Origin of the sequence: Streptomyces sp. NPDC058000, assembly GCF_042886435.1 — a bacterium.
In the GTDB taxonomy this organism is placed as follows: Bacteria; Actinomycetota; Actinomycetes; order Streptomycetales; family Streptomycetaceae; genus Streptomyces.
The window spans coordinates 1-114690 of record NZ_JBHVQS010000003.1; the positions used below are offsets into that span (position 1 = coordinate 1).

Here is a 114690-nt window from a genome sequence, read left to right on the forward strand (position 1 = left end):
CGTTGTGTTCCTCGAACGTCCCCCCTTTTGGGAGGCCGCCTCCTCAAGCGCCGCCAGGGTCTCCTCGCTGACCCGCATGCCAGCCGCGTCGTGATAAGCCCGTGCCGTGGTGGAGTCCACGCTGACCAGGGACATGTCTACCTCGTCCCTGCGGGCGGCCTCGGCGATCGCCTCTTCCAGCAGCGCCTGGAAGACACCCCCGTCCCGCCAGCGCATGAAGCGGTTGTAGACCGTCTGCCAGGCGCCGAATCGCTCGGGCATCTCCCTCCACTGGCTGCCGGTACGGAACCGCCAGATCACCCCCGCAAACTGCTCCCGCAGCCGCTCTGGGTAGGGGCCGAACCTGCCAATCGGCAGGAACGGCCCGATGAACTCCCACTCTGCATCCGTGAGTTGCGCACGAGTCACACAGGAGTCCTACCCGATCAGCACTCCGTCCGGGACTCAAAACTCGATTCTGATCACAACCACAGACAGCCCCTAGGGCCTGTCGGACCCTGATCCACCGGACAGGCTCTGAATCGCGGACTGGGCCCGGGGCCCGGTCTCACACCCCCTTCGCCTCCCGTTCGTCCGCGACCGCGCGCAGCGCCGCCACCGCGCGGGCGATCGGGAGCTGCCCGGCACTGCCCCGCCGCACCACCGCCACGAAGCGCCGCACCGGCCCCGGCTCGCCGCGCAACGGCACCCGCACCGGCGGCGCGTGTTCCGGCACCGGCGCCAACCCCGGCCACAGACAGATCCCCCAGCCGCACGCGACCAGCGCGGCGACCGCGTACCAGTCGACCGCAAGGTGCCGCACCCGCGGAGCGAACCCGGCCGACGCGCAGCCGGCGAGCAGGAGTTGACGCTGGTCGGCCACGACGAGAACGCCCGGTGCGCGACGGTCTACGCCGCCCCGCCCGGGCCTGCCTCGCCTTTCTGCGGCTCACGTTGGTGACCCCTGGGCGCTGGTCTACTTCTCCGCACTGGTCTCCGCCGCCGTGCTCTCAGCGCTCGCCCTCGGCCTGCCGCTGCGAGGGTGCGGAGAGTGCCCCCGGCGTCCCCACCGGCGGCGGGGCCGCCCGGTCGCCGGTGCCCCAGCGGGACGGCTCCGGGCCCACGGAGAAGGCCAGTTCACGGCCGGTGCGCAGGTCGGCGGTGGTCAGGTAGGTGCGGTCTCGGGGGGTGCCGTCGAGCCGTACGGACTGCACGTAGCGGTGGGTGGTCGACGTGCCGGGAGCGGTGAGGGTGAAGTGGCCGGAGGGGTAGTACCGGCGGTCCAGGGTCAGGTCCACCCGGTCGAAGACCGGGGTGCTCAGGCCCCAGGTGTCGGTGCCCGGCTGGACCGGGAAGACGCCGATCGAGGAGAGCACCATCCACGCCGACATCGTCCCCAGGTCGTCGTTGCCGGTCATCCCGGTCGGGGTGTCGGTGAACAGGGTCAGCGCGGCGTGCACCACGTCCGTGGTCTTCCAGGGCTGACCGGTGGAGAGGTAGGTGTACGGGGCGATCAGATCGGGTTCGTTCTGCGGGTTGTACTTGTCGGCGTTGTAGTAGTCGTAGGGGCCGTTCACCCACACCTCGCGGGCGGTCTTCGCCGGGTCCTTGAGCAACTGCGGGTAGGCGAAGAAGGAGTCCAGCCGGGCCGTGGCCTTCTCCCTGCCGCCGATCAGCGCCACCATCCCCGGCAGGTCCTGCGGCACCAGCCATTGGTACTGCCAGGCCGTGCCCTCGTGGAAGCCCTCGCTCTTGGCCGGGTCGGCGGGGCCGGTGAACGCACCCTGGCCGTCCCGGGCCCGGAAGAAGCCGGTGGAACGGTCGAACAGGGTGCGGTAGTTGAGCGCCCGCGCGGCGTACCGGTCGGCGTCCGCGCGATGGCCGAGGTCGCGTGCCATCTGCGCCAGCATCGCGTCCGACAGGGCGTACTCCAGGGTCGCCGAGGCGCCGTGGTCGAAGTCGGAGTCACCGGGCTTGGTGTGCGGGCGGCCCTTGAGGTAGGGCGCGTACCCGTTCTTGAGGTAGGCGGCGTTGGCCTCCCGGCCGACCGCGGGGGAGGCGGCCGGCGGCACCCCGTCGGCGTTCTTCGCGAGCGCGGCGTACGCCTCCTCCTCGTGGCCCTTGAGCAGCCCCTGTCGGTAGGCGTTGGTGAGGAACGGGGTCACCGGATCGCCGGTCATGATGTTGGTCTCGACCGTGCCGTAGCCCCACTTGGGCAGCCAGCCGCTCTCCTTGTCGATGCGCAGCACCGACAGCGCCATATCGCGTGCCTCCTGCGGTGCGAGTAGCGACAGCAGCTGGGTCTGGGTGCGGTAGGTGTCCCACAGGGACCAGTTCTGGTAGTAGGTGAACCCCCGTGCCCGGTGCGGGCGTTGGTCCCAGCCGGTGTAGCGGCCGTCCACGTCGCTGCCGAGGTTCGGGGCGAGGAAGGACCGGTAGAGGGAGGAGTAGAAGGTCCGGCGCAGTGTGCGGTCGCGGCCCTCGACGCGCACCAGGCGCAGCCGTCGCTCCCACGCCGCGTCCGCCGCCGCCTCCGTCCGGTCGAAGGAACTCCCGCCCTCCGCACGGAGGTTGCGTGCCGCACCGGCCGCGTCCACGTAGCTCAGGGCGGTGGTCGCCTCGACGGTGCGGTCCGTGCGGGTGTCGAAGCGGACGTAGGCGCCGTGTCGGCCGGGCGCGGTGGAGTCCCGGGAGCCGGGCGTCACGGTGTCGCCGCGCCAGGTCCCGTACGCGGTGAAGGGCCGGTTGAAGCGGGTGACGGTGTAGACCGTGTACGGCCGGGTGTCCTGGCAGAAGCCGCGGCCGGTGATCGCGGTGCGGACGGTGCGGGAGTCGAGCACCTCGACGTGGGTGGAGACCGTCCGGTGCAGCGACTGGCCGGCGTTGAGCAGCACATTGGCCTTGTCGGTGGCCGGGAAGGTGTAGCGCTGCCGGCCGGTGCGGGCGGTCGCGGTCAGCTCGGCGGTGATCCCGCCGTAGGAGGTCAGCCGGACGCGGTAGGAGCCCGGACGGGCCGACTCGCCGTCGTGGGTGAACGCGGCGGCGTACTTCGCGTAGTCGGTCTCGGTGACGTCGCCGGTGGTCGGCAGCACCGGCAGGTCGCCGCCGAGTCCGCAGCCGACGCCGGAGATGTGCACCGAGCTGAAACCGCGGATGTGGCTGTCGTCGTAGCTGTAGCCGGTGGTGTGCCCGGTGTCGGGGGAGAGCTGCACCATTCCGAACGGCACCGCGGCCCCGGGGTAGGTGTTGCCGTCGTTCTGGCTGCCGATGAAGGGGTTGACGAGGTCGGTGAGGCGGCCGCCGGACGGCTCGGCCGGTGCGGTGAGGGCGGCGTGCGCGGCCGGGGCGGTGAGCACGCTCCCGAGGAGCACGGCCGCCACCGCCGCGCCCGCGGTGCGCGGCCGGTTGCGTCTGGTCCAGGGCATGGGCAGACCTCCAGGAGGGCCGACAACGTTGTCAGGGCGGGCTCATTCTTGGGCCCGGGCGGAGGCCCGTCAAGGGGCCGCGAGGCGCCAACACCCCTCGTCTACCCTCGTTCTGTGCAGACGTCAGACCCACGCCCGACCGGCCGGGACGCGGTACCGGACCATCCGGACCCGGCCGTTCCCACCGCCCTCCCCGCCGAGTTCGTCCGATACGCCGTCGCCCTGGACGCGCTCGAACTCGCCTGGGGGTACCTGCACGCCCGGCTGACCGCCGAGGACACCGTCGAGTTGGCGTTCCTCCGGCGCTGCGACCTCGGGGCGGACGGGATCGCGTTCGAGCGGATCCACAAGGCGGGCGCGGGCGTGGCGACGGGGGAGACCGCGGAACTCGACGCGGTCTGCCGGGAGGTCGCGGACGCCGGCGAGGACGGGATCGGAGACGGGAACGGGAACGGGAACGGGGGCGAGGGCGATCCGGGCCGGATCTGGGAGTACCTCGCCGGCTGCCGCCGGGCCGACCGTGGCGACCGGACCGTGCCGGAGGCCCAACTTGCCGCCGGGCGCGCCGAGTTCCTCCTCGACCGGGCGGTCCCCGGCCGGGGCATGAACTGGCAGGAGGACTCCGCACTGCTCGGCACCGACCGCCCCGAGGAGGTGGACGCCGCCTTCGCCCGCGGTGCCGAGCGCGTCGGCGTCGCGGTCATCGGCCTGGCGCTCACCCATCCGCACCCCGAGGCGATCCTGCCCCGCGTCGCGCGGGCGCTGGAGCAGGCCCTCGCGATGGGCGATGCCGGCCTGCGCCACCAGGGCATCATCGCGCTGGCCCACACCGCCCGGCTGCACGGCACGGTGGACGCCCGCTGCCTGGAACTGCTGCGCCGCTGCCCGCGCGACACCGAGGCGGATATGGACGTCTGGGCGTGCGTGCCGCGCCGCCGCCTGCCGTGGTGGCTGTGGTGGCACCGGATCGTCGCGCGGCGGTGGCGGGCCGTATGGCGGCGAGCCGTGCGGTGGCGGACGCGGCGGCGCGACTGAACTCGCCCGGCGAGCCGCCCCGACCGGGCGTCATGCGTCGCGTGCGGCGCCCACCCCGTCCGGCGTGCGGGACGCCGACTGCACGCGGAGCCCGGGCGCCAACACCACCGTCACCCCCATCGACGCCACCGCCAGCGCCGCCATCGCCCACCCCGGAGGGATCCACTCGGCCAGCGCGCCGGCCAGGGCGGCGCCCACCCCTTGCAGGGTGAGCATGCCGGCGGAGTGCAGCCCGAGGGCGTGGCCGCTCAGTCCGTCGGGGGTCAGCGCCATCAGCCGTTCCTGGAGCAGCAGGCCCGAGGCGTAGCCGACGGTGGCGAGCAGCACCGCCGCCATCGCCACCGCCGTCGGCGGCCGCACCGCGAAGACCAGGTACGGCGCGGCGAGCAGCAGGCACAACGGGACCACCAGGCGGTCCGCCCGGTGGCGGGGGACGAACCGGCCGACGAGGGTGTCCCCGGCCAGCATGCCGAGCGCACCGCAGGCGAAGAGCAGCCCCGCCTGTCCGGGCGCGTACGGGACGTAGAGCGATTCACCGCCGACGATCAGGCCGTTGGGCAGCCACAGCGCGAGGTAGACGTACCGCCGCGGCCGGTCGGCCCACAGCAGGGCATGGGTGCGCCAGGTCCCGGCGACCGAGGGGCGGCCGGCGGCGCGCGGCGCCCGCCGGCCGAGCCCGCAGCGGGCCGCGGCCGCACCGGCGGCGTACAACACGGCCGCGACCAGCAGCGCCCCGCGCGGCGACAGCGCCGCCACCAGTGCCCCGCCCACCGCGAAGCCGCAGATCTGCACCACCCCGGACGCCATGGCGAAGACGGAGCGGCCCAGCAGGTATCCCTCCCGCGCCAGCAGCTCGTTGAGCAGCCCGTAGCGCACCCCGCCGCCCAGGGAGGAGAGCACCCCCAGCACCATCAGGACGGCGAACGACGCGCCCACCGGCAGTCCGGGGACGGCCTGGACGGCGGTGCCCAGTCCGAGCACCAGCCCCAGACCGGTCAACGCGGCGCGCGGCGGCAGCCGGTCGGCCGCCGACAGCAGCGTGGCCGCGCCGATCACCTGGGCCAGGGACGGGCCGAACACGGCGAGGGACGACAGCAGCGGGGAGCCGGTCGTCCTGTACACCAGCGTGCCGAGGGCCAGGCCGCCGACGGTCTGGCCGGCCACCTGCGCGGCGGAGGCGAGGAAGAGCGGAGTGAACTCCGGGGTGCGGAAGAGCTCGCGGTAGCTGTGCATGGCGGGAGTGTCCGGGCGGCCCGGCGCCCCGGCGTACAGTTTCGCGGGCCGGCGAAACGAGGGAGCGGTGGGCGTGGGGTGGTGGGAGATCACCGCGGACACCCTCGCCGCGGGCCGGTTCGCCGTCTCACCGCTGGCCGAGACCACCGCCGCCCTGAAGACGCTGTACCGCGGCACCGCCGCGCTCGGGGGCGAACGCGCCTGGCTCGACGCCCACTTACCCGCCTACCGCGCCCGCCTGGCCGCCGACCCGCCGACCGCCCTCCTCGTCCGCTGCGCCCTGCGCCGCACCTGGAACGCGACCTTCCTGACCCCGACCCCGAGCGGCGCCCCCGACCAGGACTTCCCCGCCGAACTCGCCCGGGTCCGCGACACCCCGCCGGCCACCGCCCGCGCCGACCTCACCGAGGCCCTGGCCGGCGCACCGCTCCCCGCCGCCCTCCGGCACCGCGCCGACCTCCCCGAGCGCACCGCCGCGCTCCTCGACTGGGTCTGGCGGCACACCGTGCTGCCGGACTGGCCGCGCCGCCGCCGCATCCTGGAGGCCGACGTCCTGGCGCGTACGGCCCGGCTCGGCAGCGGCGGTTGGGTCGCCGCGCTGGACGGGATGCGCCCCGGCCTGCGCTGGCTCGGCGCGAACCGCCTCCAGATCACCGTCCACGACCATCCTCCGCGCGAACTGGCCGACGCCGGGCTGCTGTTCGTCCCCGTCACTCCGCAGCAGTCCTGGCTCTCCTGGGACACCGACGGGCGGCGACCGCCCCGCTCCGCGGTGGTCTACCCCTGCTCCGGCACGCTGGCCGAGCCGGACCGGCCGCCGGTCCCCGGGGCGCTGGCCGCCCTGTTGGGGAGCGGCCGGGCGGCCGTCCTGGTGCTGCTCGGCACGCCGAAGAGCACCACGCAGCTGGTCGCCCTGACCGGCCAGGGCCTGGGCTCGGTCGGCCGGCACCTCCAAGTGCTGCGCGACGCCCGCCTGATCGCCCGTCGCCGGGCCGGGCGCAGCGTGCTCTACCGCTGGACGGAGGCCGGCGAGGCGGTCGTCCGGGCCGTCACCGCTGTTCCGGAGCCGTCTCGTCCGCCGTCGCCAACGCCGACTTCCGGTAGGAGTACGAGAAGTAGATGACCAGGCCGATCAGGAACCACACCGCGAACCGCACCCAGGTCTGCCACGCCAGGAAGGTGATCAGCCACAGCGAGAAGCACACCCCGATCGCCGGGACCACGGGCATGCCCGGCGTGCGGAAGGTGCGCGGCAGTTCGGGTCGCTTGTAGCGGAGCACGATCACCGAGATGCACACCACCACGAACGCCAACAGGATGCCGATGTTGGTCAGTTCGGCGGCCTCCCCGATCGGCAGGACGCCGGCGATCACCGCGGACGCCACGCCGACGATCCAGGTGACCCGGACCGGTACGTGGTGGGTGGCGCTGGTCTTGGCGAACCACTTGGGCAGCAGCCCGTCCCGGCTCATCGAGAACCACACCCGGGTCACCCCCAGCATGAAGGTGAACATGACGGTCAGGATGCCGATGATCGCGCCGACCGCGATCACGTCCGCCAGCGCGCCCAGCCCGACCGACTTGAACGCGGTGGAGAAGCCGCTCTCCGGGTCGATGTGCCGGTAGTTCTGCATGCCCGTCAGCACCAGGCAGGCGAGCACGTACAGCACCATCGAGACGGCCAGCGAGTACATGATCGCCTTGGGCATGTGGCGTTGGGCGTCCTTGGACTCCTCGGCCGCCGTGCTCATCGCGTCGTAGCCGAAGACCGCGAAGAAGACGGTGGCCGCGCCGGTGAACGCGCCGCTCACCCCGAACGGGAAGAACGGCCGGTAGTTGGCGGTGTCGAGGTGGAAGAAGCCGACCCCGATGACGACGAGCACCACCAGCACCTTCAGCCCGACCACGATCGTCTCGAACCGGGCGGCGTTCTTGATGCCCAGGGTGAGCAGATACGCGATCAGCAGGCAGAGCACCGCCGCGAAGAGGTCCACCCGGTGCCCGGGGCCGGTGCCGGGCGCGCCCAGCATCCACGCCGGCAGCTTCAGGCCCAGCGCGCCGAGCAGGAACGAGAAGTAGCCGGAGATGCCGATCGCGACCACCGCCACGATCGCGGTGTACTCCAGCAGCAGGTCCCAGCCGATGAACCAGCCGGCGAGTTCGCCCAGTACCGCGTAGCCGTAGGTGTAGGCCGAGCCCGCCTTCGGGATCAGTCCGGCGAACTCGGCGTAGGAGAAGGCCGCCGCGGCGCTGGCCACGCCGGCGATGAGGAAGGAGATCAGGACCGCGGGGCCGGCCTTCTCGTGGGCGACGGTGCCGGCCAGCGTGAAGATGCCGGCGCCGATGATGCCGCCGATGCCGATGGCGGTCAGTTGCCACAGCCCCAGCTCGCGGGTGAGCTGCTGGGCCGCGGTGCCCTCCGGCTCCTCGATGTGCTCGATCGGTTTACGGCGCCAAACGCCCTGACCCGCGCGCAGCAGGCGTGCCATGGGTGATCCTCCGTACGCTCGGTACGTGTCCGTCGTGGTCCGACGGCGGATCATCATGGACTGCCGGCGGCGCCGTGACGAAGGCGACGCGGCGGCGGGGAGCCATTCGGCCCCCGGGGCTTCAGCCCGCGTCCTCCAGCCGGAAACCGACCTTCAGACCGACCTGGTAGTGGTCGACCCGGCCCTCGATGATGTGGCCGCGGACCTGCGTGATCTCGAACCAGTCGAGATTCCGCAGGGTGCCGGAGGCGCGCTTGATGCCGTTCTGGATCGCGGCGTCCACGCTCTGCTGGGACGTCCCCACGATCTCGGTCACGCGATACGTGCGGTCGGTCACGGTGTCTCCCGGTCGCTCACGGTGTCTGACTCGTCGGGGCGGCGCTCCGCCCGTCCACCCTCCACCGTGCCTCAGCCCGGCCCGGCCCACCAGCGGAGCGCCGGGGACGCGACCGGCGGCCCGGGTGCTACGGCACGACCGTGACCGGCCACCGGCCGGCCTTCACCAGACGCACCGCGACCGAGCCCATGATGCGGTGCCCGGCGGACTCCGAGGCGCCGACCACCACCGCGTCCGCCTTGAGCTCGTCGGCCATCTGCACCATGCCGTTGTACGGGTCCCCGCGCAGGGTGTGGAACTCCCACCGCAGGTGGAATATCCCGTCGAGCCGTTCGGTGGCCTTGCGGATCTCGGCCATCAGCTCCTCGGCCACCTCGTTGGTGGTGTCCATGACCGGTGCGCCCATCGCGGCCCCGGTCGCCAGCACCGGCTGGACGTAGACCATCACCAGCTTCGACCCCTGACGCCTGGCCAGCCCGGCCGCGTACGCCGCGGCCCGCCAGGACGAGTCGGAGCCGTCGACACCGACGACGATGACCTTGGGACCGTCCGTTCCGCGCTCGAACGGCGCGGGTGTGTTCTCCTCCACACCAGGGAGGTTATCCGCACACACGTGCAGTCCGACTCAGGGGCCGGGCGTTCGCGTGCCGTCGTCGTCCGGGGCCGCGGGCGCCGGCGGCCAGCGGTCCGGGGCGAGCACCCCCAGCACGTACGCCTTGGCCACCAGCGCGGTGCGGCCCTGGACGCGCCAGCGGCGGGCCAGCCGGGTGAGGTGGTAGTTCACCCCGTCGACGGTCAGCCCCAGCGCGCCGCCGATCGCGGCGGTGGTCGCGCCACCGGCCGCCAGCGCCAGGATCCGGGCCTCGACGGGGCTGGTGGGGGGCGGCGCGGGCGGTGGGGCGGCGGTGGCCCCGGTGTCCTCCCGCAGGAGGGCCAGCAGCGCCGGCGGTTCCCCGGACGGGTTGCCGACCGGATCGATCGTCAGCTCCCCCTGCCGCTCCGGCTCGCCGGGCCCGGTCCGCCACCGCACCTCGACCGGATAGCGGGACCGGCGGCCCAGCCGCAGCGCCTCCATGATCCGGGCGATCTGCGCCGGGTCCCGGGGCCGGAACCAGTCGAGCAGGTTGCGGCCGCGCAACTGTCCGGGGACCGCGCCCCACTGCGCCGCCATCGCCGGATTGGCGATAAGCACCTGGCCGTCCGCCCGGCACACCGCGATCGGCGTGGGGATGCGGTACAGCAGCATCACGAAGTAGTCGCGGTAGTCGCCGGCCGGGGGCGGGGCGGCCGGGACCGGCGGCCAGCTGCGTGGGCAGTCCGCGCCCGTCTCGTCCTCCGGCGCACCACCGTCCGTCACGCTGTCCATCGCCCGGTTTCCGCCCTTTCTCCCGTGCTGTCGGCGGCCCTTGCCTCATCGGCGCCGTACGCGCAAGAGTGCGCGACGACGAACCACTGCACAATCATGCAGTTCCCCGGGCCGGGGGCGGCCACCGGGCCGGTCACGCTGGAGACATGACCGACACCATCGCGCCCCAGACGGGCGACCGCGCCACCGCCGTGAGCGTCCCGGTCGCCGACCTCACGGCGACCGGGATCAGCACCACGCCGCTCCAGCAGGCCATGGACCTCGCCCGGATCCACGGCCCGGCCTACCTGCGCAAGTTCGGCGCCCGCGAGACGCTCTTCCTCTCCTCCCTCGACCTGGTCACCGAGGTCGCCGACGAGTCCCGCTTCGCCAAGGGCGTCTCGGTGGTCCTGGAGAGCGTGCGGGAGTTCGCCGGTGACGGTCTGTTCACCGCCTACAACGACGAGCCCAACTGGGCCAAGGCCCACGAGGTCCTGATGCCGGCCTTCGCGCTGGGCTCGATGCGCACGTACCACCCGGCGATGCTGAAGGTCGCCCGCCGGGTCACCGCGGCCTGGGACCGGCGGATGGCCGAGGGCCGCCCCATAGAGGTCGCCGACGACATGACCCGGATGACCCTGGACACCATCGGACTGGCCGGCTTCGGCTTCGACTTCGAGTCGTTCGCCCGGGACACCCCGCACCCCTTCGTCGAGGCGATGGTGCGCTGCCTGGAATGGAGCATGGCCAAGTTCGCCCGGCAGCCCGATGCCGACCACACCGCGGCCGACGCGGCGTTTCGCGCGGACGCCGACTACCTCGCGTCCGTCGTCGACGAGGTGATCGCCGCCCGCACGGCCAGCGGTGAGCAGCGCGACGACGACCTGCTGGGCCTGATGCTCGCCGCCACGGAGGGCAACGCGGCGCACCAGGGACCGGTCCTCGACCTCGCCAACATCCGCAACCAGGTCATCACCTTCCTGATCGCCGGTCACGAAACCACCTCCGGCGCGCTCTCCTTCGCCCTGTACCACCTGCTCAAGGACCCGGTCGCGCTGCGGATGGCGCAGCGCGAGGCCGACGAGCTGTGGGGCGACGACCCCGACCCGGACCCCGCCTTCGAGGACATCGGCAAGCTGGCGTTCACCCGCCAGGTGCTCAACGAGGCGCTGCGGCTGTGGCCGACCGCCGCCGCCTTCAGCCGCCAGGCCCGCACCGACACCGTGATCGGCGGCCGCTATCCGGTCGCCGCCGGCCAACTGGTCACCGTCCTCACCCCGATGCTGCACCGCGACCCGGTCTGGGGCGACAACCCCGAGGCGTTCGACCCGTTCCGCTTCAGCCCGGCGGCCGAGGCGGCCCGCTCCCCGCACGCCTACAAGCCGTTCGGCACCGGTGAACGCGCCTGCATCGGGCGGCAGTTCGCGCTGCACGAGGCCACCATGCTGCTGGCCCTGCTGGTGCACCGCTACCGGCTGATCGACCACACCGGCTACCACCTCCGCATCAAGGAGACCCTCACCCTCAAGCCCGACGGTTTCACGCTCGCCCTCGCCCCCCGCACGCCCGCCGACCGGGCCGCGGCCCGCGCCGCGCTGGCCGTGCTGCCCGGCGGGCCCGCCGGGACGCCGGACGGCGAGGCCACCGGCGCCGCGCCCGACGACGGCCTGCCCACCCGCGTCCCGCAGGACACCGGCCTGCTCCTGCTGCACGGCACCAACTACGGCACCTGCCGGGAGTTCGCCGAGCGGCTCGCCGACGAGGCCACCGCCCTGGGCTTCGCCACCGAGGTCGCGCCGCTGAACGCCTGCGCCGGCGGCCTCCCCACCGACCGCCCCGTCGTCATCGTCGCCGCCTCCTACAACGGCCAACCGACCGACGACGCCACCGCGTTCACCGCCTGGCTCGGCACCGCACCCGAGGGCTCCGCGGCCGGGGTCCGCTACGCCGTGCTGGGCGTCGGCGACCGCAACTGGGCCGCCACCTACCAGCAGGTCCCCACCCTCGTCGACGACCGGCTGACCGCCCTCGGCGGAGACCGGCTGCTGCCCCGCGCCGAGGCCGACGCCTCCGGTGAACTCACCACCATCGTGCGGAAGTTCGGCGTCGCACTGCGCACCGAACTGCTGACCCGCTACGGCGACCCGGCGAGCATCGGCGGCCCCGGCGCAGACGGCGCGGACGACGCCGCCGACGACTCCGGCTACACCGTCACCGCGCTCACCGGTGGCCCGCTCGACGCGCTCGCCGCCCGGCACGGCCTCGTCCCCATGACCGTCACCGAGGCGTACGACCTGACCGCCGAGGGCTGGTCGCGCCCCAAGCGCTTCCTGCGCCTGGCACTCCCCGACGGCGTCTCCTACCGCACCGCCGACCACCTCGCCGTCCTGCCGGTCAACACCCCCGAGGCGGTGGCCCGCACCGCGCAGGCGCTCGGCGCCGACCTGGACACCGTGCTGGCGCTGCGCCCGCCGACGGGCCGCCCGGCCCGCGACACCCTGCCCCTCGACCGACCTCTGACGATACGTCAACTCCTGACCCATCACCTGGAGTTGGGTATCCGTCCGACCCGCGAGCAGTGCGCCCTGCTCGCCGCGCACAACCCCTGCCCGCCCGAGCGGCACGCCCTGGAGAACCTCCCCGAGGACGATCCGCGCACCCTCGTCGAGCTGATCGAGGCCCACCCCGCGCTGCGCGGCGCGCTGCCCTGGCCGGTGGTCCTGGAGCTGCTGCCCCCGCTCCGCACCCGCCACTACTCGCTGTCCTCGTCGCCGGCCGCCGACCCTCGGCACGCCGACCTGATGGTCTCGCTGCTGCCCGGCGGCACCGGCTCGACGCATCTGCACACCCTGCGGCCCGGCGACACCCTGCTGGCCCGGGTCCAGCCGTGCCGGGAGGCGTTCCGCCTCGACCCGGCCGACGACACCCCGGTCATCCTGGTCGCCGCCGGCACCGGGCTCGCCCCGTTCCGCGGCGCCGTCGCCGACCGTGTCGCGGCCGGCCGGACCACCCCGGCCCGGCTCTACTTCGGCTGCGACGACCCCGACGGCGACTTCCTGCACGCCGCGGAGTTCGCCGCCGCCGAGCGGGCCGGCGCCCTCGCCGTCCACCCCGTCTTCAGCGCCCGCCCCGAAAACGGCCACCGCTTCGTCCAGCACCGGATCGCGGCCGAGGCCACCGAGGTGTGGGAGCTGCTGCGGGCCGGCGCCCGGGTCTACGTCTGCGGCGACGGCAGCCGGATGGCGCCCGGCGTCCGGGACGCGTTCCGCGCGGTGCACCGGACCTGCACCGGCGCGTCGGAGCAGGAGTCGGAGGCGTGGCTGCGCGAACTGACCGCGTCCGGCCGCTACATCGAGGACGTCTACGCGGCGGGCTGACGCCCCGCCGAACGCCGGCGGCGGGTGGGGGTTTCGCGCACCCGCCGCCGCCCCTCACGCGTCCGCGCGCTCCGACCGACCGGTCGTCCCCGACCACTGCACCACCAGCAGCACCAGGCCCGTCACGAGGAAGTTCCGCACCGCGGCCTCCACCCCGTTCCACTGCTTCGACTGCCACATGGCGAACCACTCGCCGCCGATCGCCCAGAACCCGGCGCCGAACAGCAGCATCATCATCAGCAGTCCGACGGTGGCCAGCCGCCGCGCCCGCCCGGCACCGCCGGACCGCCCCCGCACGACCCACAGCGCGGTGGCCGCGAGCAGCACCAGCGCCGCCACCGACTCCCAGGCGATCACCGCCACGTACGCGGCGTCCTGTACGCCCCGCGAGGTGATGGCCCGCCACATCAGGTCCGGGTCCTGGAAGGTGGTGTCCATCGCCAGCACATGGCGGACGTACGCCTGATTGGTGCCGAAGTCGGTGATGTTGCCGAAGGCGACCAGCGCTATGTAGAGCGCGACCGTCCCCGTCAGCACCGCCGCCGCCCACGACAGTCCGCCCGAGCCGGCCTCGCCGGTCCCCCGATTCCGCATCCGTACACCCTTTCGCTTGATCGTTTGCGTCGCTGACCGTATCGCGCCCGCTCCCGTTCCGCCCGTCGACCGCCAACTCCCGTAGCCTGCTCACCGACCAGGCAGGACACGAGGGGAAGCGGGGCCCATGAACAGGAAACGGTGTGCGGGAACGGTCGCCGTCGCGGCGGCGGCGGTGATCGCGGCGACCGGCCCGGCCGGGGCGGAGCCGACCACCACGACGACCTCCACCACCTACGACACCAGCACCGCGGTCGGTGTCCACAACGCCTACGAGAAGGCCAAGTACCCCTACTTCGCCGACGCGTTGGACTCCGGAGCCGCGCTCGTCGAGGTGGACGTCTGGACCAACGGCCTGGGCGGCTCGTGGCGGGTCTCGCACAGCAACCCGCTCGGCAACAACAACAACTGCGTCGGCGCGACCACCGCCGCCGAACTGCGCACCAAGGACCGCAACCAGGACTTCGCCGGCTGCCTCGCCGACCTACGGGCCTGGCACGACGCCCACCCCGGCCACCGCCCGATCCTCGTCAAGGTCGAGATGAAGGACGGCTTCAACGCCAAGGGCGGCCGCGGACCCGCCGCCTTCGACGCCCTGATACGGCAGAAGCTCGGCGACGCGGTCTACGGCCCCGGCGATCTGGCGGCCGGCCACGCCACCCTCGACGAGGCGGTACGGACCGGCGGCTGGCCGTCGCGCACCGACCTGGCCGGCAGGTTCCTCTTCGAGCTGATACCGGGCACCGTCGAGGAGAAGAACCCGTTCGACAAGCTGTGGACCGACGTCGAATACGCCGGCCACCTCAAGGACCTCGCCGCACAGGGCCAATTGGGCCGGGCCACCGCCTTCCCCGCCGTCCACGGTGCCGCCGCCGGCGACCCCCGGGACCGCTACGCCGACCCGGCCCTGCGCCCCTGGTTCGTGGTGTTCGACGGCGACGCCGCCACGTACCTCAACGGCACCATCGACACCTCCTGGTACGACGCCCGCCACTACCTGCTCGTCATGACCGACGCCCACAAGGTCCCGCCGGCCCTGGACGCCACCCACCCCACCGAGGCCGAAGCCCTGGCCCGGGTCGGGAAACTCGCCGCCGCGCACGCCAGTTTCGCCACCGCCGACTGGTACCCGCTGCCGTCGGTCCTCGCCACGGTCGTCCCGCGCGGCAGCGCCCGAACGACCTGATCGACCGGCCCGGCCGGACCGCGCCCTAGCCGCGGGTGGCCCGCCGGTACAGCGCCGCCACGTCCGCCCCGAAGCGACTGCTGTACGACGTGCTGTCGTCACCGCCCTCGTCCTGACCGCCGATCACCCCGATCAGCGAGCCGGTGCCGGTCGCCGGGTCGACGTCGGTGAGCATCGGGCCGCCGCTGGTCCCGGCCGGGAAGCCGGCGCAGGGGAAGCGGAGCTGGCCCGGGCCCTCGGTGTCGGCGGTGTGCCGGCAGCTGACCGGGGTGTCGCGGTCGGACGGGTAGCCGGTCAGCTGCGCCGGCCGGCCGGGCGGCGCGTCGAACCGCATCAGTTCGGCGCCGGTGACGTCCTCGATCCGCTGGTCCGTGCCCCCGTGCCGGCGCACCCGGAGGAACGCCACGTCGTGGTCCGGGTCCCGGTCGCTGATCCACCGCGGGTCCAGGTAGATCCTGGTGGGCACCCACAGGCCGTACGGCGCGATCCCGTCGTGCAGGCCGGGCGCGAAGACCAGCCGGGTGCGGAAGCCGCCGTCGTGGACGCAGTGCGCCGCGGTGGCGACGAGGTTTCCGGCGGGGGAGTGCACCACGCTCGCGCTGCAGTAGTGACCGGTGTCGCCGTCGTTGCCGGGGGAGAAGAGCGCGCCGACCGGCGGTGACGGGGCCGCCGCGCTGGCCACCAGGGGGCGGGAGGCGGGCAGCGGGGCCGGGGCGTCACCGGCCCGGCGCGCGGCGACGGCCGGCGGGCCCGGCAGCTCCCGGTACGGACCGGCCAGCACCGCGGCCGCCGCCCGGTCGCCGGCGGACCGCGAGGCGAGGTACGTCCCGGTGACCGGGTCCCCGGGCGCCACGTACGGATCCGGCCGCGCGGCCTTCAGCGCCAGCGCCGTACCGCCCACGATGACGGTCAGCACCCCGAGCGCCAGGGTCACCCGCAGCGGCACCCCGGCGCGGGCCCGGCCGGTGCGGAGCGGTCGGCCCGCTCCCGGCCACTCGGGCGCGCCGGCCGCGTCGGGCGTCCGTCGCGCGTCCTGTGCCGCCGCCCCGGGCCCGCGTTCGCTCGTCTCCACCAGGTGCCGCCTTGCCGCTTCAGCCGGCGCTGCCGCACCGCGCACCGTCGTACGGGGCGGGGGCAGCTCCGGAACCAGACATTTCAACCAGTCTGATGCACGGCGGCCCGTGGTGGTTCGGTTCGACGGCCGATCACCTGTGCACCTGGGCCGGCAGAGTGACGCCGAGCCCGGCCAGATTGTGCCGGATCAGGGTCTGGGCCATCCCGAACTCGTTGGGGAAGTCCATCGGGACGATGCCCAGCCCCCGCCAGGTGCTGCCCTCCGCACCCTCCAGCAGGCTCTTGACCCGCGGGTTGAGGCGGTCGGCGTTGGACCGCGGCGGGAGCAGCGCGGCGGTCGAGACGTAGTTGACGAAGAGCTTGCCGGGCTGGCCGACGGCCTTGCGGAACTGGGCCTCGACCTTGGGGTACTTCCCGATCGGCTCGGTCATGTACTCGTCCTGGATGTCGAACAGCGCCGGATCGGCATACCGCACCCCGCCCAGCCCGTCCGAGTCCGCCAGCAGCACGACCCGCCCCCGGGCCTCGCCCAGCACCGGCAGCCCCGGGTCCAGCCGGAACAGCGAACGGTAGCCCTTGCCGTCCAGATAGAGACCGAAGATCCGGCGGAACTCCTCCGCCGAGACCTCCGAGTACTCCTGCTTGACCCTCATCAGCACGGTCTCGGTGGGATGCGCCCGGAGGAAGTCCCGGCAGGCGTTGAGCACGTCGCCGAACATCAGCTCCTGGTAGAACGCGCCGTGGTGGATCGCGAAGACGTCGTCGATGGCCCGGCAGCGGACGTCCAGGAACCGGATGCCGGACGCGAGTTGCTCGGCGACCGAGGTGTTCTGGCACGCCACCCAGGGCCCGCCGATCCGCGCGCCGGAGTCATGGGTGCCCGGGACGCTCAGCCGCTGCACGGGCGTGGCGTCGCCGAGCGCGGACATCCAGTCCTGCACCGAGACCGCGGTCGGGGCCGCGGCCGCCGCCGACCCCCCACCGCCGATACCCGCCAACAGTCCGGCGGCGGACAGCCCCGCCGCGCCCCTGAGGAAACCCCGCCGATCCAGCGCCGTGCCCATGCCCTGCCCCTCCGTCGAGCCCGTATGGCTCCGTACGCGGCGGGCGCACCCGACAGCGCGTACGGATGTGCGATCGGAGCATCGAACCACATCGACGGGGGGCCGGGCACCCGGCAGTCGGCACCGGTCGGATCGGTACCGGTCAGATGCGCAGCGCCAACGACAGCGCGAACCGGCCGGCGCGGTCGGTCCACCACTCGGTCAGCTTCAACCCGGCGGCGGCGAGTTCGGCCCGCACGCCTTCCTCCCGGAACTTCGCCGAGACCTCCGTGCGCAGCTCCTCGCCGGCCGCGAACGGCACGATCAGGTCGACGCCGGGGATCTTCACGGTCAGTTCCGAGCGGGCCCGCAGCCGCATCTCGATCCACTCCTCCGCGGCGTTCCACCGCGCGACGTGGTCGAAGTCGGCCGGGTCGAAGTCGCCGCCCAGCTCACGGTTGATGACCGCCAGCACGTTCTTGTTGAAGTCGGCGGTCACCCCGCGGGCGTCGTCGTACGCGGCGACCAGGGTGGCCTCGTCCTTGACCAGGTCGGTGCCGAGCAACAGGGCGTCGCCGGGGGCGAGCAGGTCGTGGACGGAGTGCAGGAACGCGGCCCGCTCGTCCGGCAGGAGGTTGCCGATGGTGCCGCCGAGGAACGCCAGGAGCCGGGGGCCGGGCGTGGCGGGCAGGGCCAGGCCCTGCTGGAAGTCGGCGACCAGGGCGTGCACGGTCAGGCCCGGATGCGCGGCCAGCAGCCCCTCGCCGGCCGCCCGCAGCGCGGACTCGCTGACGTCGACCGGCAGGTAGGTGTGCAGGTCGGTGAGGGCGCGGAGCAGATGACGGGTCTTGTCGGACGAGCCGGAGCCCAACTCGATCAGGGTGCGGGCGCCGGTGGCGGCGGCTATCCGGTCCGCGGTGGCGCGCAGGATCTCGCGTTCCGCACGGGTGGGGTAGTACTCCGGCAGGGTGGTGATCTCGTCGAACAGCTCGCTGCCGCGGGCGTCGTAGAACCACTTCGGCGGCAGCTGCTTGGGCGTACGGGACAGTCCCGCGACGACATCGGCGCGCAGGGCGGCCGCGGTGGCGTCGGCGGGCAGGGTGCGGGTGATGCTGAGCGGGCTCACGTTGCGGGCTCCTTGAGCGGGGTGAGACGGACCTCGGTGCGGGTGGCGCACAGCAGCGTGCGGTCGGGGACCTCGGTCCAGTGGGGGGACTCGTCGTAGGGCTCGGAGGCGACGACCCGGCCGCCGCCGGGGACGGCCCGGTGGAACAGGGTGTCGCCCCAGGTGGTGCCGGCGATGCCGGTGCCGTCGGTCAGCAGCAGGGTGAGCCGGGAGCCGGGCGCGGCCGCGGCGACCTCCTCGACCGTGTCGGCCAGCGCCTGGCCCGGGTCGTCGCCGGCGACCAGCCGGCGGTGCACCAGGGTCCACAGGAACGCGGCGTCGCTGCGGGCCTGGAGCCGCAGCAGCTCCGCCGGGGGCAGCCCGGCGGCCAGCGGCGCCATGGTGTCCGGCCAGCCGGCCACCGCGCCGTTGTGGCTGAAGAGGTACCGCCCGGAGGCGAACGGCGCGGCGGCCGCCTCGGCGTCCGCTCCGGCCACGGTGGCGTCCCGGACGGCGGCGAGCAGCGCCCCGGTGCGGACCACCCGTGCCAGGTCGGGCAGTTGCTCGTCGGCCCAGATCGGCCCGGCCCGCCGGTAACGGGCCGGCACCGGATCGCCCGGCGCGTACCAGCCGACGCCGAAGCCGTCCGCGTTGACCGTGCCGTGCCGCTGGTGGCGCGGCGCCCAGGACTGCCGGTAGAGGCCGTACGGCGGGTCCAGGACCACCTTCCCGAACGGGATCTCCGGTCCCACATACGCCAGATGACGGCACATCAGGTGAGCTCCCCGGCCGACGGCCCGGCGTTCTGGGCGGTGCGGAACCCGGAGAAGATCTGCCGCCGCACCGGGAGGTCCCAGTTGCGGAAGGTGCCGCGGCAGGCGACCGGGTCCACGGCGAACGAGCCGCCGCGCAGCACCTTGTGCGCACCGCCGAAGAACACCTCGGAGTACTCCCGGTAGGGGAAGGCGGCGAAGCCCGGGTAGGGCAGGAAATCGCTGGCCGTCCACTCCCAGACGTCACCGATCAGCTGGTGGACGCCGAGCGGCGAGGCGCCTTCGGGGTAGCTGCCGACCGGGGCCGGCCGCAGATGCCGCTGGCCGAGGTTGGCGCGGTCCGGGGACGGGTCGGCGTCGCCCCACGGGTAGCGCCGGTCCCGCCCGGACGCCGGGTCGTGGCGGGCGGCCTTCTCCCACTCGGCCTCGGTGGGCAGCCGCCGGCCGGCCCACCGCGCGTAGGCGTCCGCCTCGTACCAGCTGACGTGCAGCACCGGCTCGTCCGGCGGCACCGGCTCGGTCACCCCGAACCGGCGCCGCAGCCACTGCCGGCCCTCCAGGTGCCAGAACAGCGGTGCCCGCAGCCGGTGTTCGCGCACCTGCGCCCAGCCCTCCGGGGCCCACCACCGAGGGTCGTCGTAGCCGCCGTCCTCCATGAAACGCTGGTACGCGCCGTTGCTGACCGGGGTGGTGTCGAGGAAGAAGGGCGGCACCGTCCGCCGGTGCGCGGGCCGTTCGTTGTCCAGCGCCCAGGGCTCGGTGGACGTTCCCATCAGGAACGCCCCGCCGGGTATGAGGACTTCGGCCGGCAGCGGGTCGGCCGGCGCTGCCGGCGGTTCGGGCGCGGTGAGCACCGGCGGGCCGGTCCGCAACTGATGGGTTATCAACATCGTTTCGTCGTGCTGCTGTTCGTGCTGCGCGATCATCCCGAAGGCGAAGCCGGCGGACAGCAGCGGGCCGCCGTGCAGCTCGGCGCGCTCCAGGACGTCCAGCACCCGGCCGCGCACCTCGGCGACGTAGCCGTGGGCCTCGGCCGGGGCCAGCAGCGGCAGCGAGGGCCGCTCGGCCCGCGGATGCTCGAAGGCGTCGTAGACGGAGTCGATGTCCGGGCGCAGCGCGTCACGGCCGCCGACGGTGCGCAGCAGCCACTGCTCCTCCTGGTTGCCGATGTGCGCCAGGTCCCACACCAGGGGGGACATCAGCGGGGAGTGCTGGGCGACCAGGTCGGGTTCCTCGACGCAGGTGGTCAGCGCACGGGTGCGGTCGCGGGCGGCGAGCAGCGCCGCGGCGGCCCGCTCCCGGAACGGCTCGGGGTCGATGGTCACGGGCTGTCCTTCCCACGGATGAGGCGGCTCTCGGCCGCGGTGCCGGCGCCGTAGTCGGCGGGGTCCGGGCCGCCGGCGGCGTCCGCCGCGGGCAGCGCGTCGAGCTGGTCGTCGGCCGGGCACCGGCCGCGCGCCACATAGCGTTCGGTGAACTCCGCGACCGCCGCGCGGATACCGGGGGCGGCCCCCAGTCGCGGCAGCGCCTCCTGCGCGGCGGCGAAGCAGGCCACCGCGGCGGCGTGCAGCTCGGGGTCGGTCAGGCCGTCCCGGGCCGCGGTCCGCCACAGCGGGTTCTCCGGTGCCGGACGCCAACCCGCAGTCTCCGCAAGGGGTTTGACGGCCCGATAGGCGTACTCGGCGGCCTCCGGGTCGTCGAACAGGGCGGTCGTGACGGCCAGCGGCACGATCCACCCGTCCGGGCCGGGCTGCGCGTCGATCATCCGCAGCTCCAGATGGCCGCGCGGGCGCACCGGCGGGAAGAGGGTGGTGACGTGGTAGTCGAGGTCCTCCCGGGTCGGCGGACGGGGGACCCCGGTGCGGATCCACTCCCGGAAGGTGAGGCCCTCCGGCGCGTCCCAGGGGCCGTCCGGGCGCCGGACGCACATCACCGGGGCGTCCAGGGCGTAGCGGACCCATGCGGTGCGCGGGTCGAGGTCCTGCGGCGGGGCGCAGGTGCGGCCCGGGTCGAGCTGCGCCCAGATGGCCTGGCGGGTGGTGCGGTAGCCGGTCGGCCGCCCCTCGGCGAGCGGTGAGTTGGCGAACGCGGCGGCCAGTACGGCGCCCAGCAGGTGCGCCAGCAGCCACCGCCGGCCGAGCCCCAGCGGCCCGGGTTCCTCATGCCCGGCGTCCACACAGACCTGGACGGAGGCGGTGCCGCACATCATGGAGCGACCGGCCGGACCGCGGCGGTCGAAGTACGCCTCCATGGCGTCGTAGCGCGGTGCGGTGAGCACCCGTCGCGGAGGGTGCCAGGGATTGTGGCCGTGGCCCGCGAGACCGAGGCCCCGCTCCCGCAGGACGGGGCGGACCAGGGCGAGATCGGCGCTGACCGCCTCGACGCAGGCGGTCAGGGAGTCGGCGGGCAGCGAGCTGAGCTCCAGCTGGCCGCCGGGTTCGAAGGTGAGGCAGGAGTGCAGCGGCAGGGCCCGCAGGGCGTCCGCCGCGGTGCGCATCCGATCCGGTGCGACCGGACATCGGGGGTTGCGCGCGTCGTGGACCAGCAACTCGATCTCGACGCCCAGCCGACGGGGTGGACCCGTCTTGAAACAGATCCCGCGTAGATGGGCCTCAAGTTCCGCTTCCGACACTGCCGGTCGTACGGGCATGGCTTCCCTCTCCCCTCCGGGGCGGCGGCTGGATTGCCGCCCTCCACCTAAGCCGCTGCGGGCGGTCCGCTCAAGAGCGCCTGCCCGCGGTGGACGGCCCGGTGCGGGGGACCGGGCAGGTGGGACGGGGGAGGACCGCCGGGAAACCGGTACGCCCGTTCGAGTGCCGTGCGGCCGTGCGGCCGTGGCCGGGGAGGGGATGGCGGCCGTGCCGGCCCGCCTCCCCGGCGGCGGTGCTCCCGCTACTGCCGGTAGCCGGCCAGGAACCGCCCGATCCGGCTGATCGCGGCGTCCAGGTCGTCGGCGTGCGGGAGGGTGAGGATCCGGAAGTGGTCCGGGCGCGGCCAGTTGAAGCCGGTGCCCTGGACGACCTGGATCTTCTCCCGCAGTAGCAGGTCCAGTACGAACTTCTCGTCGTCGTGGATCTTGTGGACCGCCGGGTCCAGGCGCGGGAAGGCGTACAGCGCGCCCTTGGGCTTGACGCAGGAGACGCCCGGGATCTCGTTGAGCCGCTCCCAGGCCCGGTCGCGCTGTTCGCGCAGCCGGCCGCCGGGGAGGACCAGGTCGTTGATGCTCTGCCGGCCGCCGAGCGCCGCCTGGATCGCGTACTGCGCGGGGGCGTTGGGACACAGCCGCATGGAGGCGAGGGTGCCCAGCCCCTCCAGGTAGTCGGCGGCGTGCTCCTTGGGGCCGGAGACCACCAGCCAGCCGGAGCGGAAGCCGGCCACCCGGTACGACTTGGACAGACCGCTGAAGGTCAGGCACACCAGGTCCGGGGCGAGCACCGCGGCGTGGTGGTGGACGGAGTCGTCGTAGAGGATCCGGTCGTAGATCTCGTCGGCGAAGACCATCAGGTGGTGGCGGCGGGCCAGGTCGAGCATGCCCTCCAGCACCTCGCGCGGATAGACCGCGCCGGTGGGGTTGTTGGGGTTGATGATGACCAGCGCGCGGGTCCGGTCGGTGATCTTCGAGGCGAGGTCGTCGAGGTCCGGCAGCCAGTCGGCGGACTCGTCGCAGAGGTAGTGCACCGGTGTGCCGCCGGCGAGGGAGGTGACCGCCGTCCAGAGCGGGAAGTCGGGCGCGGGGATGAGGACTTCGTCCCCGTCGTCCAGCAGGGCCTGGATCGCCATCGAGACCAGCTCGGAGACGCCGTTGCCCAGGTAGATGTCGTCGACGTCGACGTCCGGGAGTCCGGCCTCCTGGTAACGCTGGGCCACCGCGCGGCGGGCGGGGAGGATGCCGCGGGACTCCGTGTAGCCGTGTGCGCGGGAGAGGTTGCGCAGCATGTCCTGGAGGATCTCCTCCGGGCACTCGAAGCCGAACAGCGCCGGATTGCCGGTGTTCAGCCGGAGCACGCTGTGGCCGGCCTCCTCCAGCGCGTTCGCGTGCTCGATCACCGGTCCGCGGATCTCGTAGCAGACGTCGGCCATTTTGCTGGACTGCTTGAACTGCATGCGGCGGCCTCCTCGTTCTCTCGCCCGCCGCGGGGCGCGGCAGCACTCGTGACACCGTACTTGGTTTTCCCAACTTCGGACTTGGAAAATCCAACCACATGTCTATGCTGGTGTCATGCCGCGTCGAAGTTACGACCAATACTGCGCCGTCGCCCGGGCCCTGGATGCCGTGGGCGACCGCTGGACGCTCCTGATCGTCCGGGAACTGCTCGGCGGCTCCCGGCGCTACACCGACCTCCACGCCGACCTCCCGGGCGTCAGTACGGACATGCTCGCCTCCCGCCTGAAGGACATGGAGCGCGACGGCCTGCTCACCCGCCGCCGACTCCCCCCGCCCGGCGCCGCCTTCGTCTACGAACTCACCCCGCGCGGCCACGCCCTGCTCCCCGCCCTGGCCGCACTCGCCGACTGGGGCGCCCCGGCCCTCGGCGAACAGCGCCCCACCGACGCGGTCCGTGCCCACTGGTTCGCGATCCCCCTGATGGCCCGGCTCGCCCGGCACTTCGCCGGCGGCCCGGTGCGCGTCATCGACATCGCCCTGGACGAGGGCGCCTTCCACGTCGTACTGGACCCGGACGGGACGCCCGCCACCCGCTACGCCGACGGCCCCGCCACCCACCCCGACACCGTCCTGCGCATGGACGCCGCCACCTGCGCCGCCGTCGCCCACGACCGCTTCTCCCTCGCCGAGGGCCTGGCAGCCGGCTGGATCGCCGAGACCCACCCCGACGAACGCCCCACCGACCCCGCCGCAGCCTGAATCCCCCGAGCACTCCGACTGCCCCGACCACCACCGACCGCCCCCACGGCGCCGCTCACCGCCGTCGCCACCGCCCTTGCCGCCGTTCGCCACCCGTGTCACCGTCCGTCCGGTGAACGCAGACCGGACACCGCCACATCCGCCCGCCGGGACGGCTCGCTGGCACACCCACGACCTCTCCCTCCACCCCGACCGGGTCGTCAAACGCTTCCGCCGCGCCGAGGGCCCCGGCCCCTATGAGCGGGAACGGCGTGCGCTGACCCTGCTCGGCACGCACGCCCCGGGCATCGCCCCCGTCCTGCTGGGTGCCCGGGACCCGGCGGGGGCGGCGGGCCCACCTGCCCTGGTGATGTCCCGGCTCCCCGGCGCCCCCTTACGCGGCAGCCCCCTCGGAGAACGGCAGTTGACCGCCTGGGCGCAGGCCGTCCGGACCGTCCACACCGCGCTCCCACCCGCCGAGTTGGCCCGACTGCCGCTGCGCCACGGCCACCAACGGGACACCGTCGGGCGGCTGCGCGTCTGGTACGCGACGCCCCCGGGCCGGCCGCTCGCCCCGACCGTCCGGCGCGCGGTGCGGGCCGGCATGGACTGGCTCGACGGCTGGCTCGACAACGCCGGCCCCGGCGCACCGGATGCCCCGTCCGGCATCCCACCGGACGTCCCGGCCGTGTTCGGCGCCGGCGACGGCAACTCCGCCAACTACCTCTGGGACGGCCACCGCGTCCGGGTCGTCGACTTCGAGGAGTCCGGCCGCAGCGACCGCGCCTACGAACTCGCCGAGATCGTCGAGCACGTCTCCGCCTGGGTGCCCCGCCCCTTCGACGCCGCCGCGTTCCTGCGCGGCTTCCGGCTGACCCCGGCCGAGTCCGCCCGCCTCCGGGACTGCCGGACCCTGCTCGCCCTCGTCTGGCTCTTCCTGCTCGCGCACGACGACCCCGCGCACCCGCGGAACCCGCCCGGCGCCGCCGAACGGCAGGCCCAGCGGCTCTGGCGACGGCTCGACGACACCCCCTAGGGCTCCAGTAGCGGTACGAGGCCCGGCCGCCCCGCCATTCAGGCCCGTTGACGATGCGTCAGAGGCCGGGTCGGGCGAGGCTCGGGGTGTGGCGCGAGTGTGGTGGGGGTGGATGCGGGGGCTATGGGCGCTCGGGTTCGAGGAGCCGGACGTCTGGGCCGCGTTCCGCGGCGAGGAGGCGTAGCGCCGCCTCGGAGGGCGAGCCCTCGGCGGCGGTGAACATCAGGACGCCCTGGCCGGAGCCGTCCTGGGTCTGCATCATTTCGAAGTCCAGGGTCAGGTCGCCCACCAGCGGATGGTGGAAGTGCTTGGTGCCGAAGGTGCAGTTGTTGACCACGTGGCGCGACCACAGGGTGCTGAACTCGGTGCTCTTCATGGACAACTCGCCGATGAGTTCGGCCAGTTGATGGTCGTCGGGGCGGGATCCTGCGGACATCCGGAGCGCGGCCACGGCGCGCCGGGTCTCCGCCTCGCGGTCCGGGTAGAGCTCGCGGGTGTGCGGGTCGAGGAAGAGCAGCCGCTGGGTGTTGGGCCGGTCCGCGGGCCGGGACGGACTGTCGAAGTCCAGGTGACCGGCGAGCAGGGCGTGCCCGAGGCGGTTCCAGGCCAGGACCTCGAAGCGAGGTCCGAGGGCGACGGCCGGTACGTCCGCGATGGCGGCGAGCAGCTGCCGCACCCCGGGGCGGGCCGCAGCGGGGCGGACCGCCGGGCGGCGCCGGGCCGGTGTCGGGCGGGCCAGCTGGCGCAGGTGGGCGCGCTCGTCGGGGGTCAGCCGGAGGGCCCGGGCCAGGGCGTCCAGCACGCCCTCGGAGGCGTTGTGGCTCTGGCCCTGTTCGAGGCGGGTGTAGTAGGCGACGCTGACGCCGGCGAGCTGGGCGAGCTCCTCGCGCCGCAGGCCGGGGACCCGGCGGCGGGCCCCGTAGGAGACCAGGCCGACGTCCTCCGGCTGGAGCCGGGCGCGGCGGGTGCGCAGGAAGTCCCCCAGTGCGGAGGGGCCGGTGGCGGGTGAGTCCATGTCCGCCAGTCTGCGTCAGGAGGTGGCCGGGGTGCCTGTCCCTGTCATTACCAGGCTGCGGGCCGTGGGCATGGAGGGGGAGCCCTGGGCCGGGCGGGACACCCGCGACGGGCCCGGCCGGAACTGTTCCTTCGGAGTTACCGACCGCTTAGTATGCATCGTGGCGGGGGCCGGTCCCGGCCCCGCCCCAGCCGTACGACCGAGGTCTGTGGAGGCATCAGGTGAAGGCATGGCGCGTGCACGCGAACGGGGAGCCGCGAGCGGTGATGCAGCTGGCGGAGGTGCCCGACCCGGAGCCCGGCCCCGGCCAACTGTTGCTGCGGGTGCGGGCCGCCAACGTCAACTTCCCCGACGCGCTGCTGTGCCGGGGCCAGTACCAGGTCCGGCCGCCGCTCCCGTTCACCCCCGGCGTGGAGATCTGCGGTGAGGTCCTGGCCGTGGGCGAGGGGGCGACCGGTGCGGTCGGCGCGCGGGTGCTGGCCCAGCCGACACTGCCCGGCGGCGGCTTCGCCGAGCTGGCGGTCGTCGACGCCGCGACGGTCCGGCCGGCCCCCGAGGCACTGGACGACGCGGAGGCCGCCGCGCTGCACATCGGCTACCAGACCGGCTGGTTCGGACTGCACCGCCGGGCCCGCCTCCAGGCGGGCGAGACGCTGCTGGTGCACGCCGCGGCCGGCGGCGTCGGCAGCGCCGCCGTCCAGCTGGGGCGGGCCGCCGGCGCCCGGGTCATCGGCGTCGTGGGCGGCCCCGAAAAGGCCCGCACCGCCCGCGAGTTGGGCTGCGACGTGGTCCTTGACCGGCACGCGGACGACCTCGTCGCGGCGGTCAAGGAGGCCACCGGCGGGCGGGGCGCGGACGTGGTCTACGACCCGGTGGGCGGCGACGCCTACACCAAGTCCACCAAGTGCATCGCCTTCGAGGGCCGGATCGTCGTCGTCGGCTTCGCCGGCGGCACCATCCCCACCCCGGGCCTCAACCACGCCCTGGTCAAGAACTACGCGATCCTGGGCCTGCACTGGGGCCTCTACAACACCAAGGACCCGGCCGCCGTCGACGCCTGCCACAAGGAGCTGACCGCACTCGCCGCCCAAGGGGCGATCAAGCCGCTGATCGGCGGGCGGGTCCCCTTGGCGGCGGCCGCCGACGCCGTCCAACGGGTCGCCGACGGGGACTCCGTCGGCCGCCTCGTGGTGGTTCCCGGAACGGAGGAGACCCGATGACCGACGCCGCCGACCTGCGCCGGCGCACCGCCGACCTGCTCGCCTCCCACCTTCCCACCCGTCTCTCACCACCGCCCTCGGCCGAGGGTCCGGCGGGCCCGCACCTCTGGTCTGCCACCGACCGGCTGGACTTCCTGCGCGCCCGCTTCGACGCCGGACTCGCCTGGGTGCACTTCCCGGCGGGACTCGGCGGCCTGGACGCCCCGCGCGCCCTCCAAGCCGTCGTGGACGCCGAACTGGCCGCCGCCGGCGCCCCGGACAACGACCCCGGCCGGATCGGCATCGGCCTCGGGATGGCCGCCCCGACGATCCTCCGCTACGGCACCGAGGAGCAGAAGAAGCGCTTCCTGCGGCCGCTGTGGACCGGCGAGGAGGTGTGGTGCCAGCTCTTCAGCGAGCCCGGTGCCGGCTCCGACCTGGCCGCGCTGGCCACCCGCGCGGTCCGCGACGACGCCGGGGACTGGGTGGTCGACGGGCAGAAGGTCTGGACCTCCAGCGCCCACCTGGCGCGCTGGGCGATCCTGGTCGCCCGCACCGACCCGGCGGTGCCCAAACACCGCGGGCTGACGTACTTCGTGTGCGATATGACCGACCCCGGCGTCGAGGTGCGGCCGCTGCGCCAGATCACCGGCGAGGCGGAGTTCAACGAGGTCTTCCTCACCGGCGTCCGGATCCCCGACACCCACCGCCTCGGCGACGTCGGCGACGGCTGGCAGGTCGCCCGCACCACCCTGATGAACGAGCGGGTCGCCATCGGCGGCGCCCGCACCCCCCGCGAGGGCGGGATGATCGGCGTGGCCGCGGCCGCCTGGCGCGATCACCCCGCACTGCGCACCCACGACCTGCACCAGCGGCTGCTGAAGCTCTGGGTGGACGCCGAGGTCGCCCGACTCACCGGCGAACGCCTGCGCCAGCAGCTGACCAAGGGCCAGCCGGGCCCCGAGGGCAGCGGCATGAAACTGGCCTTCGCCCGGCTCGCCCAGCAGATCAGCGGCTGGGAGGTGGAGTTCCGCGGCGAGGACGGCCTCACCTACGACGACTGGACGCTGCGCCGCCCCGAGGGCGTCGACTTCACCGGCCGTGAGGCCGGCTACCGCTACCTGCGCGCCAAGGGGAACTCCATCGAGGGAGGCACCTCCGAAGTGCTGCTCAACATCGTCGCCGAGCGCGTCCTGGGCCTGCCGCCCGAGCCGCGCACCGACAAGGACGTCGCGTGGAAGGACCTCCCCCGATGACCCGCACGACCGGGACCCCCGAACCCGACCTCCTCTACTCCGCGGAGGAGGACGCGCTGCGCGCCGCCGTACGGGCGCTGCTCACCGACCGCTGCGCCCCGGCCACCGTGCTCGCCGGCCTGGAGACCGCCCGCCCCTACGACCCGGAGCTGTGGCGGGCGCTGGCAGGGGAGATCGGCGCCGCCGGGCTGTTGGTCCCCGAGAAGCTCGGTGGGCAGGGCGCGGGCCCCCGCGAGGCCGCCGTCGTCCTGGAGGAGTTGGGCCGCGCGGTCGCGCCGGTGCCCTACCTCACCAGCGCGGTGCTTGCGGTCACCGCCCTGCTCGGCTGCGACACCGACCGGGCCGAGGTCGCCGGCCCGCTGGCCGCGCTCGCCGAGGGCCGCACCGTCGGGGTGCTCGCCGTCCCCCTGCCGACCGCACCCGGCGGAACCGGGGCGCCCACCGTACGGGCGGACGCCGCCGGCACGCTCACCGGGCGGATCACCTCGGTCGTCGACGCCGCCGGCGCCGGGCTGCTGCTCGTCCCGGCCGAGGGCCCGGACGGCCCGGCGCTGTACGCGGTGGACGCCGCGGCGGACGGCGTGCGTACCGAGCCCGTCACCCCGCTCGACCTGACCCGGCCGCTGGGCCACGTCGTCCTCGACCGGGTGCCCGGCCGTCTTCTGGCCCGCGGGGACCGGGCCCGGGCCGCCGTCGACCGGGCGCTGCTCACCGGCGCCGGCCTGCTCGCCTCGGAACAGCTCGGCCTCGCGGAGTGGTGTCTGACCGAGACCGTGCGGTACACCGGCGAGCGCACCCAATTCGGCCGCCCGATCGGCTCGTTCCAGGCGCTCAAGCACCGGATGGCCGCACTGTGGCTGGACGTCGCCTCGGCCCGGGCCGCGGCCCGCAACGCCGCCGACGCACTGGCCGGCGACCGCCCCGACGCGCCGGTGGCGGTCGCGGTGGCCCAGGCGTACTGCGCGCCGGTGGCGGTGCGCACCGCCGAGGAGTGCGTCCAACTGCACGGCGGCATCGGGATGACCTGGGAGCATCCCGCGCACCTCTTCCTCAAGCGAGCCAAGGGCGACGAACTCGCCCTCGGCACGCCGGGGCGCCACCGGGACGCGCTGGCCGGGCTGGTCGACCTGGCCGCGCCGTAGCCGGACCGGCGGCGCGGCGGGCCCGGAGCGGACCCCGGCGCCGGTGCGCGGCCCGTCCGCCGGGTCAGTCGGTGACGGCGAACGGCCGGCTGAAGGCGTGGGCGGTGCCGCTGCCGGCTGCCACCTCCAGGGCGTACGCCCGGCCGGGCGGCACCACGGGAAGCGTCACCAGGGCCTCGCCGGCGGTGCCTGCGCCGGCCCGCGGGGAGACCAGGGCCAGTCGCTGTATCCGGCCGCGGCCGGCGGCCGCGTTCAGCCAGACGTCCACCTCGGTGCCGGTGGTGTTGGTCCAGGTGACCGGGAAGCTGCCGTTGGCCCGCAGGCTGACCGGGGCGGCGGACGCGGTGACCTGGATCCGGCCGACCGGGACCCGACCGCCACCACGGGGGAGCGGCGCACCCGGTCGGGAACCGGCGGGCCGGGTTCCGGCCGGGCCCAGTGCGGTGGTCGCGGCGCGGGCGGCCGGGCCCCCGGCGTCGCCCGACCCGTCGCGGGTGACCGCGGTGCGGCCGGTGGCGATCGTACCGGCGGCGACGGCGGCGGCGACGGCGGGGGACGCGGGCGGCGCGGAGCCGACGCGGTGCGAAGGGGCCAGTTCCAGGACCAGCGTGCAGCCGACCGCGGTGGCGGCGACGGCGATGGCGAGGGTGTTGGCCGACTCGGCGACCCTGCCCATCGTGTCCTCCTTTCCTCGGGGGAGGGACGAGCCGGAACATCCCCGGCGATCTTGATCATCAAAAACCCGCGCCGGGCGACCACCTGCATGGGCAGCTCCGGCGCGACAGACCCGGGGCGGGCGGGGATACTGCGCGCCACAGTCGGGCGGTCAGTCGGGCGATCGGTAAAAAATCCGTAAATTGGCAAGGGTGTCTTGAAAGTGCTGTTCGGGTAGCGTCGGAGCCATGAAGACCGCAACCCGCCGTGTGCTGATCGGACCGGTACTCCTGCTGCTGGCGGCCCTCCTCGCGATGGCCACCGTGGTCGCCCCCGGTGCGCATGCCGCAGGTGGGCTGGACGAGGCGGCCGCCGCACTGCGGAAGGGCCCGGTCTACGTCGACCCCCGCGCCTCAGATCAGTTTTCGGCCAGCCAGGCGGACGCCCTCGCAAAGAAGATCAAGGACTCCGGCAAACCGGTCTTCGTCGCCGTCCTGCCCCGGACCTCCGACTACCAGCCGGCCACCGTGCTCCGGGACCTGCGCACCAAGGTCGGCATCAGCGGTGTCTACGCCGTCGAACTCGGCGACGGCTTCAACGCCGGCGCCGACCCCCGGGTGATGCCGCGCAGCGCCGTCCAGAACCTCGTCGGCGCCGTCAAGCGCTCCTCGTACCCGACCGTCTCCGAGCGCCTCAACAGCTTCGTCGACACCGCGGCCACCGAGGCCCGCGGCCACGCGCCGGCCTCCTGGGGCGGCGCCGGCGGCGGATTCGACACCGGCACCGCCGTCGGCATCGGCGCGCTGATCGTCATCGGGGGCGGCGGCGCCTACGCCATCGCCCGCCGCAACCGCCGCAAGCGGGCCGAGGAGGAGCGCGCCGCCCTCGAAGACCTGCGGATCGTGGTCGACGAGGACATCACCGCCTTCGGCGAGGAACTGGACCGGCTGGACTTCGACCCGGGCGAGCCCGGCGCCGACGACGCGATGCGCGCCGACTACGCCCGCGCCCTGGACGCCTACGAGGACGCCAAATCGGCGATGGCCGCCGCCGAGCACCCCGGCGACGTCCAGGCGGTGACCAAGGAGTTGGAGGAGGGCCGCTTCGCGCTCGCCACCCTCGCCGCGCGCCGTGCGGGCGGGCCGCCGCCCGAGCGTCGGCTGCCCTGCTTCTTCGACCCCCGGCACGGCCCGTCGGTCGTCGACGCGGCCTGGGCCCCGCCCGGTGGTGCCGAGCGCACCGTCCCGGTCTGCGCTGCCGACAAGAGCCGGCTGGACGACGGCCGCGAGCCGCTGTCCCGCACCGTCCGCACCCCGCAGGGCGACCGCCCCTACTGGGACGCGGGCCCCACCTACGCCCCTTGGGCCGGCGGCTACTTCGGCGGCGGGCTGCTCCCCGGCCTCCTGGTCGGCACCACGCTCGGCCACCTGATGGCGGCCAGCCCCGCCTACGGCGCCGACTTCGGCGGCTACCAGGGCGCGGAGGGCGGCGACGTCACGGGCGCCGACTTCGACCCGGGTGACTTCGGCGGTGGCTTCGGCGGCGACGGCGGCTTCGGCGGTGGCGGCGACGGGGGCTTCGGCGGCGGCGACTTCTGACCGCCGCGGGACCGCCGCCCGCACCCCGTCCGGCTATCCCGCCCGGTCGTCGCCCGCCACCACCCGCTTGGCGCCCAGGAAGCGGGCGTACCGCGGCCGCGCCGCGAAGTCGGCGTACGTCCACACGGCCGGGCGGCCCACCTCCCGGCACAGGTGCAGCACGCGGTCCGGGCCAAGGTGGACGCCGACGTGCGCTCCGTACCCGGCCGGCCGCCCGGCGACCGGACCGGCGTCGAAGAGCACCAGGTCCAGCGGCTCCGGCGGTGCGGTCCGCCGGGTCGCGGTGCGGTCCGCCCAGAGTTCGGCCGACCGCAGCGGCGGCACCCGCAGTCCGAAGTGGCCCAGGACGGCATAGGCGTAGAGCTGGCAGTTGGCGCCCCCGGTGAGGTCCGGGGGCGCCACCGCGCCGGTCGCCCCCGGGCCGGCCGGGCGTGACGGGCATTCAGGTGTCCCGGCTCCCGGATGGCGGGCGCCCGAGTAGGCGACGTTGTGCAGCGCACCGGGCAGTGCGTCGAACGCGACCGGGCCGTGGACGGTGGGGACTTGGGGGCGAGCGGTGGAGGTCACCGGGCCATGATGCCGGTGGTCTTCCCGGTGCTGCCCGGCGCGGTGTCCAGGAGTCTCGATGTGGGCTGATCCATGCACGTGCCCAAGTCCGGTCCCGGCCGGGCCCGACGTGTACTCGACACCGCGAGGAGACCCCGATGGAACGCCGCATTCCCAAAGCCGCCCTGTGGAGCGCGGCCGCGGCCGCCGTGCTGGCGGCCGTCGCCCCGAACGGTCCGGCGCGGGCCCTGCCGCAGCCCGACCCCAGCCCCCAGCCCTCGCAGCGCAGCATGCTCGACGCGATGCGCCGGGACCTCGGACTCTCCCCGGTCCAGGCCCGGACCCGGCTCGCGCAGGAGGCCGAGGCCCAGCACACCGCCCTCGCGGTGCGCCGGGTGCTGGCCGCGCCACCCGCCGGGATGTGGTTCGACAAGACGCTCGGCCGGCTCGTCGTCGCGGTCACCGACGCCGCCGACGCCCGGCGGGTGCGGGCCGCCGGCGCGGTACCCAAGACCGTCCGGCACAACCGGGCGACGCTGCGCGGCATGGTGCAGCAGATCGCCCAGCGGGCCGGCCGGGGCGTTCCGGGCGTCACCGGCTGGGGCATCGACGAGCGTGCCAACGGAGTGGTGGTGCGGGTCGACCGCGCGGCCCGCACCAACCGCACCGCCGGCTTCGAGAGCGCGGTCCGGCAGCTCGCGGTCCGCTCGCGGGTGCCGGTCTCCGTCGAGCGCAGCGACCAGGCACCGCGCCAGCAGAGCGGCACGGTCGTCGGCGGCGAGCGCTGGATGCCGGGCACCGACGGCATCTGTTCGATCGGCTTCTCGGTGACCGGTCCCGGCGGCTTCCGCGGCTTCGTGTCGGCCGGGCACTGCACCCTCAAGGCCAACCAGCCGGCGTACGGCAAGGACCGGAGCCGGCTGGGGACCTCCAACCAGGGCGGGACGCACAGCGTCAACGGCTACGAGGGCGACTTCGGCCTGGTGACGGTCGACCAGCCGGGCTGGAAGCTGAGCCCGTCGGTGGCCGGCCAGGGCGGCAGCCCGGTGGCCGTCACCGGGTCCCAGGAGGCCATCGTCGGGATGTCGATCTGCCATTCGGGCCAGACCAGCGGCTGGCGCTGCGGTGAGGTCACCCGCACCGACCAGACCGTGGACTACGGCACCACCGTCATCTCCGGGCTGTCCTTCACCAACGCCTGCTCGGCGGCCGGGGATTCGGGCGGTTCCTACGTCACCCAGCCCAGCGCCCCGAAGGCCGTCGGGGTGCACTCCGGCGGCGGCGCCGCGACCTGCGACGTCGGCGGGGACACCGTCACCATCTTCCAGCCGATCGACCCGCCGCTGCGGAAGTGGGACCTGAAGCTGGTGACCGGCACCCCGTGAACCGCGGCCCGGTCCGGTCCGGCCGGCCCGGTCCCGGGAGCCTCCCCGTGCCGCAGCAGATCGGGGGCGCCCGGGACCGGTTCATGACCATCCCTTTACGTACTGTTTAATGGCAACCGCATAAATGCGAGTGGTTCGCAACAGCAGTCGATCTTCAAAAGGGGTGCGGGCATGACGTCCCGGTCCATACGGCGCGTGGCCGCCACCGCGCTGGCAGCCACGATGGCGCTCACCGCGGCGGCCTGCGCCGCGCCGAACGAGGGCCGGGGCAGCGGAAAGCCCACCGACACCGCGGTCGTCGGGATCGCCTACGAGCCGGAGACGCTCAGCCCCCTGCTGGGCTACGGCAAGGACGGCAACTCCAAGATCTTCGACGGGCTGCTCACCCACGACGCCGACATGCGCCTGAAGCCCGCACTGGCCGCCGCCCTGCCCAAGGTCACCGACGGCGGGAAGACCTACACCTTCACCCTCCGCCCGGGCGTGAAGTTCAGCGACGGCAAACCCTTCACCGCCGACGACGTGGTCTTCACCTACGCGACCATCCTCGACGAGAAGACCAACAACGCCTCCAAGGCCGAGCTGGACGCCCTCGACACGGTCGAGAAGAAGGACGACCGGACCGTCGTCTTCCACCTGAAGTACCCCTACGCGCCGTTCGCCGAGCGCACCGTCCTGCCCATCGCCCCCGCACACCTAGCGGGCAAACAGGACGTCAACACCGGGTCGTTCACCACCCACCCCGTAGGCACCGGCCCGTACGTCCTCACCAAGTGGTCCAAGGGCGAGAAGCTCACCTTCACCGCCAACCCCCACTACTGGGGCGGCGCACCGAAGGTCGAGCACCTCACCATGGCCGTCATCAAGGACGACGACATCCGCGCCACCCGCCTGCGCTCCGGCGACCTCGACGGCGCCATCCTGCCGCCCGAACTCGCCGCCACCTTCAAGACCGACAAGGGCCGCAAGACCGTCGCCGCCCGCACCTTCGACTACCGCAACGTCACCCTGCCCAGCGCCAACCCGGTCACCGGCGACCGGGCCGTACGACAGGCACTGGACCTCGCCGTCGACCGCCAGGCCATGGTCAAGGGCATCCTCAGCGGCGCCGGCAAACCCGCCTACGGACCGGTGCCGACCGACAGCCCCTGGTTCGCCAAGGGCACCGAGCGCCCGCACGACCTCGCCAAGGCCCAGCACCTCCTCGACCAGGCCGGCTGGAAGCAGGGCCCCGACGGCGTCCGCACCAAGGACGGCCGGCGCGCCTCCTTCACCCTCTGGTACCTCTCCGGCGACAAGCTCCGCCAGGAACACGCACTGGCCTTCGCCTCGGACGCCAAGAAGGCCGGCATCGAAGCCAAGGTCGAGTCCGGCACCTGGGAGGCCATCGAGCCCAACATGAAGCGGGACGCGGTCCTCGCCGGCGGCGGCAGCCCCGCCGACCCCGACTTCGACCAGTACCTGCTGCTGCACTCCTCGCTCGCCGGCGACGGCTTCAACAACATGTCCCGGTACGCCAACAAGACCGTCGACGACCAACTCGTCACGGCCCGCCGCACCGACGACCACCAGGCCCGCAAGGCCGCCTACGACACCGTCCAGCGCGAACTCGCCAAGGACCCCGCCTACATCTTCCTCACCCACGTCGACCACCTCTACGTGATCGACGACCGCTGGCGGGACCTGACCACCCAGATCGAACCGCACGACCACGGGCTGGCCTCCGGCCCCTGGTGGAACGTTGAGGACTGGCAGCCCACGAAGTGACCGCGCTGACCTCGCTGCCCTGGGGGCCGATGGCGCGGATGACGGCACGGCGGGCCTTGACCGCCGTGCCGGTGCTGCTCGCCGTCACCCTCGGGGTGTTCGCGATCGCCGCCGCCTCGCCCTTCGACCCGGTGCGCGCCTACGCCGGCACCGCCGGGCTCACCGCCTCCCAGGAGAACCTCGACCAACTCCGGCACAACCTCGGCGTCGACCGGCCACTGCTGACCCGCTGGTGGGACTGGCTGACCAGCGCCCTCACCGGCGACCTCGGCGACTCCGCGAGCCTGCGCGCCCCGGTCTCCCAGGTCATCGGCGAACGCCTCGGCTGGTCGGTGCTGCTGTGCGCGCTGGCCTTCGCGCTCGCCGTGGCCGCCGGCACCGTCCTCGGCGTACTGGCCGCCCGGCGCCGCGGCGGCGCCTTCGACCGCGCGGTCACCTCCGCCGCCTACGTCCTGGAAGCCGCCCCGCCGTACTGGCTCGGGCTGCTCGCCGTCTGGCTGGGCGCCCTCAAACTCGGGGTGCTGCCCGCCGGCGGCCTCACCGACACCGGCAGCGACATCGCCACCGCCGACCAGATCGCCCGCCACCTCGCACTGCCCGCACTGGTCCTCGCCGTCTCCCAACTCCCGTGGTTCGTGCTGTACGTCCGGCAGGGCGTCAGCGACGCCCTGGAGGAGGACCCCGTACGCGGCGCCCGGGCCCGCGGCCTACGGGAGCGCACCGTGCTCCTCCAGCACGCGCTGCGCTCCGGCCTGCTGCCCGTACTGACCCTGATCGGCTCCCGGGTGCCCGAACTCATCACCGGCGCCCTGCTGGTGGAGACCGTCTTCAGCTGGCCGGGCATCGCCGCCGCCACCGTCCAGGCCGCCACCAGCGTGGACTTCCCCCTGCTGGCCGCCCTCACCGCCCTCGCCACCGCCGCCGTCCTCGCCGGCAACCTGCTGTCCGACCTGCTCTACGGGTTGGCCGATCCGAGGGTGGGGTTCGATGGCTAGCGCCACCACGTCCGCCGGGAAGCCGCGAATCCGGCGCGGCGGCGCCCCGCGGCGGGCCCTGCGCCTGCGGCTCTGCGCCGGCGCCCTGGCCGTCATCGTCCTCGCCGTCGTCCTCGTACCGCTGCTGGTCCCCCTGGACGAGCAGGCCGTGGACCTCGCCGCCAAGCTCCGACCACCGTCCGCCGCCCACCCGTTCGGCACCGACGAGGTCGGCCGCGACCTGCTCCTCCGCTGCGTCTACGGACTGCGGGTCTCACTGCTGGTCGGGGTGGTCGCCGCACTGGCCGCCACGGTCCTCGGCACCGCCGTCGGCGCCCTGGCCGGCGCGCTCGGCGGCTGGGCCGACCGCACCGTGATGCGCCTGGTCGACCTCTTCTCCTCCGTACCGCACCTCCTGCTCGGCATCTTCATCGTCGCCGTGTTCCGGCCCGGCGTCTGGCCGGTGATCGTCTCGGTGGCGCTGACGCACTGGCTGTCCACCGCCCGGATCGTCCGCGCCGAGGTGCTCTCGCTGCGCTCCCGCCCCTACCTCGACGCCGCACTCACCGGCGGCGCCTCCCGCTGGCGGGTGACGATCCGTCACCTCCTGCCGGCCGTCCTGCCGCAGGCCGGACTCGCCGCCGTCCTGATGGTGCCGCACGCCATCTGGCACGAGTCCGCGCTGTCCTTCCTCGGCCTCGGGCTGCCCGCCCACGAGGCGAGCCTGGGCATCATGGCCAACGCCGCCCGCAGCTCCCTGCTGGCCGGCGACTGGTGGCCCACCCTCTTCCCGGGGCTGTTCCTCATCGTCCCCACCCTCGCCGTCGCCGGCCTGGCCGGCGCCTGGCGGGAGCGGCTCAACCCGCGCCGCCGATCGGAGCTGACGCTGTGACCGCCCACGCAACCCCCGACGGGAGCGGCGCCACCGCCGACCGGCCCCTCCTCGCGGTCCGCGGGCTGACCGTCCGCTTCCGGATGCCCGGCGGCCGGTCCGTCGCCGCGGTCACCGACGTCACCTTCGACCTGACACCCGGCGAGTGCCTGGTCCTCGTCGGCGAGAGCGGCTGCGGCAAGTCCGTCCTCGCCTCGGCACTGCTCGGCCTGCTGCCCGGCAACGCCGAGGCCACCGGCACCGCACTACTGGCCGACGCCCACGGCGAGACCGAACTGCTCGCCGCCCCCGAGACCGAGCTGGCCCGGTCCGTCCGCGGCCGCCGGATCGGGCTGATCCCGCAGAGCCCGGCCGCCCACCTCACCCCCGTCCGCACCGTTCGCGCCCAACTGGAGGAGACCGTACGGGAGTTGACCGGCGCCCCGCGCGGGCCGGCACTGCGGACGGCCGCCGAACGGGCCGCCGAACGCGCCGCCTTCCCGCCCGGCCACCTCGACCGCCACCCGCATCAACTCTCCGGCGGCCTGGCCCAGCGCGCCGCCACCGCCCTCGCCCTGGCCGGCGGCGCCCCGCTGCTGCTCGCCGACGAACCGACCACCGGCCTCGACCGCGACCTCGTGGACCGGACCGTCGACGAACTGCGCCGGCACCTCGCCGCCGCACCGGCCGGGCCCGTCGTGAACGGCACCGGCCCCGCCGAGAACAGCACCGGGCCCGCGGAGAATGGCACCGGCCCCGCCGGGAACGGCACCGGCCGCGCCCTACTGATGATCACCCACGACCTGGCGGCGGCCGAGCGGATCGCGGACCGGGTCGCCGTGATGTACGCCGGGCGGATCGTCGAACTCGCCGACGCCCGGCGGTTCTTCGGCACCCCCGGCCCCCGGCACCCCTACGCCCGCGGCCTGCTGGACGCCCTGCCCGACCGCGCCTTCACCCCCATCCCCGGGATGCCGCCCGAACTCGGCGACCTGCCGGCCGGCTGCGCCTTCGCCGCCCGCTGCGACCACGCCACCGCGACCTGCGCGACCCTCCCCGCGCCCCGCGACGGCGTCGCCTGCCACCACCCCGCGCCGCCGGAGGGGGAGATCGACCGTTACCCGGGGCCGCCGGAGAGGGAGACCGGCCATCACCCCGCGCTGCCGGAGAGCAAGACCGACCGCCACCCTGGGCTGCCGGAGAGGAAGGCCGACCGTGCTCGAACTGCGTGACATCACCGCCGGATACGACCGCCGCGTCCCCGTCGTCCGCGGCGCGTCGCTGACCATCGCCCAGGGCGAGGCGGTCGGCCTGCTCGGCCCCAGCGGCTGCGGCAAGTCCACCCTGGCCCGGGTCGCCGCCCTGCTGCACCGACCGGACGCCGGCACCGTGGTCCTGGACGGCGCACCCGCCCGGGGCTGGCGCCACCGCGCGCCGCGCGAGCAGCGCACCGCCTTCGGCGTTCTCTTCCAACAGCCCCGCCTGTCCGCCGACCCCCGCCTGCGGCTCGCCGACGTGATCGCCGAGCCGCTCCGCGCCAGCGGACGGAAGGCCGAAGTCACCGCCCGCCTGAGGGAGTTGGCGCCCCTCGTCGGCCTCGGTGACGAGCTGCTCACCCGCCGCCCGCACGAGGTCAGCGACGGCCAGCTGCAACGCGCCTGCCTGGCCCGCGCCCTGGTGCTCCGTCCCCGCTGGCTGATCTGCGACGAGATGACCGCGATGCTGGACGCCTCCACCACCGCCGCACTGGTCGCCGTCGTCGAGTCCTACCGCCGGGAGAGCGGTGCCGGACTGCTCGCCGTCGGCCACGACCGCACGCTGCTGGCACGCTGGTGCGACCGCACGGTCAGCTGGGCGGAGCTGGACGCGACCACCGGAATGCCCGACGCGGCCTGAGCGTTCACCCCTACGATGGTCCGGCGTGACGTGCGGGATGTGAGGGACGTACGTGACATGCGTGACGTACATGACGTACATGACGCACGGGGAGACAGGAGCGATCGTGACCGAAGTGACGCAGGTGCCGGCCGAGACGGGTGCGGATGCGCCCTTCGCCGTGCCGATCACGGTCCGGGGCTATGAGACCGACACCCAGGGCCACCTCAACCAGAGCGTCTACCTCCAGTACGCCGAGCACGCCCGCTGGTCCGCCCTCCAAGCCGCCGGCATCCCGCAGAGCGCGCTGCTGGCCCGCGGCATCGGCCCGGTCACCCTCGAAACCACCATCCGCTACCTGCGGGAACTCCGCGCCGGCGACGAGGTCGAGGTCAGCTGCCGGTTCGTCTGGGGCGAGCGGAAGACCTTCGTGATCGAGCAGACCGTGCGCCGCACCGACGGCACCCCCGCCGCCGAGATCAGCGCCGTCTGCGGGATCCTGGACCTCACCGCCCGCCGACTCCTGAAGGACCCCCGTACGGCCCTGCGGGAACTGTCCAGCGACGCCGGGGTGCTGGGGCTGGGGTAACCCTTGGGGGACGGGCGAACAGATCCCCTAGGGGGAGCGAACGCCCCCTCGGGGCCACAACGCGCGGGGCCTGAGCGGATATTCCGAAAGCCCCCATCCGACTCGGCCCCGCCCAACCGCGCCCGACTCGGCCCCGCCCAACCGCGCCCGGCTCGGCCCCACTCGGCCTCGCCTCGCCCGACTCAGCCCGGCCTCCACCCGACAGGCCGCAACCCGCCCAACTCTGCCTGGCCGGGCCTCCACCCGACGGGCCTCCGCCCAACTCGGCCCTGCCCCGCCCAACCAACCCCCCTCACCCCTCGCGCGCCCCGCGCGCCGGTACCACCGTCACCTCCGTGCCGGCCGCCCGTACCGCCCGCACCTGCTCCGCCGGTAGCCCGTCATCGGTGATCAGCAGGTCGAAGTCGGTCAGCGGCGCCAGCGCGTACAGTCCGTCCTTGCTGAACTTGGTGTGGTCGGCGACCAGTACCCGGCGCGCCGCGCTCTCCATCATCGCCCGCTTGACCTGCACCGTTTCCGGCGAGGTGTGATAGCAGCGCCCCTTGGCGACGGCCGTGGTCGACAGGAACAGCACATCCGCCCGGTAGGCCCGGACCGCGTCCGCGGTGTGCAGCCCCATGAAGGCGTCGTACGCCGGGAAGTACGCCCCGCCCAGCGTGATCAGCGAGATCCCCGGCTCCTGGGCGAGCGTGGTGATCGCCGGCAGCGAATTGGTGATCACGGTCAGCGGCGCGTGCTCGGGCGTCTGGTGCGCCAGCATCAAACAGGTGGTGCTGTCGTCCAGCAGCACCGTCTGCCCCGGCACCAGCAGCGTCGCCGCGGCCCGCGCCAGCAGCTGTTTGGTCGCCGCCATCGTCGCCATCCGCTCCGCGACCGTGCCGTGGAACTGCGCCGACGGCAGCCCCGTCGCCCCACCCCGCACCTTGCGCAGCCAGCCCTGGGCCTGGAGCGCGTCCAGATCCCGGTGGGCGGTCATCAGGCTGATCTCGAACTCCGCGGCCAGCTCCGAGGTCCGTACGAACCCCCGGGCGATCACCGTTTCCCGGATCCGCCGCCGCCGTTCCTCCTGGGCCTCGACCCGGTCCATCGCCCCGTTCCCTCCGGTTCGCACCGCGGTCACCCACGTGAAGGCGCCGCGTGATGTTCACATGAAGGTAACGCGGCGCACGCGGCACAGGTGCCCGCCGCATGCGGTTCCGTCCCGATGCACCACGGCAGATCCCCGCCCCGATGGGAAGATTCCGGCCACCCTTGACGCCCCTTTTACGCGAGCGATTGCATCACCGCGTCGTCCACCGGCCCCCGCGGACCCTGCCACCCCCCTCCGCCGGACCGGACCCACCCGCATCCGTCCCGCCGCACAAAAAGGGGAGCTTCGATGACGAACCCTCCGCTGCTCGCGCCCCGCGCGCTCCTGGCCCGCCTCGGCATCCCACCCACCCTCGCCTGGGGCTACCTCGGGCTGCTCCTCTTCATGATCGGTGACGGTGTCGAGTCCGGATACCTCTCGCCGTACCTCATCGACCGCGGCATCCCGGAATCCCGGGTCGCCCTGCTCTTCACCGTCTACGGCATCGCCGCGGGCATCGCCGCCTGGCTCTCCGGCGTCCTCTCCGACCTGTGGGGCCCCCGCCGCGTGATGGCGGCCGGCCTGGCCATCTGGGCCCTCTTCCAACTGCTCTTCCTCACCGCGGCCCTCCCCCTCACCAGCTACCCCCTGATGCTCCTCGGCTACGGCCTGCGCGGCCTGGGCTACCCGCTCTTCGCCTACGGCTTCCTCGTCTGGATCGCCGGCGTGGCGCCCCGCGCCCGGCTCGGCACCGCCATGGGCTGGTTCTGGTTCGCCTTCACCGGCGGGCTGCCCACGCTCGGCTCCCTCGTCGCCAGTGGCCTGATCCCGCGCATCGGCGCCTACGCCACCCTCTGGGCCGCCCTGGCGCTGGTCGCCGCCGGCGGACTGATCGCGCTGCTGCTGGTCCGCGACGAACACGGCGCCCGACGACCCCGGACCGCGGGGGAGGGGCCAATGGCCACCCTCGTCGGCAGCATCACCGTCCTGTGGCGCAACCCCCGGGTCGGCGCCGGCTCCCTCGTCCGGGTCATCAACACCGCCTCCCAGTTCGGCTTCTTCGTCATCCTGCCGGTGCACTTCACCAAGACGGTGGGATTCACCCTCACCCAATGGCTGCACCTGCTCAGCGCGATGTTCGCCACCAACATCTTCGCCAACCTGCTCTTCGGCGTGGTCGGCGACCGCATCGGCTGGCGTCGGACCATCGCCTGGTTCGGCGGCGCCGGCTGCACCCTGAGCACCCTCCTGCTCTACTACGTCCCCACCGCCGCCGGCCCGAACTTCCCGCTCGCCCTCCTGGTCGCCGCGTTCTACGGCGCTACTCTGGCGGGATACGTACCGATATCAGCGTTGATGCCCTCTCTGGAGCCGCGGCACAAGGGACAGGCACTGGCGGCCCTCAACCTCGGCGCCGGCGCCAGCACCTTCGTCGGACCCGCCGTCGTCGCGGCCTTCGTCGGGCCACTAGGCGTCGAAGGGGTGGTCTGGATCTTCGCGGGGATGTACGCGGTGAGCTGCGCCCTCACCCTCTTCCTGAAACTCCCGAACGGGTCGGAACCGGCAGCGGCCGACCATGACGCCGCCGCGCCGCACACCACGCCGGCCTCGGCGTGAAAGGAACCCGCTGATGTCCGTACTCACCATCGACGCCGGCACCACCGTCATCAAGTCCGTCGTCTTCGACGACCAGGGCCACGAGATCGCCGTCTCCCGCGTCGCCACCGAAGTGCTCCGCCCCCACCCCGGCTGGGCCGAACAGGACATGGACGCCGTCTGGCAGGCCGTCGTCCACACCGTCCGCGACGTCCTCACCGACCTGACCGACCCGGTCCGGCTGGTCTCCTTCACCGCCCAGGGCGACGGCGCCTGGCTGATCGACGACCACGGCCGCCCCACCGGCCCGGCCATCCTGTGGTCCGACGGCCGGGCCGGCGACCTGCTCACCACCTGGCAACGCGACGGCCTCCTCGAAGCCGCCTTCCGCCGCAACGGCTCACTGACCTGCGCCGGCATGCCCAACGCCCTCTTCGCCTGGCTCGCCGCCCACGACCCGGACCGGCTCGCCCGCTCCACCACCTCGCTCACCGCCGCCGGCTGGCTCTTCCTCCGCCTCACCGGCGTCCGCGCCACCGACGAATCCGACGCCTCCGCACCCTTCCTCGACCACACCACCGGCGCCTACGACCCCGCCATCCTCGAACTCTTCGGCCTCACCGCCTACGCCCGACTGCTGCCCACCGTCCTCGCCGAAGACCAGCGCATCGCCGAACTCACCACCGACGCCGCCGCCCAACTCGGCCTGCCCGCCGGTCTCCCCGTCGTCATGGCCCCCTACGACATCGCCGCCACCGCCCGCGGCGTCGGCGTCGTCAACCCCGGCCAGGCATGCAGCATCCTCGGCACCACCCTGTGCACCGAAATCGTCCGCACCGGCATCGACACCACCGGCGAACCCTCCGGCGTCAACATCGCCTACCGCGGCCGCGAACGCGTCCTCCGCGCCTTCCCCACCCTCAACGGCGCCGAAGTGCTCGGCTGGGCCGCCCGCCTCCTCCACCTGCCCGGACCGCCCGAACTCTCCCGACTCGCCTTCGCCTCGGAACCCGGCGCCCGCGGACTGACGTTCCTTCCCTACCTGTCACCGGCCGGCGAACGCGCCCCGTTCCTCGACCCCGGCGCCCGCGGCTCCTTCTGGGGCCTGACCCTCGAACACACCCCCGCCGACCTGGCCCGCGCCGTCTTCGACGGACTCTCCCTCGTCCTGCGCGACTCCCTGGCCGCCGCCCGCACCGACATCACCGAACTACGACTGTGCGGCGGCGGCGCCAACAGCGACGCCTGGTGCGCCCTGATCGCCGACGCCACCGGCGTGCCCACCGCCCGCTCCGGCGACACCGAGATCGGCGCCAAGGGCGCCTTCCTCACCGGCCTGGTCCGCACCGGCGCCATCAGCAGCATGCACCGCGCCGCCGACACCTACGTCCACATGCAACGCCGCTGGCAACCCGACCCGGAACGCGCCGCGTTCTACGCCGCCCTCCACCAGGACTTCCTCACCTGGCGCGGCCTCGCCCGGAACGCCGGCTGGCGCACCACCACCACCTGGCGCCCGAACCCCGCCACCCCCACCACCCGCCGCACCGACCCCACGCACCACCCCGCCGAGACCCCCGCCCCAGGAGGCATCCGTGTCTGACCCGCACGCCCCCGGACCCACCGGCCCGGGCCCCGGCCCCGACGACATCTGGCTCGGCCTCGACCTCGGCACCCAGAGCGCCCGCTGCCTCGCCGTCGACGGCACCGGAACCCTCCTCGCCACCGCGGCCCGCCCACTCACCAGCCGGCGCACCGGCAACCGCCACGAACAAGACCCCCACGAGTGGTGGACCGCACTCGCCGACGCCTGCCGCGAAGCGCTCGCCGGACTCGACACCGGCCGGATCCGGGGACTGGCGATCGACGCCACCTCCGGCACCCTCCTCCTCACCGACCCCCACGGCACCCCCCGCACCCCCGGCCTCATGTACGACGACGGCCGCGCCACCGACCAGGCCGAAACGGTCAACACCGCCGGCGGACCCGTCTGGCAGGAACTCGGCTACCGCACCATGCCCCCCTCCTGGGCACTGCCCAAACTCCGCTGGCTACTGGACCACGACCCCGCCCTCCGCACCGGCTCCCGACTCCTGCACCAAGTCGACCTGATCACCTGGAAACTGGCCGGCCGACAACTCCCCAGCGACGCCAGCCACGCCCTCAAAACCGGCTACCACCTCATCGACGAACGCTGGCCGCACGCCGTCATGGACCACCTCGACATCCCCACCGACCTGCTGCCCGACGTCGTCCGCCCCGGCACCGTCCTCGGCACCGTCGCCCCCTCGGCCGCCGACGCCACCGGCATCCCCGCCGGCACCACCATCGTCGCCGGCATGACCGACGGCTGCGCGGCACAGATCGGCGCCGGCGCCCTCGCCCCCGGCGCCTGGAACGCCGTCCTCGGCACCACCCTCGTCCTCAAAGGCAGCAGCGACCACCTGATCCGCGACCCCGCCGGCGTCGTCTACTGCCACCGCGGACCCGGCGACACCTGGCTTCCCGGCGGCGCCTCCAGCAGCGGCGCCGGCGTCATCTCCCAGTACTTCCACGGCGAGAACCTCGACGTCCTCACCGACCAGGCCGCCGCCCTCGACCCCGACGCCGTCGCCTACCCCCTGGTCTCCACCGGCGGCGAACGCTTCCCCTTCCGCGCCCCCGAAGCCGAACCCTTCATCCTCGGCGACGTCCCCACCCGCGCCACCGCCTTCCACGCCTACCTCCTCGGCGTCGCCTGCCTCGAACGCCTCTGCTTCGACTACCTCGACCTCCTCGGCGCCGCCACCGACGGCCCCCTCACCTACACCGGCGGCGGCGCCCGCAACACCTACTGGTGCCGCCTGCGCGCCGAAGTCCTCGGCCGCACCGTCCACGTCCCCGAACACGCCGAAGGCGCCCTCGGCATGGCCGTCCTCGCCGCCACCTCCACCGGCACCACCCTCACCGAGGCCGCCACCGCCATGGTCCGCCCCGGCACCGAGATCCGCCCCGCCCCCGACCGCACCGCCCGCTACCTCCCCGTCTACCACCGCTTCGTCGACGAACTCACCCGCCGCGGCTGGCTCGCCCCCACCGTCGCCGACCACGCCCTCAGGAGGGCCGCCCAGTGACCGACTTCCTCCTCGTCCGCCACGGCGAGACCGTCTGGCACGCGGAGAACCGCTACGCCGGCCGCTCCGACGTCCCCCTCACCGACCGCGGCCGCGAACAGGCCCACGCCCTCGCCCACTGGGCCACCACCGCCGACCTCACCGCCATCTGGACCTCCCCCCTGACCCGCGCCCGCCTCACCGCCGCCCCCGCCGCCGACGCCTGCGGCCTCACCCCCCACATCGACGAACGCCTCTATGAACTCGACTTCGGCCAGGGCGAGGGCCTGACCCGCGACGAAATGCGGCAACGCTTCCCGCAGGGCGTCGCCGCCTTCCTCGCCGACCCCGCCGACCACCACCTCCCCGGCGGCGAACACCCCCGCCACGCCGCGGAGCGCGCCGCCGCCTGCCTCGCCGACATCGCCCGCGACCAGCCCCACGGCCGGATTCTCGTGGTCGCCCACTCCACCCTCATCCGGGTCCTGCTCTGCCACCTCCTCGGCATCCCCCTCGCCGAGTACCGCCGCACCTTCCCCCAACTCCACAACGGCGCACTCACCGAAATCCGCCTCGAACAGGGCCGCACCGCCCTCCTCCGCCTCAACGCCCCCGCCCTCACCCCGACCCCCGCCCTGCACTGACCGCCGACCACCCCACCCACCCCGGCAACCCAGGAGAGAAACCCCGCATGACCACCACCGTCCTCGCCGCCGGCAACCACTTCATCCGCCCCGGCCTGTTCAGCGCGGCCGTACGCAAGGCGGCCGGGGACACCCCACTGGAGATACGCGAGCTCCAATTCGGCTGGCCGCACACCCCCTTCGGCCCGGTCGCCGAGGTCGACGAGGCATCCGGCACCGAAGACCAGATGATCCAAGCCCTCCGAGGCATCGAGATCTGCGTCACCGAACACGGCCCGCTCACCGAACGCATCCTCGCCAACTGCCCCGACCTCAAGCTCTTCTGCACCAGCCGCGGCGGCCCGGTCAACGCCAACCTCGAAGCCGCCACCCGGCACGGCGTCGCCGTCTGCAACGCCCCCGGCCGCAACGCCACCGCCACCGCCGAACACACCCTCACCCTGCTGCTGGCCGCCGCCCGCGGTGTCGGCGACACCCACACCGACCTGCGCCGCGGCGTCTGGCGCGGCGACTACTACGACTACGACAACTGCGGCATCGAGATCGACGGCACCACCATCGGCCTCATCGGCTTCGGCGCCATCGGCAGCCGCGTCGCCAAGGTCCTGCACGCCATGGGCGCCCACGTCCTCGTCCACGACCCCTACGTCAGCCCCGAAGCCCTCGCCGGCCTCGCCGAACAGGTCCCCCTCGACGAACTCCTCACCCGCTCCCGCATCGTCTCCCTGCACGCCCGGGTCACCCCGGAGACCACCGGCATGATCGGCCGCGCCCAACTCGCCGCGATGCCGCCAGGCTCCGTCCTGGTCAACTGCGCCCGCGGCGCCCTCCTGGACTACGACGCGGTCTGCGACGCCCTGGAATCCGGCCAGCTCGCCGGCGCCGGCTTCGACGTCTTCCCCGAGGAACCCGTCCCCGCCGACTCCCGACTGCTGACCGCCCCCGGCGTCGTCCTCACCCCCCACATCGCCGGCGGCAGCCAACAGGTCGCCCACAAAGCCGCGGACATCGTCGCCGCCGACGTCGCCCGCTACCTCCGCGGCGAACCCCTCCACCACCAGGCCAACGCCTGACCCCCTGGATCCGTACCCCCGTACAACACAGGACGGCCCGCCTCGAAAGGCGGGCCGTCCTGTCGTCTCGTCGCCGGGTGCGCCGGTCAGCGCCTCCGCACCAGCGGGAACGGCAGCGTCTCCCGGATCGACAGACCGGTCAGGAACATCACCAGCCGGTCCACGCCGATGCCCAGACCACCGGTCGGCGGCATCGCGTACTCCAGCGCCTGGAGGAAGTCCTCGTCCAGCTCCATCGCCTCCGGGTCACCACCGGCCGCCAGCAGCGACTGCGCGGTGAGCCGCCGCCGCTGCTCGACCGGATCGGTCAGCTCCGAATAGGCCGTACCCAACTCGGTGCCGAACGCCACCAGGTCCCAGCGCTCCGCGAGCCGCGGATCGACCCGGTGCTGACGCGTCAACGGCGAGACATCGGTGGGGAAGTCCTTGTAGAACGTCGGCAGCGTCGTCTTCTCCTCCACCAACCGCTCGTACATCTCCAACACGACGTCGCCCCGGCCCATCTCCGGCTTCACCGGCACCGACGAGGCGTTGCACAGCCGCCGCAGCGCCTCCGGGTCGGTGTCCGCGTCGACCTCCTCGCCCAGCGCCTCGGAGATCGCCCCGTACACGGTCTTGACCGGCCAGATGCCCGAGATGTCGTGCTCGACCAGCCGCCCGTTCTTGTCCGCCTTCCGCGCCGTCGCACTGCCGAACGCGGCGACCGCCGCACCCTGGATCAGCTCCCGGGTCAGGTTCAGCATCACGTCGTAGTCGGCGAACGCCTGGTACGCCTCCAACATCGTGAACTCGGGGTTGTGCTTGTACGAGATGCCCTCGTTACGGAACGTCCGCCCCATCTCGAAGACCTTCTCCATACCGCCCACACAGAGCCGCTTGAGATACAGCTCCGGCGCGATCCGCAGGTACAGGTCCAGGTCGTAGGCGTTGATGTGGGTGTGGAACGGACGGGCGTTCGCACCACCGTGGATCTGCTGGAGCATCGGCGTCTCGACCTCCAGGTAACCCCGGTCGATCAGCCCCTGCCGCAGCGCCTGCACCGCCGTACTACGGGCCCGCACCGTCTCCCGCGCACCCGGCGAGACGACCAGGTCCACGTACCGCTGCCGGACCCGGGCCTCCGGGTCGGACAGACCACGCCGCTTGTCCGGCAACGGACGCAGACACTTGGCGGTCAGCCGCCACTGCGTCACGAACACCGTCAACTCACCGCGCTCGCTGGTGCCGACCTCGCCCTCGGCCTCCACGTGGTCACCGAGGTCCACGTCCGCACCGAAGCGCTCCAGCAGCTCGCCACCCGCATCCCGGGTCAACGCGATCTGCAGATCGCCCGACCAGTCCCGCAGGACCGCGAACAGCACACCACCGTGATCGCGGACGAGCAGCACCCGCCCGGCGACCGTCACGGTCTTGCCGGTGCGCTCCCCGGCCGCCAGCTCCCGGTGCTCCTCGCTCACCTGGCCCAGGGTGTGCGTCCGCTGCACCCCGACCGGGTACGGGTCGGTACCCGCCTCCCGCAGCCGCTCCAGCTTCTGGTGCCGCACCCGCACCTGCTCGGGCAGCGCGGCCAGCTCCCGCTCCCGCTGCTCCTCCTCGGTGGCCGGCTCGGCCTGCACCAGACCCAGCTCGTCCAACGACGGCAGACCCGCGGTGCTCGCCGGCGCCAGCACCCGCTTCTTGTGCCCCTTGCCCCACAGCTTGCCCAGGCTCGGTACCGCCACGAAACCCTCGGCGATGCCCGACGCCATGCCGATCCGGGCGAGCGCACCGGCGTCCGCGTAGCACAGGAACCGCGGGTACCACTCCGGGTGGTACTTCGAGTTCGACCGGTACAGCGCCTCCAGCTGCCACCAACGGGAGAAGAACAGCAGCAGCCGTCGCCACCCCTTCAGCACCGGACCGGCACCGATCCGGGAGCCCTCCTCGAAGGCGGACCGGAACACCGCGAAGTTCAACGAGACCCGGCGCACCCCGAGCGCCCCGGCCTGCGCGCACAGCTGCGCGACCATGAACTCCATCACGCCGTTCGGCGCAGTCCGGTCGCGCCGCATCACGTCCAGCGAGATGCCGTCCTTGCCCCAGGGCACGAACGACAGCAACGCGATCATCTTCCCGTCGCCGTCGAACGCCTCGGCCAGCAGGCAATCGCCGTCCTGCCGATCGCCGAGCCGGTCCAGCGCCATCGAGAAGCCACGCTCGGTCTCGGTGTCCCGCCACGCGTCCGCGCGGTGGATGACCTCTTCCATCTCCGCATCGGTCAACTCGGCGTGCCGCCGGACCCGGAAGGTCGCCCCGGTCCGCGCGACGCGGTTGACGGCCTGGCGGGTGCCCCGCATGTCCCGGCCGTCAAGATCGAATTCCGCGATGTTGAGGATCGCCTCGTCACCGAGCTGCAGTGCACCCAGCCCGGCGCGGGCGAACGCCTTGGCGCCGTCCTCGCTCGCCCCCATGACGGCCGGCTGCCAGCCGTATTTACCGGCGACGTCCAGCCACGCGTCGATCGCCGGACCCCACGCCTCCCGGTCACCGACCGGGTCACCGCTGGCCAGACAGACCCCGGCCTCCACGCGGTACGTGACGGCGGCCTTGCCGCTGGGGGAGAAGACCACGGCCTTGTCCCGGCGGGTGGCGAAGTAACCGAGCGAGTCCTGGCTGCCGTACTTCGACAGCAGCGCCCGGATGCGGTCCTCCTCGTCACCGTGCAGCGCGGCTTCCATCCGCTGCGAACGGAACAGCGCGGCGGCGGCGTTGAGCAGCGCCAGCGCGCCCAGCAGCCCGAGCAGGGTGCCGATCCAGTGCGCCGGGTGCCCCTCCACGATCCGGCCGCCGACCAGCCCACCGCAGACGCGGTTGGCCGCCCACAGCAGCCGGTTGCCGCCACCGGCCTCCAGCGAACCGGGCGCCAGCGACACCAGCCCCCAGCCGATCAGCACCGCGACCACGAGCCCGCCGGCGAGCACCAGCGAGGCCCGCAGGAACGCGCCGCGCCGGGTGATCGCGTAGAACTCACGGTGCGAGACGAGCAGCAGCACCAGCGCCCCGACGCACAGCACCAGGGAGAAACTGAACTCCCAGTACCCGGCGGCCAGGAACAGCGCGTCGGCGAGGCCGTTCAGCACCATGTACGCGGCCACGAACCACAGGGCCACCCGTTTGCGCGTGGTCATCGCCGCGGCCAGGAGGAAGAGGAACGCGGCGTAGGCGAAGTTCGGCGCCACCGGGATCGTGAGCGTGTCCAGCCAGTAGATCACCGAGTGGAGAGTGCGCCGAAGGGGCCCGATCAGCGCCGTCAGGGCACAGAAAAGCCCCAGCAAGCTGAAGATGATGGCGAAGCCATTGGGGACGCGGCGCCGGAAGCGCAGCCACCCCGTGAGTTGATCCTGGTCCTGCACGGTGCTCATTCCGTCACATTAGGCTCTGAAAGGGGTTGGCAGTCCGACACGAGGCGCGCGCTCCGCCTCCGGCCCACTGCCGCTGCGACCGGCCGACCATCCGGTCTCCGGCCCCGCCCCTTTGTTGTCTGTCCCTCGCAGGAGGGTTCGGTGACCGCCACGGGTCACCCACCTGGACCTTGCCATAAAGCCGGCGTAAGTCCGAGTCCGGGTGTGATGTACGCGTCAGAATCGAGGTCCGCCCGGACGGCCGCACTACGGGCCACGGTGAACCGCAGCCCGTAGTCCTTGGTGAAGAACCGCCCGCCGCCGGAGTCCACGCCGTTCAGCTCGGCCTGGAGGGTCACCTTGGTGCCCGGCTTCCACTCCTGCTCCGGCCGCCAGACGATCCGGTCCTTGCCGTGGGCCGAGTCCCAGGTCCACGCACCCACCGTCCGGTTGTCGGCGGTCACGGTCAGCCGTCGCTCCACCGTCGCCCGGTCACGCACCGGAAAGGCGAAGGTCAGGATGATCGGATCGCTGACGCCGACCACCTCGCCGTGCGGCCGGGGGCTGAACGTCAGCCGGTTCCGCTTGCCCACCTTCCCGGTGGTCAGCGACTCCTTGGCCTCGTCCGCGGCGCCTTGGGGGTTCTTGGTCCGGGCGAGCACCGAGTACTTGGTGTCCGGGGCGGCCTTGGCCCGCGATGTCCACACCGTCCCGCCGTGGCTGAACCCGCCGACCAGCTGCCGACCCCGGGGATCGGTCACCGTCACCTCGGTCAGCACCCCGCCGTCCGCACTCACCCGCAGCTGGTCGCCGGCCTGCACCGTCGGATGCCCACCGGCCGACCCCAGCCCCACCTTCACCGGCTGCTCCGGGGTCGCCGACGCCCGGGCCGCATCGCACGCCGCGAGCGTGCCGACGCCGAGCACCGGCATCAGCGCGAGGGCGACACACAGCGACCGGGAGGGCCGGAACGGCCGGGCGGGGCTCAGGCTCATGGGCGGACTTTCCGTCGGTAGTGGGGGCGGCGGCAATGTCGGCCGCTAAGACGGTCAATCGCAACACTCCGTTGCGGGGGGTGAGGTGATCCATGCCACTTCTTTACCGACGGGTGGAACTCCCCTCGAATGTGTCGCTCCCGTGGGCAAGTTGAGGTCGGGCAGGGGCGCCCGCGCCCCTGCCCCCGAACCCCATCGCCCCCTCCGGTAGTCACTCCGTGACCCGCAGTGATCACCCGTTCGGAGCACCCTGCCGCGAACCGGATATACCCCGAAATGCGCCAAACTAGCCACCGCTCGCCGTCCGTTCGGGCGGTCGTCGAGGAGGTGTGGTGCCCATGGCTGTCTCTATCTCGGTCGTCCTCTTGCTGGTGATCCTCATCGTGATCTTTCTGCGCAGCGGAAAGCTGAAGATCTCGCACGCCGTCGTGTGCGGACTGCTCGGCTTCTATCTGGCGGGCAGCAGCCTCGCCCCGGACATCCACCACGGCCTCGCCAGCGCCGCCGAGGTCGTCAGCAGCGTCCGCCCCTGACCCTGCCGACCCTCACGCTGGGTAATCATCCCGGGGGCGATTGAGCCCGCACCCAACCCGGCCGACGGGCCCGGTGCCCCGCATCACCCGTCGGAGAAGACCCCCACCGCATTGGCCACCGGCCGCTCCTTGCCGCCCGTGGGGTGGTTGCGTACCTGCGCTTCGCCGTAGCGGTTCTGGGTGACGAACGTCGTGGAGCCGCCGCCGTCGAGGTCGATCGCCTCGTGTGCTCCCAGCCGTGCCATCAGCCCGGCCAGCTCCCGGACTGTGAGGCCGGTCTGGTGGTGGCCCTTCTCGCCGTCCAGGGCCATCAGGAGCAGGGTGCGGCCCCGGTTCGCGATTCCGGCGGAGGTCCTCATGGTGACGGCGACGGTGTCCAGGCCGGCCGCTGGGTGCCCGTGGCGCAGTACCGGGAAGCCGCCGACCGCGCAGCGCAGGCGGCCCGGGAGTCGCCCGACGAGGCGGTGGCTGATCCTGACCCGCTCACCGAGGTGCAGTGCGCGCAGCCGCCGTGCGCCCGCCTCGCGGCCGACCAGCACCACCGACCCGCGTGCGATCACGCCGGCCCCCGGGCGCTGGGCCCTCTCCGCCACCCGGCCGTTGCGGATCGTGACCTCGGCGGTGTCGGTGTCGCAGCCCGCCCCGCGGTCGGTGTCGGTGCCGCACACCGCCCGCTCGCGGGACGTCCGGCCCCATCGGGCGGTGTACGCGCCGATGCCGTCCTGCGGCAGGGCGTACTGGTTCAGCCCGCGCAGCGGCCAGGAGCCGGAGGCGCTGCGGACGGCCCCGCGGAGGGCCAGCCGGTCCAGCCGCGCCCGGTGGTCGTACCCGATGCCGAGCACGTCCTGGGTGGACGCGCCGGGCGGCAGTGTCGGGCCGAAGCGCTGGCCGTCCGGGACCGCACCCTTCAGTTCCCGCCCCGATGACACGGCGGGTCCGACCGAGGAGCCGGTGACCTCCACCCCGGGGTGCTCCGCCTCGCTGATGTTGAAGAAGTCGCCGTTGACCGCCCCGACCGCGTCCCGGTCCTCGGCCAGTTCGGACACCGGGGCCCGGGCGGCGACCGCCGCCGGATGGAGCAGGTCCACCGAGACCGCGGGGCGGGAGAGGTCCACGGTCAGCAGGTGACCGCGGACGATGCCGCGCGGCAGGGGCAGCCGGAACTCGGCGTAGCTCACTCCGGGCGCCAGCCGCACCGGGGACGTGCGGGTGAAACCGCCGCCCCGTGTGAGGCCGCCGTCGACCGTGGCACCGCCTTCGGCGGCCGCTGCCCGTGCCGCGCCCGCCGCTGTGCCGCCGACCAGGACGCCCCAGGCGACCACGCCCGCTGCCACCGTCCGCTTCCAGCCCAACCGCTGCTTCACGAAAGCCCCCTGACGTTACGTCAACTGTTTCAGGTGGTGGCTGCGCTCACTATGGCCCGCGGATGGCGGGATTCCGAACATCCGCGGAACGGTGCCGTGTCGACCGGTGGGCGGCGGCGCGGTGGCCCGGGGCGTCAGGGCCCGGGTCGGTGGGACACCGCGGGCCGCGCCGTCACAGGTCGGTCAGGCTCTCCCAGAAGGCCACCCCGTTGACCAGTTCCATGTAGTGGGCCCAGTCCCAGTACTGCCCGGGGTCGGTGTGGTCGGTACCCGGCACCTCCACGTGCCCGATGATGTGCTCGCGGTCCTTGGGGATGCCGTAGCGCTCGCAGATGGCGGCGGTCAGCATGGCGGAGTGGGTGTAGAGCGTCTCCGTGAACCACTTCGGGTCGTCGATCCAGCCCTCGTGCTCGATGCCGATGCTGCGGGTGTTGTAGCTCCAGTTGCCGGCGTGCCAGGCGACGTCGCGTTCGCGGACGCACTGGGCGGTGTAGCCGTCCGAGGACCGGACGACGTAGTGCGCGGCGGCCTTGTGCGCGGGGTCCTGGAAGAGCCGCAGGGTGTCCGGGAAGGTCTCCTGCGTCACGTGGATCACGACGGTGTCGATCGGGTACTGCGCCGGGCGTTTGGCGGCCGTGAAGTTGGCGGAGTCGGCCGGGTGCCAGTGGACGGGCGGGTAGCCGTCGGTCCATGCGGACCGCTTGCGCCGTGTCGTGGCGCTGGCCGGGGTGAGGGGGGCGAGGGGGGTGAGGACGGCGGCCGCGGCGAGTGCGGCGGCGCCGGTGAGCAGTCGTCGGCGGGCCGGGAAGTGCTGGTCGGGTTCCATGCGAACTCCTGACAAGGACCGAGGGGTGGTCGCGTACATGTCACGCACATGCCGGTGCGTTCATCATGCGCAACAGCGCGCGCCCTGCCAAGGGAATGGCCGTAGTGTCAATGGCTTGACCAAAGATGGCCCACCGCGGGTCAAAAGCGCTCAACGCCCCCTGATCGGCCGGTACGAACGTCACCCGGGTGCCGCGCCGCGCCGGGACCCTGACGGAGGGTCGGCGCCGCGACGGCACCCGGGTGACGGTGCGTCCGGCCGTTCGCTCAGTGCCCGATCTCGACGTCCTCCAGGACACCCAGCGCGTCGGGCACCAGCACCGCCGCCGAGTAGTAGGCGCTGACCAGGTATTTGATGACGGCCTGGTCGTTGATGCCCATGAACCGCACCGACAGGCCCGGCCGGTACTCGTCCGGGATGCCGGTCTGGTGGAGCCCGACCACGCCCTGGTTCTCCTCGCCGACCCGCAGGGCGAGGATCGAACTGGTCTGGTCGGGGTTGATCGGGATCTTGTTGCAGGGCAGCAGCGGGATGCCGCGCCAGGCGCGCACCGGCGTGCCCTCGATCTCCGCGGTCGCCGGGTAGATCCCGCGGGCGTTCCACTCCCGCCCGATGGCGGCGATGGTCCGCGGATGCGCCAGCAGGAACTGCGTCTTGCGGCGCCGGGAGATCAGCTCGTCCAGGTCGTCGGGGGTGGGCGGGCCGCTGTGGGTGTGGATGCGCTGCTTGAGGTCGGCGTTGTGCAGCAGGCCGAACTCGCGGTTGTTGACCATCTCGTGCTCCTGGCGCTCGCGCAGCGCCTCCACCGTGAGCCGCAGCTGCTGGTCCAGCTGGTTCATCGGGTCGTTGTAGAGGTCCGCGACCCGCGAGTGGATCTTCAACACGGTCTGCGCGACGCTGAGTTCGTACTCCCGCGGCGCCCGCTGGTAGTCCACGAAGGTGCCGGGCAGCGCCGGCTCGCCGATGTGTCCCGCGGCCAGTTCGATGGCCGCCTCGCCGTGCTTGTTCTGCGCCGGGACCAGCGCCGTGCGGAAGCTCTCGATGTGCTCGCGCAGCGTCGCCGAACGGCCCAACACCTCCTCGTAGTCGCCGCGGGAGAGGGTGAGGACGGTGCCGCGGGTGGCCGCCCGGAGGGTGAACTCCCACAGGGCGTCCGGGGCCAGCAGTGCCGCGTCGCCGGCCGCGTCGCCGCCGGCGAGCACCGCGGTCACCGTCTCGTCGCCGTACTTGCCGGTGCCGACCCGTTCGACCTTGCCGTGGGCGATCAGGATGACCTGGTCGGTGGGCGTGCCCTTCTCGGCGAGGACGTCACCGGGGACGACGTCCCGCTGGGCGAACCGCCCGGCCAGCTCCTGGAGCGTGGGGTCGTCGGTGAAGCCGCGCAGCGGCGCCAGTTCGCGCAACTCCTGCGGGATGACCCGGACCTCGGCGCCCTCGGTGACGAACTCCACCTGGCCGTCACCCAGGGTGTGGGTCAGGCGCCGGTTGACGCGGTAGGTGCCGCCGGAGACCTGCGTCCAGGGCAGGACCCGCAGCAGCCACCGCGAGGAGATGCCCTGCATCTGCGGTGGGGTCTTGGTCGTGGTCGCCAGATTGCGGGCGGCCGCGGTGTCCAGGCTGGACCGGTGCTGCTCGGAGCCGTCGGTCTGCGGGCCGGACGTGGGATCCACGGATGTGGTCATTGCGGGGGGTCACCTGTTCCGATCGGTGCGTGAAGCTTCGTAGGTAAATCTCGGGGAAAGGGGCGGGAAATCAGCCGAGAAGCGGGTGGGGCGGGCACGCTGCCGGTCCGCGCGGCGCGGCAGTCGCCATCCGGGGATTTTCCGCTCAGTGTCCGATTTCTACGTCTTCCAGGATTCCCAGGGCATCGGGGACGAGGATGGCCGCCGAATAGTAGGCGCTGACGAGGTAGTTCATGACGGCCTTGTCGTCGATTCCCATGAAACGGACCGAAAGGCTCGGCTCGTATTCGTCGGGAATTCCGCTGCGGTGCAGCCCCACCACGCCCTGCTTGTCCTCGCCGGTGCGCAGCAGCAGCACCGAGCTGGTGCCCTCCTTCGTCACCGGGATCTTGTTGCAGGGGAAGATCGGCACCCCGCGCCAGGACGGCAGTGAGTGGCCCATGAAGTCCACCGCGTCCGGGTAGAGCCCGCGGGCGCTGCACTCCCGGCCGATCGCGGCGATCGCCTTGGGGTGGGCCAGCAGGAAGCCCGGGTCCTTCCACACCGTCGCGAGGAGTTCGTCCAGGTCGTCGGGGGTGGGCGGGCCGTTGCGGGTGTGGATGCGCTGCTTGAGGTCGGCGTTGTGCAGCAGGCCGAACTCGCGGTTGTTGACCATCTCGTGCTCTTGGCGCTCGCGCAGTGCCTGCACCGTGAGCTTCAGCTGTTCCTCGACCTGGTTCATCGGGTCGCTGTAGAGGTCGCCGACCCGGGTGTGGGTGCGCAGGACGGTCTGCGCGACGCTGAGTTCGTACTCCCGGGGCGTCCGCTCGTAGTCGACGAACGTGCTGGACAGGGCCGGTTCGCCGTGGTGGCCAGAGGCGAGGGAGATCGCGGATTCGCCGCTGGCGTTGGTCGGCCGTGCGGAGTGGTGGCCGTCGGCCGAGAGGTGGTCGCGCAGGGCCGGCGAGCGGCCGATGACCTCCTGGGCGTCCTGGCGCGCCAGTGCCATCACGGTCACCCGGGTCACCGCCCGGTAGCTGAACTCCCACTGCCCGTCGGCGCTGTTCAGTACGGCGTCGCCGAGGTGGTCGCCGCCGGCGAGCGCTTCGAGGACGGTCTCGTCGCCGTACTTGCCGGTGCCGATCCGGTCGACCCGGCCGTGTGCGATCAGCACCACCCGGTCGTGCGGGGCGCCGACCTGGGCGATCAACTCGCCGGGCGCGTACTCGTGTTGAGTAAACCTTTCGCCGAGTGCGGTGAGCACATCGACGTCGGTGAACTCCCACAGTGCGGGGAGTTCGCGCAGCTCTTCGGGGATGATCGCGACCGAGGTGCCGTCGATGTCGAAGTCGATCCGCCCGTCGCCGACGGTGTACGCCAGCCGCCGGTTGACACGGTACGTACCGCCTGAGACCTGCACCCAGGGCAGCAGCCGCAGCAGCCAGCGGGACGTGATGCCCTGCATCTGCGGCGCGGTCTTGGTGGTCGTCGCCAGATTCCGCGCAGCGGACGTACTCAGGCTGGAATTCTGGCTCTCTTCGGCGTTTCCGGTCAGCGTTTCGCCGGCAATCGTCACCATGTCACCTATCTCGTGGAGGCTGCGGCGTGGAACACCGGGCAGAACTCGACGAGGGCCCCGGCAGCTCGCCGCCGCCTCGAAGATAGTGGCGCTCTTTTTACCCGCACAATCGCTCGATTGGGTGGCATGGAATTAACTTTCCATGGAAAGGGTTTAGGTTTTTCGGTACTGGGCAAAGTGTGCCGGGGTGATGATCACGGACGGGAGGTCAGTCGCCCCACAGCGCCGCTCCGTCGGTCAGCGTCGCCGCCAGACGCTCCCAGGCGCCGCCGTCCCGCTCCCGCGCCGGGTACTCCGCGCCGCGGGCCGTCCCCCAACGGCGCGCCACCGCCGCCGGATCCTCGCCCAGCAGCAGCCCGGCCGCTTGCGCCGCCGCCCCGAGCGCGACCAGCTCGTCCGCCTCGGGCACCACCACCGGGCGCCCCGACAGGCGCCGCACGGTCTCCCGCCAGGCGTGGCCCCGGGCCCCGCCGCCGATCAGCAGCAGCGGCGCGCCGGGCGCGGTGTCCACCCCCGGCAGGCGGTCCAGCGCCCGCAGCAGTGCGAACACCGCGCCGTCGTAGGCGGCCTGGAGCAGCTGGCCGGCGGTGGTGTCGTGACGCAGCCCGTGCAGCAGGCCCGTGGCGTGCGGGAGGTTCGGCGTCCGCTCGCCGTCCAGGAACGGCAGGAGTACGGCGCTGCCGCCCGGCTCGACGGCCTCCCGGTCGCGGCCGAGCAGCGCCGCCACCCGGTCCACCGCGAGCGTGCAGTTGAGCGTGCAGGCCAGCGGCAGCCAGTCGCCGCGGGCGTCGGCGAAGCCGGCGACGGTGCCGGTCGGGTCGGCGGGCCGACGGGTGGTGACCGCGTACGCCGTGCCGGAGGTGCCCAGGCTCAGCACCGGCTGCCCGGGGCGCAGACCGAGCCCGAGCGCCGCCGCCATGTTGTCGCCCGTCCCGGCGGCCACCAACGCGCCGTGGGGGAGGGGGAGTTCATCGGTCCGCACGGTGCCCGCGGCCTCGCCGGGGAGTGCCACCCGCGGCAGCATCGTGGGGGCGAGTCCGACCCGGTCCAGGACCTCCGTGTCGTAGGCGCCGGTGGCCGTCGCCCACCAGCCGGTGCCCGAGGCGTCGCCGCGGTCGGTGACGGCCTGGCCGGTCAGGCGCTGGACGAGGTAGTCGTGCGGCAGTCGGACGGCGGCGGTGGCGGCCGCCGCGGCCGGCTCGTGGGTACGCAGCCAGGCCCACTTGGCGACCGTGAACGCCGGGCCCGGCACGCTTCCGATCCGCTCCGCCCACACCTTCGGACCGCCGCCCTCCGCGATCAGCCGCGCGCTCTCCCGGGCCGGCCGGACGTCGTTCCACAGCAGCGCCGGACGGACCGGTTCACCGGCCGCGTCCAGGGTCACCAGGCCGTGCTGCTGCCCGGCGACGGAGACCGCGGACGCCTGCCGGGCGGCCGGCCCGCACTGGGTCAGTGCCTCGCCCAGCGCCCGCCACCACTGCCGGGGATCGCTCTCCTTGCCCGCCCCGCCGCTGACCGTGTGCGGTGCCTGACCACGGGCCAGCACCTCGCCGGTCTCGGCGTCCACGACCAGCGTCTTGGTGGACTGGGTCGAGCTGTCCACCCCGACGACCAGGGGTCCGGCCGACTGTGCGCCCATCGAGCACTCTCCCTCGGCGGCCGGTGCGTCCAGGCCCTGACCCCGGGGCTCCCGGCCGCTCAGGGCCCCGATGCGCTGCCGCATAGTAAGCCGCGCGCCGCGGGGCCCGGGCGGCCTGTGGACGACACGCGCGGCGCGCGCCGGCCGGAGCGGTCAGCCGTCGAACAGCTTGCGGAGGAACCGGATCTCCGCGGTGCGCTGTGCGCCCCCGCCGCTCTCATGGGCGTTGAACCGCCACACCTCCAGCTGCTTGTCGCCCGCGTAGTGGTGGTAGGCGGCGAACCCGGTGGACGCCGGGACGATCTCGTCGCGCAGGGCGGTGCCGAAGAGCGCCGGGGCGGTGGCGCGGACCGCGAAGTTCAGGCCGTCGAAGTGGTCGAGGGTGTCCAGCGCGGTGTCGATGTGGTCGCGCTGGCCCGCGAAGTAGCGGGCGAGTTCGCCGTACGGTCCCTGGTCGGTGACGTCCAGGGCGCGCCGGATGTGGGTCAGGAACGGCACGTCGATCAGTGCGCCCGCCAGAGAGGGGACCAGGCCCGCCACGGCCAGTGCGAGGGCGCCGCCCTGGCTGCCGCCGGCGACCACGATCCGTTCGGTGTCCACCGCGGGGTGTCCGCGGGCGACTTCGACGGCCCGTACGGCGTCGGTGATCAGCCGCCGGTAGTAGTAGGTGTCGGGGTCGAGCAGGCCCTGGGTCAGCTTGCCCGGTACGCCCGGGTGTGCGACGCCCTCCGGGTCGGGGGTGTCGCCGGGCCGGTTGGGGCCGCTCTGACCGCGGGTGTCCATGACCAGCGTGGCGTAGCCGACGGACGGCCACAGCAGCCAGTCGTGCGGCAGCATCCGGCCACCGCCGTACCCGAGGTACTGCACCACGCACGGCAGGGGGGCGGCGGTCGCCCGCGGGCGCAGGAACCAGCCGCGGATCCGGTGCCCGCCGAAGCCGGCGAACTCCACGTCGTCGGTGTGCAGTTGGGTCAGACCGGTGTCGGCCGCGGTGAAACGGGGAGTGAGGGCGTGGGTCCGGGCCTCGTCGAGGGTCCGGCGCCAGAAGGCGTCGAAGCCGGGCGGCTCGGGCAGGGGAGGGCGGTAGCGGCGGAGTTCGTCCAGGGGAAGGTCGGTGAACATGGCGCACCTCCGGGCAGTGAGGCGTACACGTCGGGCACGTTAGGGTCTGTCCGGGCGATCAGGACCGGGAGCCGTGCGTCCAGTGCCGCGGGTCGCCAACGGTGCCCACCGGGGCTGAAGGTCTCGCCCCGGATCGGTCCGGATCGGTCACCGCGTCCTCGACTCCCACCAAAGAAGCGACATTTCCGCCATGAGCCTTCCCCCGCCCCCGCCGTCCAACCAACCGCCGCACCAGCCGCCCCAGGGTGCGCCGGGCGGCTTCGGCCCGCCGGACGGCGGTTACGGGCCCGGCGGGCCGCAGCCGGGGCCGGGCGGATACGGTCCGGGCGGCTACGGGCCGTCGGCGCCGCCGGCCGGGCAGTCGCCCGCCGGGCCGTACGGTCCGTCCGCCGGCGGCTTCGGGCCGCCCGGGCCCGGCGGTCCGGGCGGCGCGCCAGGCGGTTGGCAGCAGCCGCCCGCCCCGCCCTCCGGCGGCGGCAACGGCACCACGATCGCGCTGATCATCGGCGCCGGCGTGCTGGCCGTGGCGCTCGTCATCGGCTGCGTCATATGGGCCAACAGCGGTGACGGCGGCGGCAACCAGGCCCGACCGACCACCGGCACCACAACCAGCCCCACGCCGGCCGCCTCCGACTCCGGCCTGCCGTCCCCGTCCGCTTCGCCGGCCGCGACCCCCACCGGCCCGAAGAGCACCGCATCCTCGACCCCCGGCCGCACCGTCGCCTTCTACGCGCTGAAGACCGGTGACTGCTACGACATCCCGCCGGGCGGGAACGGCGGCAACAACACGTCGGCCTCCTGCACCGGCCCGCACGACGCCGAGGTCGTCTTCGTCTACACCATGCCGCCCGGCCTGGCCTCCGAGGCCGAGATCAAGGACCGGGCGGCCGCACTGTGCGCCTCCGAACTCCAGTACAAGGCGTCCAAGCAGCCCGCCGGGACGGCCGGGGGCACCTACGTCCAGTTCCCCAGCGTCAGCGGCTACAAGATGGGCATCAAGTCCGCGGTGTGCAGCCTGACCGGCAACCGCAGCGGAACCAAGAAGCTCACCAGGCCGCTGCTCTGAGCCGGACCGGCCATCGGGCGGTGGGGTGGGGCGGGACGGGACGTGTGGGTCAGGTCAGCGGCTCGGTGACCGGCCCCGTGCTGCCGCCCCCACCCGTCCCGCCCGCCCCGTCCACCTCGGTCGCCGCCGGGTCCAGCACGCGAGACAGGAACGCCCGGGTCCGCTCGTGTCGGGGAGCGCCCACCACCTGATCCGGGGCGCCCTCCTCGACGATCAGCCCGCCGTCCATGAAGACCACCCGGTCGGCGACCTCCCTGGCGAAGCCCATCTCGTGCGTGACGACCAGCATGGTCATGCCGTCCCGCGCCAGCGACCGCATGACCGCCAGCACATCGCCGACCAGTTCCGGGTCGAGTGCGGAGGTCGGTTCGTCGAAGAGCATCAACTGCGGATCCATCGCCAGAGCGCGGGCGATGGCCACCCGTTGCTGCTGCCCGCCCGACAGCTGCGCCGGATAGGCGGCCGCCCTGTCGGCCAGGCCGACCCGGGCCAGTTGGTCGCGGGCGATCCGCTCGGCCACTGCCCGGTCGCGGCGCAGCACCCGGCGCTGAGCGATCGTCAGGTTCTCCAGTGCGGTCAGGTGGGGGAAGAGGTTGAAGGACTGGAACACCATGCCGATCCGGCGCCGCACCCGGTCGATGTCCACGTCCGGGTCGGTGACTTCGGTGCCGGCGACCGTGATCCGGCCGGCGGACGGCTCCTCCAGCAGATTCACACAGCGCAGCAGCGTCGACTTCCCGGAACCCGACGGCCCGATGACGCACACCACCTCGCCGCGCGCCACCGAGAAGTCGATCCCGCGCAGCACCTCCAGCGCACCGAACGCCTTGTGCAGCCCACGCACCTCGATGGCGTTGTCGTCCCCGCCGTCGGTCATCCCGCCCCCTGTCCGACCCTCAGTCGGCCGTGCCGCTTCCCGTCCGCGCATCCGGCCCCTCACCGGGCCCTCGCCGTACGGGCCTCCAGGTGCCGGACCACCTGGCCCAGCGGAAGGGTGATCACCAGGTACAGCAGCCCCGCAACCAGCACCGGGGTGAGGCTCTTGTGTTCGTTCAGCGCGTCCCGCCCGAAGTTGGCCAGCTCGAACTGGGACAGCGAGAGCCCCAGCAGGTACACCAGGGAGGAGTCCTTCGTCAGCAGGATCAGTTCATTGGTGAGCGGTGGCAGGACGATCCGGAACGCCTGCGGAATGACGATCGAGACCATCGCCCGGCCCTGTGACATGCCCAGTGAACGCGCCGCCTCCGTCTGTCCCTTGGGCACTGCCTGGATGCCGGCCCGGACGGTCTCCGCCATGTAGGCCGCGCCCACCAGTCCCAGCGACAGCATCACCGTGACGCCCTGGTCGAGCGCGACCTGGAACGCCAGCGGCACCCCGAAGCCGAGCGCGATGAACACCAGGAGGGCGGGGATCCCGCGGAAGAACTCGATGTAGGTCACCGCGATCCAGCGGTACGGCGGCACCGACGACAGCCGCATCAGCGCGAGCACCAGCCCGAGCGCGAGCCCGAAGCCGAATCCGAGCAGGGTGTACCGCACCGTGTTGACCAGTGCGGTGGTGACGATGTCCGGGAACAGCGCCCGCGCGACGGAGACGTCGAAGAACGCCGACCCCAGTCGGCGCCAGTCCGCGGCCAGGGCGAGGGCCCCCACCGCGGCGACCAGCACGCCGTACTGCGCCCCGCGGACCAGCCGTGCCCGGCGTCGCCTCGACGGGTGCCGGGGCATCAGCCGAACCACTTCCGGTGGATCCGGTCGTAGCTGCCGTCCTTCTTGGCCCGCGCGATGACCTTGTTGATGCGTTCCCGCAGCGCGTCGTTCCCCTTCCGGACGCCGAATCCGTAGTGCTCGCCGGTGTCGAACTCGGCCGCGATCCGGGTGTCCTGGTTGTGCTTCACGTAGTCGAAGAGCACTCCGTTGTCGTTGATTCCGGCGTCGACCTGACCTGACCTCACGGCCGTCAGCAGCAGTCCGACGTCCTCGAACTCGACGAGTTCGACCCCCTTTCCGTGTGCCTTGGCGTAGAGCGCGCCGGTCGTGGCCTTCTGGTAGCCGAGCTTCTTGCCCCGTAGGTCCTCGATCTTCTTGACCGGGGTGCCGCGCTTCACCAGCAGCGCCTGGGTGGCGTTGAAATACGGGTCGGAGAAGTCCATGACCTTCGCCCGGGCCGGCGTGATGGTCATGCCCGCCGCGGCCAGATCGCAGGTGCGGATGGCGAAGTCCTGCCCGGTCTCGATGCCTTCGAAGGGGGTGTTGATGATCTGCTGGGTGACGCCGAGGTCCTTGGCCACCAGGTCCACCAGGTCCACGTCGAACCCGACGACCTTGCCGTCGCGCGTCACCTGGAAGGGGGCGTAGGGGAGGTGGGTGCAGGTCAGGAGCGCTCCGGGGCGGACCAGTTCCGGGCCCTGGCCCGGGCCGGCGGGCGCGGTGCTGGTGCATCCCGCCAGGAGGACGGCGGCCGCGACGACGGCCAGAGGGGGCAACGCGGAGCGAGCGGTCACAGGGCCTCCAGGAGTGCCGTGACGATCAACCGGGCCGGGGGTGCCGTGAGTTGGCCTGCATCCTGCCATCGGCCAAGGGTTCTGTCGCCGGTGCGTCCGTTGCGGCTGGGTAACGTCGACCCGCTGTGGTGCCGGCCCGTCCCGGAGGACGGCGGTCGGCTCAGCGCAGGGTCCAGAGCCAGCCGAGCGGCGTGAGGCCCAAGCTCCGGGCCACCGAACGGGAGGCGTGGTTGGTGACGGTGGCGCTGTGGAAGAGCCCCTGCTTGTGGCGGGCCGCGCGTTGGGTCCAGGCGGCGACGACGGCCGGCGCCAGCCCGAGCCTGCGGAAGCCGGCGCGGGTCCGGATACCGGCCTCCGCCGCGGTGGCGTTCGCCTCCGGGGTGACCGGCTTGTCCGTCACGGTCGCCGGTCGGCCGTCGCCGGCTCCAGCCCGTAGACGGTGCCCACTTCCAGGGCGAGTAACGCCGCGTCGTCCCGCTCCATGGGACGAGGCCATCCAGGGGCGCCGGCCGCCCGCCGCCCGTTTTTCCGCGACCCGGTCAGCGGCCCAGCGTCGCCGCCAGTTCGGCGATGGTGTCCGGGCCCACCCGGCAGCAGCCGCCGATCAGTCGGGCGCCGGCCGCGACCCAGCCGGCCACCCGGTCCGCGCGGAACGCCGGACTGCCGCGCCAGGCCCGGGCCGTGGCGTCCCAGCTCTCCCCGCTGTTGGGATAGACCACCACCGGCTTGCCGGTGACCCGGGCCGCGATCTCCACCGCCCGGTCGGCGTCGTCCGGTGCGCAGCAGTTCACCCCGACCGCGATCACCTCGTCCGCTTCCGCCGCCCCGGCGAACGCCTCGGCCAGCGGCTGCCCGGCGCGGGTGCGGTCGCCGACGACGCTGTACGACAGGTAGGCCGGGACGCCGAGGCCGCGGACCGCCCGCAGCAGCGCCTGCGCCTCGTCCGCGTCGGGCACCGTCTCCAGGGCCAGCACGTCCGGCCGGGCGGCGGCCAGCACCTCCAGGCGCGGCCGGTGGAAGCGCTCCAGTGCGTCCACGGACAGGCCGTACCGGCCGCGGTACTCGGAGCCGTCCGCCAGCATCGCCCCGTAGGGCCCCACCGACGCGGCGACGTAGAGCGGCCCGGTGACCCCGCCCGACTGGGCCCGCGCGGCGGCCTCGCGGGCCAGTGCGACGCTGCGGCGCAGCAGCCCGGCGGCCTCCTCCGGGCCGGTGCCGCGCCGCGCGAAGCCCTCGAACGTGGCCTGGTAGCTGGCGGTGAGGGCGACCTGGGCGCCCGCTTCGTAGTACGCCAGGTGGGCCCGCAGTACGGCATCGGGTTCCTCGGCGAGCAGCCGGGCCGACCACAGTGCGTCGCTCAGGTCGTGGCCGTCGGCCTCCAACTGGTTGGACAGCCCGCCGTCGAGGACGACCGGTCCCGCAGCGAGCGCCTCCGCGAGCGACGGCGACGGTGGCTGGGGCGACGGGCCGGTCATGGGGACAACCTCTCTCAGCGCTGCTCTTCGGGCCGGACTGCCTGGATGTCCAGCTCGACCCGGATGGTAGCGCCGATCGCGGCGATGCCCCTGGCCAGCATCTTGCGCCAGTCCAAGGTGAAGTCCTCGCGGTGCAGTTCGGTGACGGCCTGGCACGCGGTGCGGGTCTCGCCCGCGATACCGGTGCCGATGCCCAGGTAGCGGGTGTCCAGTTGGATGGTGCGGCTGACGCCGTGCAGGTGGAGCACGCCCTGCACCGTCCATCGGCCGCCCCCCTTGTGGACGAACCGTTCACCGGCGAACTGGAGGTAGGGGAAGCGGCCCACGTCCAGGAATTCCGCCGACCGCAGATGGTCGTCCCGCATCCGTACGCCGGTGTCGATGCTCGCCGCGTCGATGGTGACCTCGACCCGGGAGTCCTCCATCCGGTCGCCGATCCACAGGCCGCCCTCGAAGCGGTTGAACCGGCCGTGGATCTCGGCCAGTCCGATGTGTCGGGCGGTGAAGCGGATGGCGCTGTGGTCGGGGTCGAGCTGCCACTGGCCGGCGTCGGGAAGCGGCAGCGCCGGCGCCAGTTCCAGGGTGACCGGGCGGGGCGCGGTCCGCCCGCCCGGTCACCACCTCGGCCTCGAAGCGGGCCGGCCGGAAACCGTCGGAGGTCACCACGAGCCGGTAGCCGCCGGGCGGCAACGTCACCGTCAGCCGGCCGTTGGGGTCGGTCCGGCCGGCCGTCGCCTCCCGGCCGCCGGAGTCCCGGACCGAGATCCCCACCCCGGCCATCGGGAGTCCGACGGGATCGTTGACGCACAGGTCCAGCGCACCCGCCCCGCGGGGGAGGGACGGCTGGACGCGGTGCGGCGGGCGGTCGCGCAGGCGGTGGAGGAAGGCGAGCGGCATGGCAGGACAGGGCCCCATCGGTCGGATCGGTCGAACAGCGGGCAGCGGGCGTGCGGGGACGCAAGCTGTCGCGGGCAGGCGCAAGCGGACGGCGCCGCGGAATGAATCGCACGAAAAGGGTGCGGATTCGGTTCCATCCTGTCATTGGTGGCGATCCAAAACGGCCATCACTGTCAAGGTCTGACCAAAGGTGATGTTTCTCGCACCATGGGGGGATTCCCCCTAGAGGCACCCCTCCGATACGTCCGCCACGAGGCCGGCCAGCGCCGCCGCCGGATCCTCCGCGGCCGGGCCGGCCGGCGCCCACCGGCCGCCCTCCTTGCGGAACGACCACCATCGTCCGTCGCGCCCGAAGCGCAGCTGGGTGTCCCCGCCGACGACCGTCCAGCGATTGCCGGCGGCCCGGAACCGCGGCCGGGACGCCTCGTCCTCCCAGGCGGCCGCCAGCCGGCCCCGCAGACGGGACAGCACCTCGGGCGCCGGCGTCCACTCCTCCTCCAGAGCCGCCAGCCCGGCCGCACCGCCCGCCTGCCAGGCCCGTACGGCCAGCGCCAGGCCCCGCGCATCACGCCCCGAACCGTCCGCCAGCCGCGCCGCGACGGCCGCCCCGGGCCCGGCGGCCGCCAGCCGTACCGCGTCCTGGGAGGGCGTCAGCGCGGGCGCCGGCGGACGGTCGGCGTGCCCGGGGGAGAGCGCCTCCGCCAGCAGCCGCTGAGCGCGCGCCGCCGCGTCCTGGACCAGGAACTCCAGTGCGTCCGCCGCCACTCCGGGCGCCGGCGGGGCACCACCGTCGAGCGCCGGCGCCGGGCCGGGGGAGGCGACCGGCGGCGGTGGCGGGGGCAGCGGCGGCAGGATGTCCCGCGCCGCGTACGCCTCGGCCGCCGGGACACCCGCCGCTTCCCGGTCCGCGGAACCGGCCGGACCCGCCGCCTCGGCACGGGACGCGCTGCGCCGCTGGAGCTCGTCCAGCAGTTCCTCCTCGCCCCGCCCGCGCAACAGCAGCAGTACGAACGGGTCCTGGTCCAACAGTCGCGCCACCTGGTAGCACAGCGCCGCCGAATGCGCGCAGTGGTCCCACGCCTCGCAGGCACACTCCGGCTCCAGATCCCCGATGCCCGGCAGGAGTTCGACGCCGGCCGCCGCCGCGTCCTCCACCAGGACCGGCGGCATGTCGCGGTCCAACAGGGCCGCGAGGTGCCCGGCCCGGTCCGCGATGACGTCCAGCAACCGGTCCCAGTCCGCCGCGGTCAACTGCTGGAGCAGGACATCGGAGCGGTGCCGGGTGTGGTCGCGGTCCTGGACGACGGCGGTGATCTGGCCGGGGCGCACGGAGACCGCGCCGACCGCCCCGGCGCGGGCGTGCCGACGACCCGACTTCACCTGCGCCCCGTCCAGCGCGGTGTCCTCCAGCGCCTTGAGCCACGCCTGTCCCCACCAGGTCTGCGCGAAGCCCCGACCGTGCGCCACCGGCAGCGCGGCGAACGTCCGCTCCGGCCCCGCCCCACCGGTCCCGCTCCCGTACACCGCGTCCCCGTCTGCCATGCCCTCGTCCGCCATGTCCCCGTCCGCCACGCCCTCGTCCGTCCTGTCCCCGTGCGCCGGGCCGTCCGCCCGTCTGCCCGTCGTGCTCACCGCTCGCTCCCGCGCAGCGCGACCAGGTCCGTCAGCTCGGCGTCGGTGAGTTCGGTCAGCGCCGCCTCACCGGAACCCAGCACCGAGTCCGCCAACCGCTGCTTACGGGAGAGCAGCGCGGCGATCCGATCCTCGACCGTGCCCTCAGTGACCATCCGGTGGACCTGCACCGGCTGGGTCTGCCCGATGCGGTAGGCCCGGTCGGTGGCCTGGGCCTCGACCGCCGGGTTCCACCAGCGGTCGAAGTGCACGACATGTGCCGCCCGGGTGAGGTTCAGGCCGGTGCCCGCCGCCTTCAAGGACAGCAGGAACACCGGTACCGCCCCGTCCTGGAAGCGCCGCACCATCTCCTCCCGTTGGGCCACCGGCGTCCCGCCGTGCAGCAGTTGGGCCGGCACCCCGCGCGCCGCCAGGTGCTCCGCCAGCAGCCGCGCCATCTGCACGTACTGGGTGAACACCAGGACGCTCGCACCCTCGGCGAGGATGGTGTCCAGTAGTTCGTCGAGCAGTTCGGCCTTCCCCGACCGGCCGGTGAACCGCGCGGTCCCGGTGTCCGGCCCGCCGGGCGGCTCCTTGAGGTAGTGCGCGGGGTGGTTGCAGATCTGCTTGAGCGAGGTCAGCAGCTTGACCACCAGGCCCCGCCGCGCGAGCCCGTCCGTCCCGGCGATCTCGCCGAGCCCCTCGCGTACCACCGCCTCGTACAGCCCGACCTGTTCCGCGGTGAGCGCCACCGCCCGGTCGGTCTCCGTCTTGGGTGGCAGCTCGGGCGCGATCCCCGGGTCGGACTTGTGCCGGCGCAGCAGGAACGGCCGCACCAGCCGGGCAAGTCGCTGCGCCGCCGCGGCCGCCTCGGGGGACCCCGCAGCGCCGCCCTCGATGGCCTGTGCGTGCCGCCGTCGGAACCGGCCCAGCGGTCCCAACAGCCCGGGCGTCGTCCAGTCCAGGATCGCCCACAGCTCGGACAGGTTGTTCTCCACGGGCGTCCCGGTCAGCGCCACCCGGGCCTTGGCCGGGAGAGTGCGCAGCGCCCGGGCGGTGGCCGAGAAGGGATTCTTGACGTGCTGCGCCTCGTCGGCGACGACCAGCCCCCAGCCGGCCTCCGCCAGTCTGGCGGCGTCCAGCCGCATCGTCCCGTAGGTGGTGAGGACGAATTCCCCGTCGACGAGGTCCGTCAGGCTGCGCCGCCCGGCGTGGAAGCGGCGCACCGGCGTCCCCGGCGCGAACTTCTCGATCTCCCGCTGCCAGTTGCCCATGAGGGAGGTGGGGCAGACGACGAGCGTGGGCCCGGCCGACTCCGGATCGGCCTGCCGGTGCAGGTGCAGGGCGATCAGGGTGATGGTCTTGCCCAGGCCCATGTCGTCGGCCAGACAGCCGCCGAGGCCGAGTGAGGTCATCTGGTGGAGCCACCCCAGGCCGCGCACTTGGTAGTCGCGCAGGGTGGCGGCGAGCGCCGGGGGCTGCCCGATGGCCGGGTCCTTCGCGCGCTCCGGGTCGGCCAGCCGGTCGCGCAGGTGGGCGAGCCAGCCGGACGCCTGGACCGCCACCCGGCGGCCGTCCTCGTCCTCGGTGCTGCCGGTCAGCGCGGCGCCCAGTGCGTCGAGCGGGGTGACCGTGCGGTCCTTGCGGTCCCGGGCGGCGCGCATCGCCTCCGGGTCCACCAGGACCCATCGGCCGTGCAGCCGCACCAGTGGTCGCCGGGCCTCGGCGAGCCGGTCCAGCTCCGCCCGGTCGATCTCCTGGTCGCCGACGGCGAACCGCCAGCTGAACGAGAGCAGCGCGTCGGCGGAGACCAACGACGGCATCCCGCCGGACCCGGGCCCGCTCCCGAACGCGGCGGCGTCCGGCCCGCCCGGCGGGCCCACCACGGCGCGCATGGTCAGCGTCCGGGCCAACTCCTGCGGCCAGTGGACCCGGACCCCGGCGACGGCCAGGGCAGCGGACGCCGGACCCAGTAGCTCGGCGACCTCCTCGTCCGCCAACTCCAGTGCGCCGGGCACCGCCGCGGACAGCAGCGGCGTCAGCGGCGCCCAGGCGGCGGCCGCCCGGCGCAGCGTCAGCAGGGCCTCGGTCCGCGCCCGCGGCCCGAACGCCTGCCCCGCCGGTGCCGTGCCCGCCCACACCTCGGCGGCGTCCGCGACGACCGTGGGGTCGGCCGCACTGTGGACCTGGACGACGGCGGTGAACGTGACGGCCGGGGAAGGGGAAGTGTCGGGTCCTGGGTCCGCACCGGCCACGGCCGGCCGCCGCCCCGTCTGTGCGATTCCCGGCCGCTCCGGGCCCGTCGGACGTGCCGGATCCGGCTCCGCCGCTTCCGGTCGTGGTGGCCGCGGGTCCGGCGCCGCCGTTGGCGCCAGGTCCGCCCCGTGCACCTCCACCCGCAGCGAGATCCGCACCCCCGCGTCGTGTCCGGCGGCGATCTCCGCGGCCCAGGCACGCTGCTCCGGGACGTGCTGTGGGGCGGACGCGGCGAAGGCCGGTCCGCCGGCCGCCAGTTCGGCCGCGGGCGTACGCGGCAGCCCGTCGGCGACCGCGTCCAGGAACGCCCGTACGTGGCGCTCGGGGTCCGGCAGCCGCACCGGGGCGGTGCCGGGCAGCGGGGTGGCGTGGGCGTGCGGCGGCATCGCGGCGGCCAGGTCGCGCAGTTGTGCCATGTCGTCCGGGTCGAGCGGGCCGGCCCGCCAGGCGTCGTGGTCGGTGGGGCTGAGGCCGGGCAGCAGTCGGCCGCGGGCCGCGACCTGGAGTGCCAGGAGAGCGGCCGCGCCCCAGAAGGCCGCGGCCGGATGGGTGCGCCGGCCGGCGCGTATCCGGGTGAGGACGGGGAGCGCGGCGGCGACCGGCAGTACCAGGGCCGGCACGGTACACACGGCGATGCCGTCGCCACCGTCCGCCGCGTCGTCGTCCTCAGGCCCGGTGGGGAGGGCGACGGCCAGTTGCTCCAGGGCCGGCGTGCCGTGGACGGCGGTGTCCAGGACGGGTTGGCCGTCCGGGCGCCAGAAGGCGATCCGCCCGAGCCGGGGCGGATCCGACGGCAGGAAGAGCGCCGCGCAGCGGGACGGCTCGGCGAGCGGAACGGGCGTGACCGCGGGGAGGGAAGCCACTGGGTCGCGTACTCCTCAAATTTGACTACTGGAGCGTGGAGCGCCCGAGGGTACAGCACGATCCGCCCCGTCAGGGAACCTCCGGAGCCGAACCGGCGTTCAATGGAATACGACAGAGCGCGGCGCGCGCCGCGGAAAGGGCGTGAAGGATGTCCACACAGGCGAAGGTCGCGATCGGCGGCGTCGCGGTGGGAGTGCTCCTGCTGTGGCTGCTGCCCTTCTGGGCGGCCGTCTTGGTCATGGTCGGGATCCCGGCCGTCGCGTATCTGACGCTCGACCCCTCCCAGCGGCGCCGGCTGCGCCGGGCCAGCCGCAAGGAGCTCGGCCGCTGACCCGGTGGCCCCGGCCGGTTGCCTCGCCCCTCAAGGGAGGCCCGGCCGGCCGCGGCCGTCAGACGGGGCGGGCAGCCAGCCCGTCCAACGACGCCAGCAGCCCCGGGAGTTCGGGCCCCCGCCCCACCGGGTGCACCTGCCCCGGCTCGTCGTCCAGCAGGACGAACGCGATGTCGTCGGTGCGGGCCACCATGCTCCACCCGGGCCCGTCGACCCGCAGCGTACGGGCCTCGCCCGCGGCGAACGACGACCGCACCCGGCCGGGCGGCGGCGGATCGGCGACATAGCCGCGGGCCTCCGCCAACACCCGCCGTACGCCCTGGTGCCGCTCCTCCCCGGGCTCCGCGAAGGTGACCTCCTCGTCCTCCACCTGGGCCCGCCACGACGCCCACTGGAGCGCTATCTCGTCCGCGCCCAGCCGCCGCTGGGCCGGCCCCCAGTCCCCGGCGTCCGGCGGCGCCAGCGGCGCGCGGTCGCCCTCCTGCGGCTCCGGGTCGTGCGGCTGCGGCACCCCGGGAGCCGACACCGCGAGGGCCAGCGGCCACCCGGGCAGCGCCACGGCGATGCTGTCCTCACCGGGCGACAGGTCGTACTCCATGCCGCAGTCCCAGGCAGCGATCGCACAGGCCACCAGTGACACGTCCTCGGTGACCACGGTCCAGCGCGCCCCGGTGCCGTCCTGGCCGAGGACCAGCCCGTAGCCCTCCGCATACGGTTCGAGGCCGAGTCCCGCGCACACCTCGGGGTAGTCGTCGCCGAGCACGCTCGGGAACTGCGCGGGCGTCAGCAGCACCGCCGTCAACACGAACAGCTGATCGCCCAACTGGTCCTGGTCGGCGCTCTCGGTCGTCGGCACGCCGGGCCTCCTTGCATTGCGGTCCGCACTTTCGCCGCGCACCTTAATTGGCCAGGTGCGGCCTTGTCACCAGCCGTACGCTGCGGTGATGCGATAGCGCGGGGGCGGTGGCGGCTCTCCGGGCCGCGGCCCGTCAAGGCAGCGGCAGCCCGAGGAGGTCGTGGGCGACCTCCCGCGGCGACTGCTCGCGCTCCCGCGACAGCGCGAGCACCGCCCGGCAGGCGAGTTCATGGATGCCGAAGGCCAGCGCCTCGGGCGACACCCACTCCGCCGCCTGCGCGCCCCGCTCCTCGTCGCCCTCGGCGTCCGCCGCCACGCAGCAGGCCGCCGCCTCGAAGAGGTTGTGCGGACGCTCCGCCGCCGGGCGTCCGCCACGGTGGAGCACCGCGCGACGTGCGGCCCCGGTGCGTCTGCCGGGGTGGAGCACCCCGGCCAGGTCACGTATGAATCCGGTCATTCCGACCCCCGGCCCCTCGTCCGACACCATCGTAGGAGTGTTCCCGCAGCCCGTAGTGTGGGAACTTCGGCGGACGAAGGGACGGACAACAGGTGCGGCGCTATGACTGGTTGAAGGAGATCCGGCGGCTCGATCCGGAGCGCGACTTCCTACGGATCTACCGCATCACCTCCGCCCACGAATTCCCCTGGGACATCACCAGGGCACTGGAGCTGGCGCTCTACCGCACCTACGCCGTGCCGAGCATCGGGCGGCTGCTCGCCGAGACCGCCGAGTTGACGGACCGTACGCAGAAGCGCTACGACGACACCGCCCTCCTCCTGGACACCGTCCTGGAGCACGGCTTCGACGGCGACGACGGGCGGACCGCGATCCGCCGCATCAACCACATGCACCGCAGCTACGACATCAGCAACGACGACATGCGCTACGTCCTGTGCACGTTCGTGGTGCTGCCGATCCGCTGGATCGACCGGTACGGCTGGCGGCGGCTGAGCGAACACGAGAAGCGCGCCATCGCCGCGTACTACCGCACCCTGGGCCGCCACATGGGGATCAGCGACCTCCCGCGGACCCACCAGGAGTTCGCGCGCTGCCTGGACGCCTACGAGGAGGAGCACTTCGGCTGGGACCCCGGCGCCCGGCGGGTGGCCGACGCCACCCTGGACCTGATGGCGGGCTGGTACGGCCCGCTCGCCCCGGTGGTGCGCGGCGCGAGCCTGGCCCTCCTGGACGACACACTGCTGGACGCCTTCCGCTACGACCGGCCCCGGCCCGCCGTGCGGACGGCGGTGCACACCGTCCTGAAGCTGCGCGCCAAGGCCGTGCGGCTGCTCCCGCCGCGCCGTGCTCCCCACTACGCCCGGCAGAACCCGGAGATCAAGGGCTACCCCAGCGGCTACCAGGTCGCCGAGCTGGGGACCTTCCCCCCGTCCCGGCGACTGGGCAGCTGCCCCGTGCACGCGGTGGGCAGTGACGCCCCGGCCCAGGAGGACCCGGCGGCCTCTTGACGCGAGGCGGTCCGCTGGGGGACGCCGAGGGCGCCTCACCCCTGGCGGACCGCCAGCGCCAGGTAGCGGGTGTCCTCGTCGACGTACCGGATGAGGTCCCAGCCGCTGCCGGCCAGGAGGGGACGCAGGTTGGGTTCGGCCCGGAGGTCGCCAGGGGTGAGCGGATGCCCCTTGCGCGCGGCGAGGGCCGCCCGCCCCACGGGGTGGAAGAGCGCGAGCCGACCCCCGGGGCGCACCACCCTGGCCAGTTCGGCCAGTCCGGCCGCGGAGTCGGCCAAGTGGGAAACCAGCCCGGCGGCGAACACGGCGTCCAGCGCGGCGGACGGGAGCGGGAGCCGGGTCACGTCGGCGAGCAGCAGGGCCGCGCAGGCGTCGCGTCCGGCTCGTACGGCGGCCGCCAGCATCTCCGGGGTGAGGTCGGCGCCCAGCACCGTCCCGCGCGCCCCCACGGCCGTTCTGAGGGCCGGGAGGGCGCGGCCGGTGCCGCAGCCGGCGTCCAGTACCCATTGGCCCTCCCGCAGGCCCAGGGCGGCCACGCCGGCGGTGTAGGCGGGCCCGTCGTCGGGGAACTTCGCGTCCCAGCCGGCGGCGCGGGCGCCGAAGAACGCGCGGACCTCGTGCGGACGGCTGGTCTGGGGGCCGCTCATCGGTCTCCTTCAGGTGTGGTGGGACGGCGGTCGAGCGGGGCGGTGACGGCATACAGGACGCCCGCGACGAGCAGGGCGGCCACCACCCCGAGGTTCATGGTGCCCAGCGTGCCGTGCGCGGCGGCGTCGGTGAGCAGGAAGCCCACGATCCGGGCGAGGTTGGGGTCGGCGGACGTGATCAGGCCGAGCCCGACGGCGGTGGCCACGGCGAGCGAGAGGACCGCGGGCCACCTGACGGCGGGCACCACGGACGGCCCGGCACCGGAACGGCGGTCGCGCCACCGCGCCACCAGGAAGACCGCGGTCCACCCGGCCATCGTCACCCCGACGACCGACAGGAACGCCTGGAACGTGGCGAAGAAACTGGGCGAGACGAACAGCACGTACCAGCCGCCGACGGCCATCAGCACCCCGTCGACCAGCACCGCGAGGTGCCGGCGGACGGGCATCCCGAGGACCAGCAGCGCCATCCCCGAGCTGTAGATGTCCATGATCGCCCCGGCGGCGAACCCCCCGATGGCGGTGAGCAGATACGGCACCAGGAACCAGGTCGGCAGCGCCGCCGCCAACGCGCCCACGGGGTCGGCGGCGGCCGTGGCGGCCAACTTCGGGTCGCCGGCGTTCAGCAGCACCCCGAAGACCAGCAGTACCACGGGGGCCAGCACCCCGCCCAGCGTCGTCCAACCGGTGATCGCCCGGCCGCTGCTGTTGCGGGGCAGGTAACGGCTGTAGTCCGCCCCGCAGTTGACCCACCCCAGCCCCAGGAGGGTCATCGCGAACACCACGCCCCCGATGGCCGTCCCCAGACCGCCCGGCCGGCCCGCCACGAGGGCGGAGGGATGGATCCGGCCGGCCACCAACACCAGGTAGGCCGCGGTCATCACGGTGATGGCGGCGGTCAGGTACTTCTGCACCTTCATGATCAGCGCGTGCCCGTAGATGCCCACGACCACCACCGAGACGGCGGTCACCGCGAAGCACAGGGCCTGCGCCCCGGTGGTCGGCGTCCGCCCGTCCGCCCGGGCGAAGACCGCCGGCGCGACGCGCGCCAGGATCGCGGCGCCGCCCAGGGAGGAGAGCGCGACCAGCACGGTCTCCCAGCCGACGTTGGAGACGTAACTGAACACGGTGGGCAGCTTGTTGCCCTGCCGCCCGAACGCGGCCCGCCCGATGGCCATCGTGGGCGCCCCGGTCCGCGCCCCGGCCACCGACACCAGGCCGACCAGGACGAACGACAACACGTAGCCGATCGTCCCGGTGACCACCGCCTGCCAGGCATTGAGGCCGAGACCCATGACGTAGATCCCGTAGGCGAGGCACAGCAGTGACAAACCGGAGCCGGCCCACGGCCAGAACAGGGAGCGGGGCGTGCCGTGCCGCTCGGCGTCCGGTACCGGATCGATGCCGTTGCGCTCCACGGCCGTGGCCGAGGGGGACGCCGCAGCGGCCCCGGCGCGCCGCTCCGGTGACTGCGCTGCCCGCTGCTGCGTCATGCGCACATGATCCCCCATGGCCGGCGCACTCGGAGCAAGACCCAGGGGACACAGAAACGGCGGCAGGACGTGGCCGGAAAGCACCTCATGTCCCGATGCCGTGGCGGCTTTTTCGAATTCGAGGAAATCCCGATCAGCGGACGGTACGGTCCTCGCCATGGATTCCCGGACGGCACCCGGTGCCGCCGCCGGCCCCATCGTTGTGCCCTGGATCCGCACACCCGCGCCGCGCGGGACCTCGCACCCTGGAGGAGTCGGCCCATGAACGCCGTACAAGGGACCCCGGAGGACCGAGTCCCCGGCCCTGCCCCCGATGTGGCCCTGAAGATCTTAGTCTCGGGTGGTTTCGGGGTGGGCAAGACGACCCTGGTGGGCGCGGTCAGCGAGATCCGCCCGCTGCGCACCGAGGAGCGGCTCAGTGAGGTGGGCCATGCGGTCGACGACACCGGGAAGGTGGCGGACAAGACCACCACCACGGTGGCGATGGACTTCGGCCGCATCACCATCCGGTCGGGACTCTCCCTGTACCTCTTCGGCACCCCGGGACAGGACCGCTTCTGGTTCCTGTGGGACGACCTCTCGGAGGGCGCACTGGGCGCCGTGGTGCTGGCCGACACCCGACGGCTGCCGGACTGCTTTCCGGCCATCGACTACTTCGAGCGCCGCGCCCTCCCGTTCGTGGTGGCGGTCAACTGCTTCCCGGGGGCCGGGTCCTACGGGGCCGACGAGGTCTCCCGCGCCCTGGACCTGGACCGCGGCACGCCCGTCGTGCTCTGTGACGCCCGGGACCGCGACTCGGGCAAGGAGGTGCTGGTCCGGCTGGTCGAGCACGCCGGGCGGAGGCACTCCGCCCGGCAGCTGGACACGGTGGGCTGACCGGACCGCGGGGGCGCGCGCCCGACGTCCTGGGGCGCGGGGCGCCGAAGGGGCCGCGCCGCCCGCCCCTCAGTCCGCGAGCGCGGCGACCGCGACCGCCTTGTCGATGCGGACCCGTACCAGCAGCTCGCCGGGCACGCCGTTGCGGGCGCCGTACTCCTCCGCACGGTCCTCGCCCATGTAGCGCGCCGCGATCTTGGTCGCCCAGTGCCGGACGTCCGGCAGCTCCTCACTGAGTTCCGCCGTGCCCTGTACCACCACGAACGAGAACGGCGGCCGCTCGTCGTCGACGCACAGTGCCACCCTGCCGTCACGGGCGAGATTGCGGCCCTTGACCGTGTCCTTGCCGGTGTTGAACACCAGCTCGTCGCCGTCCATCAGGAACCACACCGGGGCGGTGTGCGGGCTGCCGTCGGCCCGCACCGTCGACAATTTTCCGGTTCGGGTTCCCTCGGAAAGGAACGCCAACCACTCGTCCTTCGTCATTGTGTGTGCCATGTCGCCCATCCTCGCCGCCGGCACACACCGGAGGTATGTGGCTCGCCGGGGTGAGCCGCTTGCCGAGACGGCGGAGGTGGGACAGGCTGGCACGGCGGCTCGCCGACGGGCTGCGAAGTACCGTCCGGCCACACCTGCGGACGGGGATACGGGGAGGAAAGGGCATGGCACTGAGCAGCGGACTCGACTGGCTGCTGGACGACCTGACCAAGCGGGTGGAGCAGGTACGGCACGCCTTGGTGCTGTCCAACGACGGACTGGTGACCGGCGCGAGCCAGGGGCTGGAGCGGGAGGACGCCGAACATCTCGCGGCGGTCGCCTCCGGACTGCACAGCCTCGCGAAGGGGTCGGGGCTCCACTTCAGGGTCGGGCGGGTGCGTCAGACCATGGTCGAGTTCGACGACGGGGTGTTGTTCGTGACGGCGGCCGGGGACGGCAGCTGCCTGTGCGTGCTGGCCGGCGCCGACTCCGACATGGGCCAGATCGCTTATGAGATGACGTTGTTGGTCAACCGCGTCGGGGAGCATCTGGGCGTCGCGGCCCGCCGGCCGGAGAGTTATCCACAGGTCTGAGGCGAGCGTTGACGCGCTGTCACCACCCACGGCATGGTCGTAACCATCAGTGATCGACGACCGAGTCGCAGGGGGAAGCACCATGACGATGACAGTGATGTGCGACGGGCGGCAGACGCTCTCGACGGCGCGAGCCGCGCAGGCACTGGAGCTGCGGACCGGCGAGTGCGAACTCGCCACCCAGCTCGGTGAAGTACGGACGGTCCCGGCCGGGCCCGCCGGTCGGTCGGGCAGCGCCGGGCCGCCCGCCCGGCGCCGGGTACCAGCGGAGGAGATCGCCCGGCTCCAGGCCGAGCCGGGCTTCCCCGAGGGGCTCCGCGCCCGGCTCCGCACGGTCACCACCAATGAGGCCGCCGCCCTGATGGGCATCGGCCCCGGCCGGGCCCTGCGGCTCACCCGGGCCGGCTGCGTGGGCCCCGTCCGCTTCTACGTGAACCGCTTCGGCGCGGTGGTCTGGCTCTATCTCGCCACGGAGATCACCGAGTTCGCCGACCGCGAGCCGGAGCTGCTGGAGGGCAACACCCCCGCCGCGATGCGGGTGATGCTCACGAGTGGGCAGGACTGGCGGGGCCGCCAGTGGCGCAGCCGCCGGGTCGCCCAGCTGATGGGCCGGACCGACGATCCGTGGGAGTCGGCCGCCGTGATCGCCGCCGTTCTCCCGCCGGAAGAGGTGGCCTCGGTGGCCGAGGACCCGCTGGAGCGCGCCCTGCTGCGCCGCCTCCGGCCCACCCTCGCTTCCGTGATCACGGCGACCCCCGCGGCCCGGGAGTCCTTCGAACGGACCCTGACGGCCGAGGAGTTCGACGAGGTCCTCTGGTACCGCGTCAATCTCTCCCGCGCCCTGGAATCCGCCCGCCGTGAGGACCCCGGCCGGGTCCGCCCACCGGCCGCCGCCCGAGCTGGCCAACCCGCGGGCCTGCGGAACGGCCCCTCCTGGACGCCGCGGCCCAGAAGCCTCTCCGTGCACGGGTAGTCCCGGCCGCGCGCAGCGGGCCGGGGCGGTCGGGGGCGAGGCCGGCGCGACGGTGGGTGCCGCCCGCGGTCACCACTGTGGTTCCCCGGCGTCCCCGCGGTCCGACAGTACGGCCCGCGCGATCGTCGACAGGGTCAGGGTCCGCTCCTCGCCGACGATGAGCCAGCCCTTGTCCAGCAGGGGTTGCAGCAGCGGGCGGACCTCGTCGCCCAGTGCGTCCGCCACGTCGTCGTCCGTAGGAGGTGTGCCGGCCCGGAGGCAGCTGGCGACATGGCGGACGACGGTCTCCTCCGCCGAGGTGAGGGTGAAGTCCATGAGCTGAGCGTAGGGCGGTGCGGCGGCCGTGGCCCACGCACCCCTCAGTCGCCGAGCTTGCGGAGGAGTCCTTCTCGGGATTGGTCTTGCCCGTCCTCAGACAGGGCGAAAGAGCCCCTCCTGCACGACGGAGACCAGAAGGTGCCCGGCCCGGTCGTAGATGCGGCCGCGGGCCAGGCCCCGGCCGCCGGTGGCGATCGGGGACTCCTGGTCGTAGAGGAACCACTCGTCCGCGCGGAAGGGGCGGTGGAACCACATCGCATGATCGAGGGAGGCCATGTCGAAGCCACGCGGGCCCCACAGGGGCTCGATCGGGATGCGTACCGCGTCCAGCAGCGTCATATCGCTGGCGTAGGTCAACGCGCAGGTGTGCACCAGCGGGTCGTCGCCGAGCGGTCCGACGGCGCGCATCCAGACCGCGCTGCGCGGTTCCGCGCCCTCGATCTCGTCCGGCGTCCAGCGCAGCCGGTCGACGTACCGGATGTCGAACGGCTGCCGGCGGGCCATCCGTTCCAGCGCCTCGGGCAGACCGCCCAGGTGCGTGCGGACCTCTTCCGCGACGTTCGGCAGCTCATCCGGGTCGGGAACGGCCTGGCGCATCGGCAGTTGGTGTTCGAAGCCGGGTTCCGGCTTGTGGAAGGAGGCGGTCAGATTGAAGATCGTGCGTCCCTGCTGGACGGCGACGACCCGACGGGTGGTGAAGGACCGCCCGTCGCGGACCCGCTCGACCTGGTACACGATCGGCACCCCCGGCCGGCCCGGCCGGAGGAAGTACGCGTGCAGCGAGTGGACCGGGCGGTCCCCTTCCGTGGTCCGCCCGGCGGCCACCAGCGCCTGCCCGGCGACCTGCCCGCCGAAGACCCGCTGGAGGCTTTCCTGCGGACTGCGGCCGCGGAAGATGTTCACCTCGATCTGCTCCAGGTCCAGCAGATCGACCAACTTCTCGGCCGGATTCGTCATGACCGGTGGTCCTCCGTCGTCTCCTTCGGCGGCCTCGGTCGAAGCCGTCGTCTCACAGCTGCCCCACCTCGGTGACCCGGACCACCGCGCGCCCCTCCTCGTCGGAGGCGGCCAGGTCCACCTCGGCCGAGATGCCCCAGTCGTGATCGCCGTTCGGGTCGGCGAAAGTCTGCCGCACCTTCCACAGTCCGTGCGCGGCGTCCTCTTCGATCTGGAGGAGCTTCGGGCCGCGGGCGTCCGGGCCGGTGCCCAGCTCGTCGTACTCGTCCCAGTAGGCGTCCATCGCCTCGCCCCAGGCGTCGGCGTCCCAACCGGACTCGGCGTCCATCTCGCCGAGCTCCTCGACCTTGTCCAGCGCCGCCAGTTCCACCCGCCGGAACATCGCATTGCGGACCAGCACCCGGAAGGCCCGTGCGTTGGCGGTGACCGGTCGCACCTGATCGGCGCGCTCGGCCGCCTGGTCCGCCGTCTCCACCTCCGGGTTGGCCAGCTGTTCCCACTCGTCCAGCAGGCTGGAGTCGACCTGCCGGACCATCTCGCCGAGCCAGGCGACGATGTCCTGGAAGTCCTCCGACTTCAGGTCGTCCGGCACGGTGTGGTCCAGCGCCTTGAAGGCGCTCGCCAGGTAGCGCAGCACGATGCCCTCGGTGCGCGCCAGCTCGTAGAAGGAGGTGAACTCCGTGAAGGTCATGGCGCGTTCGTACATGTCGCGGATGACCGACTTCGGCGACAGCGGGTGGTCGCCGACCCACGGGTGGCTCTTGCGGTAGAGGCCGTAGGCGTGCGACAGCAGCTCGTCCAGCGGCTTGGGGTACTCGACGTCCATGAGGCGCTCCATGCGCTCCTCGTACTCGACGCCGTCGGCCTTCATCTGCGCGACCGCCTCGCCCCGCGCCTTGTTCTGCTGGGCGGCCAGGATCTGTCGCGGGTCGTCCAGCGTCGACTCCACCACCGACACCATGTCCAGCGCGTACGACGGCGACTCGGGGTCGAGCAGGTCGAACGCGGCCAGCGCGAACGTGGACAGCGGCTGGTTCAGCGCGAAGTCCTGCTGGAGGTCCACGGTGAGCCGGACGATCCGGCCCTCCGCGTCCGGCTCCGGGAGTCGCTCGACGATCCCGCCGTCCACGAGGGAGCGGTAGATCGCGATCGCCCGCCGGATGTGCCGCAGCTGGTTCCGGCGCGGCTCGTGGTTGTCCTCCAACAGCCGCCGCATCGCCTCGAAGGCATTGCCCGGCCGGGCGATGACCGACAGCAGCATCGCGTGCGTGACGCGGAAACGGGAGGTCAGCGGCTCGGGATCGGAGGCGATGAGCTTCTCGAAGGTGTTCTCGTTCCAGTTGACGAAGCCTTCCGGCGCCTTCTTGCGGACCACCTTGCGGCGCTTCTTCGGATCGTCGCCGGCCTTCGCCAGCGCCTTCTCGTTCTCCACGACGTGCTCGGGGGCCTGCGCGACCACGAAGCCGGCGGTGTCGAAGCCGGCCCGCCCGGCGCGGCCCGCGATCTGGTGGAACTCCCGCGCCCGCAGCGTCCGCACCCGCGTCCCGTCGTACTTCGTCAGCGCGGTGAACAGCACCGTACGAATGGGGACGTTGACGCCCACGCCGAGGGTGTCGGTGCCGCAGATCACCTTCAGCAGACCCGCCTGCGCCAGCTTCTCCACGAGCCGCCGGTACTTCGGCAGCATGCCCGCGTGGTGCACCCCGATGCCGTGCCGGACGTACCGGGAGAGGTTCCGCCCGAACTTCGTGGTGAACCGGAAGTTCCCGATCAGCTTGGCGATCTCGTCCTTCTCGGCGCGGGTGCACATGTTGATGCTCATCAGCGCCTGGGCCCGCTCCACGGCGGCGGCCTGGGTGAAGTGCACGATGTAGACCGGCGACTGGCGGGTCTCCAGCAGCTCGGTCAGCGTCTCCGTCAGCGCCGTGGTGCGGTACTCGTACGACAGCGGCACGGGCCGGGTCGTGGAGCGGACCACCGACGTGGGCCGGCCGGTGCGCCGGACCAGGTCCCCCTCGAAGCGCGACATGTCGCCGAGCGTCGCCGACATCAGGACGAACTGTGCCTGCGGCAGCTCCAGCAGCGGGATCTGCCAGGCCCAGCCGCGGTCCGGCTCGGCGTAGAAGTGGAACTCGTCCATCACGACCTGGCCGATGTCGGCGTGCCTGCCGTCACGCAGCGCGATGGAGGCGAGCACCTCGGCGGTGCAGCAGATCACCGGGGCGTCGGAGTTGACCGACGCGTCGCCGGTGAGCATCCCGACGTTCTCGGTGCCGAACAGCTTGCACAGGTCGAAGAACTTCTCCGAGACCAGCGCCTTGATGGGCGCGGTGTAGAAGGTGACCTGGTCATTGGCGAGCGCGGTGAAGTGTGCGCCGGCCGCCACCAGGCTCTTCCCGGAGCCGGTGGGGGTGGACAGGACGACGTTCGCCCCCGAGACCACTTCGATCAGCGCCTCCTCCTGGGCAGGGTAGAGCGCAATGCCCTGCTGTTCGGCCCAGCCCGAAAAGGCTTCGAAGAGGGCGTCGGGGTCGGCGTTGTTCGGCAGATGATCGATGAGGGTCACGCCCCCCATACTGCCTGCCTTCGGCCCGGATCCGGGAACCGGTGCTCCGGATGGAGATCAAGTGGAGACCAACGAGGGCCGATGGAGTCAGCCGCGCACCCCTACGCGGCGGCGCCAGCACACCCCGCGCACGACCGTGCGCGAGGTGTGTCCGACCCGTCCCGCCCCCGGGTCCCGGCCTGCGACCCGCTCCTCGTTCGGAGATCATCTGACGCTACGCTGAGTTGCCGATCGGGCGTCAGAAGCGCAGAACAAGGGGTGGGGAACAACCATGATGGGACCGGCGCACTCGCTGTCGGGAGCCGCGGCCTGGCTGGGGGTGGGAGCGGCGGCCTACGGCGCCGGCCATCCGATGCCCTGGCCGGTGCTGGTCAGCGGCGCCCTGATCTGTGCGGGGGCGGCGCTCGCACCGGACCTCGACCACAAGGCAGCCACCATCTCGCGCGCCTTCGGTCCGTTGTCGCGGTGGCTGTGCGAGGTGGTCGACACCCTCTCGCACGCCGCCTACAAGGCGACCAAGATGCGCGGCGACTCGCACCGCTCGGGCGGGCACCGGACGCTGACCCACACCTGGCTGTGGGCGGTGCTGGTCGGTGGCGGCATGTCGCTGCTGGCGATGGAGGGCGGGCGCTGGGCGGTGCTCGGCATCCTGTTCGTGCACATGGTGCTCGCCATCGAGGGGCTGCTGTGGCGGGCGGCGCGGGTCTCCAGCGACGTGCTGGTGTGGCTGCTCGGCGCCGCGTCGGCCTGGATCCTGGCCCAGATACTGGATCAGCCGGGCAACGGCGCGAGCTGGCTGTTCACCGGGCCGGGGCAGGAGTATCTCTGGCTCGGCCTGCCGATCATGCTGGGTGCGCTGGTGCACGACATCGGCGACGCCCTGACCGTCTCGGGCTGCCCGATCCTGTGGCCCATCCCGATCGGCCGGAAGCGCTGGTACGCGCTGGGCACGCCCAAGCCGATGCGCTTCCGGGCCGGCAGCTGGGTGGAGCTGAAGGTGCTGATGCCGGCGTTCATGCTGCTGGGCGGCATCGGCGCGCTGGGGGCGCTGGGCTACATCTGATCCGTTCGACCGGACCGGGCCGGTGCCCCGGTCCGTGCCCGCTCTCGGGTGGCGCCCCGCGGACCCGCGGGGCGCCACCGTGCGTCTGCGGCGACTCAGCCGTGCCACGACCGCCACAGTGCCGCGTACGCACCGTCGGCGGCGACCAGTTCCCGGTGGCTGCCCAGTTCGCTGATCCGGCCGTCCTCGACGACCGCGATGACGTCGGCGTCGTGGGCGGTGTGCAGCCGGTGGGCGATGGCGACGACCGTTCGCCCGTCCAGGACCTTGCCCAGCGACCGCTCCAAGTGGCGCGCGGCGCGCGGGTCCAGGAGCGACGTCGCCTCGTCGAGCACCAAGGTGTGCGGGTCGGCGAGGACCAGGCGGGCCAGCGCGATCTGCTGGGCCTGGGCCGGTGTCAGGGCCGTACCGCCGGAGCCGACCTCGGTGTCCAGACCACTGGTCAGGGTCCGGGCCCAGGCGTCCGCGTCCACCGCGCCCAGGGCCGCCCAGAGTGCGGCGTCGGCCGCGTCCGTGCGGGCCAGCAGCAGGTTGTCCCGCAGCGTTCCGACGAAGACGTGGTGTTCCTGATTGACCAGGGCGACGTGCTCCCGGACGCGTTCGGCGGGCATCGCGGAGAGCTCGGCACCGCCCAGCGACACCGAGCCGGCCCGCGGTCCGTAGACGCCGGCCAGCAGTCGGCCCAGGGTGGACTTCCCGGCGCCGGACGGGCCGACGAGCGCCACCCGGCTGCCCGGGCGGACGTTCAACGAGACCTCGCGCAGGACGTCGACACCGGCGCGGTAGCCGAAGCTGACGTCCTCGGCCCGTACGTCCCGGCCGCCGGGGACCACCGACGCATCGCCGGCCTCGGGCTCGATCTCGCGGACGCCGACGAGTCGGGCGATCGACACCTGGGCGACCTGGAGCTCGTCGTACCAGCGCAGGACGAGGTTGACGGGTTCGGTGAGCATCTGTGCCAGCAGCGCACCGGTCGTCAGCTGCCCCGGGGTGAGCCAGCCGTGCAGGACGAACACCCCGCCGAGCACCACGACCGCGCCGAGGACCAGCACGTGGGTGACGTTGATGACCGGGAAGAGGACCGAGCGCAGGAAGAGGGTGTAGCGCTCCCACTGGGTCCATGCGCGGATCCGGTGCTCGGACAGGGCGATCCGGCGGACGCCCATGCGGTGCGCCTCGATGGTGTGGCCGGCGTCCACGGACTCGGTGAGGACGGCGGAGACCGCGGCGTAGCCGGCGGCCTCGGAGCGGTAGGCGGCGGGCGCGCGCTTGAAGTACCAGCGGCAGCCGACGAGCAGCACCGGCAGCGCGAGGAGCACGGACAGGGCGAGCGGCGGCGCGGTGACGGTGAGCCCGCCGATCAGCAGGCCGGCCCAGACGACGCCGATCGACAGCTGCGGCACGGCCTCCCGCATCGCCTCGGCGAGCCGGTCGATGTCGGTGGTGATCCGGGACAGCAGATCGCCGGTGCCGGCCCGCTCCAGGACGCCCGGCGGCAGTGCCACCGACCGGACCAGGAAGTCCTCGCGCAGGTCCGCCAGCATCTGCTCACCGAGCACCGCCCCGCGCAGCCGCACCATGCGGACGAAGACCGTCTGGACGACCAGCGCGAGGGCGAACAGGCCGATGGTGCGGCCCAGTTGGATCTGCCCGCCGTGGCCCGCGGACAGGTCCTCGACCAGGCCGCCGAGGAGATAGGGCCCGACCATCGAGGCGATGACCGCGATGGCGTTGACGGTGACCAGGATGGTGAAGTCCCGGCGGTGGCGGCGGATCAGCTCGGCAACGTAGGCGCGCACCGTCGCCGGCGAGCCGACCGGCAGGGTGTCGGCCGTCCGGGGCGTGTGGGGATCGTGCTCCGGCGGGGCCAGGCCGATCATGCGGTCTCCTCGATGGTGTGGTCGGTGCGGGGCGCGGGCGCGTTGCGGACGGGATCCGGTTCGCGGGTGACGACGGCGCGGTATTCGGGGTGGGTGCGCAGCAGTTCCCGGTGCGGGGCCTCGCCGGCGATCTTGCCCTCCTGGAGGAACACCACCTGGTCGGCGCGGTCCAGGAGCAGCGGGCTGGAGGTCAGGACCACGGTCGTGCGGCCCGCCCTGATCTCCCGCAGGCCGTCGGCGACCCGGGCCTCGGTGTGGGCGTCGACGGCACTGGTCGGTTCGTCCAGCACCAACACCTCGGGGTCGGCGACCAGCGACCGGGCCAGGGACAGCCGCTGGCGTTGGCCGCCGGAGAGGGACCGGCCGCGTTCGGTGATGTGGGTGTGCATCGGGTCTCCGGAGTCGTCGGCGGACGCCTGGGCCAATGCGGCCAGCACATCGGCGCATTGGGCAGCGTCGAGTGCCGCGGTCGAGGTCACCCGGCCGGACGCCGGGACGTCGAGGAGATCTCCGAGGGTTCCGGAGAGCAGCACCGGGTCCTTGTCCTGTACGAGGACGGCCGTCCGGGCGGTGTCGCGCGGGAGGTCGTCCAGCGGGGTGCTGCCGAGCACGACGGAGAGCGGACGGTCCCGGTCCGGGGCAGCTCCCTGGACGTCCACGCCGGTGGTCTCCAGGGTCCGGCCGGTGGTCTCCAGGGTCCGGTCGGGTGTCTCCAGGGTCCGACCAGTGGATTTCGAGGTCGGGTCGGCGGTCTCCGGGGTCGGGTCGGCGGTCTCCGAGTTCGGGGCAGGGGTCTCCGGGGTCGGACCGGTGGCGTGTGTGGCCGGTCCGGTGCTCTGCGGGGCGGGGGTCGGGGCGGCGTCCGCACGCGGGGCGGCGTCCCGTTGCACGAATGGCGCGGCGTGCGGGGGATGCCCGCCGAGGCGTTCGGCGAGCCGGCCCGCCGCGTCCGGGTCGCCGCACACCACGGCGGTCAGCCGGCCGGCCCGCGCGGTCAGCCCGCTGGCCGGGTCGTGGAGGTCGCCGGACGGCGGTTCCGGGTCGGTCAGCCGTCCGCCCGTCGGTCGGCTCAGCGTCAGCACGCGTGCCGTGCGCCCCGCCGACGGCAGGGCGAAAGACCAGGCCATCGTCATCTCTTCGACCTGGCGCAGCGGGTACAGCAGGAAGGCCACCATGCCGTAGATGGTGACGAGTTCACCGATCGTGATCTGGCCGTCGAGCGTGAGGCGGACCCCGTACCAGACCACCGCGATCAGCAGCAGGCCCGGTAGGGCGACCTGCACGGCCGAGATCAGCGACCACATGCGGGCGCTGCGCACGGCGGCCCGGCGGACCTCCTGGGAGGCGCTGCGGTAGCGGCCGAGGAAGAGGTCCTCGCCGCCGATGCCGCGCAGTACCCGCAGTCCGGCGACGGTGTCGGAGGCGAGTTCGGTGGCCCGGCCGGCCTTCTCGCGCTGGGTGTCCGCCCGGCGGGTGGCCGGCGGCAGCAGCGGGAGGACGGCCAGGGCCAGCAGAGGAACGCCGAGGGCCACCACGACGCCGAGTTGCGGTTGGTAGGCGACGAGCGCCAGGCAGACGCCGACCGAAGCCGCCAGCGCCGCGCCGAACCGCGACAGCGTCTCGACGAACCAGCCGATGTGCTCCAGGTCGCCGGTGCTGACGGCGACGATCTCACCGGCCGCCACCTGGCGGGTCATCGCCCCGCCCAGCTCCGCGGTCTTGCGGGAGAGCAACTGCTGCATCCGGGCCACCGTGCCGATCCAGTTCGCCACGGCCGTGCGGTGCAGCATGATGTCGCTGACCGCGACCAGCGCGCCGAGCAGTACCAACAGGCCGCCCGCCAGCGTCAGCCGGGCGCCGCGGCCGTCCACCGCGGCCTGCACGGCGAGGCCCACCGGCAGGGGCAACGAGGCCGTCGAGCCCATGTGCACCAGCCCCCAGAAGAGGGCCTTGGCCTGTCCGCCGAGCTGCTGTCGGCACAGCCACACGAGGAATCTGCCGCCCGTGCGGACGTCGGGGACGCCGGGGTCGGGATGGGGGAGGTCGCGAATGCGCATGATGTCCCAGGAGTTGTCGCGGGGGGTGAGGGCGGGCCGCGCGCTGGGCGGGCCGGAGAGGCGGGCCGGGGGAGCGGGGTGGTCGTCGTCGGCGGGGAGCGGTGGCGCGCCGTCCGGGCAGGCCGGCACGGCCCTCGCGCCCCTTGGTGACAGGCCCCGGCGCGAGCGGAGGCACAGGAAGGTTCGCTTGTCGGGCGGCCCGGCTTCAAACGGTTTTTCCGTAGAAAGCCGGTTAGCCGACGAGTTTTCCGCACGGGACACGTCGGCGGGCCGGGGCGAACGACCGTCAGGAGGCGGTGGGAGCATGGACGTCATGCGGACAGCGGTTGGTGCGGTACGGGCAGTGGCAGTGGCCGCGGCGACGGTGGTCCTTCTGGCGGGCTGCGGAGCCGGCGGCACGGTGGGCAAGGACGGCGACGGCAACGACGGCAGGGACACCAAGGGGGGCGGAGCCGGGGCGGGGGAACGCCCCGGAAGACCGGCCCGCGGGGGCGCGGCGACCACTCACCGTGACGGCGTTCCCGAGGTCGGCGCCGCGCTGCGGTCGCGGATCCCGGCCACCACCCGTCAGGTCGTCGCGGTGTACGGCGCTGGGGCGAACTCCCCCGACGCGACGGTGGTGCTGTACGAGAAGGGCGCCAACGGCTGGGAAAGCAAGGGGAGTTGGCCGGCGCACAATGGCCGGCGTGGCTGGACGCCGGACCATCACGAGGGCGACCAGCGCAGCCCGGTCGGCGTCTTCCCGCTGACCGACGCCGGTGGTGTGCTCCCCGATCCGGGGGCCCGGCTGCCGTACACCCACTCGGCGGCCTTCACCCCGCCCGCGTACTGGTCGAAGAACACCCGCCACGACTTCGACTACGTGGTGGCGATCGACTACAACCGGGTCGCGGGGACGTCTCCGCTGGACCCCACCCGCCCCCAGGGGCAGTCCAAGGGCGGCGGGGTCTGGCTGCACCTGGACCACGGGGGCGGAACCTCGGCCTGCATCAGCGTGGCGAAGTCCGCGATGGCGACGCTGCTGCGCGCGCTCGATCCGGCGCGGCATCCGGTCGTGGTGATGGGGGACCGGGCGCACCTCGCCGACTGAAGCGGGCACTCGGCCGCCGAGCGGGGAGCGGGGGCGAAGTCGGGAGCGCGTCCTCCTTGGATCAAGCTCCAAGATTTTCCGGGAAGTTGCATCGCGCTCTTTCGGAGGGAACGACAACCGGCCATAGTGACGGATCGCGGAAATCCTTTTCCGTATTCCAAAATCCGTCCATGGAGGAGTGCCCGTGCCGCACGCCACCGGAAGCTTCGCCCGCCGCGCCGGGCGTCTGTTGCGCACCAGCCTGTTCGTCCAAGTGTTGCTCGCCCTGCTGCTCGGTGTCCTGGTCGGACGCCTGTGGCCGCAGGCGGGCACCTCGCTCCAGCCGTTGGGCGACGGCTTCGTCCGCCTGATCAAGGCGGTCATCTCCCCGCTCGTCTTCTGCGTCGTCGTCGCCGGCATCACCAAGGCGGGCGACCTCAAGTCCTTCGGCCGGATCGGCGTCAAGGCCCTGATCTGGTTCGAGGTCGCGACCAGCGTCGCCCTGGTCGTGGGCCTGCTGGCGGGCAACGTCTTCAGCCCCGGCGCCGGGATGCACGTCGACCCGGCCTCCCTCGACAAGGGCGCGGTGGACGCCCAGACCGGTGGCGGAAAACTTCCCTCCGCGGCCCAGTTCATCCTGGAGGCGCTGCCGAACAGCGCGGTCGGCGCGTTCGCCGAGAACTCGCTGCTCCAGGTCCTGGTGCTGGCCTGTCTGGTGGGCGCGGCGCTGCTGCACCTCGGCCAGCAGCGGGTGCCCCAACTGCTGCCGCTGATCGAGCAGGCCCAGGACGTCGTCTTCACCATCGTCGGCTACCTCATGAAGCTCGCCCCGCTCGCGGTCTTCGGAGCCACCGCCCATCTCGTCGGCCAGTACGGCCTGGGCGCCATGTCGACGTACGGCAAGCTGATCGCGGTCTGCTACGGCGTGGCCCTGGTCTTCCTCGTCCTGCTGGGGTTCGCCCTCAAGGCCGTCACCGGGCTCAGCCTCTGGAAGTTCGTCCGCTACACCCGCGAGGAGCTGCTGCTGGCGTTGGGCACCGGCTCCAGCGAGACCGTGATGCCGCGGATGATGCAGAAGCTGCGGGCCGCCGGCTGCCGGGACGACGCGGTCGGCCTGGTGCTGCCCACCGGGTACTCCTTCAACCTCGACGGCGCCTCCATCTACCTCTCCATCGGTACGCTCTTCATCGCCCAGGCCGTCGGCGTGCACCTGTCCCTCGGCCAACAGATCACCGTCGTCCTGGTGCTGATGCTGACCAGCAAGGGCATGGCGGGCGTGCCCGGTTCGGCGTTCCTGGCGCTGTCCGCGACCGCCTCCGCGCTGGGCGTCATCCCGGCCACCGCGGTCGCCCTGCTGCTCGGCGTCGACCGGATCATGGACTCCATGCGGGTGGCGACCAACCTGCTCGGCAACTGCGTCGCGGTCTTCGTGGTGTCCCGTTGGGAGGGCGCGCTGGACCGGGTGACGGCCAAGCAGGTGCTGGCCGGCGCGGCCCCGCCCGGGCGGCAGCGGCGGGCGGCCCCCGCCCCCGCCGGCCAGGAGGAGCCGGACGGCGCTGCCGTCGCCCCCGGCGAGAAGTGACCTGCGGGGCCCGGTGGCGGACGGCCTGCCACCGGGCCCCGGACGTAGGCCGGAGGGCCGCGTCCCCGCTACTCGGCGGGCTTCTGCGAATCCATCCCCGGGCGCGCCTTCCGCCACAGCCCCCGGGTGAAGTCCGGGATCTCCTGCGGTGCGCCCTTCGCCTTGATCGAGCGGTCGCTCAGCGGCACCGGTGCGGACCAGGTCGCCGCGTCATAGACGTCGAAGTCCGGTACCAGGCCGAGCCGCAGACACTGGGTCAGCCGGAAGACCAGCATGTAGTCCATCCCGCCGTGGCCGCCGGGCGGGTTGGCGTGCTCCTTCCACAACCAGTGGTCCCACTGTGCGTACTTCCCGAAGTCGCCCCACTCGTCGTTGCTCTGGTCGGGCTCCAGGTAGATCCGCTCGGGGTAGTCCTCGAAGAGCCCCTTGGTCCCGCCGAGGCTGTTGATCCGGCTGTACGGGTGCGGTGTGGAGACGTCGTGCTCCAGCCGGATCACCCGTCCCTTGGCGGTCTGTACCAGGCTGATCGTCCGGTCGCTCTCGACGTAGGACTCCTTCCAGCTGGGGTCGCCGGGCGGCATCTGCTGCTTGCGGTACGCGGCCAGACCCAGCGCCGGTGTGCCGAAGCTGGTGATCCGGACCACCCGGTCGCCGCGGTTGACGTCCATGTAGTTGGCGACCGGGCCGAAGCCGTGGTTGGGGTAGAGGTCGCCGCGCAGCCGGGTGTGCCACAGTCGGCGCCAGGGCCCCTCGTAGTACGCCGGGTCGAACATCAGGCCGCGCAGGTCGTGGATGTACGCCCCGGCGCCGTGCAGCAGGTCGCCGAAGAGGCCGGCGTGCGCCATCCGCAGCACCCGCATCTCGTTTTTGCCGTAACAGCAGTTCTCCAGTTGGAGGCAGTGTCTGCGGGTGCGTTCGGAGAGGTCCACCAATTCCCACAGTTGGTCCAGGCGCAGGGCCAGCGGGCACTCCGTGCCGACGTGCTTGCCGTTGAGCATGGCGGTCTTCGCCATCTCGAAGTGCCAGTCCCAGGGGGTCGCCGCGTAGACGAAGTCGATGTCGGTGCGCTTGCAGAGGTTTTCGAAGTCGTGGTCGCCGTTGGTGTAGACGGCGGGTGCGGGCTGTCCGGCCTTGGTGACCTTCGCCGCGGCCTTGGCGACCTTGTCCTTCACCGGGTCGCAGAGCGCCACGACCCGTACGTTCGGCATCGCCAGGAACAGGTCGATCATGCTGCCGCCCCGGTTGCCGAGGCCGATGATGCCGATGCGCACCGTGCTGCGCGGCTCGAACGGCACTCCGATCATGGTCTTGCCGTGGGGCCTGGGGGGCGTGGCGGCGGCCTCGGCCGCGCCGGTCGCCCCGGGTGCGGCGGCGGACGCCGGTGCGGTGCCCAGTCCGGCGATTCCCAGTCCGGCGCCCGCCGCGCCGGCGGTCCACAGGACCGAACGGCGGCTGGGGCCGGCCTCGTTGGGCTCTTGGTTCTGCGGTTGTGCCTCGTGCATCGGTCCTCCAAGGGAGCGGATCGTACGCGGGACAGTCGTGAACCTCGGTGAGGACCCTGACGGTTGGGCGGCCTGGGGCACAAGAGGGCCCATTGGACTCTTGGTGCACGTACTTGGACTCTTCGTACACCGCGGGTGTCGCCGAGCCGCGCCGCCTCGCCCGCCCACGTCAGTGTCTTTCGCAAGAGCCTGAAAACCCTTGCCGAAAACCTTGACGTGTCCACGCACGAAAAGGCAGGCTCCGAAGCGGAATCCCCCCATGGCGGCCTGGCGCGTGGCTGCTCTCGTGGGCGCGGTCCCCGTGCCCCATGACGAAGGAGCCGCAACAGTGCAGCGACGAAGGAGCCGCGACAACGCAGCGACGAAGAGGCCGTACCAGGGGCCTCGCTCCCGGGTGCGTGCCCGGGTGCGTTCCCGGGCGCGGGCCCGGACGCTGGCCGGGGTACTGGCCGCGGTCGGCCTCGCCGCCTTCGCCCCCTGGCCCTCGCAGGCCACCCCACCCGGCGACCGGACCGTCACCGCCACCCTCTTCGAGTGGAAGTACGCCGACGTCGCCCGGGCCTGCACCGACCAACTGGGCCCGGCCGGCTACGGCTACGTCGAGGTCTCACCCGCCTCCGAGCACATCCAGGGCGACCAGTGGTGGACCTCGTACCAACCGGTCAGCTACAAGATCGCCGGACGGCTCGGCGACCGGGACGCGTTCGCCGCGATGGTCGGCGCCTGCCACACCGCCGGCGTCAAGGTCGTCGCCGACGCCGTCATCAACCACATGGCGGCCGGCTCCGGCACCGGCACCGGCGGCACCCAGTACACCAAGTACACCTACCCGGGCTACTACCAGGACTGGGACTTCCACGGCTGCCGCAAGAACATCTCCGACTACACCAACCGCGACGACGTCCAGAACTGCGAACTGGTCGGGCTCGCCGACCTCGACACCGGCAGCGACTACGTCCGCAGCACCCTCGCCAAGTACCTCGACGACCTGCGGGCGCTGGGCGTGGACGGCTTCCGGATCGACGCGGCCAAGCACATCGCCGCCGCCGACCTCGCCGCCATCAAGGGCAAGATGAAGGACCCGGGGTACTGGGTGCAGGAGGTCGTCTACGGCGCCGGCGAGGCCGTCCAGCCCGACGAGTACACCAACACCGGCGACGTCGACGAATTCCGCTACGGCAGCCACCTCAAGAGCGCCCTCCAGAGCGGGAACCTCGCCCAGCTCAAGTCCGTCGCGGACGGCAAGCTCGGCAGCGACAAGGCCCGCACGTTCGTCGACAACTGGGACACCGAGCGGAACGGCTCGACCCTGACGTACAAGGACGGCGCGACCTACACCCTCGCCAACGTCTTCATGCTCGCCTCGCCGTACGGCTCCCCGAACGTCTACTCCGGCTACCAGTGGACCGACAAGGACGCCGGCCCGCCGGCCTCCGGCAGCTCCGCCTGGACCAATGAGCACGCCAAGCGCGAGATCACCGGGATGGTGGGATTCCGCAACGCGGTGGGGTCGGCGGAGCTGACCAACTGGTGGGACAACGGGGGCAATGCGATCGCCTTCGGGCGCGGGTCGGCGGGGTTCGTGGCCCTCAACGCCGGGGACGGGGCGGTCAGTCGGTCGTTTGCCACGTCGTTGCCGGCCGGGACGTACTGCGATGTGGTGGCGGCGGTGCCGGGGTCGTGCGACGGGCACACGGTGACCGTCGGTGGGGACGGGCAGGCGCAGCTCACCGTGCCCGCCCACGGCGCCGTGGCCCTGCACCTCGCCCGCTGACGCCCGCCCGTCCTCAAACGCCGTACGGACCGGGGGCGTTGCCGGGACGCGTTGCCCATTCCAACGCCAGGAGGGCCGAGCGGTAGCCTCGGCCCTCCGTTGCGTGGTCCATGCCGATCTCGCACATGCGGTTCGCCGAGAGGTGGGCGTCGAAGGGGCGGGCGGTGACCTCGGCCGCCTCCTTCGCGGTGGCGGATTCGGTCAGTTCCCGGTGGAGCAGGCCGCGGTCGCCGGCGAAGGCGCAGCAGCCCGCGTCGTCCGGGACCACCACCTCGCGGGCGCACGCCTCGGCGACCCGTCGCAGTCCGTCCTCGTCGCCCAGGTGCTGCATGGAGCAGGTGGGATGGAGGACGGCGGAGCCGAGCGTGCGGCGGATCTCCAGGTGCGGGAGGAGCTCCTCGGCCCAGACCACGGAGTCGACGACGGTCAGCTCGGCGTGCAGTGAGCGGTTGAACGGCGTCAGGTACGGCACCACCTCGCGGGCCAGACCGAGGGTGCAGGACGAGGCGTCCACGACCAGCGGCAGCGCTCCGCCGGCCGTCCAGCCCCAGGCGGCCTCGACGATGCGGTTGGCCATCAGCCGGTTGCCCCGCTCGTAGCCCTTGGAGTGCCAGATGGTGGCGCAGCAGGTGCCGGTGACGTCCGGCGGGATCCACACCGGGCGGTCGGCCCGCCGGGCGAGCGCCACCACCGCCTCGGGGAGGGACGGCCCGCGGTGGCCGGCGGGTTCGCCGAAGATGCGGTTCACGCAGGCCGGGTAGTACACCGCGGCCGCGCCGGTCCGGCGGGTCGCGGGCAGCCGGCGGGCCGCGGCGCCGGGGATCTGCGGTAGCCACTCCGGCACCAGGTCGGGGCGGACGGCCTTGCGGGCCGCGCCGGTCACCCCCGTCAGCAGCCGGTCGTCGAGCCGGTCCGCGGCGGCCACCGCCAGCCGGGCCGCCCGCTCGACGGCCCCGAAGTGCCGGGCGGTCCGCTCGGCGATCCGCTCCTCGCGCGGGGTGTGCCGGCGGTGCCGGAAGTCCTTCATCAGCGCGCCGGTGTCGATGCCGACCGGGCAGGCCAGCTTGCAGGTGGAGTCCCCGGCGCAGGTGTCCACCGCGTCGTAGCCGTAGGCGTCCAGCAGGGCGTCGTTGACCGCGGAGCGGGGCGGCTGGCGCAGCATCTCGCGGCGCAGCACGATCCGTTGGCGGGGCGTGGTGGTCAGGTCCTCGCTGGGACAGGTCGGTTCGCAGAAGCCGCACTCGATGCACGGGTCGGCGACCGCCTCGACCTGGGGAATCGTCTTCAGGCCGCGCAGGTGCGCCCGCGGGTCGCGGTCGAGCAGGACCCGCGGGGCGAGGATGCCCCGCGGGTCCACGGTCTCCTTGATCCGCCACATCAACTCCGTGGCCCGCGATCCCCATTCCAGCTCCAGGAACGGCGCGATGTTCCGGCCGGTGGCGTGCTCCGCCTTCAGCGAGCCGTCGAAGCGCTCGACGGTCAGCCGGCAGAAGTCGTCCATGAAGGCGGCATAGCGGGTCACGTCGTCGGGGTCGGCGGCGTCGAAGGCGAGCAGGAAGTGCAGGTTGCCGTGGGCGGCGTGGCCGGCGACCGCCGCGTCGAAGCCGTGCCGGGCCTGGAGTTCCAGCAGCGCGGTGCAGGCGTCGGCGAGCCGGGCCGGCGGGACCGCGAAGTCCTCGGTGATCAGGGTCGTGCCGGCGGGTCGGGAGCCGCCGACCGCGGTGACGAACGCCTTGCGGGCCTTCCAGTAGCCGCCGATCACGGCCGCGTCCCGGGTGAGGTCGTTGCTGACCGACGGCACCGGGGCGACCAGCTCCAGCCCCGCCAGCACCCGCGCCGCCGCCTCCTCGTACGCCCGCTGCGCGGCCTCGTCCGGTGCCCGGAACTCCACCAGCAGCGCGGCGGTCTCCTTGGGCAGGTCCGCCCAGTCGGCGGGGACCCCGGGCACGCGCACCGACGCGCGCAGGGTGTTGCCGTCCATCAATTCCACGGCCCGGGCGCCGGCTTCGGTGAAGCGCGGGACGGCGGCGGCCGCGGCCGCGAGGGTGGGGAAGAAGAGGAGCGCGGTGGAGGTGTGCCGGTCAAGCGGCAGGGTCGTGAAGACCGTCTCGGCGATGAAGCCGAGGGTCCCCTCGGAGCCGACCATCAGCCCGCGCAGGATTTCCACCGGCGTCCGCCCGTCGAGGAAGGCGTCCAGGCGGTAACCGTTGGTGTTCTTGATCGCGTGCTTGGCGCGGATCCTGGCGACCAGATCCGGGTCCGCCTCGATCTCCGCCTTGAGGGCCAGCAGTTCGGTGCAGAGCACCGGTTCGGCCCGGGCCAGCCGGGCGTCGGCGGCCGGGTGCGCGGTGTCGACGACGGTGCCGGACGGCAGTACGAAGGTCAGCGAGGCCAGCGTCCGGTAGGAGTTACGGGTGGTGCCGGCGGTCATCCCGGAGGCGTTGTTGGCGACCACCCCGCCCACGGTGCAGGCGATGGCGCTGGCCGGGTCGGGGCCCAGCAGCCGGCCGTACCGGGCGAGCGTGGCGTTGGCCCGCAGCACGGTGGTGCCGGGCCGGATCCGGGCCCGGGCACCGTCGTCCAGCACCTCGATGCCGGCCCAGTGGCGGCGCACGTCGACGAGGATGTCCTCGCCCTGCGCCTGGCCGTTGAGGGAGGTCCCGGCGGCCCGGAAGACCACGTTGCGGCCGTGCGCGCGGGCGTACGAGAAGACCGCGGAGACGTCGTCGGCGGTCTCGGCGATCACCACGACCTGGGGGAGGAAGCGGTAGGGGCTGGCGTCGGAGGCGTAGCGGACCAGGTCGGAGACGGTGTGCCGCACCTTGTCCGCGCCGAGCAGCGCGATCAGGTCGCCGCGCAGCGGTTCGGGGGTGCCGGTCGCCAGTCGTTCGGGCACCCGGTCCGGCGCGGGGTGGGTGGTGCGGGGCCGCAGGGCTTCGGGCGTGGGCTCCAGCAGGGGCACGGTCACCTCCGGTTGACTGCGCGCCGGGCCCGTGGGTCAGGCCGGTGCGGCAGAGCGGTGCGGTTCCCCCGGTCCGTCGACGAGGGTGGCGAGCAGACCGCCGAGCACCTCGCGCTGTGCGGCGGTCAGGGGGGCCAGGATCTCCTCCGCGGCGGCCCGACGTGCGCCGCGCAACGCCCGGAGCGCGGACCGGCCGGTGTCGGTCAGCTCGATCCGCACCACCCGACGGTTGGTCGGATCGGGCACCCGGCGCACCGTGCCGTTCGCCTCCAGCGCGTCCACCAGCGTGGTCACGGCGCGGGGCACGACCTCCAGCCGTTCGGCCAGGTCGGCCATCCGGGGCGGGGTGTCGCGGCAGTGGCCGACGATCCGCAGCAGGCGGGACTGCGCGGGGGTGCAGGCGATGTCCAGGTGGGCCATGTGGCGCTTCTGGGCGCGCTGCATCCGGCGGGTCAGTCGCACCAGCTGCTCGGCCACGTTGGCCTCGCTGGCTGCGTTGGCTGCGTTTGCGCTGACCGACGACTCGGGGGAGGGCATGCCCCCACAGTACAGGACAAGATTCATTGTGAGCATAGGTAACAATGAGCTAAGCTCGGCAAAGTTTTCACCCTCGCGGCCTGCTGGTGCCCGCCGTCCTAGCCCTCCTGGTTCCGGCCTTCCCGGCCGCCTAGTTCCCGCCAGCCTCTCTAGTTCCCACCCGCCAGCCCCCTAGTTCCCACCCTCCACCCTCGTAGGAGCCCATGCGTCCCGAAGAACCGAACTGGACCCCGCCCCCCAAGGACCCCGACGCCCCGGTCCAGCTGCGGCGGATCCTCGCGCTGTTCCGCCCCTACCGCGGCCGGCTGGCCCTGGTCGGCCTGCTCGTCGCCGCCTCCTCGCTGGTCTCGGTGGCCTCGCCCTTCCTCCTCCGCGAGATCCTGGACGTCGCCATCCCCGGCCGGCGTACCGGCCTGCTGACCCTGCTCGCCCTCGGCATGATCGCCACCGCGCTCACCACCAGCGTCTTCGGCGTCCTCCAGACCCTGGTCTCCACCACGGTCGGCCAGCGCGTCATGCACGATCTGCGCACCGCCGTCTACGCCAAGCTCCAGCGGATGCCACTGGCGTTCTTCACCCGCACCCGCACCGGTGAGGTCCAGTCCCGGATCGCCAACGACATCGGCGGCATGCAGGCGACCGTCACCTCCACCGCGACGTCCCTGGTCTCCAACCTGACCTCGGTCGTCGCCACCGTCGTCGCCATGATCGCCCTCGACTGGCGGCTCACCGTCGTCTCGCTGCTGCTGCTCCCGCTGTTCGTCGGAATAAGCCGCCGGGTCGGCAACGAACGCAAGAAGATCACCACCAAGCGGCAGAAGCAGATGGCCACGATGTCCGCGATGGTCACCGAATCCCTCTCGGTCAGCGGCGTGCTGCTCGGCCGGACCATGGGCCGCGCCGACTCGCTCACCAAGAACTTCGCCACCGAGTCCGAGCGCCTGGTCGACCTGGAGGTCCGCGCCAACATGGCCGGCCGCTGGCGGATGGCCACCATCGGCATCGTCATGGCCGCCATGCCCGCGCTCATCTACTGGGCGGCCGGCCTGGTCCTGCAACTCGGCGGCCCGGTCTTCTCCCTCGGCACCCTGGTCGCCTTCGTCTCCCTCCAGCAGGGCCTGCTGCGCCCCACCGTCTCCCTGCTGACCACCGGCGTCCAGATGCAGACCTCGCTCGCGCTCTTCCAGCGCATCTTCGAATACCTCGACCTGCCGGTCGACATCACCGAGCCCGCCGCCCCCGTTCCACTCCCCACCCCGCGCGGCGAGATCCGCTTCGAGAAGGTGACCTTCGGCTACGACCCGGAGGCCGCCCCCACCCTCGACGGCATCGACCTGACCGTCCCGGCCGGCAGCAGCCTCGCCGTCGTCGGCCCGACCGGCAGCGGCAAGACCACCCTGAGCTACCTCGTCCCGCGCCTCTACGACGTCACCGGCGGCCGGGTCACCCTCGACGGCACCGACGTCCGCGACCTCGGCTTCGACACCCTCGCCCACGCGGTCGGCGTGGTCTCCCAGGAGACCTACCTCTTCCACGCCTCGGTCGCCGAGAACCTGCGCTTCGCCAAGCCCGACGCCACCGACGAGGAGATCGAGCGGGCCGCCCGGATCGCCCAGATCCACGACCACATCGCGGCCCTCCCCGACGGCTACGAGACCGTCGTCGGCGAACGCGGCTACCGCTTCTCCGGCGGCGAGAAGCAGCGCCTGGCCATCGCCCGCACCCTCCTGCGCGACCCGCCGGTCCTCGTCCTCGACGAGGCCACCAGCGCCCTGGACACCCGCACCGAACACGCCGTCCAGCAGGCCGTCGACGCGCTCTCCGCGGGCCGCACCACCCTCACCATCGCGCACCGCCTCTCCACGGTCCGGGACGCCGACCAGATCGTCGTCCTGGACGGCGGCCGGATCGCCGAACGCGGCACCCACGACGAGCTGTTGGCCGCCGACGGCCGCTACGCCGCCCTGGTCCGCCGCGACACGCACCAGGAGGCGCCGGACGCCGAGGCCGGTACCGCGGACGACGGCCGCGCCCCCGGGGCCCTGGTGTGACCGGAGCCCCGGGGCGTGCGCAGCAGGAGGCGGCAACCGTATGTGACGGTGCATCAGGATTGATCAGAGGGTGGCCGGATCGACCGCCTGCGCCATCGCCCGGTACCCCGCGTCGCCCGGGTGCTTGAAGTCCCCGCTGTCGTAGGCGGACCGCAGCGCGTCCGGGTCGGCGGGATCCGCCGTCACCGCCGCGAAGTCGACCACCGCGTCGAACGCGCCCGCCGTCCGGATCCACTCGTTGACCGCCCGGCGCTTCGCCTCCGCGGCCGGCGTGTGGTACTCCGACCCCTTGAACGGCAGGATCGTCCCCCCGATGACCCGCACCCCGGCCGCGTGCGCCCGCTCGATCAACTCCCGGTAGCCTGCGATGAGTTGCTCAGCGGAGTTGTCCGGGTTGGGCTTGTACGTCGGCAGGTCGACCTCGCTGAAGCCGATGTCGTTCAGGCCGACCAGGACGACCACCGACCGCACGCCCGGCTGCGCCAGCACATCGCGGTCGAACCGCGCCCCGGCCCGCTCGCCGAACCACGCCGAGTCGTTCAACAGCAGATTCCCGCCGATGCCCAGATTGAGGACCCGGAGCGGACGCCCCTCGGCGGCCAGCCGCTCGGCCAGCGCGTCCGAGTACCGCCGGTCGGCGTCGTCGGTCGACCCGAAGCCGTCGGTGATCGAGTCACCGAAGAGCACCACGGTGTCCCGCCGGGCCGGGTCGCCGTCCGCCAGCTCGACCGCGGCCAGGTAGTACCACGAGACCGAGGTCTCCCCGAAGACCGCCGGATCCACCTCCCCCAACTGCTCGCCCGCGGCCCGGTACGCGGTGGCCCACGCCTGTGCGTGGAAGGTCGCCGGTCCGCTCGGCCCCGCGAAGTACAGCGACACGGTGAGCGACTCCAGCGCCGCCACGGTCACCTCCGCCGCGTCGCTGTACACCTCGCCGCCCGCCGGGATCCGCACCGACGCCGCCCCGCCGAAGGTCAGCGGCCGGACCGAACCGGCCGCCACCGCCGCCCCGGCGCCGGCCCGGGCGAGGCTCGCACCGGACACCTCCAGCGGCGCGGTCCCGTACCGGTTGGAGAGCTTGATCCGGGCCCGGGTCCCGGCCCCGGTGACCCGCACGGTCTGTCGTACGGTCTGGTCCGCGAACCCCTCCTCGGCCCAGTTCTTGTGGAAGCCCACGCTCGGCCGCTGCACCGCGGTGGCCCAACCCGCGTTCCAGGCAAGGGAGTTGTCGTAGCTGTTCATGGCTGTCGGCTGCCTCTCGGTCATCTGCTCGGTGGCGATGACCAGGAGTCTGCCGGCCGGCGCGCGGGCCACCCAGACACCTGGCGTTGGTACCCACCGGGTGCCTACCAACGCCAGGGTCACCCTCCGCGGGCCGGCCGCCCGCGCGGCTTAACCCGAGTCCCCGCGCTCCGTGCCGTCCGCCAGCAACACCACCTCCAGCGTCCGCGGACCGTGCACCCCCTCCACCCGGTCCAGTTCGATGTCACTGGTGGCGGACGGCCCGGAGATCCAGGTCAGCGGGCGCTCCGGGGACAGCCGCGGCAACGCCTCGGGGACCGAGCCGACGACCTGGTCGGGGACCCGCACCACACAGATGTGGTGGTCGGGGACGAGGGTGATCCGGCGCCGCCCCTGATCCGGGCCGGCGTCCAGGACCAGCGTGCCGGTCTCCGCGACGGCCACCGCACACCCCGTCACCACACTGTCCACCGCGTCCAGTTCCCGCACGGTGTCCGCGGCCCGGTCCGGGCGCTGGACGACCTCGGCGGCGGACAGCCATCGCGGATCCAGCCCGGGCGGCACCACCACCGTCCGCGCCCCGCGCGCCGACAGCAGCCGGCCGAGCAGCGCCGGCAGCCCGGCGGGCGTACAGCGGTGCACCACCGCCCGGTAGTCCGCGAGGTTCTCGGCGAGCAACGCGACGGTCTCGTCGGTCGTCCGGGAACCGTGCACCCGGCGGTAGTCGCGGGGGACGGGCGGATCGTGCGGCCCCTCACCGCGCGGCACATCGGCCAGCGCCCGCCGCACCCGCGCCAACACCACGTCCCTGCCGCTCACTTGACGCCTCCTCGGTCGGGTCCGCCGGCATCGCCCCGGGTGCGTTGCCACCAGTCGCGGAACGACTCGGCGGGCACCGCCGGCAGTGTCCGGGTGTCGCTCCAGGCGCGCCCCGGCCCCGGCAGTCGCCGCGGATGCAGCCGCCGGGTCCGCGCGGCCAACCGCATCCCGCCGCGCAGTGCGCCCGGATGGTCGAACGCCCAGGCGGCGGCGCGCATCGCGGCCCGCTCCGCGGCGTGCCCCTTGGCGGGTTTGAGCACGACCCGGGTCCCGTGCTGGGTGACCGGGCCGCCCTCCACCACCCGTTCCCGCAGGTGCACCAGCACCTCGGGGATGTCGATGGCCACCGGACACACCTCGTAGCACGCCCCGCACAGCGACGAGGCGTACGGCAGCGACTGCTCCAACGGGCCTGTCATACCGCGCAGTTGTGGGGTGAGGATGGCGCCGATGGGGCCGGGATAGGGGGATCCGTAGGCGTGCCCGCCGGCCCGCTCGTACACCGGGCAGACGTTCAGACAGGCCGAGCAGCGGATGCAGCGCAGCGCCTGCCGTCCCACGGTGTCCGCCAGGGTGTCGGTCCGCCCGTTGTCGAGCAGCACGAGGTGGAAGGTCCGCGGCCCGTCGCCGTCCGTGGTCCCGGTCCAGGTGGTGGTGTACGGGTTCATCCGCTCGGCCGTGGAGGAGCGCGGCAGCAGTTGGAGGAAGACCTCCAGGTCCTGCCAGGACGGCACGGTCTTCTCGATGCCGACGACGGAGATCAGGGTCTCCGGCAGCGTCAGGCACATCCGGCCGTTGCCCTCGGACTCCACGACCACCAGGGTGCCGGTCTCGGCGACCATGAAGTTGGCGCCGGAGATGCCCACCTTCGCGGTGAGGAACTTCTCCCGCAGGTGCTGGCGGGCCGCCTCCGCCAGCTCGGCGGGGGAGTCGGACAGCCCCTCGGGCGCCGGACGCCCCCACTTGCCCATCTCCCGGCGGAAGATGTCCCGGATCTCGGTGCGGTTGCGGTGGATCGCCGGCACCAGGATGTGCGACGGGAGGTCGTCGCCGAGCTGCACGATCAGCTCCGCGAGATCCGTCTCGTACGCCCGGATCCCCGCCTCGGCCAGCGCCTCGTTGAGGCCGATCTCCTGGGTGGCCATCGACTTGACCTTGACGACCTCGCGCTCACCGGTCTCCCGGACCAGCCGGGTGACGATCCGGTTGGCCTCGTCGGCGTCCGCCGCCCAGTGCACCCGGCCGCCCGCGGCGACCACGGATTCCTCCAACTGCTCCAGGTAGTGGTCGAGGTGACGGAGTGTCCGGTCCTTCACCGCGGCGCCCGCGGCCCGCAGTTGCGCCCAGTCGTCCAGCTCGGCCACCGCCTTGGCCCGCTTGTCGCGGATGGTGTGGGTGGCGTGGGTGAGATTGGCCCGCAACCGGGCGTCACGGGTGGAGACGGCCGCGGCCTGCGGGAACGCCGGCATCCCGAGGAAACTGCGACTCACCGCGCGCCCCCTTCCGCACCGACGCCCCGGCCCGCTCCGCCGTCCGCCACCGCATCGGCCTCCGTACTGGCCAGGATCTCCGCGAGGTGCACCGGCCGCACCGGCGAACCCTGCCGGGCGAGCATGCCCCCGATGTGCAGCAGACAGGAGTTGTCCACCGTGCAGACCGCCTGTGCGCCGGTCCCGGTCACCGCGCGGACCTTGTCGGCGCCCATCGCCGCCGACACCGCCGGATTCTTCACCGCGAACGTCCCGCCGAACCCGCAGCACTCCTCCGCGCCCGGCAACTCCTTGAGCGTCAGCCCCCGGACCTGCTCCAGCAGCCGCCGCGGCCGGTCGCCGAGCCCCAGCATCCGCAGCCCGTGGCAGGTGGGGTGATAGGTCACGGTGTGCGGATAGTAGGCGCCGACGTCGGTCACCTTCAGCACGTCCACCAGGAACTCCGTCAGCTCGTAGGTCTTGGGTACGGCCCGCGCCGCGGCCTCGGTCAGCTCCCGGCCGTGCCCCTCCGCCGCGGCCTTCGCCGCGATCCGCGGAAAGTTGTCGCGCACCATCGCCGCACAGGAACCGGACGGGGTCACCACGTACGCGTAGTCCCTGAAGGCCCGGTCGAAGCGGCGCACCAGTGGCTCGGTGGCGTGCCGGTAGCCGGTGTTGAACTGCGGCTGACCGCAGCAGCTCTGCTCCGCCGGGAAGTCGACGTCGACGCCCAGCCGTTCCAGCAGGGTCACCACCGCCCGCCCGGTCCGTGGGTGGAGCGTGTCGTTGATGCAGGTGACGAACAGTGCTACCCGCACGGTGCCTCCTCCTCGCGCTCTCTTCCCGGCGCTCCGCCGGCCCGGCTCGGCGGCATGCCCGGGATGTTGCCACCGCATTGCCGGCGCATGGCCATCGCCTTCCCGCGGTCCTCCGGCCGCGACTTCGTCGCCGTAGCCCCTGGCGGTCGGTCGCCTCAGCGGTACATGATCGCCTTCCGGATCATCCTGCCCCAGCGGCAGGCCGAGGAGAAGGACCGGGAGCTCAAGGACGATGTCGAGCGCACAGCCCATAGCCGAGGACGGGGCACCCGAGGGTGACCGTCCGCCGTCGCAACTGCGGCAACTGGCCGCCGCCTCCGTCGGCAACGCCGTCGAGTGGTACGACTGGTACGCCTATTCCTTCCTGGCGGTCTACTTCGCCGACCAGGTCTTCCCCAAGGGCGCAGGCAACTCCCTGGTGCCACTGCTCTCCACCTTCGCGGTCTTCGCGGTCGGCTTCTTCATGCGCCCGGTCGGCGGGCTGCTGTTGGGCGCGGTCGCCGACCGCCGCGGCCGACGCGCCGCGCTGACCCTCACCATCCTGCTGATGGGCGGCGGCAGCCTGCTGGTCGCGCTCACCCCCACCTACGCGGCCACCGGCGTCCTCGCGCCGATCGTGCTGGTCATCGCCCGCCTGGTGCAGGGCCTGTCGGTGGGCGGCGAGTTCGCGGCGTCCACCACGTTCCTGGTCGAGTCCGCCGGACCGGGCCGGCGCGGCCTGTTCTCCAGCTTCCAGTACGTCTCCACCACCCTCGGCCAACTGCTCGCCTCCGGCACCGGGGCGCTGCTCGCCGCGCTGCTCACCGAGCACCAGATGGGACAGTGGGGCTGGCGCATCGCGTTCCTCGTCGGCGCCCTGCTGAGCCTGCTCGGCCTGTGGATCCGGCGCGGCGCCCAGGAGACCCTTCCCCGAGCGCGAGCCGGGGAGGACCCCCTCGCCGCACAGCGGGCGGCCCGCCCCGGCCTCTTCGAGGGCCTGCGCCGCTACCCCCGCCAGTCACTCCTCATCTGCGGCATCACCGCCGGCGGCACCATCGCCTACTACACCTGGACCACCTACCTCCCCACCTACGCCCAGGTCAACGCCGGTTTCGACAAGGGCGACGCGCTCCTCGTCGGCACCCTGTCACTGGTCTTCTTCGCACTGCTCCAGCCCCTCGGCGGCATGCTCTCGGACCGCATCGGACGCAAACCGCTGCTGCTCACCTTCGCGTTGGGCTTCGCCGTGCTGGCCGTACCACTGCTCCACCTGGTCACCGACGCGTTCTTCTCGCTGCTGCTGGTGCAGTGCGCAGGCATGGTGCTGCTCACCGGCTACACCTCGGTCGCCGCCGCGGTGAACGCCGAGGTCTTCCCGGCCCGGGTGCGGGCCGCCGGCATCGGCTTCCCGTACTCCTTCACCGTCGCGCTCTTCGGCGGCACCGCCCCGTACGTCGGCACGTGGTTCAAGCAGGCCGGCCACCCGGACCTCTTCCCCTGGTACGTCGCGGTGGTCTGCCTGGTGTCCTTCCTCGTCTACCTCGCGCTGCCGGAGACCGCGCGCCGGCCGCTGGACGCGTAGCGACGCAGCGGCATAGCCGGCCGACGACCAACCGGCCGGTCTGCCACGGCGGTTGCCCGCCCGGGTACACGGAAGGCGCCGCTCCTCCTGGGACATGGGGGAGCGGCGCCTTGTGGTGTTGCAAGTCCGTCAGACGAGCCAGCCCACGAGGTGGACGATGCCGGCAAGCAGGCTGGTGAGGATGTTCATCTGGCTCTGTTCTCCTAGCGAATTGCGTTGTGGGACCAACTCTCCGGCCCAGCAAGGGATGTCAGCCGGAGGCGCCGTAACGGTCTGCAGCCCGTCGCTTGCGCCCCGTAAGCATCACCCGCCGCGGCGTGCTCGGGGAAGCCTTTCCGTGCTCGACCACGCTTTCCGGCGAACACTCGATCCGGCGTTCGTTTGTTCCCATGGGGTGACGGGGGCGTCGGCTGTGCTGCGCAGTTGTCAGACAAGATCGCATGACATCGGGCAAGGTGCGCTGGGCGCGCCGACGTCGTCGGGGCCCGCGTCCTCGGGCGAACGGCCGGGGCGCCCGGTCGCTGGGCCCGGCACGATGGAAAACTGGCCGTACGCGCCCGCCCGAGGCGCGGTGCGGGCAGTCGGACCACGGACGCGGGGAGACCGAGATGGCTGACAGACAACAGAACCGGGAGCGCCCTCCGGGACGGCCCCAGCGCCGGCCGGTCGTCGCACTGTACGAGCGGATGGTCGAGGCCATCCGCGCCGGCACCTATCCGCCGGGTTCCACCCTACCGACCGAGCCCCGGCTCGCCGCCGAACTCGGCGTCAGCCGCCCGGCGCTGCGCGAGGCGCTGATCCTGCTCCAGGAGGACGGCGTGATCACCGTGCGGCGCGGGGTGGGCCGCACGGTCAGCCACCATCTGCCGCCGCGCGGCTTCGAGTTCCTCAAGCCGGTGGAGGCGCTGCTCGGGGAGGGGCGGCAGGTCGTCACGGTGCCGCTGGCCCGGACCCGCGAGGAGCCCACCGACTTCTCCACCCAGCACCTGGTCCTGCCGGCCCACGGCGAGGTGCGCTTCTGGGAGAGCGTGATCGAGGTCGGTGGCCTCCCGGCCTGCCTGACCCAGGAATGGGCCTCGGACGAGACGTTGGCGGAGCTGCTGCCGGACGCCGCGGCGGCGTTCGACGGGCCGGCCGGGCGGTCGTCGTCGATGCTGGGCCTGCTGCTGGACGCCGGGCGCGGACTGCCGCTGACCGGCAGCAGCACCATCGTGGCCACCACCCTCGGCCGACAGCGCGGCACCCAGCTCGGGCGCCCCGCCGACACCCCCGGTGTCCTGGTCACCCAGGTCGTCCGGTTGGACCGCACGCCCCTGCTGGCCGCCAAGCACATGCTGCCGCCGGGCGCCCCCGCCCTTCCGGTGTGGCAGGCGCGCTGAGCAGCCCGGATGCCTCGCCCTAGGGGCCGCCGCCGGACCGCCCGGTGATACCCGGTCGCCCGGTGGCGCTGCGACGTGTCATACTCCCGCCCCATGACGTTGTCTGACAAGCTTCCGCCGCAGTCCACCCACGCCCTCGACCAGGAACGGATCCGCCGCGCCCCCAAGGTGTTGCTCCACGACCACCTCGACGGTGGTCTGCGTCCGGAGACGATCATCGAGCTGGCGGAGGCGATCGGCTATCGGGACCTGCCGACCACCGATCCGGCTGCGCTGGCCGTCTGGTTCCGTGATGCGGCCGACTCCGGTTCGCTGGAGCGGTATTTGGAGACGTTCGCGCACACCTGCGCGGTGATGCAGACCGGTGAGGCGCTGTTCCGGATCGCCGCGGAGTGCGCCGAGGACCTGGCCGCCGACGGCGTGGTCTACGCCGAGGTGCGCTACGCCCCCGAGCAGCACCTGGCCGGCGGTCTGACCCTCGACGAGGTCGTCGACGTGGTCAATGCCGGTTTCCGCGCGGGCGAGCGCCGGGCCGCGGAGGCCGGCCACCGGATCCGTATCGGGACGCTGCTGTGCGCCATGCGGCACGCCGATCGCGCGGTGGAGATCGCCGAGCTCGCGGTCGCCCACCGGGACCGGGGGGTGGTCGGCTTCGACATCGCCGGCGGCGAGATCGGCAACCCCGCCGGCCGGCACGCCGAAGCCTTCGACTACCTCCGCAGCCAGGGCGCCCGGGTGACCATCCACGCCGGCGAGGCGGTCGGCGCGGAGTCCATCCACGAGGCGGTGCTGCGCTGCGGCGCCCACCGCATCGGGCACGGTGTCCGCATCACCGACGACATCACGATCGGCGCCGACGGTCAGGTCGGCCTCGGCCGGCTCGCCTCCTACGTCCGCGACCAGCGGATCGCGTTGGAGGTCTGCCCGACCTCCAACCTCCAGACGGGCGCCGCGACCGGCTACGCCGAGCACCCCATCGACCTGCTCCGCCGACTGGGCTTCCGGGTCTGCCTCAACACCGACAACCGCCTGGTCAGCGGCACCAGCATGACGCAGGAGTTCCAGCACCTGCGGGACACCTTCGGCTACGGCACCGCCGAACTGGAGGAGTTCACCGTCCACGCGGCCAAGGCCGCCTTCCTCCCCTTCGACGAGCGGACCGCCCTGATCAACGAGGTGATCCGGCCCGGCTACGCCCAACTGCGGGCGTGGGAGCTCAGCCGCGTCCCGGTGGGGGAGACGTCCGCCGCCCCGGCCGCGTAACCGGCGTCGCGTCCCGCGCGGCCGCCGGTCGGATGTAGTTCACGTTTCTACGAACTCGGGGTGGGGTCGGGAGCTTCCCGCCCGGCCCCACCCCCGTGCCGAACGCGCCGCTCAGCGCCCGCTCGCCACCAGCAGCGGCGCCCCACCGGGGGCCGAGGCGGGCCGTCCGTTCGCCGCCGGCACCCCGGCCAGCGGCGACGGCCCGGCGTCCAGGAGCCCTCGTGCGGCGAGCTCCGGCCGGACCCCCTCACCGAACCAGTACGCCTCCTCCAGGTGCGGGTACCCGGACAGCACGAAGTGCTCGACCCCCAGCGCGTGGTACTCCTCGATCCGGTCCGCCACCTCCGCGTGACTGCCGACCAGCGCGGTACCCGCACCGCCCCGCACCAGCCCCACCCCCGCCCACAGATTGGGCGAGATCTCCAACTTGTCGCGCGAGCCGCCGTGCAGCGCCAGCATCCGCTGCTGCCCCACCGACTCGCTCTTGCCCAGCGCCTGCTGGGCGGCGGCGACGGTGTCCGGGTCGAGGTCGTCCAGCAGGCGGTTCGCCGTGGCCCACGCCTCCTTCGACGTGTCCCGCGAGATGGTGTGCAGCCGGATCCCGAACCGGACCGTCCGCCCCTCCTGCTCCGCCAGCCCACGAATCCAGTCGATCTTCTGCTTCACCTGCTCCGGCGGCTCGCCCCAGGTCAGATAGACGTCGACGTTCCGCGCGGCCACCGGCCCGGCCGCCGCCGACGACCCGCCGAAGAAGATCTCCGGCAGCGGATCCGGCGGCAGCGCCGTCAGCCCGCCCTCGACCTGATAGTGCTCCCCCCGGAAGTCGAACGGCCGACCGCCCCACACCCCCCGCACGATCCGCAGGAACTCATCCGTCCGCGCATACCGCTGATCGTGCCCGAGATGGTCCCCGAACCGCTTCTGCTCGGTCGAGTCCCCGCCCGTGACCACGTTCAGCAGCAGCCGCCCCCGGGAGACCCGCTGGAACGTGGCCGCCATCTGCGCGGCCAACACCGGCGAGATCACCCCCGGCCGGAACGCGACCAGGAACTTCAGCCGCTCGGTGACCTGCGACAGCGCCATCGTCGTCAGCCAGGCGTCCTCGCACCACGTACCGGTCGGCGTGAGGACCGCCTCGAACCCCAACTGCTCGGCGGCCTTGGCGATCTGCGCCAGATACTCGACGTCCGGGGCGCGCACCCCGCTCACCGGGGTGATCCGGTCCCGCCGGATGCCCCCGTCGGTGTAGGCGTGCCGGTCGACGAGCGTCCGGCCGTCCCCGCCGGTCGGCAGGAACCAATGCAGGTGTACGGACATATCACTGGGCCTTTCCATAGGTACGCGGCGCCGTACTCGAAGGCGGCAGACCGCCGTTGAAGCGGGGATCGACCAACTCCCCGAAGTCGAAGGAGCGCGGAATCAGCTTCAACGCCGCGAAGGCATCCACGATCCGCTGCTCGGAGCCGACGGCGCCCTGGTCCACGGCGACCGGCACCGCCGTCCCCCGGGTCCGCTTGACCGCGTCCAGCGCCACCTTCTCCGGCAGCCCGGTCGCCTTCGCCCACGCCTTCGCCCAGACCTGTGGGTGCTTGAACACCCAGTCCTGGGCCCGCCGCAGTCGCTCCGTGTAGTCCTTCAGCGCCGCCGACTTCGCCTTGTCGTCCAGCGCGGCCGGCGCGGCGACCTGGAAACTCAACCCGTTCACCAGCCCCTGACCAGTCGTCAGCACCCGGGCATCGGCCTGGTCAAGCGCCTGCGAGGTGTACGGGTCCCACACCGCCCAGGCATCGACCTTCCCCCGGGTGAACGCGGCCAGCGCATCAGCCGGCTGGAGGTAGTTGAGCGTGACGTCCTTCGGAGACAGCCCCGCCGCCTTCAACGACGCGACCAGCTGGTAGTTGGCCGAACTGCCCTGCGCCACCGCGATCGACCTCCCCTTCAGCTCCGCCGGAGACCTCAGCGGCGAATCCTTCTTCACCAGGATCGCCTCGCCGTCCGACCGGCTGTGGGACCCCGCGATCACCTTGATCTTCGAGTGCGCGGCACCCGCGAAGACCGGCGGCGTGTTGCCGACCGCCCCGACGTCCACCGCCCCCGCGTTGACCGCCTCCAGCAGGGGCGGCCCCGACGTGAACGTGGACCACTTGATCCGGTACGGCAGATCGTCCAACTCGCCGGCGGCCCGCAGCAACGCCTCCGAACCGCCCTTCTGGTCCCCGACGTTGAGGGTCAGCGACCCCTTGCCGTCGGTGTGCCCGCCGACGCCGCCCCCGGCCCCGTCGGCGCGCGAGGCACCCCCACAGGAGGCCAGCACCAGGACGAGGGGCAGCGCGGCCAGGGCGAGGGCGAGCCGACGGCGCCCCGCCGCCGGGCCACCGGTGAATCCGGTGAATCCGGTGAATGCAGGTCTCATGAGATGTCTGTCCGTTCTGCGGTTCTGCGCTTGGTGGGGAGGTGGTGGAGGACGGAAATGCTGGGGTGACTGGGGGGGGGAAGCAATCGCATCAGGCGGCCGCCTTCTCCGGCACCCCGTCCGCCTCGCTCCTCGCCCCCGCTACCCCCAACTGGCCGAGCAACCGGGCCCGCAGCGCGGCACACCGCGGATCCGTGACGTCCCGCGGCCGGGGCAGATCCACCGCCGTCTCGGACGCGATCCAGCCGTCCTCCATCACCAGCACGCGATCGGCCAGCAGCAGGGCCTCCTCCACGTCATGGGTGACCAGCAGCACCGCGCACCCCCGCTCCTGCCACAGCTCGGCCACCAGCCGCTGTGCCTTGATCCGGGTCAGTGCGTCCAGCGCGCCGAACGGCTCGTCGAGCAGCAGCAGATCAGGGTCGCGCACCAGCGCCCGCGCTAGCGACGCGCGCTGTGCCTCGCCCCCGGAGAGCGTCTTGGGCCAGGCATCCGCGCGGTGGTCGAGCCCGACCTCCGCCAACGCCCGTTCCGCAGTGGCTCGTTGGGGACGCCCGGGCAGTCCCAGCAGCACGTTGCGCCAGACCCGTTTCCACGGCATCAACCGCGGTGCCTGGAACGCCACCGCCCTGCGTCGCGGGACCAGCACCTCGCCCTCGATCTCCCGATCGAGCCCCGCCAGCACCCGTAGCAGCGTCGACTTCCCGCACCCGCTGCGCCCGAGCAACGCCACGAACTCGCCGGCCTGAATGTCCAGTCGCAGCCCGTCGATGACCCGCCGCCGATCGAATTCCCGCACCAGCCCGGCGACCTGCACCGCGACCCCGCCACTCCCGGACGGCGCACCGGAGGACCGGGGGGACGGGGACGGCGCGCCGGGGGTTGGGGGAGACGGCGATGACGCATGCGCTGCGTCGGAGATGTCTGGTTCGGGGCTCACTGCCCCGTGAACGTCGGTCGCCATTGCAGCAACAGCCTTTCGAGGGTACGGACGAGGAAATCGGCGAGCAGCCCGAGCACCGCGTAGACCACCAGACACACGACGATCACATCGGTGCGGAAGAACTCCCGTGCCTGGTTCATCAGGAAGCCCAGCCCGTCGTCGGCATTGACCTGTTCACCGAAGACCAGTGCCAGCCAGGCGGTCGCCAGCGAGTACCGCAGCCCGGTCATGGCGCCAGGCAGCGCCCCGGGCAGCACCACGTGCCGGATCAACCCCCACCGGCCCAGCCCGAGCGCGGTCCCGGCCTCCACCAACTGCGCATCCACGCCCCGGATCCCGGCGTACACATTCAGATACAGGTGGAACGCGACCCCGACCGCGATCAGTGCGATCTTCGGGGCCTCGCCGATCCCCAACCAGATGATGAAGAGCGGGATCACCCCCACCCAGGGAATGGACCGCAACATCTGCACGGTCGCGTCGACCAGATCCTCGCCCAGCCGTGAGAGCCCCGAGACCAGCGCCAGCCCGATCCCGACGATCCCGCCCAACAGCAGCCCCACGACGACCCGTTGCAGCGAGACGCCCATCGCCGACGGCAGCGTCCCGTCCGCGACCATGCCGCCGCCCGTACGGGCGATGTCCACCGGGGACGCCAGCATGTCCGACGGCAGTACCCCGCTGGCGCTCAACGCCTGCCACACCACGACCAGTCCGACCGGCCCCACGGCCCGCCGTACCCACCGCGGCACCACCCATCGCCGGCCCGACACCGGCACCACCCGGGACAGCTCAACGGCCCCGCCCGGCGCCACCGACACCCCGACCGGAACCCGCCCGGCCACGGCAGCCTGCTCACCGCTCATCAACAACCCCAGACACACAGGCACCGGGCGGGCACACCACGCCGTGTCGCGACGCCGCGTCAGCACGCACGCATCACGCATCCGGCGCCCGAGGCACCCGGCACACACAGGAAGGAAAACTCAGCGAGAACCGCGGAACGCGAACGGAAAGAACGTCAGCAACAGCGGCCGCGACCACAACACGCGGCAGACGCCACCCGCAGCAGGTCGATGTGACCGCGCGTGGTGAGCAGGGCTGACGTAGACATGCCGTCGAACGTAGCGCCGCCCGCGGAGAGGGGTCAAACCCCCGTCTCGGCTGCTGGACCTTTGTTGCCACAGCATTGACCGGCCATCGCGGACCGGGGAAGCGGGGCCCGACCCGATGCGCCCCGCCCGACGCGGTGCCGCCACCCCGCGCATCCGCCGTGCGCCAACTCCCCTTTGGGAAGATCACCACATGGCTGCAACCTTCACGACACGCGAAATCGACGTACGAACCGGCTCGACGGAGACGGTCCACGACCTCACCCGGGAGTGCCTGGCCTTCCTGCGGGACACGGCACAAGGCCGCGACGGTCTGCTGAACGTCTTCACTCCCCACGCGACGACTGGTGTGGCACTCCTGGAAACGGGCGCCGGCAGCGACGACGACCTACTGGCCGCGCTGCACGATCTCCTCCCGGCGGACGACCGCTGGCAACACCGCCACGGCACCCCCGGCCACGGCCGCGACCACGTCCTCCCCGCCTTCGTACCCCCACACGCCACCCTCCCGGTAATCGCCGGCGAACTCGCCCTCGGCACCTGGCAGTCCGTCTGCCTGGTCGACACGAACATCGACAACCCGAACCGCCGGGTGCGGTTGAGCTTCCTGGGGTGACTTTCCTGCCTTCCGAGGAGCAACTTTTGTCGGTTGGTCGCGGGTCGGGCCGTCGAACGCCGGCCTATGCGTGACGCCGGCGCGTCGTCCCGGTACATGTGCCGTGCAGCGTTGATGCGATCTCGATGACGCATCATGTGGAGTGCGTGGCGATCCTGGAGCGGGCCTCAAAGGGTGCCTGACCTGCGGATTTGGGTGGCGTGCGTTATGTGCGGTGTGGGCGTTACGGGCGATATCTTGACGCTGAAATGACGCTCTCCGCGGCATCTTGACGCTCATATGACGCTCGTTCTGATGGGGCGTCACCTGCCTGGCCGTGCAGGTCGCGAGGGGTGCAAGGCGCAGTTCCCGAGGTTTGTCTTTACGGAACTTGCCGAAGATTGGTCTGGTTTCGTCGTCGCTGATTGCGGCGGCGACCGGGCTTGTTGATGGCTGGCAGCCGCGATCCGGTCGATTGCAGGTTTCTGCGACGAGGGGGACGTAGCACGCAGCTGTCGCCGCAGTGCGCGGTTATCGTCGGTTGGATGACGACTCACTTACGGCGCCTCACCATCCCGGGTCAGGATCCTGCCGCACTCGCCCGGTTCTGGGGCGGGGTGCTGCTCCGCCCGGTGATTGACGGCAGTGAAGGCCCTCACCTGCAGATGGTCGAAGGGAATGAGCCGCAGGCCCTGTACTTCACGCAAGCGCTGGCCCAGTCGGCTCCGGAAGGCGGCCCGTTCCTCAGCGTCGGGGCACTGTGCGGCTGAGGGGCCTCGCGTTTGCCGGACAGGTGTCTGACGGTCTATTTCACGCGGCGATTCGCAACTTCTCGTATTCGGCGTGGACTTCGCGTGGAGGGCGGTAACCCACTGCCGAATGAAGGCGTTTGTGATTGTACCAGAGTTCGATGTAGCGGGTGATGTCCTGTCGGGCGGCCTCGCGGGTCAAGTACGTTACGCGTGATGCGCGTTCATTCTTCAGGACTCCGAAGAATGATTCGGCCATGGAATTGTCGAAACAGATCCCGGTGCGCCCTGCGGATTTTCGAAGTTGGAGCCCCTTCAGGACGCCGGCGAACTCGGCGGACATGTAGTTGCTGCCACGGTCGGTGTGGAATATCGCGTTCTTGGCGAGCTTGCGGTTCCGTGCCGCGTTGCGGATCGCCCGGGTGATGAGCAGTGTCCGGTAGTGGTCGTCCATCGCATACCCGATAACTTCCCTGGTGCAGCAATCAATTACGGTCGCGAGATAAAGCCATCCCTCTGCAGTTGGTATGTAAGTTATGTCTCCGACGAGCTTCTCACCGGGGGCTTCGGCGGTGAAGTTGCGGCCGACGAGGTCCGGCACCGTGGCCTCGGCGGCCTGGGTGAGGGACCACCGCTTCGGTCGGGGCTGGCAGGGAACGAGGCCCAGCTCACGCATCAGCTCCAGGCCGGCGGCCACGTCCCAGCGCAGCAGCTGGGCGTGGACACGCCGGTAGCCGTAGGTGCCGTCGGAGTCCTCGAAAGCTTTCTGGATGCGCAGTTTCAGTTCCTCGCGGCGCTGGGCCGTCGCGGAATCCGGACGGGTGCGCCAGTCGTAGTAGCCGGATCTGGAAACGCCGAGCTGTTCGCACATGAACCCGACGGGGAACGCGTACTCCGCAGTATCGAGCCGCATCGTCTCGATGAACTCGTACTTGCTTGCTACTGGGGATCCTTCGCGAAGTACGCCGCGCATTTTTTCAGGAAGGAGTTCTCCATCTCCAGCTCGCGGTTGCGCCGTTCCAGCTCTTTCAGTCGGGCGCGTTCGTTGAGCGACAGTCCGGCGTCAGCGGGAGGTTCGTTCCGCTTCTCGTGCTTCTTCACCCAGCCCCGGAGTGTTTCCGGGTTGATTCCGAGTTCACGGCCGACTTCCGTGATGGTCTTGCTCGACCTCAGTGCGATCTGGACGGCTTCTTCCCGGAACTCCGGGGTGTACTTGCTGGGTGGCGCCACTTGCTCTTCCTCGTTTCCTGGTCAGGACAACCCTATTGGGTCACTGTCCGGAAACTTCGGGGCGCCTCACCGTCG

The 114690-nt window shown here is 72.9% G+C and carries 97 protein-coding genes and 2 pseudogenes (1 of these 99 only partly in view); 39 read left to right on the forward strand and 60 right to left on the reverse strand.

Going from position 1 to position 114690, the window contains the following annotated elements; all coding sequences use genetic code 11:
* The 3 genes from ACFVT2_RS04825 to ACFVT2_RS04835 all read right to left on the reverse strand — a co-directional run.
* The coding region (locus tag ACFVT2_RS04825; protein ID WP_390012266.1) for a transposase at positions 1-408 on the reverse strand (408 nt) is incomplete at its 3' end.
* 139 nt (positions 409-547) lie between these two features.
* Complete coding sequence (locus ACFVT2_RS04830; protein ID WP_390012268.1) at positions 548-862, reverse strand: LysR substrate-binding domain-containing protein; 315 nt, start codon at positions 860-862, stop codon at positions 548-550.
* A 127-nt stretch (positions 863-989) separates the two neighbouring features.
* On the reverse strand, positions 990-3404 hold the full coding sequence (locus tag ACFVT2_RS04835; RefSeq protein ID WP_390012270.1) for a GH92 family glycosyl hydrolase: 2415 nt from the start codon (positions 3402-3404) through the stop codon (positions 990-992).
* Positions 3405-3518: 114 nt separating this feature from the next.
* On the opposite strand from ACFVT2_RS04835, the gene ACFVT2_RS04840 reads away from it, so the two are divergent.
* On the forward strand, positions 3519-4439 hold the full coding sequence (locus ACFVT2_RS04840) for a hypothetical protein (protein WP_390012272.1): 921 nt from the start codon (positions 3519-3521) through the stop codon (positions 4437-4439).
* A 30-nt stretch (positions 4440-4469) separates the two neighbouring features.
* On the opposite strand, the gene ACFVT2_RS04845 is transcribed toward ACFVT2_RS04840, so the two are convergent.
* Positions 4470-5672, reverse strand: a complete 1203-nt coding sequence (locus ACFVT2_RS04845) for an MFS transporter (RefSeq protein WP_390012274.1) — start codon at positions 5670-5672, stop codon at positions 4470-4472.
* A gap of 73 nt (positions 5673-5745) precedes the next feature.
* Here ACFVT2_RS04845 and ACFVT2_RS04850 point away from each other — a divergent pair, with 73 nt between their 5' ends.
* A complete protein-coding gene (locus ACFVT2_RS04850) occupies positions 5746-6795 on the forward strand; it encodes an ArsR/SmtB family transcription factor (RefSeq protein ID WP_390012276.1) in 1050 nt (349 codons plus the stop codon).
* On the opposite strand, the gene ACFVT2_RS04855 is transcribed toward ACFVT2_RS04850, so the two are convergent.
* From ACFVT2_RS04855 to ACFVT2_RS04870, 4 genes are all read right to left on the reverse strand, one after another.
* On the reverse strand, positions 6722-8161 hold the full coding sequence (locus ACFVT2_RS04855) for an amino acid permease (RefSeq protein WP_390012278.1): 1440 nt from the start codon (positions 8159-8161) through the stop codon (positions 6722-6724). The two genes, ACFVT2_RS04850 and ACFVT2_RS04855, sit on opposite strands and share 74 nt — an antisense overlap.
* Positions 8162-8282: 121 nt before the next feature.
* Positions 8283-8498: a dodecin gene (locus ACFVT2_RS04860; protein WP_390012280.1), complete on the reverse strand. Its 216-nt coding sequence runs from the start codon at positions 8496-8498 to the stop codon at positions 8283-8285.
* Between the two features lie 127 nt (positions 8499-8625).
* Complete coding sequence (locus ACFVT2_RS04865) at positions 8626-9087, reverse strand: universal stress protein (RefSeq protein ID WP_390012282.1); 462 nt, start codon at positions 9085-9087, stop codon at positions 8626-8628.
* Positions 9088-9123: 36 nt separating this feature from the next.
* A complete protein-coding gene (locus tag ACFVT2_RS04870) occupies positions 9124-9864 on the reverse strand; it encodes a PAS domain-containing protein (RefSeq protein WP_390012284.1) in 741 nt (246 codons plus the stop codon).
* A 146-nt stretch (positions 9865-10010) separates the two neighbouring features.
* On the opposite strand from ACFVT2_RS04870, the gene ACFVT2_RS04875 reads away from it, so the two are divergent.
* Entirely contained in the window at positions 10011-13220 is a 3210-nt protein-coding gene (locus tag ACFVT2_RS04875; RefSeq protein ID WP_390012286.1) for a cytochrome P450, read from the forward strand.
* Between the two features lie 54 nt (positions 13221-13274).
* Here ACFVT2_RS04875 and ACFVT2_RS04880 read toward each other — a convergent pair whose 3' ends face one another.
* A complete protein-coding gene (locus ACFVT2_RS04880) occupies positions 13275-13814 on the reverse strand; it encodes a DUF2165 domain-containing protein (RefSeq protein WP_390012288.1) in 540 nt (179 codons plus the stop codon).
* Positions 13815-13941: 127 nt separating this feature from the next.
* Between ACFVT2_RS04880 and ACFVT2_RS04885 the strand changes: the two genes are divergently transcribed.
* Positions 13942-15000, forward strand: coding sequence for a phosphatidylinositol-specific phospholipase C domain-containing protein (locus tag ACFVT2_RS04885; RefSeq protein ID WP_390012290.1), 1059 nt, complete (start codon positions 13942-13944; stop codon positions 14998-15000).
* Positions 15001-15025: 25 nt separating this feature from the next.
* Here the strand turns inward: ACFVT2_RS04885 and ACFVT2_RS04890 are convergent, their stop codons facing one another.
* The 7 genes from ACFVT2_RS04890 to ACFVT2_RS04920 all read right to left on the reverse strand — a co-directional run bounded on the left by ACFVT2_RS04890 (position 15026) and on the right by ACFVT2_RS04920 (position 23099).
* Positions 15026-16072: a trypsin-like peptidase domain-containing protein gene (locus ACFVT2_RS04890; protein WP_390012292.1), complete on the reverse strand. Its 1047-nt coding sequence runs from the start codon at positions 16070-16072 to the stop codon at positions 15026-15028.
* Positions 16073-16205: 133 nt separating this feature from the next.
* Entirely contained in the window at positions 16206-17138 is a 933-nt protein-coding gene (locus ACFVT2_RS04895) for a phosphatidylinositol-specific phospholipase C (RefSeq protein WP_390012294.1), read from the reverse strand.
* A gap of 142 nt (positions 17139-17280) precedes the next feature.
* On the reverse strand, positions 17281-18243 hold the full coding sequence (egtD, locus tag ACFVT2_RS04900) for an L-histidine N(alpha)-methyltransferase (protein ID WP_390012296.1): 963 nt from the start codon (positions 18241-18243) through the stop codon (positions 17281-17283).
* Entirely contained in the window at positions 18240-18995 is a 756-nt protein-coding gene (egtC, locus tag ACFVT2_RS04905; protein WP_390012298.1) for an ergothioneine biosynthesis protein EgtC, read from the reverse strand. The genes egtD and egtC overlap by 4 nt, the downstream gene beginning before the upstream one ends.
* The gene (gene egtB / locus ACFVT2_RS04910; RefSeq protein WP_390012300.1) at positions 18995-20320 is read right to left on the reverse strand and encodes an ergothioneine biosynthesis protein EgtB; all 1326 of its coding nucleotides are present in this window, start codon (positions 20318-20320) and stop codon (positions 18995-18997) included. Before egtB ends, egtC begins: the two co-directional genes overlap by 1 nt.
* The gene (gene egtA / locus ACFVT2_RS04915; protein ID WP_390012302.1) at positions 20317-21645 is read right to left on the reverse strand and encodes an ergothioneine biosynthesis glutamate--cysteine ligase EgtA; all 1329 of its coding nucleotides are present in this window, start codon (positions 21643-21645) and stop codon (positions 20317-20319) included. Before egtA ends, egtB begins: the two co-directional genes overlap by 4 nt.
* Positions 21646-21887: 242 nt before the next feature.
* On the reverse strand, positions 21888-23099 hold the full coding sequence (locus ACFVT2_RS04920) for a pyridoxal phosphate-dependent aminotransferase (RefSeq protein WP_390012304.1): 1212 nt from the start codon (positions 23097-23099) through the stop codon (positions 21888-21890).
* 115 nt (positions 23100-23214) lie between these two features.
* On the opposite strand from ACFVT2_RS04920, the gene ACFVT2_RS04925 reads away from it, so the two are divergent.
* Together ACFVT2_RS04925 and ACFVT2_RS04930 are read left to right on the forward strand one after the other, a co-directional pair.
* Positions 23215-23859 carry a winged helix-turn-helix transcriptional regulator gene (locus ACFVT2_RS04925; RefSeq protein ID WP_390012306.1) on the forward strand — a complete coding sequence of 215 codons (645 nt, stop codon included), beginning with the start codon at positions 23215-23217 and terminating at the stop codon, positions 23857-23859.
* 112 nt (positions 23860-23971) lie between these two features.
* Positions 23972-24874, forward strand: coding sequence for an aminoglycoside phosphotransferase family protein (locus ACFVT2_RS04930; RefSeq protein ID WP_390012308.1), 903 nt, complete (start codon positions 23972-23974; stop codon positions 24872-24874).
* Positions 24875-24995: 121 nt separating this feature from the next.
* Here ACFVT2_RS04930 and ACFVT2_RS04935 read toward each other — a convergent pair whose 3' ends face one another.
* On the reverse strand, positions 24996-25889 hold the full coding sequence (locus ACFVT2_RS04935) for a helix-turn-helix transcriptional regulator (RefSeq protein WP_390012310.1): 894 nt from the start codon (positions 25887-25889) through the stop codon (positions 24996-24998).
* Positions 25890-26110: 221 nt separating this feature from the next.
* Here ACFVT2_RS04935 and ACFVT2_RS04940 point away from each other — a divergent pair, with 221 nt between their 5' ends.
* The 3 genes from ACFVT2_RS04940 to ACFVT2_RS04950 are packed head-to-tail and all read left to right on the forward strand — an operon-like array spanning position 26111 to position 29486.
* Complete coding sequence (locus tag ACFVT2_RS04940; protein ID WP_390012312.1) at positions 26111-27109, forward strand: NADPH:quinone oxidoreductase family protein; 999 nt, start codon at positions 26111-26113, stop codon at positions 27107-27109.
* Complete coding sequence (locus ACFVT2_RS04945; protein WP_390012314.1) at positions 27106-28344, forward strand: acyl-CoA dehydrogenase family protein; 1239 nt, start codon at positions 27106-27108, stop codon at positions 28342-28344. Before ACFVT2_RS04940 ends, ACFVT2_RS04945 begins: the two co-directional genes overlap by 4 nt.
* Positions 28341-29486: an acyl-CoA dehydrogenase family protein gene (locus ACFVT2_RS04950; RefSeq protein ID WP_390012316.1), complete on the forward strand. Its 1146-nt coding sequence runs from the start codon at positions 28341-28343 to the stop codon at positions 29484-29486. The genes ACFVT2_RS04945 and ACFVT2_RS04950 overlap by 4 nt, the downstream gene beginning before the upstream one ends.
* A gap of 64 nt (positions 29487-29550) precedes the next feature.
* On the opposite strand, the gene ACFVT2_RS04955 is transcribed toward ACFVT2_RS04950, so the two are convergent.
* Positions 29551-30162 (reverse strand): hypothetical protein, encoded by a 612-nt coding sequence (locus tag ACFVT2_RS04955; RefSeq protein WP_390012318.1) that lies wholly within the window; start codon positions 30160-30162, stop codon positions 29551-29553.
* A gap of 226 nt (positions 30163-30388) precedes the next feature.
* Here ACFVT2_RS04955 and ACFVT2_RS04960 point away from each other — a divergent pair, with 226 nt between their 5' ends.
* Positions 30389-31738 (forward strand): hypothetical protein, encoded by a 1350-nt coding sequence (locus tag ACFVT2_RS04960; RefSeq protein ID WP_390012320.1) that lies wholly within the window; start codon positions 30389-30391, stop codon positions 31736-31738.
* A 33-nt stretch (positions 31739-31771) separates the two neighbouring features.
* On the opposite strand, the gene ACFVT2_RS04965 is transcribed toward ACFVT2_RS04960, so the two are convergent.
* A complete protein-coding gene (locus tag ACFVT2_RS04965) occupies positions 31772-32305 on the reverse strand; it encodes a cell wall hydrolase (protein ID WP_390012322.1) in 534 nt (177 codons plus the stop codon).
* A gap of 137 nt (positions 32306-32442) precedes the next feature.
* Between ACFVT2_RS04965 and ACFVT2_RS04970 the strand changes: the two genes are divergently transcribed.
* The 7 genes from ACFVT2_RS04970 to ACFVT2_RS05000 all read left to right on the forward strand — a co-directional run bounded on the left by ACFVT2_RS04970 (position 32443) and on the right by ACFVT2_RS05000 (position 39745).
* Positions 32443-33669 (forward strand): S1 family peptidase, encoded by a 1227-nt coding sequence (locus tag ACFVT2_RS04970; protein ID WP_390012324.1) that lies wholly within the window; start codon positions 32443-32445, stop codon positions 33667-33669.
* 171 nt (positions 33670-33840) lie between these two features.
* A complete protein-coding gene (locus ACFVT2_RS04975; RefSeq protein WP_390012326.1) occupies positions 33841-35436 on the forward strand; it encodes an ABC transporter substrate-binding protein in 1596 nt (531 codons plus the stop codon).
* A gap of 38 nt (positions 35437-35474) precedes the next feature.
* Positions 35475-36431 carry an ABC transporter permease gene (locus ACFVT2_RS04980; RefSeq protein ID WP_390012715.1) on the forward strand — a complete coding sequence of 319 codons (957 nt, stop codon included), beginning with the start codon at positions 35475-35477 and terminating at the stop codon, positions 36429-36431.
* Entirely contained in the window at positions 36424-37302 is an 879-nt protein-coding gene (locus tag ACFVT2_RS04985; protein ID WP_390012328.1) for an ABC transporter permease, read from the forward strand. Before ACFVT2_RS04980 ends, ACFVT2_RS04985 begins: the two co-directional genes overlap by 8 nt.
* Positions 37303-37385: 83 nt before the next feature.
* Positions 37386-38513, forward strand: a complete 1128-nt coding sequence (locus ACFVT2_RS04990) for an oligopeptide/dipeptide ABC transporter ATP-binding protein (RefSeq protein ID WP_390012717.1) — start codon at positions 37386-37388, stop codon at positions 38511-38513.
* Complete coding sequence (locus ACFVT2_RS04995; protein WP_390012330.1) at positions 38497-39177, forward strand: ABC transporter ATP-binding protein; 681 nt, start codon at positions 38497-38499, stop codon at positions 39175-39177. Before ACFVT2_RS04990 ends, ACFVT2_RS04995 begins: the two co-directional genes overlap by 17 nt.
* A 106-nt stretch (positions 39178-39283) precedes the next feature.
* The gene (locus ACFVT2_RS05000; RefSeq protein WP_390012332.1) at positions 39284-39745 is read left to right on the forward strand and encodes an acyl-CoA thioesterase; all 462 of its coding nucleotides are present in this window, start codon (positions 39284-39286) and stop codon (positions 39743-39745) included.
* 292 nt (positions 39746-40037) lie between these two features.
* Here the strand turns inward: ACFVT2_RS05000 and ACFVT2_RS05005 are convergent, their stop codons facing one another.
* The gene (locus ACFVT2_RS05005; protein WP_390012334.1) at positions 40038-40832 is read right to left on the reverse strand and encodes a DeoR/GlpR family DNA-binding transcription regulator; all 795 of its coding nucleotides are present in this window, start codon (positions 40830-40832) and stop codon (positions 40038-40040) included.
* A gap of 291 nt (positions 40833-41123) precedes the next feature.
* Between ACFVT2_RS05005 and ACFVT2_RS05010 the strand changes: the two genes are divergently transcribed.
* Genes ACFVT2_RS05010 through ACFVT2_RS05030 form a run of 5 tightly spaced genes read left to right on the forward strand, consistent with a single transcriptional unit; the run spans position 41124 to position 47219 of the window.
* Positions 41124-42431 (forward strand): MFS transporter, encoded by a 1308-nt coding sequence (locus ACFVT2_RS05010; RefSeq protein WP_390012336.1) that lies wholly within the window; start codon positions 41124-41126, stop codon positions 42429-42431.
* A gap of 13 nt (positions 42432-42444) precedes the next feature.
* Positions 42445-44013 (forward strand): FGGY family carbohydrate kinase, encoded by a 1569-nt coding sequence (locus ACFVT2_RS05015; protein ID WP_390012338.1) that lies wholly within the window; start codon positions 42445-42447, stop codon positions 44011-44013.
* Positions 44006-45523, forward strand: a complete 1518-nt coding sequence (locus ACFVT2_RS05020; protein WP_390012340.1) for an FGGY-family carbohydrate kinase — start codon at positions 44006-44008, stop codon at positions 45521-45523. Before ACFVT2_RS05015 ends, ACFVT2_RS05020 begins: the two co-directional genes overlap by 8 nt.
* The gene (locus ACFVT2_RS05025) at positions 45520-46146 is read left to right on the forward strand and encodes a histidine phosphatase family protein (protein WP_390012342.1); all 627 of its coding nucleotides are present in this window, start codon (positions 45520-45522) and stop codon (positions 46144-46146) included. The genes ACFVT2_RS05020 and ACFVT2_RS05025 overlap by 4 nt, the downstream gene beginning before the upstream one ends.
* A 47-nt stretch (positions 46147-46193) precedes the next feature.
* A complete protein-coding gene (locus ACFVT2_RS05030; protein WP_390012344.1) occupies positions 46194-47219 on the forward strand; it encodes a 2-hydroxyacid dehydrogenase in 1026 nt (341 codons plus the stop codon).
* 86 nt (positions 47220-47305) lie between these two features.
* Here ACFVT2_RS05030 and lysX read toward each other — a convergent pair whose 3' ends face one another.
* Together lysX and ACFVT2_RS05040 are read right to left on the reverse strand one after the other, a co-directional pair.
* A complete protein-coding gene (lysX, locus tag ACFVT2_RS05035; protein ID WP_390012346.1) occupies positions 47306-50620 on the reverse strand; it encodes a bifunctional lysylphosphatidylglycerol synthetase/lysine--tRNA ligase LysX in 3315 nt (1104 codons plus the stop codon).
* A gap of 155 nt (positions 50621-50775) precedes the next feature.
* Complete coding sequence (locus ACFVT2_RS05040; protein WP_390012348.1) at positions 50776-51594, reverse strand: Ig-like domain-containing protein; 819 nt, start codon at positions 51592-51594, stop codon at positions 50776-50778.
* Between the two features lie 338 nt (positions 51595-51932).
* Here ACFVT2_RS05040 and ACFVT2_RS05045 point away from each other — a divergent pair, with 338 nt between their 5' ends.
* A complete protein-coding gene (locus ACFVT2_RS05045) occupies positions 51933-52127 on the forward strand; it encodes a hypothetical protein (RefSeq protein ID WP_100600347.1) in 195 nt (64 codons plus the stop codon).
* A gap of 83 nt (positions 52128-52210) precedes the next feature.
* Here the strand turns inward: ACFVT2_RS05045 and ACFVT2_RS05050 are convergent, their stop codons facing one another.
* The 6 genes from ACFVT2_RS05050 to ACFVT2_RS05075 all read right to left on the reverse strand — a co-directional run bounded on the left by ACFVT2_RS05050 (position 52211) and on the right by ACFVT2_RS05075 (position 60318).
* Positions 52211-53491 (reverse strand): phosphodiester glycosidase family protein, encoded by a 1281-nt coding sequence (locus ACFVT2_RS05050; RefSeq protein ID WP_390012350.1) that lies wholly within the window; start codon positions 53489-53491, stop codon positions 52211-52213.
* A 172-nt stretch (positions 53492-53663) separates the two neighbouring features.
* Positions 53664-54317, reverse strand: coding sequence for an N-acetylmuramoyl-L-alanine amidase (locus ACFVT2_RS05055; protein WP_390012352.1), 654 nt, complete (start codon positions 54315-54317; stop codon positions 53664-53666).
* Between the two features lie 266 nt (positions 54318-54583).
* Positions 54584-55999: a family 2B encapsulin nanocompartment shell protein gene (locus tag ACFVT2_RS05060; RefSeq protein ID WP_390012354.1), complete on the reverse strand. Its 1416-nt coding sequence runs from the start codon at positions 55997-55999 to the stop codon at positions 54584-54586.
* Positions 56000-56144: 145 nt separating this feature from the next.
* The gene (locus ACFVT2_RS05065) at positions 56145-57557 is read right to left on the reverse strand and encodes a family 2B encapsulin nanocompartment shell protein (RefSeq protein WP_390012356.1); all 1413 of its coding nucleotides are present in this window, start codon (positions 57555-57557) and stop codon (positions 56145-56147) included.
* Positions 57558-57765: 208 nt separating this feature from the next.
* Positions 57766-59196 carry a xylulokinase gene (xylB, locus tag ACFVT2_RS05070; RefSeq protein ID WP_390012358.1) on the reverse strand — a complete coding sequence of 477 codons (1431 nt, stop codon included), beginning with the start codon at positions 59194-59196 and terminating at the stop codon, positions 57766-57768.
* A 153-nt stretch (positions 59197-59349) separates the two neighbouring features.
* Positions 59350-60318 (reverse strand): acetylxylan esterase, encoded by a 969-nt coding sequence (locus tag ACFVT2_RS05075; protein WP_390012360.1) that lies wholly within the window; start codon positions 60316-60318, stop codon positions 59350-59352.
* 190 nt (positions 60319-60508) lie between these two features.
* Between ACFVT2_RS05075 and ACFVT2_RS05080 the strand changes: the two genes are divergently transcribed.
* On the forward strand, positions 60509-61384 hold the full coding sequence (locus ACFVT2_RS05080) for a hypothetical protein (protein WP_390012362.1): 876 nt from the start codon (positions 60509-60511) through the stop codon (positions 61382-61384).
* A 49-nt stretch (positions 61385-61433) separates the two neighbouring features.
* Here ACFVT2_RS05080 and ACFVT2_RS05085 read toward each other — a convergent pair whose 3' ends face one another.
* The 8 genes and pseudogenes from ACFVT2_RS05085 to ACFVT2_RS05120 all read right to left on the reverse strand — a co-directional run bounded on the left by ACFVT2_RS05085 (position 61434) and on the right by ACFVT2_RS05120 (position 70990).
* Positions 61434-62261, reverse strand: coding sequence for an amino acid ABC transporter ATP-binding protein (locus tag ACFVT2_RS05085; RefSeq protein ID WP_390012364.1), 828 nt, complete (start codon positions 62259-62261; stop codon positions 61434-61436).
* A 59-nt stretch (positions 62262-62320) separates the two neighbouring features.
* Complete coding sequence (locus tag ACFVT2_RS05090) at positions 62321-63112, reverse strand: amino acid ABC transporter permease (protein WP_390012366.1); 792 nt, start codon at positions 63110-63112, stop codon at positions 62321-62323.
* Positions 63112-63888: a basic amino acid ABC transporter substrate-binding protein gene (locus ACFVT2_RS05095; RefSeq protein WP_390012367.1), complete on the reverse strand. Its 777-nt coding sequence runs from the start codon at positions 63886-63888 to the stop codon at positions 63112-63114. Before ACFVT2_RS05095 ends, ACFVT2_RS05090 begins: the two co-directional genes overlap by 1 nt.
* A gap of 160 nt (positions 63889-64048) precedes the next feature.
* Positions 64049-64288 carry a GNAT family N-acetyltransferase gene (locus tag ACFVT2_RS05100; RefSeq protein WP_390012369.1) on the reverse strand — a complete coding sequence of 80 codons (240 nt, stop codon included), beginning with the start codon at positions 64286-64288 and terminating at the stop codon, positions 64049-64051.
* A 139-nt stretch (positions 64289-64427) separates the two neighbouring features.
* Entirely contained in the window at positions 64428-65363 is a 936-nt protein-coding gene (gene mmuM, locus ACFVT2_RS05105; RefSeq protein WP_390012370.1) for a homocysteine S-methyltransferase, read from the reverse strand.
* Positions 65364-65377: 14 nt separating this feature from the next.
* Positions 65378-66260, reverse strand: a pseudogene (locus ACFVT2_RS05110) (YceI family protein).
* Between the two features lie 222 nt (positions 66261-66482).
* Complete coding sequence (locus tag ACFVT2_RS05115; protein WP_390012719.1) at positions 66483-67802, reverse strand: SWF or SNF family helicase; 1320 nt, start codon at positions 67800-67802, stop codon at positions 66483-66485.
* 86 nt (positions 67803-67888) lie between these two features.
* The gene (locus tag ACFVT2_RS05120; RefSeq protein ID WP_390012372.1) at positions 67889-70990 is read right to left on the reverse strand and encodes an SNF2-related protein; all 3102 of its coding nucleotides are present in this window, start codon (positions 70988-70990) and stop codon (positions 67889-67891) included.
* A 149-nt stretch (positions 70991-71139) separates the two neighbouring features.
* On the opposite strand from ACFVT2_RS05120, the gene ACFVT2_RS05125 reads away from it, so the two are divergent.
* Positions 71140-71322, forward strand: a complete 183-nt coding sequence (locus ACFVT2_RS05125) for a hypothetical protein (RefSeq protein WP_390012374.1) — start codon at positions 71140-71142, stop codon at positions 71320-71322.
* 58 nt (positions 71323-71380) lie between these two features.
* Here ACFVT2_RS05125 and ACFVT2_RS05130 read toward each other — a convergent pair whose 3' ends face one another.
* Together ACFVT2_RS05130 and ACFVT2_RS05135 are read right to left on the reverse strand one after the other, a co-directional pair.
* Positions 71381-72178 (reverse strand): hypothetical protein, encoded by a 798-nt coding sequence (locus ACFVT2_RS05130; protein WP_390012376.1) that lies wholly within the window; start codon positions 72176-72178, stop codon positions 71381-71383.
* Between the two features lie 133 nt (positions 72179-72311).
* Positions 72312-72635 carry a hypothetical protein gene (locus ACFVT2_RS05135; RefSeq protein ID WP_390012378.1) on the reverse strand — a complete coding sequence of 108 codons (324 nt, stop codon included), beginning with the start codon at positions 72633-72635 and terminating at the stop codon, positions 72312-72314.
* Between the two features lie 92 nt (positions 72636-72727).
* Between ACFVT2_RS05135 and ACFVT2_RS05140 the strand changes: the two genes are divergently transcribed.
* Positions 72728-73645 (forward strand): oxygenase MpaB family protein, encoded by a 918-nt coding sequence (locus ACFVT2_RS05140; RefSeq protein ID WP_390012380.1) that lies wholly within the window; start codon positions 72728-72730, stop codon positions 73643-73645.
* Between the two features lie 35 nt (positions 73646-73680).
* Here the strand turns inward: ACFVT2_RS05140 and ACFVT2_RS05145 are convergent, their stop codons facing one another.
* Complete coding sequence (locus tag ACFVT2_RS05145; protein ID WP_390012382.1) at positions 73681-74292, reverse strand: class I SAM-dependent methyltransferase; 612 nt, start codon at positions 74290-74292, stop codon at positions 73681-73683.
* Complete coding sequence (locus ACFVT2_RS05150) at positions 74289-75785, reverse strand: purine-cytosine permease family protein (protein WP_390012384.1); 1497 nt, start codon at positions 75783-75785, stop codon at positions 74289-74291. Before ACFVT2_RS05150 ends, ACFVT2_RS05145 begins: the two co-directional genes overlap by 4 nt.
* A 261-nt stretch (positions 75786-76046) precedes the next feature.
* On the opposite strand from ACFVT2_RS05150, the gene ACFVT2_RS05155 reads away from it, so the two are divergent.
* The gene (locus ACFVT2_RS05155; RefSeq protein ID WP_390012386.1) at positions 76047-76661 is read left to right on the forward strand and encodes an ATP/GTP-binding protein; all 615 of its coding nucleotides are present in this window, start codon (positions 76047-76049) and stop codon (positions 76659-76661) included.
* Between the two features lie 69 nt (positions 76662-76730).
* On the opposite strand, the gene ACFVT2_RS05160 is transcribed toward ACFVT2_RS05155, so the two are convergent.
* Complete coding sequence (locus ACFVT2_RS05160) at positions 76731-77159, reverse strand: PPOX class F420-dependent oxidoreductase (RefSeq protein WP_390012388.1); 429 nt, start codon at positions 77157-77159, stop codon at positions 76731-76733.
* A 164-nt stretch (positions 77160-77323) separates the two neighbouring features.
* Here ACFVT2_RS05160 and ACFVT2_RS05165 point away from each other — a divergent pair, with 164 nt between their 5' ends.
* Together ACFVT2_RS05165 and ACFVT2_RS05170 are read left to right on the forward strand one after the other, a co-directional pair.
* A complete protein-coding gene (locus tag ACFVT2_RS05165) occupies positions 77324-77731 on the forward strand; it encodes a roadblock/LC7 domain-containing protein (RefSeq protein WP_100600368.1) in 408 nt (135 codons plus the stop codon).
* A gap of 82 nt (positions 77732-77813) precedes the next feature.
* Positions 77814-78704 (forward strand): DUF6397 family protein, encoded by an 891-nt coding sequence (locus ACFVT2_RS05170; protein WP_390012390.1) that lies wholly within the window; start codon positions 77814-77816, stop codon positions 78702-78704.
* A gap of 69 nt (positions 78705-78773) precedes the next feature.
* Here the strand turns inward: ACFVT2_RS05170 and ACFVT2_RS05175 are convergent, their stop codons facing one another.
* The 3 genes from ACFVT2_RS05175 to ACFVT2_RS05185 all read right to left on the reverse strand — a co-directional run bounded on the left by ACFVT2_RS05175 (position 78774) and on the right by ACFVT2_RS05185 (position 82545).
* Complete coding sequence (locus tag ACFVT2_RS05175) at positions 78774-79019, reverse strand: hypothetical protein (protein ID WP_390012392.1); 246 nt, start codon at positions 79017-79019, stop codon at positions 78774-78776.
* 96 nt (positions 79020-79115) lie between these two features.
* Complete coding sequence (locus ACFVT2_RS05180; protein ID WP_390012394.1) at positions 79116-79979, reverse strand: acyl-CoA thioesterase; 864 nt, start codon at positions 79977-79979, stop codon at positions 79116-79118.
* A 52-nt stretch (positions 79980-80031) separates the two neighbouring features.
* Positions 80032-82545, reverse strand: a complete 2514-nt coding sequence (locus ACFVT2_RS05185; RefSeq protein WP_390012396.1) for a DEAD/DEAH box helicase — start codon at positions 82543-82545, stop codon at positions 80032-80034.
* Positions 82546-82816: 271 nt separating this feature from the next.
* Between ACFVT2_RS05185 and ACFVT2_RS05190 the strand changes: the two genes are divergently transcribed.
* Positions 82817-83608, forward strand: coding sequence for a metal-dependent hydrolase (locus tag ACFVT2_RS05190; protein WP_390012398.1), 792 nt, complete (start codon positions 82817-82819; stop codon positions 83606-83608).
* Between the two features lie 95 nt (positions 83609-83703).
* Here ACFVT2_RS05190 and ACFVT2_RS05195 read toward each other — a convergent pair whose 3' ends face one another.
* Together ACFVT2_RS05195 and ACFVT2_RS05200 are read right to left on the reverse strand one after the other, a co-directional pair.
* Positions 83704-85488, reverse strand: a complete 1785-nt coding sequence (locus tag ACFVT2_RS05195; protein WP_390012400.1) for an ABC transporter ATP-binding protein — start codon at positions 85486-85488, stop codon at positions 83704-83706.
* Positions 85485-87545: an ABC transporter transmembrane domain-containing protein gene (locus ACFVT2_RS05200; RefSeq protein ID WP_390012721.1), complete on the reverse strand. Its 2061-nt coding sequence runs from the start codon at positions 87543-87545 to the stop codon at positions 85485-85487. The genes ACFVT2_RS05195 and ACFVT2_RS05200 overlap by 4 nt, the downstream gene beginning before the upstream one ends.
* A gap of 313 nt (positions 87546-87858) precedes the next feature.
* Between ACFVT2_RS05200 and ACFVT2_RS05205 the strand changes: the two genes are divergently transcribed.
* Together ACFVT2_RS05205 and ACFVT2_RS05210 are read left to right on the forward strand one after the other, a co-directional pair.
* The gene (locus ACFVT2_RS05205) at positions 87859-88635 is read left to right on the forward strand and encodes a hypothetical protein (RefSeq protein ID WP_390012402.1); all 777 of its coding nucleotides are present in this window, start codon (positions 87859-87861) and stop codon (positions 88633-88635) included.
* 184 nt (positions 88636-88819) lie between these two features.
* Positions 88820-90196 (forward strand): cation:dicarboxylate symporter family transporter, encoded by a 1377-nt coding sequence (locus ACFVT2_RS05210; RefSeq protein WP_390012404.1) that lies wholly within the window; start codon positions 88820-88822, stop codon positions 90194-90196.
* 68 nt (positions 90197-90264) lie between these two features.
* On the opposite strand, the gene ACFVT2_RS05215 is transcribed toward ACFVT2_RS05210, so the two are convergent.
* The gene (locus tag ACFVT2_RS05215; RefSeq protein ID WP_390012406.1) at positions 90265-91698 is read right to left on the reverse strand and encodes a Gfo/Idh/MocA family protein; all 1434 of its coding nucleotides are present in this window, start codon (positions 91696-91698) and stop codon (positions 90265-90267) included.
* Positions 91699-92104: 406 nt separating this feature from the next.
* Between ACFVT2_RS05215 and ACFVT2_RS05220 the strand changes: the two genes are divergently transcribed.
* Entirely contained in the window at positions 92105-93472 is a 1368-nt protein-coding gene (locus tag ACFVT2_RS05220; protein ID WP_390012408.1) for an alpha-amylase family protein, read from the forward strand.
* A gap of 13 nt (positions 93473-93485) precedes the next feature.
* Here ACFVT2_RS05220 and ACFVT2_RS05225 read toward each other — a convergent pair whose 3' ends face one another.
* Positions 93486-96434: an FAD-binding and (Fe-S)-binding domain-containing protein gene (locus ACFVT2_RS05225; RefSeq protein WP_390012723.1), complete on the reverse strand. Its 2949-nt coding sequence runs from the start codon at positions 96432-96434 to the stop codon at positions 93486-93488.
* A gap of 36 nt (positions 96435-96470) precedes the next feature.
* Positions 96471-96971: a MarR family winged helix-turn-helix transcriptional regulator gene (locus ACFVT2_RS05230; protein ID WP_390012410.1), complete on the reverse strand. Its 501-nt coding sequence runs from the start codon at positions 96969-96971 to the stop codon at positions 96471-96473.
* A gap of 203 nt (positions 96972-97174) precedes the next feature.
* On the opposite strand from ACFVT2_RS05230, the gene ACFVT2_RS05235 reads away from it, so the two are divergent.
* Complete coding sequence (locus ACFVT2_RS05235; protein ID WP_390012412.1) at positions 97175-99022, forward strand: ABC transporter ATP-binding protein; 1848 nt, start codon at positions 97175-97177, stop codon at positions 99020-99022.
* A gap of 63 nt (positions 99023-99085) precedes the next feature.
* Here ACFVT2_RS05235 and ACFVT2_RS05240 read toward each other — a convergent pair whose 3' ends face one another.
* The 4 genes from ACFVT2_RS05240 to ACFVT2_RS05255 form a co-directional block, all read right to left on the reverse strand.
* Positions 99086-100264: an SGNH/GDSL hydrolase family protein gene (locus tag ACFVT2_RS05240; protein ID WP_390012725.1), complete on the reverse strand. Its 1179-nt coding sequence runs from the start codon at positions 100262-100264 to the stop codon at positions 99086-99088.
* A 150-nt stretch (positions 100265-100414) separates the two neighbouring features.
* Positions 100415-101083 (reverse strand): lactate utilization protein C, encoded by a 669-nt coding sequence (locus ACFVT2_RS05245; protein ID WP_390012414.1) that lies wholly within the window; start codon positions 101081-101083, stop codon positions 100415-100417.
* Positions 101080-102573, reverse strand: a complete 1494-nt coding sequence (locus ACFVT2_RS05250) for a lactate utilization protein B (protein WP_390012416.1) — start codon at positions 102571-102573, stop codon at positions 101080-101082. The genes ACFVT2_RS05245 and ACFVT2_RS05250 overlap by 4 nt, the downstream gene beginning before the upstream one ends.
* Entirely contained in the window at positions 102570-103370 is an 801-nt protein-coding gene (locus ACFVT2_RS05255) for a (Fe-S)-binding protein (RefSeq protein WP_390012418.1), read from the reverse strand. The genes ACFVT2_RS05250 and ACFVT2_RS05255 overlap by 4 nt, the downstream gene beginning before the upstream one ends.
* Positions 103371-103602: 232 nt before the next feature.
* Here ACFVT2_RS05255 and ACFVT2_RS05260 point away from each other — a divergent pair, with 232 nt between their 5' ends.
* From ACFVT2_RS05260 to ACFVT2_RS05270, 3 genes are all read left to right on the forward strand, one after another.
* Positions 103603-104931 carry an MFS transporter gene (locus ACFVT2_RS05260; protein ID WP_390012420.1) on the forward strand — a complete coding sequence of 443 codons (1329 nt, stop codon included), beginning with the start codon at positions 103603-103605 and terminating at the stop codon, positions 104929-104931.
* A gap of 608 nt (positions 104932-105539) precedes the next feature.
* Positions 105540-106310 carry a GntR family transcriptional regulator gene (locus ACFVT2_RS05265; RefSeq protein ID WP_390012422.1) on the forward strand — a complete coding sequence of 257 codons (771 nt, stop codon included), beginning with the start codon at positions 105540-105542 and terminating at the stop codon, positions 106308-106310.
* A 93-nt stretch (positions 106311-106403) separates the two neighbouring features.
* Positions 106404-107573: an adenosine deaminase gene (locus ACFVT2_RS05270; protein WP_390012424.1), complete on the forward strand. Its 1170-nt coding sequence runs from the start codon at positions 106404-106406 to the stop codon at positions 107571-107573.
* A 111-nt stretch (positions 107574-107684) separates the two neighbouring features.
* Here the strand turns inward: ACFVT2_RS05270 and ACFVT2_RS05275 are convergent, their stop codons facing one another.
* From ACFVT2_RS05275 to ACFVT2_RS05295, 5 genes are all read right to left on the reverse strand, one after another.
* A complete protein-coding gene (locus ACFVT2_RS05275) occupies positions 107685-108890 on the reverse strand; it encodes an LLM class flavin-dependent oxidoreductase (protein ID WP_390012426.1) in 1206 nt (401 codons plus the stop codon).
* Position 108891: 1 nt separating this feature from the next.
* A complete protein-coding gene (locus ACFVT2_RS05280; protein ID WP_390012428.1) occupies positions 108892-109986 on the reverse strand; it encodes an ABC transporter substrate-binding protein in 1095 nt (364 codons plus the stop codon).
* A 91-nt stretch (positions 109987-110077) separates the two neighbouring features.
* A complete protein-coding gene (locus ACFVT2_RS05285; RefSeq protein WP_390012430.1) occupies positions 110078-110950 on the reverse strand; it encodes an ABC transporter ATP-binding protein in 873 nt (290 codons plus the stop codon).
* Positions 110923-111795, reverse strand: a complete 873-nt coding sequence (locus ACFVT2_RS05290) for an ABC transporter permease (protein WP_390012432.1) — start codon at positions 111793-111795, stop codon at positions 110923-110925. The genes ACFVT2_RS05285 and ACFVT2_RS05290 overlap by 28 nt, the downstream gene beginning before the upstream one ends.
* Before the next feature lie 155 nt (positions 111796-111950).
* Entirely contained in the window at positions 111951-112043 is a 93-nt protein-coding gene (locus ACFVT2_RS05295; RefSeq protein WP_390012434.1) for a putative leader peptide, read from the reverse strand.
* Between the two features lie 191 nt (positions 112044-112234).
* Between ACFVT2_RS05295 and ACFVT2_RS05300 the strand changes: the two genes are divergently transcribed.
* Both ACFVT2_RS05300 and ACFVT2_RS05305 read left to right on the forward strand, forming a co-directional pair.
* Complete coding sequence (locus tag ACFVT2_RS05300; protein ID WP_390012436.1) at positions 112235-112657, forward strand: secondary thiamine-phosphate synthase enzyme YjbQ; 423 nt, start codon at positions 112235-112237, stop codon at positions 112655-112657.
* Between the two features lie 524 nt (positions 112658-113181).
* Positions 113182-113406 carry a hypothetical protein gene (locus ACFVT2_RS05305; protein ID WP_390012438.1) on the forward strand — a complete coding sequence of 75 codons (225 nt, stop codon included), beginning with the start codon at positions 113182-113184 and terminating at the stop codon, positions 113404-113406.
* 40 nt (positions 113407-113446) lie between these two features.
* Here ACFVT2_RS05305 and ACFVT2_RS05310 read toward each other — a convergent pair.
* A protein-coding gene (locus ACFVT2_RS05310; RefSeq protein ID WP_390012440.1) for an IS3 family transposase occupies positions 113447-114615 on the reverse strand; the annotation gives its coding sequence in 2 pieces (ribosomal slippage) (positions 113447-114351 and positions 114351-114615; 1170 coding nt in all).
* A 68-nt stretch (positions 114616-114683) separates the two neighbouring features.
* Positions 114684-114690 (reverse strand): annotated as a pseudogene (locus tag ACFVT2_RS05315) (serine/threonine-protein kinase) (its annotated part continues 473 nt past the right edge of the window); the annotation flags it as partial.

Bases quoted from the DNA above. Each gene is read 5' to 3' on its own strand.
- ACFVT2_RS05145 (WP_390012382.1), bottom strand. From the start codon at position 74,292: ATGAGCGGCCCCCAGACCAGCCGTCCGCACGAGGTCCGCGCGTTCTTC.
- ACFVT2_RS05190 (WP_390012398.1), top strand. From the start codon at position 82,817: ATGATGGGACCGGCGCACTCGCTGTCGGGAGCCGCGGCCTGGCTGGGG.
- ACFVT2_RS04970 (WP_390012324.1), top strand. From the start codon at position 32,443: ATGGAACGCCGCATTCCCAAAGCCGCCCTGTGGAGCGCGGCCGCGGCC.
- ACFVT2_RS04985 (WP_390012328.1), top strand. From the start codon at position 36,424: ATGGCTAGCGCCACCACGTCCGCCGGGAAGCCGCGAATCCGGCGCGGC.
- ACFVT2_RS05055 (WP_390012352.1), bottom strand. From the start codon at position 54,317: ATGGAACCCGACCAGCACTTCCCGGCCCGCCGACGACTGCTCACCGGC.
- lysX (WP_390012346.1), bottom strand. From the start codon at position 50,620: ATGAGCACCGTGCAGGACCAGGATCAACTCACGGGGTGGCTGCGCTTC.
- ACFVT2_RS05275 (WP_390012426.1), bottom strand. From the start codon at position 108,890: ATGTCCGTACACCTGCATTGGTTCCTGCCGACCGGCGGGGACGGCCGG.
- ACFVT2_RS05160 (WP_390012388.1), bottom strand. From the start codon at position 77,159: ATGGCACACACAATGACGAAGGACGAGTGGTTGGCGTTCCTTTCCGAG.
- xylB (WP_390012358.1), bottom strand. From the start codon at position 59,196: ATGGGCGCACAGTCGGCCGGACCCCTGGTCGTCGGGGTGGACAGCTCG.
- ACFVT2_RS04925 (WP_390012306.1), top strand. From the start codon at position 23,215: ATGCCGCGTCGAAGTTACGACCAATACTGCGCCGTCGCCCGGGCCCTG.
- ACFVT2_RS05170 (WP_390012390.1), top strand. From the start codon at position 77,814: ATGACGATGACAGTGATGTGCGACGGGCGGCAGACGCTCTCGACGGCG.
- ACFVT2_RS04835 (WP_390012270.1), bottom strand. From the start codon at position 3,404: ATGCCCTGGACCAGACGCAACCGGCCGCGCACCGCGGGCGCGGCGGTG.
- ACFVT2_RS04895 (WP_390012294.1), bottom strand. From the start codon at position 17,138: ATGGGCACGGCGCTGGATCGGCGGGGTTTCCTCAGGGGCGCGGCGGGG.
- ACFVT2_RS05195 (WP_390012400.1), bottom strand. From the start codon at position 85,488: ATGATCGGCCTGGCCCCGCCGGAGCACGATCCCCACACGCCCCGGACG.
- ACFVT2_RS04885 (WP_390012290.1), top strand. From the start codon at position 13,942: ATGAACAGGAAACGGTGTGCGGGAACGGTCGCCGTCGCGGCGGCGGCG.
- ACFVT2_RS05290 (WP_390012432.1), bottom strand. From the start codon at position 111,795: ATGAGCGGTGAGCAGGCTGCCGTGGCCGGGCGGGTTCCGGTCGGGGTG.
- ACFVT2_RS04870 (WP_390012284.1), bottom strand. From the start codon at position 9,864: ATGGACAGCGTGACGGACGGTGGTGCGCCGGAGGACGAGACGGGCGCG.
- ACFVT2_RS05150 (WP_390012384.1), bottom strand. From the start codon at position 75,785: ATGACGCAGCAGCGGGCAGCGCAGTCACCGGAGCGGCGCGCCGGGGCC.
- ACFVT2_RS05075 (WP_390012360.1), bottom strand. From the start codon at position 60,318: ATGTTCACCGACCTTCCCCTGGACGAACTCCGCCGCTACCGCCCTCCC.
- ACFVT2_RS05205 (WP_390012402.1), top strand. From the start codon at position 87,859: ATGCGGACAGCGGTTGGTGCGGTACGGGCAGTGGCAGTGGCCGCGGCG.
- ACFVT2_RS05045 (WP_100600347.1), top strand. From the start codon at position 51,933: ATGGCTGTCTCTATCTCGGTCGTCCTCTTGCTGGTGATCCTCATCGTG.
- egtC (WP_390012298.1), bottom strand. From the start codon at position 18,995: ATGTGCCGTCATCTGGCGTATGTGGGACCGGAGATCCCGTTCGGGAAG.
- ACFVT2_RS04975 (WP_390012326.1), top strand. From the start codon at position 33,841: ATGACGTCCCGGTCCATACGGCGCGTGGCCGCCACCGCGCTGGCAGCC.
- ACFVT2_RS05040 (WP_390012348.1), bottom strand. From the start codon at position 51,594: ATGAGCCTGAGCCCCGCCCGGCCGTTCCGGCCCTCCCGGTCGCTGTGT.
- ACFVT2_RS05125 (WP_390012374.1), top strand. From the start codon at position 71,140: ATGTCCACACAGGCGAAGGTCGCGATCGGCGGCGTCGCGGTGGGAGTG.
- ACFVT2_RS05030 (WP_390012344.1), top strand. From the start codon at position 46,194: ATGACCACCACCGTCCTCGCCGCCGGCAACCACTTCATCCGCCCCGGC.
- ACFVT2_RS05235 (WP_390012412.1), top strand. From the start codon at position 97,175: ATGCGTCCCGAAGAACCGAACTGGACCCCGCCCCCCAAGGACCCCGAC.
- ACFVT2_RS04945 (WP_390012314.1), top strand. From the start codon at position 27,106: ATGACCGACGCCGCCGACCTGCGCCGGCGCACCGCCGACCTGCTCGCC.
- ACFVT2_RS05305 (WP_390012438.1), top strand. From the start codon at position 113,182: ATGACGACTCACTTACGGCGCCTCACCATCCCGGGTCAGGATCCTGCC.
- ACFVT2_RS05180 (WP_390012394.1), bottom strand. From the start codon at position 79,979: ATGACGAATCCGGCCGAGAAGTTGGTCGATCTGCTGGACCTGGAGCAG.
- ACFVT2_RS05135 (WP_390012378.1), bottom strand. From the start codon at position 72,635: ATGACCGGATTCATACGTGACCTGGCCGGGGTGCTCCACCCCGGCAGA.
- ACFVT2_RS05270 (WP_390012424.1), top strand. From the start codon at position 106,404: ATGACGTTGTCTGACAAGCTTCCGCCGCAGTCCACCCACGCCCTCGAC.
- ACFVT2_RS05200 (WP_390012721.1), bottom strand. From the start codon at position 87,545: ATGCGCATTCGCGACCTCCCCCATCCCGACCCCGGCGTCCCCGACGTC.
- ACFVT2_RS05080 (WP_390012362.1), top strand. From the start codon at position 60,509: ATGAGCCTTCCCCCGCCCCCGCCGTCCAACCAACCGCCGCACCAGCCG.
- ACFVT2_RS05175 (WP_390012392.1), bottom strand. From the start codon at position 79,019: ATGGACTTCACCCTCACCTCGGCGGAGGAGACCGTCGTCCGCCATGTC.
- ACFVT2_RS04845 (WP_390012274.1), bottom strand. From the start codon at position 5,672: ATGCACAGCTACCGCGAGCTCTTCCGCACCCCGGAGTTCACTCCGCTC.
- ACFVT2_RS05005 (WP_390012334.1), bottom strand. From the start codon at position 40,832: ATGGACCGGGTCGAGGCCCAGGAGGAACGGCGGCGGCGGATCCGGGAA.
- ACFVT2_RS05065 (WP_390012356.1), bottom strand. From the start codon at position 57,557: ATGGTGACGATTGCCGGCGAAACGCTGACCGGAAACGCCGAAGAGAGC.
- egtA (WP_390012302.1), bottom strand. From the start codon at position 21,645: ATGCCCGTACGACCGGCAGTGTCGGAAGCGGAACTTGAGGCCCATCTA.
- ACFVT2_RS05085 (WP_390012364.1), bottom strand. From the start codon at position 62,261: ATGACCGACGGCGGGGACGACAACGCCATCGAGGTGCGTGGGCTGCAC.
- ACFVT2_RS05060 (WP_390012354.1), bottom strand. From the start codon at position 55,999: ATGACCACATCCGTGGATCCCACGTCCGGCCCGCAGACCGACGGCTCC.
- ACFVT2_RS05215 (WP_390012406.1), bottom strand. From the start codon at position 91,698: ATGCACGAGGCACAACCGCAGAACCAAGAGCCCAACGAGGCCGGCCCC.
- ACFVT2_RS05295 (WP_390012434.1), bottom strand. From the start codon at position 112,043: ATGTCTACGTCAGCCCTGCTCACCACGCGCGGTCACATCGACCTGCTG.
- ACFVT2_RS04935 (WP_390012310.1), bottom strand. From the start codon at position 25,889: ATGGACTCACCCGCCACCGGCCCCTCCGCACTGGGGGACTTCCTGCGC.
- ACFVT2_RS05265 (WP_390012422.1), top strand. From the start codon at position 105,540: ATGGCTGACAGACAACAGAACCGGGAGCGCCCTCCGGGACGGCCCCAG.
- ACFVT2_RS05090 (WP_390012366.1), bottom strand. From the start codon at position 63,112: ATGCCCCGGCACCCGTCGAGGCGACGCCGGGCACGGCTGGTCCGCGGG.
- ACFVT2_RS04990 (WP_390012717.1), top strand. From the start codon at position 37,386: ATGCCCGGCGGCCGGTCCGTCGCCGCGGTCACCGACGTCACCTTCGAC.
- ACFVT2_RS05260 (WP_390012420.1), top strand. From the start codon at position 103,603: ATGTCGAGCGCACAGCCCATAGCCGAGGACGGGGCACCCGAGGGTGAC.
- mmuM (WP_390012370.1), bottom strand. From the start codon at position 65,363: ATGACCGGCCCGTCGCCCCAGCCACCGTCGCCGTCGCTCGCGGAGGCG.
- ACFVT2_RS05155 (WP_390012386.1), top strand. From the start codon at position 76,047: ATGAACGCCGTACAAGGGACCCCGGAGGACCGAGTCCCCGGCCCTGCC.
- ACFVT2_RS05300 (WP_390012436.1), top strand. From the start codon at position 112,235: ATGGCTGCAACCTTCACGACACGCGAAATCGACGTACGAACCGGCTCG.
- ACFVT2_RS04875 (WP_390012286.1), top strand. From the start codon at position 10,011: ATGACCGACACCATCGCGCCCCAGACGGGCGACCGCGCCACCGCCGTG.
- ACFVT2_RS04955 (WP_390012318.1), bottom strand. From the start codon at position 30,162: ATGGGCAGGGTCGCCGAGTCGGCCAACACCCTCGCCATCGCCGTCGCC.
- ACFVT2_RS04920 (WP_390012304.1), bottom strand. From the start codon at position 23,099: ATGCAGTTCAAGCAGTCCAGCAAAATGGCCGACGTCTGCTACGAGATC.
- ACFVT2_RS05115 (WP_390012719.1), bottom strand. From the start codon at position 67,802: ATGGCAGACGGGGACGCGGTGTACGGGAGCGGGACCGGTGGGGCGGGG.
- ACFVT2_RS05280 (WP_390012428.1), bottom strand. From the start codon at position 109,986: ATGAGACCTGCATTCACCGGATTCACCGGATTCACCGGTGGCCCGGCG.
- ACFVT2_RS04980 (WP_390012715.1), top strand. From the start codon at position 35,475: ATGACGGCACGGCGGGCCTTGACCGCCGTGCCGGTGCTGCTCGCCGTC.
- ACFVT2_RS04960 (WP_390012320.1), top strand. From the start codon at position 30,389: ATGAAGACCGCAACCCGCCGTGTGCTGATCGGACCGGTACTCCTGCTG.
- ACFVT2_RS05015 (WP_390012338.1), top strand. From the start codon at position 42,445: ATGTCCGTACTCACCATCGACGCCGGCACCACCGTCATCAAGTCCGTC.
- ACFVT2_RS04880 (WP_390012288.1), bottom strand. From the start codon at position 13,814: ATGCGGAATCGGGGGACCGGCGAGGCCGGCTCGGGCGGACTGTCGTGG.
- ACFVT2_RS05165 (WP_100600368.1), top strand. From the start codon at position 77,324: ATGGCACTGAGCAGCGGACTCGACTGGCTGCTGGACGACCTGACCAAG.
- ACFVT2_RS05285 (WP_390012430.1), bottom strand. From the start codon at position 110,950: ATGGCGACCGACGTTCACGGGGCAGTGAGCCCCGAACCAGACATCTCC.
- ACFVT2_RS04950 (WP_390012316.1), top strand. From the start codon at position 28,341: ATGACCCGCACGACCGGGACCCCCGAACCCGACCTCCTCTACTCCGCG.
- ACFVT2_RS05010 (WP_390012336.1), top strand. From the start codon at position 41,124: ATGACGAACCCTCCGCTGCTCGCGCCCCGCGCGCTCCTGGCCCGCCTC.
- ACFVT2_RS05240 (WP_390012725.1), bottom strand. From the start codon at position 100,264: ATGAACAGCTACGACAACTCCCTTGCCTGGAACGCGGGTTGGGCCACC.
- ACFVT2_RS05230 (WP_390012410.1), bottom strand. From the start codon at position 96,971: ATGCCCTCCCCCGAGTCGTCGGTCAGCGCAAACGCAGCCAACGCAGCC.
- ACFVT2_RS04855 (WP_390012278.1), bottom strand. From the start codon at position 8,161: ATGGCACGCCTGCTGCGCGCGGGTCAGGGCGTTTGGCGCCGTAAACCG.